This is a genomic window from Prochlorococcus marinus XMU1405, assembly GCF_017696275.1.
Classification (GTDB): domain Bacteria; phylum Cyanobacteriota; class Cyanobacteriia; order PCC-6307; family Cyanobiaceae; genus Prochlorococcus_A; species Prochlorococcus_A marinus_AB.
This window is the reverse complement of record NZ_JAAORF010000003.1, coordinates 1-108,988: the sequence shown is the minus strand read 5'-3', so window position 1 is coordinate 108,988 and position 108,988 is coordinate 1. Positions and strand designations below refer to the sequence as shown.

Sequence of the window (108,988 nt, the reverse complement as noted above, 5' to 3'; positions counted from 1 at the left end):
TGCATCATTAGGATTTGCGCTGTCTCCATTCATAATCATCTGGAGTAGAACTGCTGTTAGCGATGCTCTTTTAACTGGAACTTTAGGGATTAGCTTACTGTTGTTTTGGAGGAGAATGGCATCTCTTGGTAATGATCCATGCATTTCTGCATGGGTATTTTTAGGGTTTGCAATTTTAACTAAAGGACCTGTCGCATTTGTTTTAGCATTATTGACTATTACATCTTTCTTAATAAGTCAGAAGGATTGGAAAACTTTGCTCGACAAAATAAATCCTAAGAAAGGTTTTCTAATAACAATTCTAATTAGTGTTCCATGGTACATATTAGAACTAATAAAAGAGGGAAGGCCTTTTTGGGATAATTTTTTTGGTTATCATAATTTTCAAAGATTCACCGCAGTTGTAAATAATCATGCAGAACCATTCTGGTTTTTTCTGTACATCATGGTATTCGCTTCATTACCGTTCACTCCTTTTTTATATCACGGAATATTTGAAGCTTTTAAGGATTTCTTGAAAAGTTCAAAAGATATTTGTAATTTCAGTGAAACCCTAAATACATATTCTCTATGTTGGTTAGCATCAGTTTTAATTTTCTTTAGTATTTCTGCAACAAAACTTCCAAGCTATTGGTTGCCAGCAATTCCAGCAGCCTCAATCTTAATTAGTAATAGCTTTATAAGCTTAAAAAATGCAAATAAAAATTATTTATATTTGTGGACTTTTAATATATTAATTTTGTTTGGAGTCTCAACAGCATTCTTTTTCTCAAATATTTGGTTAAGTTCAATAAATGATCCTGAAATGCCTAATCTTGGATCTGAATTAATAAGTTCTGGGATAATTTTTAAAGCCAAATTGTTCTTCTCTTCATTTACACTTCTTGCAATAATTTTATTTTCTTTAAAATCTAAAAATATATTTTTTTATCTTCAAATTTTACTTTTAATAGGACAATCTTTTTTGATGTCGCCGATTAGAAAATTAGCAGATTCCTCTAGGCAATTGCCTCTAAGGAATATCTCAAAATTAATTTTAGATACTCGTGAGGGGAATGAAACTTTAGCAATGATCGGTATAAGAAAACCGTCTTTACATTATTATTCAAGACAAATAGTTTTTTATGAACCAAATACTAAAGAAGGATTAATTAATCTTTCAGATAGGCTAAATATTGATACTAGAGAAAATTATGAGGATCAACCTAATTATGAATATAAATCTTTATTAGTCGTGATAGATGAATACTCCTCTAGTGAACAGCACTGGTCAAATATTAAACATCAAAAATTAGGCGAATATGGGATTTATAATTTATGGCGAATACAGAAAAGTGATTTGAATAATTATTCCGAATATTTAATTAATAGCGGCTATAAATCTAACTGGAAAAATAGAAAAGTTGAAAAATTCTAACAAAGCTTCTTCCTAAGAAGGGCGTTTTTAAGATCCTCAAGACTGCACTTAGTGGGGATTTCAATTTCATTTAATTCTTCAATTAATTCAAGATCGACGACAGAATCCTCGGCTAAAAAACTAAAAACTTCATTAATGCTTATTCCCATATCTTGAGCCATCTCTGAGATTAGCCTAAGAGTATCCCTTCTCACAGAAATCCTGAGATCTAAAGGGATATATTCATTTTCAGGGTTCGCTGACTTCATAATCTAAATCTTAAGACATTATGTAGTTATCAGGATATTATCTTTACAATTTTCATTAATAGTGCATATTTTTTTAAATGATTTAGTTGAACGCACTTATGAGAATTTTTAAGAGAGGAATTGTAACTATTGAAATTAAAGTTGTAGTAAAAAGAATTTTTGAAGCTATTTTTTGTTTCACGTCATAAGCCTCTGCCATTAAAATTGTTGATATTGCCGTTGGGGTTCCTGCCTGAAGAATTACTGCTGATGATTGATATAAGTCAAAATTTAAAAATTTACTTATCAAAAAAACAATAAAAGGAAGGATAAATAACTTTAATAAAATTGAAAATCTAATTTCTTCACTGAGAGCAAAAATCTCACCCTTTTGATTTGTGATTATTCCAAGTCTTGTCCCCACAATTATTATTGCCAATGCGATGACTATTCTTGCAGGTATCCAAAGGAAACTGCCTAATATCCCATTGATATGTAAAAGATATGCCAAAAGTACACCAATGATACCTCTTGACGCAGGACTATTTATTAACGCGTTAAATAAGCCTTTGATATTTGGGATGTTCTTGTTTTGGAAATTTTCTTGAAGAAAAAAAGGTCCAAATATCCAAGCGAATAGTGTTGTTCCTAAGTCAAATCCGATAGTGAAGTTAATAGTTGTGGAAGGTAGAAGAGCTATAGCAATTGGTATTCCAAGAAATGAAGTATTACCTATGAGCCCAGCAAGCTGCAAAGTGTAATTTGAAAGCTTGTTTTTAAATATTGTGAATTTATTGATTATTATTATTAGAAATCCAAGAAGGAAGAAAGCTAAAAATGCGCTTTTAATTAGGTTTAAATCTATACCCTCCTTTAAAAGAAGACCCATTACACTTAATGGAATGCCAAATCTTATTAAAGGTCTTGCAATATATTTAGAAATCTTTGGATTCTTTTTCCCAAGAAGAAAACCAAAAATTAAGAAAGGGATAATATTTATAAAGAGAGAGTAAATGGTATTAATTAAGTATTTAATAAAGCAATATTAACTTGCCGAAGCACAGTCAAAAAGTTTTTATGTAATGATGAATTAAATTATTTTCCATACTGCTTTATCAGGAATTAAAGGAGATTTATATAAATCTTCTGGTTCTTTAGTTAAAACTCTCCAAGTGGGGACTCTACAAGTGACGTAAGCAGGACTTTCTATTAAAACGCCTGGTTGATCATCAAAAGTACAAGAAAAACCCTCTTTCCAAAAACCACCGTTGTTGAGGCTACCTTTAAACCAAACCCAGCATTTTGTAGTTTTCAATATAAGAAAAAAATTAGTCTTATGATAAATAAAATATAAATAATATCTCTATAATTTAATACTATTGATATGATTATTTCTTACTAAAACCCTTTGAAAAATATATTTTTGAAATCAATATCAAAAGATTTAAAATTAAGGTTATCAAATTAGCAATTAATATTGGTAAAGAAGATATTTTAAAACCGTAAATAATCCAAGATAAGACTCCAATAATAAACATTATTAAAGTTGTCAAAGAAACATCATCTGCCTTTTTTGTTTTAAGAGTCTTTAGCAATTGAGGAAGAAATGCAGCTGTTGTCAAAATCGCGGCAAAATATCCAAATATGTCTACACTCATAAAAGCTTTAATAACTACTCCTTAATAAAATCAGATAGAAATCCTAATGGATCCCTCATATTTGATGAATATCCAAGAACATCATTTGAAAAAAATTTATAAATAAGTTGATTTTTATCATTTAATAAAAAAGAAGCTCCTCTTTGAGGAAGATATTTTTCATGAAGAATATAATCACTCCAATTTTGAATTATTTCATTCATATTCTTTAATCTAAATGTTGCTAATTCAAATGGTCTCAAATAACCAGCCCCAAAAACCTGTTTAAAAGAATTACCTGAAAATTTTAGAAATTTAAAAACTTCAATTTCATCAAATTCTGAATAGATTTGCTTTGCTTTTCGGTCGCCAGTGTAACCTCTAAAAACTTCTTTGATTGTTTTAAAAGAATTTATCCCAGATAGCATCAAAAGCATATTGATCCAGCCACCTAAACCTAAATCTAAACCTCTTGAGACTTTTAGATTTTTGTGTATTTGGTTATCAGAAACAACTAATAAATTTTCTTCAAGGAATCCGGTAAATTTACAGAATTTTTGTTTCCCATTTTGGTTGCCAATCGCAATTGCAAAAATATCTAAATTTTTATCTTGATGGTTATTGATAAAATTTTTTAAATTTATTGCATATTCAACGCTGTCAAAATCTCCCAACAAACCAAATAAAACAATTAATTTGAATTTTTTTACTCCTTTGAGGTTGAGTTCTTCAACAAGATTTTTAATGTCATTTTGAAGTTTGTCAGTCACGAAGTTTAAATATTTTTATAAATTTTTTAAAAAAAATTTTTCATACTTTAATTAGTATAAAATTTTACATGAAAAAGTTTTTAAAGAAATTAATTTAATCTTTTTAGATTTTATTATTTTAAGGTAAACATTTTGAAGTTATGACTGTAGGAATTTATTACGCAACTACAACTGGAAAAACTGAAGACGTAGCTGATCGTCTTCACAACTTTATTTCTTCAGCAGAAGCACCTAAAGATGTATCTGATGTAGATGACCTCTCGGAATTCGAAGGCCTTGACGGGATTATCTGTGGGATACCAACTTGGAACACCGGAGCAGATGAAGAAAGATCAGGAACTGCTTGGGATTCAATTCTAGAGGATATTGGAGAACTAAGTTTAACAGGAAAAAAAGTTGCAATTTTTGGCTTAGGAGATTCTTCAACGTATACAGAAAATTATTGCGATGCCATGGAAGAACTTCATAGCTACTTTACTAAGGCAGGCGCCGAAATGGTCGGTTATGTAGATAAATCTACTTATACCTTTGATGAGTCCAAAAGCGTTATTGGAGAAAGCTTTTGTGGTTTACCTCTTGATGAGGATAGTGAATCTGATTTGACCGATTCTCGTCTTGAAACATGGGCTTCTCAGCTGAAGGGCGAAATCCCTTCATTGGCGTAAGCTTTCAAAGACATTACTTGCCTAATTTGTAACATTTGTTCTTTCACAATATGTTTTTTTTACATTAGTAATTAAATCTGTAAAGAACATGTAAGAAAACATACTGAATAGCAATAAGCTCAACTTGCTGTTTACTTAAATCAAGTGTTACAAACTTACGGAAAATCTGATGTCACCTATGACTGGTACGCAGGAAATTCTGGTGTTGTTGGCCGTTCAGGTAAATTCATAGCAGCTCATGCTGCCCATGCAGGATTAATGATGTTCTGGGCAGGAGCTTTTGGATTATTCGAATTGGCTCGTTACGACGCCAGTATTCCAATGGGTGCACAAAAAGCAATTGTTTTGCCTCACCTTGCGGGTATTGGAATTGGTGGCGTTGAAAATGGTGTTATTACAGAACCATATGGAATTGTTGTAATTTGCACATTACATCTAATTTTCTCAGCTGTTTTAGGTGCTGGAGGATTATTACATTCCAATAAATTTGCAGGCGATCTTGGAGATTATCCAGAAAATAGTAAGCCACAAAAATTTGATTTTGAGTGGGATGATCCAGATAAATTAACGTTTATTCTTGGTCATCATCTGATCTTCCTTGGCCTAGGAGCAATAATGTTCGTGGAATGGGCTCGTATTCATGGAATTTACGACCCGGCGATAGGATCTACAAGGCAAGTTGTTTACAATTTAGATATTGCTGCTATCTGGAATCATCAATTTGATTTTTTAAAAATAGATAGTCTTGAAGATGTTATGGGAGGACATGCTTTCTTAGCATTCCTCGAAATTATTGGAGGAGTTTTCCATATTTGTACGAAACAATTTGGAGAATATACAGAATTTAAAGGGAAAGGATTACTTGGTGCTGAGGCTATTTTGTCTTACTCAGTAGTTGGTGTTTCTTATATGGCTTTTGTTGCTGCTTTCTGGTGTGCTTCAAATACAACCATATATCCAGTTGATCTATACGGAGAGCCTTTAAAACTTCAATTTGAATTCGCACCTTATTTTACTGATACTGTTGATTTGGGATCAGGTGCATACAGTTCAAGAGCTTGGCTTGCTAATACTCATTTCTATTTGGGATTCTTTTTCTTACAAGGTCATCTTTGGCATGCCTTAAGAGCAATGGGATTTGACTTTAAGAAAATTGGTCAAGCATTTGATAATATTGAAAATACAAAAATTACTCAAAACTAGTTCAATCTAAAAACCTCTCCTCCAAAGGGGAGGTTTTTTTTTGTAGAATTGCAAAACGCATTTAAAAATTAATGGAGAATCAAAGAGAAGTTAATTGTAAGGAGATTTTTCGAAAAGCTTATGAAAATAGGTACACCTGGAATGATGAATTTAATGGTTACAGAGGTAAATGTATTTTTTTTGTTAATAATAATGCACATGAAGGTGAATTCTTATTGGGTAAAGACTTTAAACCAAATATTCAAAAAATAGAAGATCAAAAAATTGTTAAAAGTATTGCCTCTCAATTATTTGAAGTATGTATTCATAGGGTAAAAAGAGATTTTACATCTGTGCATTCAGAAAATAATTTCAATTTAATAAAAAATTCTGAAAGTGGGATTGAAATGAGTGTTTCAGGTAAGAATCAAGGTGATAAATATAGAGTTAAAAATGATTGTATAAATATGGTCTATAGAAAAATTCATGGAACTATAATTGAGATTTTTGTGGAAGAATTCTTAGATACAGGAATAGGCACCCTTAGTAAAAAATACAGTAGTCAACAAATTGATCCAAATACACTTAAGGCGAATTCTCAAAAAATGGAATACGAAGATGAATTTGTAAATATAGATAAAAAGGGTTATTGGATATTAAATTCCAGGACAATAAAATTTATAAACCGAAATCAAGACGAAGAAACACAAAAGTTTGTATTCGATGAATTATGTTTATTAAATTAGATTTTTATTCAACCAGCCTAAAGCCTTTATCAAGTAATTTTTGATAAAGGAGTCTTGCTCTAAAAGCTAAAATCTGTTCTTCATTTTCATTGCTAATTACATGAAAATAATTATTATCCAATTTATTTTTGCTAAAACATACATTTGCTTCTCCTAATCTTAAAGTCCAGTTCTCCTCTTTGGCTAAATGTTGATTAGGTCCGAGATCCCAAGGACATTTTTCAGGATATTTTTCTCTTTTAGAACCCATATGATTAATTTTAACTACCCAATATTAGTAAAAATTTAAAAGTATGGCTATGAATTATTGTTGATAAATTTTTACAAACTCTTCTAGTGTAATACTAGTAATCATTTACTGTTTAGTTGCGATTAAACAATAAAATGGGTCTTTATTTAAAAAATTAAAAATATTAAGCGCAGGTTCATTAAACTTTTTAATGATTTTTGGCATATTAAATCCATTTGTAATTAATACTTTTCTTACATACCTGACTCTTTCCTCTTCAGTAGATGAAGTCCATATGTTAGGAGCTTTATGCCAAAATGCTCTGTTTGAAAAAGCAATAATAATCTTGCCCTTATCACTCAAAATTCTAGCCATTTCTTTTGTTAAATTCTCTGGAAATTGTAAATATTGCCATGCAGCCACCATTAAGCAATAATCTACACTTTCGTTCTCTAGCGGAATTTCTTGGTTAAGATTGAAATTTTGTATCCAATAAGTATCAAATATTTTGTTTTTCTCAAGTTCTTGTTGGTTTAATCCATGCCCAATAACTTTTTTATATTGTTTCCCTTTAGGTAAATAACTATCCCAACTTGACATTAAATCAAGAACAGTTGAGTTATTATCAATTTCTTTTTCATATAAATCTGATAGATTTTGCCTGAAATTTGCATCTAGATGATAGACAAATTTTGGATTAGAATAAAATTCTTCATCATTACTCTCATCAAGTTTTTTTCTTTGGTATTGATTTAAAACTTCCAAAATAATTAATTTAGTATTTATTCATTAAATTTAATAAATAGAAATTTCAATTGTGTTTTAGAAATTTATTTTTATTTAATTAATTTCAAAATTCTATAAAAAACTAGACATCTATTCAAATAAAGTTAAATTATTAATTAATTGTTTAATTAATAATGATTGAGTTCAAAAGGAGTAAAAAAAATAGGTTTAAAAATGCTCTTTTCAATCCTTACAAAAACGGAATAAGTGCATACGATATGGCATATCTATCATCAAAAAAAAGTTTAAAAAATAAAATTGTTTATTTAAAAAGTGATTCTGAAAAAGATTCTTTTGTTGCATAGATATGCCTTACATTAATGTTTCGACTTCAGCAAAAGTAGATGATAAAAAAAAATTTCTCGAAGAAATTTCATTTTTAATTTCATCTTTAACTAATAAATCAAAACGATTTGTTATGGCCAAACTAGATGATAATTGCCAAATGTATTTTGATGATGAGAGCCCTTCTTGCTTTTTAGAAATCAAGTCAATAGGTTCTTTAAATCCTTCAGAAATGGCAAAGCCAATATCCGATTTTGTATTTAAGAAAATGGGAATTCCAATAGATAAGATTTACATCTCTTTTGAGGATGTACCTGCTTCACTATGGGCTTGGAATGGAAGAACATTTGGCTAAGAATTTTTTTTAAGAAATAAATTTAATGGAAATTAATGAATTAATTGATTTAAATAGTCTTAGGACTGCGCCTAATTTAAGCGATAGTCAAGTAAAAAAACTATTAAAAGAACTAGAAGTAAATATTTTTAAAACCGATTGGATAACAATTGGGATAATGGCACCTTGTGATTCTAAGGCTATTGAAGCATTACGATCAATTTCTAAGAAGTATCCCTCAATTAAGTTTGGCAATTTAGATTCCCTTCATGCTGATGGAAGTGTTTTTCTAAAAGGTAATCAAAAAACTGGTAATGTTTTTGTTAGATCTGAAAATGGTCTTGGAGAAGGAATTTTATTAACTTGTCAGTATGACGAAGATTCTAAAGAATCTAATACTTTTGGACCATTGCCATTGGATTTTTTTACATAATTATTTTCTATTTTATGTTTTGTCAGGGATCTAATTTAATGACAGCTTTTTATTAGTTGTAAATTTTCAGGACTTGGAGCAAAAAAATTATTTTTATTTTTAACCTTTGTTATTATGTTTAATGGTATTTAACTAATTTTTTATAATATTTTAAATTGATGTTTTTTCAAAATATAGTTCAAAATTTAAATAATTTCTGGTCAGAAGAAGGTTGTTTGATTATGCAGCCATATGATACCGAAAAGGGTGCTGGAACAATGAATCCACATACTTTTTTAAGAGCTATTGGACCAGAGCCCTGGAGTGTGGCATATGTAGAGCCATGTAGAAGACCTACAGATGGACGTTTTGGCGATAATCCTAATAGGGCTCAACATTACTTTCAATATCAAGTAATAATTAAACCTTCACCTGAGGGAATACAAGAAAAATATTTGAAATCTTTGGAGTCTTTGGGAATTAATCCCAAAAATCATGATATAAGATTTGTAGAGGATAATTGGGAGTCACCTACGCTCGGAGCTTGGGGAGTAGGTTGGGAAGTTTGGTTGGATGGAATGGAAGTTACTCAATTTACTTATTTCCAACAATGTGGAGGATTAGATTGTAATCCTATCCCTATTGAAATCACTTATGGATTAGAGCGGATCGCAATATTTTTGCAAGATAAGGAGAGTATTTGGGACTTAAATTGGAACAATAATTTAAAATATAGTGATATTTGGCTTCAATTTGAAAAAAGTCAATGCTCATATAATTTTAATGAATCTAATCCTGAAAATCTTCGAAAATTATTTGATATTTACCAATATGAGGCAATTTCTACAATTGAAAAGAAATTAACTTATCCAGCACTTGATTTCGTTCTTAAATGTAGTCATACTTTTAATTTACTTGATGCTAGAGGAGTAATATCAGTTACAGATCGTGCACAATATATTGAAAAGATTCGAAAATTGGCAAGGCAAGTTGCATCATCCTGGATAGAGGAAAGAGAATCTTTGGGCCATCCATTAGTGAAAATCTTAAATTAACACCTTAACTAAAAACCTTTAACCGTATCAAAAGATACATGGCTATGAAACTTATCTTTCTTTCTTTAATTGTTACCGTAGATACAGTATAGGTACCCGTTTTATCGGGTTATTTTAGTGTGAGGTAAAATGAAACTCTTCCAACAAATGTTGGTAGCTGGAGCATCATTGAGCTTATTAGCTCCTGTTGTTGCCCAAGCTTCCGATGTAGTCAATTTAGAAGAAATGAACAGCTACACACGTAGCAAATCAAAAACTTCAAAATTAGACAATAAAACATTCATTAACGAAGTTAGTGAAGATATTGCAAACCTTAAAGGTCGTGTTGATGGCCTTGAGGCTCAACAAAATAATTTTGAAGCAGGTGCTTTTTCAAGCACTACATCGATGGATGGTAAAGCTGTCATGTGGATTGGTGCTGTAGATGGTGGAGACAACATCGGCGGTAATGAAGCAACCCAAACAGGTTACGTATACTCAATGAACTTGAACACAAGTTTCAATGGTGATGATAATCTTTATGTTCGTCTTAAATCAGGAGACGTTGGTGGCGCCGGAGATAGCCAATGGGATCTTAAGGAGACTTACCACATTGAGACAAAAGATTGGAATGATTCTTTAAGCGTAGATAAACTTTGGTACACAACCACTATTGGTGATAACATTACAGCTTTTGTGGGACCAAGGATCGAAAACTACTACATGTATATAACTCCTTCCATTTATAAGCCAGGCGCATTGAAATCTATGAAACTTGGCGGTAATGCTAACTTTGGAGCAAGTACAGACGTTGGTGCTGGTCTTAAATGGGAGTCTGAAGGTGGATTTGGTTTTGCTACTAATGTGGTATCCAAGGGAGCTGATGGTGCTGCTGGAATGCTAGGTAAGACTGATGTGAACAAATGGGACACTCAGGTTGCTTACACAACTGATAATTGGCATCTTTCTGCTACATTATCTAATCAGCAAAACTGGTCATCTCATTCATATAATGCGACTGCTAAGGCAGCGGCCATGAAGGTTGGAGACTTCACTGGTTACGCTTTCAGAGGTTATTGGAGACCAGAAGATTCTGGTACTGCTACTCCCGAAATATCAGTTGGATACGACACTAGATCTGCAGATGACGAAATCGCAGTTGGTGCAGATAAAGATTCTGACAGTTACTTTGTTGGTTTAACTTGGAAAGATATCTTCCAAGCTGACGATAGAATTGGCTTTGCTGTAACTCAGCCCCTGAAAGTTACTGATTGTAATGGTACTTGTACAACTACTGATGTTGATCCTTTTATTTGGGAAGCATACTATGCTTTCAGGCCTAATGATTCAATTGAGGTAAGACCAGCAGTCTTTGGTGGTACTAATGTTGAAGATTCAGTAGAAGATGACATTTTTGGTACTGTACTTACAACAACATTTAAATTCTAAATTCACTTCGTTACATAAAAAAACACCCCAAGGGGTGTTTTTTTTTGGACTTTATTATTTTTTAAAGTAAGTTTTTTACCAACAATTCTCTCCTTCTCCAATAGGAATACAGGTGCTAGATTTTGCTGCTTCATCAGCTAATCTTTGAGCATTTTCATCGAGTATGAAATCTGCATCAATAGGCATATTGGTATTCCATTCCTTTAATCCTCCAATTTCATTTTCACCAGCTTTTGTTGAAATATTTTCAGTTGCTGCAATAGAAAGAATACTTGTTGCTGCTAAAAATAATGAAATTGGACTTTTTCTTGGCATTTTATTTAATTTGCTTTTTTTATGATAAACACTCTAAAAGTTATTTTCTATTGAGTGTATAAAATGATTCTCTAATTACCTAGTAATCTGAGAATGTTTGAATATGATTTAAATATCAAATCCAGTTCATCTGACCTCCCATGTTTCGCTAATAAACCTTTAGCTCCTGCATCAAGATCAAACAAATATTCTCTTTCTTCAATTGACTTAACATAACTTTCAATCCAACCTACACATACTATTCTCTCTCCACTTTGTATATCTTCAACTGAATGAAGATAGGTACTTGGATAAATAATTATTTCTCCAGCATCGAGCTTAAATTTGTTTTCTGAATTAATTGTTTCTATAAGTAATTCTCCTCCTTCATATGAATCTTTATGACTTAATGAAATAGTGAATGATAAGTCTGATCTGCCCGAAGACATGAACGGATTATCTACATGCCTTCCATATCCCATGTTTTTTTTGGACTTGGTAAACATTATTCCATGTATTAATTTTGGTAATGCAAAACTTTTAATCAATTGGTTAGCGAGGATCTTAATTTTTATTAATTCAGCGCATTTCTTTGACAATTCTGAGTTTCTATTTAATTGCAAATTATTTTTTACTTTTGAAGCATGACTTCCAGCAGTTCTTTTGCCATCCTCCCAAAGAGCGTTATGATTTTTGAAATTTGAATTTATTGTTTCTATCTCTTCGTTAATTAGTAGTGGGATGGTTAAATAATTCATTTAATTTATAAAAAATGATACAAGATAATGTATTAGAAATATCTTTTAGGATTCTCGTTCTTTAGATGTGTATAAAGTAACCATAGATACTATTTAAAAAAAGTGCAAAAGTTTAAAAAACTCTTCTTTTCAGCTTTAGCTTTTAGTTTTTTTATTAATTCAAATATACCTGTAAATTCCACAGAAAAAGAAGTCAGAGTTTATTCAGGGAGACATTATAATACTGATAGAATGGTATACAAAAAATTCGCAGAAGAAACTGGAATAAAAGTTAGGCTCATAGAAGCAGCGGGGATTTCTTTAATTGAAAGATTGAAAAGAGAAGGAAAGAACTCTCAAGCTGATTTAATATTGCTTGTTGATGCGGCAAGAATCACTAATGCTGCAAAGGCAGGATTACTTCAAAGTATAGAATCTACATCTTTGGAAAATAATGTACCAGTTGGTTTAAAAGATAGGGATAAGCAATGGTATGCACTAACTCGAAGAGTTAGAGTTATGGTCGCGAATCCTAAGGTTGTTGATATAACTAAGATTAAAGACTATACAGATTTAGCTGATCCATCATTAAAAGGTAAGGTTTGCTTAAGGAATAGAAAAAGTCCATATAATCAATCTTTAGTTGCCAACCAAATTGTTAATAAAGGGGAAATAAAAACCAGAGAATGGTTGAACGGAATGATTTCTAATGTTTCTCAACCTTTCTTCCCAGGCGATATTTCAATAATTAGAGCAGTTTCCAAGAAGAAGTGCGGCATAGGGATTGTTAATCATTATTATGTTGCGAGAATGTTAGCTGGGGTTAATGGTAGAAGGGATGCTTTATATGCAAAAAAAACGGTAGTCCTTACACCTAGTCCTGCGCATGTAAATATTAGCGCAGGCGGTGTTGCTAAATACGCAACTAATAAGGATGAGGCTACTAAGCTTCTTGAGTATTTAGCATCTCCATTAGGAAGTAAAGGTCTTGCTGCTCCTACCTTTGAACATCCATTAAAAGAGGTTAATCAAAATCCAATTGTCAAAAACTTTGGAGAATTTAATCCTGATAGCGTAACGGTAGAGGACCTTGGAGTAAATAATTCACTTGCGATAAAATTGATGAAAGATTCAGGGTGGAATTGAAAATAAAGATATATATAGATTGAAAACATAATATATGAAATTTAAATATATTCTTTAATTAGGGAGAGGTGGCTGAGCGGTCGAAAGCGAACGATTCGAAATCGTTTAATAGGAAACTATTCGTGGGTTCGAATCCCACCCTCTCCGTTTTTTGTAATCTTTCCCATTATCAATGTAATTATTTAATAAAAAGTACTTATAAAATTTAAAAAAAGAGGACATTTGTTTGCCCTTTTGAGTCTCATGTGCCTCGATGTCCAGAGAGTCGATGAAGTGCCCTTGACTTCTGAATTCTTTCTACTCCTAATGAATGGGAAGAGATAGTTTTGACAACCACAAAGCACTAATACTCGGGTATTAATACTCTATTAATTTCAATTGAATAGGAGGATAATTAAGAAGTAGTCATAAAGGAGGTTTATGAGACTAACCACTCCATTAACTGCCCTAAAAAATGCAACTTCAGATATTTGGAAAATGCATGATTTTAATTATCAACTGCCAAAAGACCCTAGGCAAGATTATTGGGAAAAAGAATGCATAGACCACCCAACAAGTTCTCATTGCAAAGTTTACTAAAGGTAATATAAAATTCAAGACATTCAAAATCCCCTTTTCACGTTCTTTTTTTATCAGTAAGTAGATATTCTTTGATTATAAAACTAGAGAAAATATGGATATTAATAATTCAATATCTAAAAATGATTGGCAATACATCTTAAGCGCATCTCTTTTAATTATAGTTTTTATACTTACAGATTTAATTAGGGTTTTTGATAAAGAAATTTTATATTTTGTACCAAGACTAATTAGTGATCAACCTCATAGGATTCTCACATCAATCCTAGTTCATGCAGATTTAAATCATTTATTGAGTAATCTTGGTGGGATAATCATTACAAGATATTTTTTGATTAGACTTGGAATAGAAAGCAGATTTTTTTATCTGAAATTTATTTTAATTTGTTCTTTTTTTAATTTTTTTATTATCTGGGTTTACGAAAAGATTTTATCTTACTTTCTTAATTTCTATCCCAACTATGCCGCTTTAGGATTTAGTGGAATAATTTATGCTTTATTTGGATTCTTACTGTTAGCATCTTTTTATGGAAAGAGTCGCTTTTTAGGCAAAAAAATTAGTTTAAAATCTAATTATGAAGTGCAAAAAATGTTAAAGACAATATGCACTTTAGGATTGATTTTCTCTTTCTTACCTGAAGTTAGTTTATTGGGCCATATAAGTGGACTTATTGCTGGATTTTTTTTATTCTTGATCTAAAAGATAATTATTTATTGATCAAATTAATATCTTTGTTTTACTGCGCACCAAAATTTTTCTTGTACTCTTTATTTTCAAATAATTCATTTTTGATATCAAAAGTAACCACTATTCCAATACTTATAAGCCATAGTCCAATTGCTATTTTAGGAGAAGGTAATACCATATAAAATTTATACCTTTTCTTAGTAAGTTAAACAAATTGGAAACTCTTCACACGTTAATCTCTGATAAGTAAACACTCCTTTTTCTGTATTTATGTCTTTTTTTTGCATTATGCCCAGAAATGAAAAACTGGCATATGTGACAGTTAAGTAACATTCCATTTGTCTCGTCCACGAAAAAAAACTTCATGGCATAAATTAAAAAAGTGTGAAGAGTGGTTTAACTTATAAAGTGGAAACAAGGAAACACTTTTTTAGTAAAACCATGAAAGGCCCCATTATAGGGGTCTTTTTTTTATGAAAAATTTGTTACCGCTTTATATTTTCCTGTGTCGTTCTAAATGTTCCCTATAAAAAAAATTTGATAATGGATAAAATTAGTTCTTTTCAAATTATTTCCTGTTTGGTTCTATAATTTCCCATGTAGGAAAAAGATGTTATTTGCCCTCTACGTTTTTGATAATCATTATTAATGTTCATCTCATATGAATAAAAAAAATCTATATTTTAACTCAGTAATTATTAAAATATTTTTTACCTATTTAGTTGTTTATTTTTTTGCTCTATTATTCAAGTATACCTATGATATTGAGTTCTTATTTAATAATATTCAATACAAATATTTGATTGCTTTAAATATAGTTTCTATATTTTTAGGCCTACCATTATCAATTATTTTTGATTTTTTATTAATAAAGAATTTTGGGTTGCATTATGTTTTATTTTTTTCTCCTGCTTTAACCATTTTAAGTGTAATTCAAGTTCTTATTCTGAGGAAAATTAAATTTAAATTTTCTAGAAATATATTATTTTTTAAAAAACCAGAGGAAAATAAGTTTTATAAATTTTTTGACAATATTACTTTTAGATCTTTTTATATTTTAATCATAAGATCTTTTCCAATCCTGCCTCATGTTTTGGGTAGCTATATTATTGCCTCTTCCAAAATCAAAAAGAAGGTTATTCTAATAAATACATTTTTAGGATCATTTTTTTACTATGTTTTCCTTTATCTAATAATAGGTAATGTTTAGTGAAATTTATTTTTCCCAAAAGGGGTCAGTAGTTAAAGAAACCTGTAACGTACATTTTTTTTTATTTTTAATTTTACTTATACAAGCCCTTACTGTTTCACCATTTACATCTATTTCACAGGCTCCACAACTTCCAGTGAGGCAGCCAGTAGGGATTTCTAAACCTGCTTTTTCAGCAGAAGAAAACCAGTCATCACCCTCTGAAACAAATGTTTCTTTATTGTTTGGCCATATTATTTTTATATTTGTTTCTTTCAATTTAAAAATGATTTGAGATTTAAATGTTTGTGGAATTCATTCGCAAGATTATCAATAATGGATTGTCTCTTTTCTTTATAAGAAATTGATTTTTTATTTAATATTGGTAGATTTTTACTCTTCCTAATTAAATTAATGTATTGCTCCCTCCAACTGTCATTTTCAAAGATCCCATGAATGTATGTTCCTGCAATAGTTCCTCCTTTATCATTTTCTTTGTACCAACCAAGATCTAAATCTTCAAAAATAGGATTAATCTTTAATGAACTTTGGATTTCATCTAATACAGTTTGACCATTATGAATTTCAAATCCATTAATTTCTGATTGGCATGGCCATATAGATTTAGATTTGATTTGACGTGTTAATTTTTTTTTAAAGAAAGTCGTTTTTAATGGTAGTAATCCAATCCCTTTAATTTTTTGTTCAGAATAATTTTTGGAACCCTCTTTAAAATAAGGATCTTCAAGTGTAGTCCCTAACATTTGTAAACCTCCACATATTCCAATAATATTTCCTTCGTTATTTGAATAGTCCCTTATATCATGAGTTAAGCCAGAATTTTCAAGAAATATTTGATCTTTAATGGTTTGTTTACTCCCCGGCAGAACAATGAAGTCATAATTACTTAGGTTTTGTGATTTTCTAATCCATTCAATTAATATTGTTTCTTCATTTTCTAGGGGATCAAAATCTGAGAAGTTACTAATAGATGGTAATTTTATAATCCCAACTTTGATTTCAGGATTTTTAAAAAGTGATTTTTTTTCTATTAAATCTAAAGAATCCTCTGGAGGGAATGAATCATTTAACCATGGAATAATTCCAATAATAGGGATTTGAGTTTTATTCTCTATCCATTTTTTCCCGTCTTCAAATAATGAAAGGTCTCCTCTGAATCTATTTATAATAATTCCCTTAATAAGCTTCTTTTCTTCAGGCTTCATTAATTCAAGCGTGCCAATTATTTGTGCAAATACGCCTCCCCTTTCAATATCAGTAACCAAAATGCAATTTGCATTTAAATACTTAGCAACTCTTAAATTAGTAAGATCTCTATGAATCAAATTCATCTCTACAGGACTCCCAGCCCCTTCGATGATTAAACGGCAATTCGGATTCCTATCGTAAATAGACTTTAAACTTTTTTTAATTACTTCCCAACCAGGAATAAACCAATCTTTATAGTAATTTTGTGCGGTTGTTGTCCCTATGCTTTTCCCAAGGTGAATCACCTCGCTTGTTGAGTCCCCTTGTGGTTTTAATAAAATGGGATTCATCTTTGCAGAGGGATTAATACCACAAGCAAAAGCTTGAAGTGCTTGTGAATATGCCATCTCTCCGCCATCCCAATCAACCCAGGCGTTATTACTCATATTTTGTCCTTTAAAAGGTATTGGTTCTTCTCCTAAATTCTTAAGAATTCTGCAAATAGCAGTAACCGTTAAAGATTTACCTGCTCCACTGCAAGTGCCTAGGACCATTATTGGTTGCTTTATTTCATGTAATTTTGCTTCTGACTCCATTAGTAATTTATATTAATTTTAAAATTTATTAATTATTAAATTGAATTATAATTTGGTAAAAAATTTGTGTTAATTCTAGCCTCTGCTTCTCAATCTAGAAAGAAATTACTAGAAAATTGTCAAATTGAATTTATCCAAATATCAAGCGACTTTGATGAAAGTACTATTCAAGAAGAGAATATATTTAATTTAGCTTTGGAATTATCTTTTCAAAAGGCTAATAGTTTATCTGAGAATATTCAAAATATATCATTGCCCGAAAAATTTAATTATGGTCCTTTGGAAATACTTGGGTGCGATTCAATTTTTGAATTTAAAGGAGAAGCTTATGGAAAACCATCTGATAAGGAGGAGGCATTTATTAGATGGAAAAAAATGTCTGGAGAATTTGGATTTTTACATACTGGTCATACTCTGATAATTGGAAATTTTGATTCAACTTCTAAAATTTTTAAAATCACTGAAATAATAAAAAAAATAGTAAGTTCAAGAGTTGATTTTTCTAAGTTGGAAGATTGGGAAATCAAGAGTTATGTAGATACAAATGAACCTTTATATTGCGCGGGAGGATTTGCCTTGGAAGGTATAGGCGGTAAATATATAGAAAAAATAGAGGGTTGTTTCAGTAATGTAATGGGTTTAAGCTTGCCATGGCTCAGAAAAAATTTATATAGGTAAGAAAATTTAGCAAAAAAAAACCCTATCTTTAGATAGGGCTTTTTTTTTGAAAAAGAATTTAATCTAAATCAGGCATTTCTAGAGCTGGTTCACTCTTTCTGTCGATTCCTTTTTCGAAACCAGCAGCGGCTGCTCTAGCACGTCCTGCATGCCAAAGGTGACCGATGAATGTAAACCATCCTAGGAAGAATTGAGCTGCAGCTAACCATTGTCTTAGGTTGACGAAGTTAACAGCATTAGGCTCTGTAATAATTCCACCAACAGAGTTGATAGAAGCGTTAGGAGCATGAGTCATATATTCAGCAGCTCTTCTTACCTGCCAAGGCTGAATATCGTTTTGGATTTTCTCAAGGCTTAATCCGTTAGGTCCTCTTAAGGGCTCTAGCCATGGGCCTCTGAAATCCCAAAATCTCATTGTTTCACCACCAAATATAATTTCACCTGTAGGAGATCTCATGAGATACTTACCTAGACCTGTTGGTCCCATTGTTGAACCTACGTTAGCACCAATTCTTTGATCTCTCACAAGGAAAGTAAAGCTTTGAGCCTGTGAAGCTTCAGCATTTGTTGGGCCATAAAATTCTGAAGGGTAAGCGGTGTTGTTGAACCAGATGAATGTTGAAGCAATAAAACTTGCTACACAGATTCCACCAAGTGCATAACTTAGTAATCCTTCACCATTCCAGATGAATGCTCTTCTTGCCCATCCAAAAGGTTTGGTAAAGATATGGAATATTCCTCCAATAATTGCAGTAATACCCACATAAACGTGTCCACCAACAATATCTTCAATAGAGTTGACACCGATTATTGAACCAGCTCCTCCCCATGGAGATCTAAATAGATAACCAAGAATAACTCTTGGGTCTAGTGTTGGATTAACAAGTCTGACTTCTCCACCACCAGGTGCCCATGTGTCATATGCACCACCAATAAAACACCAGTTTACTGACCATGCTAATGCACCTACACCTAGAACGATCAAATGATATCCAAGAATATTGGTCATTTGATTTTTATCTCTCCAATCAGTAGAGAAAAACGGAAAATCTTCTTCAAGTTTTTCTGGACCTGCTAATGAATGGTAAATACCACCAAAACCAAGAACAGCAGAAGCTATTAAATGAACCACGCCCGCTTGGAAGAAAGGCATGATGTCTGTAACTTCACCACCAGGACCTATTCCATAACCAAACATTGCTACGTGTGGCATACAGATTAGACCTTGCTCCCACATCGGTTTATCAAAAGTAAAATGATTAACCTCAAAGAGCATCATTGCTCCCGCCCAAAAGACTATTAGTCCAGAGTGAGCAATGTGAGCTCCTAATAAACGTCCAGATAAATTGATTAATCTAGCGTTACCTACATACCAGGCATAGCCAGTTTCCTCAATACTTTGGTTTGGAGCTCTTAATAAGTTATTAAAGGGCGTTTCCACGTGGAAGAACCTCCTCAGGGAATACAAAGTTTTCGTGTGGTTGATCCACAGAAGACATCCATGCTCGCATACCTTCGTTCAAAAGTATATTTTTTGTATAGAAAGTTTCAAATTCTGGATCCTCTGCTGCACGGATCTCTTGGCTTACGAAATCATAAGCTCTTAAGTTTAGTGCTAAGCCGACAATACCAATTGAAGATGTCCACATACCCATAACAGGTACAAACAGCATCAAAAAGTGCAAGAAACGCTTGTTTGAGAAAGCAATACCGAAGATTTGACTCCAGAATCTATTCGCTGTAATCATTGAATAAGTTTCTTCTTCTTGAGTTGGATCAAAAGCTCTAAATGTTGAACTTTGAACCTTACCATCTGTATAAATACTTGTATCTTCATACAAAGTATTTTGTACTGTAGCTCCATGAATAGCGCAAAGTAGAGCACCACCAAGAATTCCAGCTACTCCCATCATGTGGAATGGATTTAAGGTAATATTGTGAAAACCTTGAATAAATAGGATATAACGGAAGATTGCTGCAACACCAAATGAAGGTGCGAAGAACCAACTATGCTGTCCTAAAGGATAAATGAGGAAAATACTTGTAAATACTGCAATTACTGCTGAGAAAGCTAATGCATTGTACGGTCTAATTCCAACAAGGCCAGCAATTTCAAACTGACGAAGCATAAAACCAATTAGGCCAAATACTCCATGTAATGCAACGAAGTTCCAAAGACCACCAAGTTGTAGCCATCTTACAAAACTACCTTGGGCTTCAGGACCCCATAAAAATAGAAGACTGTGTCCCATGGCATCACCAGGGGTACTTACAGCTGCTGTTAAAAAGTTACAACCTTCAAGGTATGAGCTTGCAACTCCATGTGTGTACCAAGAGGTAACAAATGTTGTTCCGACAAACCAACCACCTATAGCAAGATATGCACAAGGAAGTAAAAGTAGTCCGGACCAACCAATAAATACAAAGCGGTCACGCTTCAACCAATCATCGAGGACATCAAACCATCCTCTTTGTGGGGCGCTACCAACTGCGATCGTCATGAGAAATCGTTTTTAGCTTCGGGATACGCAGTGACTGTAACAAAGATTGAGAGTAATGTGGGGAAATATTTGTATATCTGAAATGCCTTGTAAAGCTTTCCTGACTTTTTTATTAAAAATTAGGTAAGAATACTCCCTTAGTTTGTTAAATTATCTGAATTAGGCTCTAAAAAAAGATAAAAATGAATTCAAACCTCACGTCTTTCGATAAAATCGAACAAAAAATTGGTGGTTCAAGGAAAATTTCTAATTATATAATTGGCGGAATGCTAACTATTGGTGGGATTGGTTTTCTTCTAGCCTCTATATCTAGTTACACAGGAAGGGATTTATTGCCTCTGGGTAATCCTTCCACTTTATTGTTCATCCCTCAAGGAATAATAATGGGAGCGTATGGAATAATAGCCAATTTGTTAAATTTTTATTTATGGTATCTGGTTTATATTAATTTTGGTTCAGGAAGTAATTATTTTGATAAATCATCAAAATCTGTAGAAATAAAAAGAAAAGGATTATTTAAAGATATTGAAGTTAAATTAAATTTCGATGAAATTAAATCGGTTAAGTTAGATATAAGTGAGGGATTTAATCCTAGAAGAAGAATTGCTTTAATATTGAAAGGTAGAAAAAAACCTCTTCCATTAAGTGGAGCAGGTGAACTAAAACCACTGCTTCAAGTTGAAGAAGAAGGGGCTCGTCTGGCTAAATTTTTGGGCGTTAATTTGGAGGGCTTAAAATAAAAAAGAAATACTTTTTAAGAACACTATCTTTTATAAATGTTTTGTTTTTGGTTCAAGCTTGTAGTTTTAAGAATAAGATTGAACCAAATTATTATTGCCAAAAACTTAAATTTACTTGTATCCATAGTAATAAAGTAGTCAATTTTAAAACTTCAAAAGGTGATTTTGAGGTTAAATTATTTGGTAAAGATAACCCAGTAACAGTATCAAACTTTCTGGAAAACATAGACAATAATATTTACGTAAATCAAAAATTTTATAAAATAATAAATTATCCCCAAATAAGTTTTATACATGGTGGTGTTAATCCAGAAAATAAACTTTATATTGAACGAAAACAAAACCTTAATAAGACAAATCCATCAATACCTTTAGAAATAAAATTTAAAGAAGAAATTAAACCAAGGTATAATTATCAAATAAAAAATCCTAATAAAATAGAAAAGTTAGTTAATACTTTTGAAAGTGGTTCAATTGCTATGGTTAAGAGCGGTAAGAATAAGTCTTCATCTACTGAATTTTTTTTTGTAACTAGTAAGATCCCAGAACTAGATGGAAGATATTCAATTTTTGGAAAGATTATTAAAGGATTAGATGTACTAAAAAAAATCAATAAAGAAGACTACATTAAGGCAGTAGATATAACTAATTAAATTTCTAGAGAATATTTATTTATTTTCAACATTTCTGTATTAACTCCTGAAGAACGTTTAAGAGCTACCTTGCCAGTCCTCGCAATTTCAAGGATGCCGTATGGCTCGAGTAATTTTTCTAAAGCAACTAACTTCCCAGGATCTCCAACCACCTCGAGAGTTAAGGCCATATCTGAAACATCAACAACTTTTGCACGGAAAATCTGTACTATATCAAGGATATTACTTCTGGTATCTTCTTTCGATGAAACTTTTAGTAACATTAATTCCCTCTCAACAGCTGCGAGATTAGTAAAATCTACAACTCCAAGAACATTAAATAACTTATTAAGTTGCTTAGTCATTTGTTGAAGAGTTTCATCATCACCTTCTACTACCATTGTTAACCTTGAAATCCCTTTAGATTCTGCAGGTCCTACTGCAAGGCTATCTATATTGAATCCTCTTCTTGCAAATAGACCTGAGATTCTACTTAAAGCTCCAGATTCATCTTCTACAAGAACTGATAATGTATGTTTCATATTTTAAAAGGTTTTTAAATCTCTAATCCATTCATAAGAGATTCTATTGAATACTGAAGGATCTTCATCATGGATACAATGCCCTGAATTGGATACTATTTTTAATTTTACCCATCTATGGAAATTTGCAATCTTTTTGCCAACAAACAAAGGTATGAAATTATCTTTTTCTCCCCAAATTAATAAAAAAGGAACTTTTTTGGAGGAACTAAGTTTTCTCAAAAGGTAAGAAGCTTGAAATTTTTCATCTCTTGAAGACATTCCAATACACATCGCTCTTAATGATCTGGCCGAAGTTCTTCTTAAAACTGGTTTTGTCACCAAATCTAATAGTTCGCGATCAATATTATCTTTTTTGAAATAGGCAGAATTTAGTCCCAGTTTTATAACCCCTAATTTAGTTATTAAAAATAAAATAATCTCCAAGGGGAAAAACAAAAAAAATATTGTTATGCATCTATATTGAAATTCCTTAAATGACGATTTTTTTGTTATGGACTTTTTATTTTCTTGAATTTGATCTGGCAAAGGCGATGCAATAACTGTTGCAATCTGATCCTCTAATGAAACAGCACATGTTAGAGCAACTAGTGATCCAAGGGAATTGCCAATAAGAATTACTTTCCCAGAATTCTTTGGTCTTATTACCTGTGCAATAAAGTCTTTCACTTGATCACACCAAATCTCATTATTTAGTTTTCCAATTTGTCTAATCCCAGGTTGATCTGAATCCCCAAATCCTATTAAATCCAAAGAATAAGAGGCAAAATTCTTTTTCGCAAAATACTCTAAATTGTTTCTCCAATGTTTTCGACTTGCTCCAAATCCATGGAGAAAGATAATTGGAATCTCATTTTCTTCGCCTGTAACACTCCAACAAATTTTAAAACCATTCCAATTCCAGTAATTAGGAATGTTTATATTTTTTTTAAAATTATTATTCATATGTTAGAAAATTTTCAAGATATTTGAATTATCTACATTTTTAACAAATAAATGTATTTTGAATGTAAATTATAGTAATGATTCAATTTTACTATGGCTAAAGAAATTTTTAGTATTGCAGCAGTTTTTTGGATACTGATACCAATAGGATTAGTTGGTGGTGCTTTGTTATTAAAGTTTCAGGGAGACTGATTCTCACAGATACATCACAATTTGAGTTATGGTCTTAAAGTTAAGTAAATCTTAAGTATGAAGATTCTTTTAGTAGGAGCAACAGGGACACTTGGTAGACAAATAGCAAAGCAAGCTATAGAAGAGGGACACGAAGTAAGATGCTTTGTAAGAAATCCAAGAAAAGCTTCCTTTCTACAAGAATGGGGTTGTGAGCTAACAAAAGGTAATTTATTAAATTCTTCTGATATCGAATATGCATTGCAAGATATTGAAGTAGTTATTGATGCAGCGACTAGTAGGGCAGATGATCCTAAAAGTATTTATGAAATTGATTGGGATGGAAAACTTAACTTATTCAATGCTTGCGAATCTTTAAACGTAAAAAGGGTAATATTCCTTTCTATCCTCCTAACAGAAAAGTTTAGAAATGTTCCTTTAATGGACATTAAATTTTGCACTGAAAAACTTCTTGAGAAATCTAATTTAGACTATACAATCTTCAAATGTGCAGCTTTTATGCAAGGAGTTATTGGTCAATTTGCAATACCAATCTTGGATAGTCAAGCAGTGTGGATGAGTGGGACTCCAACTAAAATTGCTTACATGAATACTCAAGATATGGCGAAAGTTGTTGTAGCAGCAGTAAATAATCCAAAAACTCACAGAACATCATTGCCATTAGTAGGTCCCAAAGCATGGGATTCAAATGAAGTTATATCTTTATGTGAAAAATTTAGTGAAAAAAAGGCGAAAATTTTTAGAGTTTCCCCTTTCCTTATTAGTGTCACTCAAAAAGTAGTTTCCTTTTTCCAAGATTCTCTTAATGTTGCTGAGCGATTGGCTTTTGCTGAAGTAACTAGTAGTGGTGAATCATTAGATGCTGACATGAGCAAAACTTACGAAATATTGGAACTTAAAAAAGAGGATATGACCTCACTAGAGAGTTATATAAAAGAGTACTATCAACAAATACTTAAAAGATTAAGGGAAATGGAAGCAGATCTTAATATTGAAGAAAAAAAGAGATTACCTTTTTAATATTGCAATTTTAGAATCATATAGTATATTTGTACTATATTGAATATTATTGACCTATGTCTGTTTCTAAGTCTAAAAACCTTGAGCGAAAACTAGATAATTTTGCAAAAGAAGCAAAAAATCAATTGAATAATGTTTGCGGATCTTCATTATGGGAAAGCCTTGGGTTTGTTTTTTTTGATCAATTAGAAGATTCTGAAAAAATTGCGAAAGCAAATTTTTACTATGGACAACTTCAAATAATTAATGAAATTAGATTTTCAATTTGAATTGAATTGCATATTTTTACGTATGTAATTTTTTTTAAATCAATTTTGGCCAATCTTTTTCTGATAATATGTACTTAGTAAAAGATTAATTAATGATTGAAACTTCAGGTGTAATAGAAAAAGAGCAGGGGAATGGATTTTATTTGGTTACCTTAGAACAACCTGAAGGGCATCAATGTTTATGTAGAGCTGCAGGTAAATTGACTAAATTTAGAATTAAATTATTAGCTGGAGACAAAGTGTTAGTTGAGATAAGTCCTTATGATCTTTCTAGAGGGAGAATAACTTATAGAGAGAGGAATGCAGGCGGTGCTAGACCTACTACTAATAAAAATAATCCCAAGAGAAATAATAAATAAAAAAATACTTTAGATAATATTTTTTATCGCTTCTTTAAACTCACTTCTTTGTTTAACACCTTGCCATTGTTTTTTTAATAATTTTTCTTTAAAAAGTTGAACTGTTGGCGTGCCATTAATACCAGCTTGTATTGCAATATCTTGATCTTTATCAATATCTATTTCAACACCAAGAACTGCACCATCAAGTTCTTTAATTACCCTTTTTAACTGAGGTTTCAAAACATGACATGGACCGCAGCTAGGGGAACTAAAAATTACTAAGATAGGTTTTTTACTCTCGTGATAAAGTTTCCTTAATGCATAACTGCCTTTTTGCCATTCGGAATTTGAATCGAAAGTGTCTTCATTAACTTCTTCTTCATTAAAATCTGATGAATTAAGCTTTTTTTCTGGTTCTGGTGTTTCTCTGACTATAGTTTTTGCTAAGTTTTTTTCGGCGAGCCATCTTTCAGTAGCTAATGCTGCCATGCATCCAGTTCCTGCAGCGGTAACTCCTTGTCTCCACTCAGAATCAACAACATCACCTGCAGCGAAGATGCCTTCAATAGATGTTTCTGGCCTTCCTGATTTGCAAGCAATATAGCCTTTATTATCTAAATCAATTTTGTTTCCCAAGAATTTCGTATTAGGTGTGTGCCCTATCGCGTAAAAAAGACCTTTTATATTTATTTCCCCTTTACCTTCTTGAGAGTGAATAGTTTCTATTCTCTCTAGCCATTCAGTACCATCCGCTTTATCAACTTTTGTGTTCCAATGAATTTCTATCTTTGGATTAGCTTTTACTCTATCAACCATTGCTGCGCTAGCCCTCAATTTTTCTGATCGAACAATCAAATGCACTTTGCTTCCATACTTTGTGAGATAAGCTGCTTCTTCACATGCAGAGTCCCCCCCTCCAATAACAGCTAATTCTTCATCTCTAAATTGTGGGGTGGCTCCATCACATATTGCACAAGCACTTATTCCTTTACTCCAAAATTTATCTTCATTAATTACGCCTAATCTATTTGCACTTGCTCCAGTTGCAATAATAATTGAGTTAGATTTTATAGTTCCTTCTAAAGTTTTTAATTCAAAGGGATGTGAATCGGTATTAATTGAGACTACATCACTTTCATATAAATTAGTGCCCCATCTTTCTGCTTGAGCCTTCATTAGATCCATCAATTCAGGACCCAGTACTCCATCTGGGAAACCTGGATAATTTTCAACAAATGTTGTAGTCATTAATTGCCCACCAGGAATTCCACCAGAATTAAATCCTGTTACAAGTAATGGTTGGAGATTTGCTCGTGCGGCATATATTGCAGCGGTGTAACCTGCAGGTCCCGAACCTATAATTACTACATTTTCTATGTTTGAAATCTTCTCTTTATTTTCCATTTATTTGCTAATTTCACTACTAATGATAATAAACTAACCCAAATAATGTAGGGCGGATTTCACTCGATAGATTTATTACTCAATCGTTGACTTTTTGGTCTAATAACTTTTTTAATTCCTTTGGGAAGTTTAAAACAGAATCTTTTAAATTTTCGTTCTTTTCTCCAATATGTAATATCCACTCTCTAAATTCTTCAGCTATTGCATAACTGTCTTCATACCTTTCTAAAGTGTCCATTGCAGAAATTCTATTGGTTGCCCAACAGGTCGCTATGTCGATCCTTTTTCTAATGAAATTGTCCATTGAAAGATTTAAATTGTATATAGATAAACACATCAGATAACCTATGTATTGTCTAATAAGTTACAACTTTGTACTTCCAAACAATAATTTAATCTTTAATTTATATTTGAGCTAATTTTTGGGTGAATTATAAAGAAAATATAAAGAAATAGAGTTAGACTGCCTCGCTGTGATTTGCAAGTAGTCTTTCAACTTCCTCAAAACCCTCTTTAGCTGAATTTATTGCAAGTTCCTCGCTAACTTTTTCTTCTGATATTAATTTTGCGGATATTTTCTTTAAAAGAGTTTCTTTCTTTTCTCTTAGTGAACTAACAATTTCTTCTTCAATGATAGATTTTATTGCTTTAGAAATTATTTTTTTATCATTTGCTTCCTCGAATGTCCCCTGAACTAATTCTTGAATAAATAATCGATGAACCTCGCTGCTCCTTAGAAAGCTTTCTGTGGCATTAATAATTCCTTCAACAAGAGCTTCATCAGGTTCAGAATCATTTTCTGCCAGCTTAAATTCCCAATCTAAATGTCTTCTTTGCCAACCTGCGGAGTGGAGGCTGGGCATGACTGTCTGTGAATAAGTATCAACTGACATTTCATAAATTCTCTCTGCTAATTTCTCGCACCAGTCTTTTCCATGCTTTTCTAGATTTTTTTGCATAGCTTGCCTTGGAACAGCATGACCACCATGATGACTGTGGCACACTCCATCAGGACATTCGATTGCTTTTATACTCATTGGATTATTTAGTACTTATATATTCTAGATAGCTATTTTTTATAGAAAAGAAAATATATTTTTAACAAAAATCCAAGACTTTTGACTTTCTTCAATTTATATTTAGTATGTTAAAAAAATAAATAAATTGACAAAGATACTTATTCCTTCTGAAACAAGCTCTGGTGAAAGGAGAGTTTCAGCTACACCAGAAGCGGTAAAGAAATTAAAAAGCCTTGGATGTGATGTTTATATTGAAAGTTCAGCAGGGAAATTATCAGGATTTAGTGACTTATCATACGAAGAATCTGGCGGAACAATAATAAACAACTTAGATCAAAAAATTTGGGGTGAAGCGGACTTAATATTTTGTGTTCAAACTCCATCAGAGGATAATTTAACTAAGTTAAAGAAAGGCGCTGTTCTTCTCGGTCTTCTTAACCCATATGGTAATAAGGAGCTTCTAAGGATTATAAATAGTAATAAGATTTCAGCTTTATCACTAGAGTTGCTTCCGAGGATTAGTAGAGCTCAATCTTCTGATGTTCTCTCTTCACAGGCCAATATTGCTGGATATAAAGCAGTCCTTTTGGCTGCAAGTGAGTTAGATAGATATTTCCCAATGCTTATGACTGCAGCTGGGACAGTCCAACCTGCCAAAGTAGTGGTTCTTGGTGGAGGCGTTGCAGGATTACAGGCAGTTGCGACAGCAAAAAGACTTGGAGCAATAGTATTTGTATCTGATATTAGACCTGCTGTTAAAGAACAAGTAGAGTCCCTCGGAGCAAGATTTATAGAACTTCCTGAAGTTGAGGAAAAGCCAGGAGAGGCAGGAGGTTATGCAAAAGCTGTAACACCCGAATTCCTCTCAAAACAGAAGGCAACTTTAACTAAATATTTATCTGAAGCTGATGTTGCTATATGTACTGCGCAAGTTCTAGGTAAAAAGGCCCCTGTTTTAATAGACTCACCCATGATTAAAAAAATGAGGCCTGGAGCAGTAGTTATTGATTTAGCAGTTGTTCAGGGAGGGAACTGCGAAGGAACAAAATCAAATGAAACTATTATCAAAGATGGGGTAAAACTTATAGGAGCGGGGGAATTACCCTCTTCAGTTCCTTATGATGCAAGTTCACTTTATGCTAAGAACTTAACATCTTTGATTACACCATTTATAAAAGATGGTCTAATTAAATTAGATAAAGAGGATGAACTCATTTCTGGATGTTTATTAAGCGATGAAGGAGTTGTTCTTCAAAATAAAGTTTTTGAAAATTGAGGTTTTAAAATTATGTCTTTTATAAGTCTTCTTTGGGTTCTATTACTTGGTAGTTTATTAGGCCTGGAGTTAATTGGAAAAGTTCCTCCTACTCTTCACACACCTCTAATGAGTGGAGCAAATGCAATTTCGGGAATAACAATGCTTGCAGCCTTGACTTTAATTGTAAAAGCAGAAGGTAACGTACCACTTTTAATCATTGGTTCAGTTTCTCTTGGATTTGCTCTTTTTAACGTTGTAGGCGGTTTCTTTGTAACTGATCGAATGCTCGCGATGTTTAGTCGTAAACCATCAAATAAGAAGTAATTTTTAAAATGAATCTACCTGTAATTATTAAGTTCGTTATTGACCTTCTAGCAGTACTTTTACTGGCTTTGGGAATAAAAGGATTATCAAAAGTAAAATCAGCAAGGGACGCCAATAGATTAGCTGCATTTGCAATGTCGCTATCAGTAGTAGGATTACTTTCTTATTATCTAGGCACTTCTGGAATTGCTATTCAGTCTTGGATTTGGATAATAATTGGATCAATCATAGGTAGTTTTTTCGGAGCAATTCTTGCAAAAAAAGTACCTATGACCTCCATGCCTGAAACAGTGGCATTGTTCAATGGTTGTGGAGGAATGTCATCACTTTTGGTGGCCTTAGGAGTAGCTATTTTCCCTATTTCTAATAGTGTAAAAAATCTTGATTTTTTTAAGTCACTGATTAACGAAGTTTCAATATCTGTTTCTATATTTGTTGGTGCCATAACTTTCACAGGTTCAATTGTGGCGATGGCAAAGTTACAGGGTTGGTTGTCAACTCCAGGATGGACTCAGAGCAAAGTTAGACATTTTGTAAATATTGTTTTTGCAGTTGCTTCCTTGATAGCCTTTTTTGATTTGATAAACGGTAATACAAGTTCTATTTGGCTTTTAGTTATAGTTTCTTCTTTATTAGGTATTGGAGTTACTTTGCCAATTGGTGGAGCGGATATGCCAGTCGTTATATCTTTATTAAATAGCTATTCAGGGATTGCAGCAGCAGCAGCAGGCTTCGTTGTAGATAGTCAGCTTTTGATAGTAGCAGGGGCAATGGTTGGAGCGGCAGGTCTAATACTTACTCAAGTAATGTGCAAGGGTATGAATAGATCATTGGTCTCAGTTCTTTTTGGAGGTTCTTTATCTGCACAAAGTACAGCCTCTTCTGGTTCAGGAGAATATACAAATATAACTTCTTGCAGTGTTGAAGAATGTGCATTGACTTTAGAAGCAGCCAACAAGGTAATTATTGTTCCTGGTTATGGTCTGGCAGTAGCTCAAGCCCAACATACATTAAGGGAAGTGACAAAAAAACTAGAGCAAAATGGTATTGAAGTTGTTTACGCAATTCATCCTGTCGCAGGGAGGATGCCTGGACATATGAATGTACTTTTAGCAGAAGCAGATGTTCCTTACGAACAACTTAAAGAGATGGACGTTGTAAATCCTGATTTTCCAGCAACAGATGTTGTTTTAGTTTTAGGAGCAAATGATGTGGTTAATCCTCAAGCAAAAAATGATAGCTCTTCTCCTTTATATGGCATGCCAGTTCTTGATGTGCAGGAAGCAAGAACGGTATTTGTAATTAAGCGTGGTATGAGTGCAGGTTACTCCGGAATAAAAAATGATTTATTTGATCTGCCTAATACCTCAATGGTCTTTGGTGATGCAAAAAAGGTACTTAATGATTTGATAGGAGAATTAAAGGATCTTGGAGTTGGGGAGAAATAATAGTATATCTTTTAGTTTTTCAGATTACGTAAAAAATAGGCCATTTCGAGAAGTCTTACCTTGGATAGGTGGCGACTTACAAACTTTGAGAGATACTTTTGTTATTGATTTTGGTAAATCAAAAAAAAATAAAAAAATATTCTTTCCGATTAATAAAATTCTTTCTAAAAAATTTGAATGTGATTATCTTTTAGGTTTTTTAGAATTACCTGAAAATTTAAAATCACTTAGGGGTTTTGTAATCGTTACACATGGTTTAGGGGGCTCAACTAAACGGTTTGGTTTAAGAAGAATATCTAGGAAATTAGCAAATAATGGTTTTGGAGTTCTTAAATTAAATCTAAGAGGATCTGGATCAGCGAGATATTTAGCTAAAGGAAATTATTGTGCTAAATGTTCCAGTGATGTTATTTCAGCAATTAATTATTTTAAAAAATTGATTAATTTAGAGTTCAAAGATCTTATGAAAAAGAATAATAATCTTCCAATTTACGGAGTTGGATTATCTTTAGGTGGAACAATTCTTTTAAATGCCTGCCTAGATTACGATAAAAACAAAGGAGAAAAACTTTTAGATGGCCTTGCCTGCGTGAGTACCCCTTTAGATTTATCTTCATGCAGTCTCTGTATTGAAAAACCTAGAAATTCTATCTACCAGAAATGGTTACTTCACCGCTTAAAAAATCAGTTATGGGATGGATTTAATGATGAAGGCAAACTCCTCGATAACGAGAAATTAAGAATAAAAATTAGAAATTTAAAAAGTATAAGAGAATTTGATCAGAAATTTACAGCTCCTAGTTGGGGATTTAATTCTTTAGAAGATTATTATATTAAAGCTTCTCCAATATTTAGAATCCAAAACTCAATTAAAAAATTACCTCCAATGCTTTTTATTCATGCCAAGGATGATCCCTGGGTTCCATATAAGGAAACTTTGAATTTAAGAAAAGAATCTATTGATAAATTTACTATTTTTATAACTGAAAAAGGAGGTCATAATGGTTTTCATTCGATTAATGGCTGCTGGTCAGACGAAGTCGTAAAGAACTGGTTTATGAGTATCTAGGACTATTTAAAAATGGTGTTTTTTTGAAAATCCATTTTTCTATTGGCTTACCATTAATAATATGTGAGGTAAAAATTTCAGAAATTTTTTCTGGAGAAACTTTCTCATACCAAATACCATCAGGCCAAATAAGAAGAATTGGGCCGTTCTTACATACCCTTAAACAGTCAGCTTTTGATCTTAAGATATGAACGTTTTTTGTAGAGGGATCATTCTCAAATTTTTTTAAAGTCTTTTTCAGACATTCCCATGTTTTTTGACCTTCAGTGCCTTTAAAGCATTTCTGTTTTGTGGGTGTTGCGCATAGTAGAAGGTGTTTATTTACCCATTTTGTCATTTTTAAATCACATTGCCATACTGCCATTAAGGCAATTCTAGGGCATAACACAAGCACCCGTTAAAACTTCTTTTTCAGAGGGTAAAGCATTCACTATTGCTGTTAAATTCTGAGTTGAATTAATTATTTCCTGTATTAGTGCTATACAGAAACTGAAAATGATTAGACTTTTTTTGAAATTTTTCTTTGAAATTACTTGTTTTTATTGATTTTTGTTTATAAAAATGTAGTTACCGGCACAAATTTTGGAACTTTAATATTTTGGGATCATATAAAGTAAGAACCTTACATAGGGAAAAATCATTTTCTTTTTCAAGAATCGGACCTGATATTTACGGCTCCACTCATCCTCAGAATTTATTATCTGAAATAAAGGAAAGAGCGGAATTTCTATATGAGTTATTGGACAGGCATGTAATTTCCATAGACCCCTTCAGTAAAGATTGTCTTCTACAACTTTTCAGGCTGGCTGCAAAATTCGAAAGTAACCCAAACAGATATATTTCCCATAATAGTCCCCTCAAGGGAAAGATACTCATAAATGCCTTCTATGAACCAAGCACCAGAACAAGATTATCGTTTGACAGCGCATGGCACAGACTAGGTGGTGACTCAATAAATATCACCGATAAAAGTTCTACTGGAATTGCCAAGGGAGAAACCCATTTGGATATTGCTCATATGTTTAATAATTACGGTGACTGCGTTGTCCTAAGAGAAAGTGACAATGAGGCGATCTTTGAAATGATAAAATCTTTGAGAATTCCAATAATAAATGCTGGTAATGGAATCGATGAACATCCCACTCAGGCGATGTCTGATCTTTATACGATTTTTAAATGGAGACCTTATCTCGTTAACAAATCTATTGATGATAGTGAAAAAATAACCATTGGTATCATCGGAGTTCCATCACGTATGAGAACAGTCAGATCTCTTCTAAAATTATTCTGTAAGTTCCCATATTTCATAAAAAAAATTATTGTAATTTACGATGACAAATTTATTGATCAGAAAGATCTATTTGATGAAGGGCAGTTAGAACAACTTATTGAATCTGATCTAAAGATTGAGCTGGAGACGGATATGCAAAAAGTATTGCCTTCCCTAGACGTTACCTATATAAATGCAATTGCATGGGTGGGAGATAATTATGAGGTTCATGGAAGTGCATTTAAATTGCACAGTGAGTTGCCATTTAAAAAAGATTCCATAATATTGCATCCTCTCGCTCGTGGTCCTGAATTATCAACATCACTGGATCAGACCTCAAAAAATTGGTATTTTGCTCAGTCAAGAGGAGCGGTATTTGTAAGAATGGCATTACTTACCTGTCTGATGGATAGAACAACAAGAGTGATGGATGTCGTTTAACTAGATGTGTGGAATAGGCGGGGTTTTTAATAAATCAAAAGATAAATCTGTTGAACCTCAGATTCTTGTAAATATGGCGGCTATTCAAAGCCATCGTGGACCTGACGGTTTTGGATATAAATTATCAGATGATGCTTCTATAGGATTCTGTCATGCGAGATTATCAATAATAGATTTAAATGAAAATCGAGCCAGACAGCCTTTTGTTGGTGGTGCCGAAAATCATATTCTGATGGCGCATAATGGTGAATTTTATGACTTTCAGAGAATCAGGGCTGATCTTGTTGCACAGGGAGTAAGCTTTTCTTCAAAAAGCGATTCGGAAATATTGCTTAGGCTTTATGAGAAATATGGCATTGATGAATCATTATCTTATCTGCGAGGAGAATTTGCCTTTTCATTGTTTGATGCAGAACAGGATTGTCTTTATCTTGTAAGAGATCGTTTTGGGATTAAACCTCAATACTGGATTGAGACCGATGATTCCTTAATATTTGGCTCTGAATTAAAAGTATTATTCGCCCATCCATCAGTTGAAAGAAAATTTACGGGTGAAGGACTGGTTCATCAATTGATGCAGGTAATGGTACCTGGCTCTACAGCATTCGCCGGTGTTAAACAAGTTAAACCCGGATATATCCTTAAGGTCAAAAGAGTAAATAACAAATTTCAGATAACAGAGGAAAAATTCTGGGATATAAATTTCCCTAAGAAAAACACTTATGAAAGAGATAAAAGTGAAAAATATTTTATTGAAAATATTAGAAAAGAATTATTGAGAGCGGTTGAATTAAGAATGGTCGCTGATGTTCCTGTCGGCTGTTATTTGTCTGGTGGAATTGATAGTTGCTCAATTTTGGGATTGGCTTCTGCTATTAGTCAAAAATCAGTAAAGGCATTCACTATTGGTTTCAGTGATGAAAGATATGATGAAACTTCGATAGCAAAAGAGATGGCTGTCGCCACAAATGCAGATCATGAGATTTTAAAAATAAATGGAGATGATCTGTATGGGAATTTTGAAAAGGTTCTATGGTTTACTGAAAGATCTATTTATAACACCCTTGCAATTGCAAAGTACCTTATGAGTAAAAGAGTGAATGAGCTCGATTATAAGGTCGTTATGACAGGAGAGGGCTCAGATGAATTGTTTGGAGGCTATCCCGCTTTTAGAAAAGATATGTATACCTATGGGGTCGGAATTTCTAATTCAGAATCTGAGAATCTTAAAGAAAATCTGGAAAATTCAAATAATATTTTCAAGGGCGCGATGCTAGCTAATGAAGAGATAAGTAATAAATCTTTCAAGGAATTTTTAGGATTTACGCCAAGTTGCCTTCAACCTTGGCTTGCATGTGAAACTTATGCGAAAAGTTTAGTCTCAAGTAAATATAAAGAGATAACGGAAACTTATGATCCAGGGGCGGCAATTTTTGGAGAACTTGACCTTGAGCAGTTAGAAAATAGATACGCAATTGATCAGGCTCAGTACATTTGGATAAAGACTATGCTTGAGGGCCAAATTCTCACATGGGGTGGAGATAGAGTAGACATGTCAAATTCAATGGAAGCCAGACCTGCATTTTTAGATCATCACCTAGCTGAAGCTGCCGTTGCTGTCCCCCCTGAATTAAGGATTAAAGACAATGTCGAGAAGTATGTTTTAAGAGAAGCCATGTCAGGATTGCTGCCTGAATCACTATATAAACGTGAAAAATTTCCTTTCATGGCCCCCCCTTCCCATGCAGATAAAGATAATTTAAGTTCTATGCAGGAAATAGTGAATGAATTTTTAAGTCCTAAGAGGATAAGAGAATTTGGAATCTTGGATGAAACAGAAGTAAATGATTTGCTGAATAAATTTTTTAGTTCAGAGCTTGATGCCTCAGAAAAAGTACAATTGGATGCAATAATCAATCATCTTTTAAGCGTTCAGATCTTATATAAGATTTTTATAATTGAGGATATCCCTGATAAGGCTCAAAAGATGGCTGATAATTTAGGCTGGAAAGTTTGAATTCGTTTCTTAAATTAATTTCTGAAAAGGTGTAAACCAATACAGGTTTTATTTGAAAAATAAGAGACCTTAAATAGGTTTAAGTAATAGAAGTATGAGTTATAGCGCTGGGTTAAAAATCCTAGAGCCACAGGTAATAAATAGGGAGAGAATCCAAGACTTGATAAATTCTTTTTCTTCAATCGGAGCTTCTGAGAATGGTTCTGTTTCAAGAAGAGGTTTTTCTGATGAAGATATATATGCAAGAAATTTTTTTATGAAAACCCTTAAGGACTCAGGTTTAAAAATAAGAATAGATACTGCCGGAAATATTATTGCAAGATTAGATGGGCATGATAATAATTTGCCTCCCATTGTTACTGGATCTCATCTCGACACTGTTCCAAAGGGAGGTAAGTACGACGGCACTTTAGGAGTGATTGCAGGAATTGAAATTGCTTTTTTCCTTCAGGAAAATGATATTAAATTAAATAGACCCTTTGAAATAATTGTCTTTGCTGATGAAGAATCGACAATGATTGGCTGTAAGGGCTTTACAGGAAATTTATCTTTAAACGAGGAAGATTTTATTACAAGTAATTCCCGTTCAATAGTTGATAATCTTTCTCGGATTGGTGGAAATTGGCTTGACATTAAAAGTGCGGTAAGAATTAAAAAAGATATATTCGCTTTTCTTGAATTACATGTTGAACAGGGAAAGGTCCTTGAAGATGGTGGTTTGGATATCGGAATTGTTAATGGAATAGTAGGTCAAAAAAGAATAACCGTTAAGGTTACAGGTCAGGCTAATCATGCTGGAACCACACCGATGTCAAATAGAAAGGACGCACTTTTGGCCGCCTCTAAAATTATTGTTGGCATTGAACAGATAGCTAAAAATACTTCTGAAAGTGCGGTCGCAACAGTTGGTAAATTGAAATTACATCCCAATGCGGCAAATGTTATTCCAGGAGAGGCAGTATTCACGATAGACATGAGAGATTTGGATGAAGATGTAATTGGGGAAATGAGTTTAAGAATTGAGAATCTATGTTCAGAAATTCAAGAAGTTACTGGATGCGTGATACAGATAGAACCTCAATTTGAAGTGAGTCCCACTAAGTCATGCTCTAAATTAGTGAGATCTTCATTTCATGAATCTGAAAAGTTGGGATTTAAAACTGGAATCTTACCAAGCAAAGCAAGTCATGACTCACAAGAAATAGGAAGGATCTGTCCTATGGTGATGATCTTCGTCCCAAGCAGGAATGGTCTGAGTCATTCCTACAAGGAACATACTTCTCTTGATCAATGTGCTAATGGTATTGAGGTTTTATTAAATACAATATTTTCCATTGATAAGAATTTTTTAGACAAGCCTCTAATGATATAAATGACATTTTCAATTATTGGTTTTGATCCTTTAAAAAATAGATTTGGTGTTGCAGTTTCTTCTTGTCATATAGCTGTTGGCTCAACAGTTTCATTCGTTAGATCACAGGTTGGTGCTGTTGCAACTCAAGGTCAAACTAATCCGTATTTAGGATTAAGAAGTCTTGAGTCACTCCAATCCTGCTCTGATTCCAAAATTGTTTTGGAAGATTTAATTAAGGAAGATTTTGGCAGGGAAAAAAGACAGGTTCACTTAATTGATAAGTATGGGAGAAGCGCATGCTGGACAGGTCAAGAATGTTTTCAGACAAGCGGACATATAAGTGGAGAAAACTTTTCTGTAGCTGGCAATTTTCTAGAAAATATTGAAGTTCTTGAGGAGATGGCTGATGTTTTTAACCAAAGTGATCCAAATATTAAATTAGGGAAAAGACTACTTGATGCTCTTAATGCAGGAGAAAATATAGGTGGAGATAGACGAAGCCCCCGTTCAACCTCAAGCGCCCTAAAGGTAAGTGGAGAACTAGGCTTTCCCCTTTTAGACCTTAGAGTTGATTATCATGATTCCTCTGTAGATGAACTATTTAGAATTTATAGACATAGTCAAAGTGAATGGGCCCAGAAATGGAGAGATTCAATGAATGACTTGCCTGAAATGAATATGAAACGAGAATTTAGAGTGGCATAAAGTTTAAAAATGAAAGACTTTGCTTGTAAGTTCAGCATCCAATAGTCCTAAGAAATGGTTAGTTAGGTGACTTTTAAAATTCACTTTTATCCAATACTTACGTATTTTTTCCCTTTTTTAATTTCTTGCTCAACAAAAAGTCTTGCCCAATTGTCTACTTCAAGAATATCCTCCAATTCGGGACTCAAATTCAAATTCTCCATATGTGATTCACAAGCTTTACTTATAAATGTTGGGATTTCTTGAAAAGAAATTTTTTCTTTAAGGAATTGTTCAACAGCCATTTCATTAGCAGCATTTAAGACTGCAGGCATAGTCCCAGAAGATTTCCCTGCAGCATAGGCAAGTCCCATGCATGGATATTTAAACTCGTCTGGTTCTTTAAAAGTTAATTTTCCAATTTCACTTAGGTTTAATCTTTTCCAATTTGTTTTAAATCTTTCAGGCCAACTCATCGCGTATAAAATGGGTAGTTTCATATCTGGCCAACCTAATTGAGCTAATACTGAAGAATCTTCCATCTCAATCATTGAATGAATAATACTTTGAGGGTGGATAACTATTTCGATATTTTCGTAAGAGGTCCCAAATAAATAATGAGCTTCTATAACTTCTAATCCTTTATTCATAAGAGTTGCAGAATCTACAGTTATTTTTTTCCCCATATCCCAATTAGGATGTGAAGTCGCATCTTCCACTGTGACATGCTTTAAATCCTCAACTGCCCAATCTCTGAAAGCACCACCAGAAGCGGTTAAATGTATAGCTTTTAAACCCTTAGGCATTTCTCCTGTTGAAAAATCTGCATTTTCATAATTAGGTAATCCTTGTAAACATTGAAAGATAGCAGAGTGTTCTGAATCAGCAGGTAAAAGCCTACTATTATTTTTTTTTAATGCAGGAATAACAATTGGTCCTGCCGCAATTAAAGTTTCTTTGTTAGCAAGTGCAATATTTTTCCCAGCATTAATTGCTGACATTGTTGGAATTAAGCCTGCACAGCCTACTATCCCTGTTACTACAGTATCTGCTTTATCCCATGCTGCAACTGCGTTAATCCCCTGCTTTCCACCTAAAACCAAGGGAGCATCATCCAAATTTAAGTTATTAATATTATCTTTTAAATCTTCTATAAGACTTTCATCCTCAATTGCAACTACCTCTGGTTTATGTGTTTTAACTTGTTCAGTTAATAAATTAATATTTCTTCCTGCAGAAAGAGCTACGGCTTTAAACTTATCAGGCTGCTCACTAGCTATTTCGAGAGTTTGAGTCCCTATTGAACCAGTAGAACCGAGCACAGTAATGTATTTCAATTTTCTCTGATATTTCTAATATCTTCCCATTTAAAGGTGTATTTAAAAAACAAAAATTTCAAATTGGTTTTTTTCTTAAAATTTAGACCCTTATCCATGTTGTTATTTCCTTTGATTGATCAATAAGTTCAATACCTTTTTCTTTTAACAAATTTCTTATTTCATCGGCCTTCGCATAATTCTTTTCCATTTTTGCTTTCAATCTTTCATTAATAAGTGATGATATTTCTTCTTCTGTTATTTTACTTTCTTTTACTAAAACTTCTTTTTTAAGACCAAGTACCTCAGTCAACTTTGCAAGAGTTTTAAAATTTTCAAGTAGAAAGAATTTTTGATTTAGGTCTATTTTAAAACCTTCAACCCTTTGAAATTGGTTTAAAAAGTTTTTTAATGGTTTCGCTAAATCGTAAATAATTGCAATAGCGCCTGCTGTATTGAGGTCATTTCCAAGAGCCTCAGAAAATTTAAGCTTTTTTTGAGATAATTCAAAACTTATTTTTTCTTTATATTCTTCTTCGATAGATTCATCTTTATCAATAGATCTAAAAACACCTTTTGTAAGATCCATAAAAGAAAGGGCTACATTAATATTTTTCCAAGCTTCTGAAGCACTCCTTAAAGCTTCTTCAGTAAAATCAAGTGGTTTTCTATAATTCACAGTCATAACAAAATATCGCAAAGTCATAGGGCTTATACCTGACTGAATTAGCTCTCTGATAGTTTTAAAATTTTTAAGGGATTTACTCATCTTTTGTCCATTTACATTGACCATCCCATTGTGTAACCAATAGTTGGCTAGCTTTTTGCCATTGGCTGCTTCTGATTGGGCGATTTCATTCTCATGATGAGGAAAAATCAAATCGGAACCACCTAAATGGATATCGATAGTATCTCCTAATTCATCTTTAACCATCGCCGAACATTCAATATGCCATCCTGGCCTACCTTTACCCCATGGCGAATCAAAAAATGGTTCATCATCTTTGGCTTTTTTCCATAGCGCAAAATCTTGCGGATTAAGTTTTTTACTATTTTCCTCATTTACCATTCTTCCTTGTTGATTGATATTTTGTTCTTGTAAATTTTGATTACTAAGCTTTCCATAATTTTTATTTTTGAAAACAGAATAATAAACGTCTCCATCCCTAGAGTATGCATAACCTTTGTCCTCAAGGATTGTTATGAAGGAGCAGATATTGCATATATGATTCGTTGCTCTTGGCATGCTATCCGGACGCATTATTCCTAAAGAATCCATATCTTTATGAAATTCAATGATATTCTTTTCAGATACTTCCTTCATTGAACTGCTTTCTTCTTTCGCTCTTTTTAAGATCTTGTCATCAATATCTGTAAAATTTTGAACATACTTCACTTTGAAATCACTGTAAATTAAAAATCTTCTCAATACATCCCAAGCTATATAACTTCTGGCATGACCAAGATGACATAAATCATAAACAGTTACTCCACAACAATAAATTTTTACTACATCATCAATAGGCTTAAAAACCTCAACTTTTTTGCTTAAAGTATTAAAAAGTTTGATCATCTTAAAATAAGTATTTCATAAGGTTTATTTTGTCTCCATCCAATTGTCTCCAATTCCAATATCAACTAAAAGAGGCACATTTAATTTTACACAATCTTCCATAGTCTTCTTTACTAATTTCGTCGTAATTTCCAAAGAATCCTGTTCAACTTCAAACAATAATTCATCATGTACTTGTAAAAGCATTTTTGCTGGAACATTCATTTCTATGAATTTCTTATTTAGTTGAACCATTGCAATTTTAATAATGTCTGCACTTGAACCCTGAATTGGTGCATTAGCTGCGGCTCTTAATGACTGTGCTTCCATGCCAGCCCTTCTCGCAGATTGTAGGTCAATTTCGTAAGGATCTTTCCCTATTAATCTTCCAAGTCCATTTTTATCAAACTTAAATTCTCTCTTTCGACCAAAAATTGTTTTTACATAACCTTTTGATAAGGCAAGCCTTTCTTGGAGTTCAAGAAATTTGAAAATTTTTGAATATCTTTCTTTGTATTTTATTAGGAATTCTTTTGCCTCTTGACTACTTACTCCTGTTGAACGTGCAAACTTTTTTATACCCATACCATAGATAACTCCAAAATTTATTGTTTTCCCAACTCTCCTCTCATCAGAAGATATTTCTTCTTTCTCAAAAATCAATCTTGCAGTCAAAGAATGAATGTCATCATTTTTATGAAACGCATTTATTAGTATTTCTTCATCCGCTAAGTGAGCAAGTATTCTTAATTCGATCTGAGAATAATCAGCTGATAAAAGTTTCCAATTTTTTTCAGGCAAAAATGCTTTTCTGATTCTCCTACTAAATTCAGTCCTAACAGGGATATTTTGAAGATTAGGATTGCTACTGCTTAGTCTGCCAGTTGCTGTTGCAGCTTGATTAAAGTTTGTATGAACTCTTCCTGTTTTTTCGTTAATAAGATTTGGAAGAGCATCAATATAGGTGCTAAGTAATTTGCTAAGAGTTCTGTGTTTTATTAAATGTTGGATTATTTCATGTTCGTCGACTAATCTTTCTAGAACTACTGCATCTGTACTCCATCCTGTTTTTGTTTTCCGTGATTTTTTCTTATCCAAATTTAGTTTTTCGAATAAGATCTCACCAAGTTGTTTTGGTGAAGATAGATTAAAAGTCTCCTCTGCTAACTTATAAACCTTACTTTCAATATCTTCTAAGGTACTTTTTAGTTCTTTTGAGAGTTTATCCAAATAAGGGATGTCGATGGTTATGCCATTCATTTCCATTTGGGACAATACCGGCTCTAAAGGCAGCTCGATTTGTTCGAACAATTTTATTAAGTCATCTTTTTCCTTTGAAAATCTTTCTTTAAAAATTTTGACAATCTTAAAAGTTAGAAAAACATCATAACCGCAGTAAATACTTGCTTCATCAATATCAACAAATGAAAAGTCTTTATTCTTCCCAACTGTTTCCTTAAATGAAGGGGGCTTAAATCCAAATAATCTAAAACTAATTTCACTTAACCCATGCTTCTCCTGATTATTAAGAAGGTAGTCTGCTATCAAGGTGTCAAAGGTTACGCCTTTAAGATCAAGTCCATGATTAAAAAATATTTGCCTATCAAACTTAGAATTTTGGAGTACCTTTTCTTTGTTTGGATCTTCTATCCAATTTCTTAGCTTAGAGAAAACATCTTCAATTGATAATTGATTGGTGGTCTCTTTTTTTGTTTGATGACCAAGAGGTATATAAAATAAATCATCATTTTCTTCTCCAAGACATAACCCTATCCCAACAAGTTCTGCATCGATTGGATTTAAACTATTGGTCTCTGTATCTAAAGAAACTATTTGATTGGTCTTGTCTAATCTTTGAATTAATTTATCAAGTAATTCAAAGTCATTTACAACAGTTACCTTAATTTTAGGGATTTTATTTTCACTATTTTCTAATTCATTATTGCCTGCGACTTTTGGTGCCTTCTCCTCCTCTTTAGCTACATTATTTTTGTCAAAACCACCTTTGCTGAAAGTTGAATTGAAAATATCAATTTGCCGGAGTAGTGTTGATAGTTCTAATTTTTTCAGTGACTCTGAAAGTAGTTCTTGATTTATATTTTTTAATTCATAACCGTTACTTAAAATTAAAGGCACCTTAGTATTTATTTTTGCCAAATCTCTGGAGAGAAAAGCATTATGTTTATCGTTTCTTAGCTTTTCAATAACTGAACCTTTGATGAATCCTTTATATTTCTTATCGTTGTTCTGCTGAATCTTGTCCAAAGCCTTATAGATTCCATCAAGCGTGTCGTTCTCTTTTAGAAGGTTAATTGCAGTTTTTGGACCTACCCCTTTAATACCTGGAATATTATCAGAACTATCACCAGTTAGGGCTTTAAGATCAACTACTCTTTCTGGCGCAACACCTAATTTTTCTTTTACTCCATTTTCATTCATAAGAGTTGGATTTCCACTTTTCGCATATGGACCACCACCCATATAAAGTACATAAATATCTTTTTGATCATCTACTAATTGAAATAAGTCCCTATCTCCAGAAAGAATATTCACGCACCATCCTTTAGAAGAAGCATCATTTGCAATTGTGCCTAAGAGATCATCTGCTTCGTATCCTGGAGATTTAAAAATTGGCAAATTAAGGCTTTCTTCTAAAATGATTTCTAGTTGTTCAATATCCTGAAAAAAAACATCTGGTGCCACATCTCTATTAGCCTTATAATTCGGATCTAATTCATGTCTGAAAGTTGGTTTTTCGGTATCAAACGTAATACAAACACCCTCAGGACTAATATTTTTGCAATTATCCAGAAGACTTTTTAGGAATCCATAAGTGACACTTGTTGGAAATCCCTCTTTGGTAGTTAAACCTCCATCAATCCCTTTGCTAAATGCATAGAAGCTTCTAAAAGCAAGTGAGTGGCCATCGACTAAAAGTAAAATTGGTTTTTTAGAGTTTTCAGATTTTAAACTCATTTTCTCTTCTTAGCCCAAGGTGGAATATCAATAAAGATTTGCTCTCCAGGTTCTAATCCATCAATGACTGAAGTTTTATTTCCACTACTAATACCAATTTCGATTTTTTCAAATTTGGGAGAATTGTTTTTATCAACTTTCAAAATTCCTTTTTCACCTTTTTCAGTGACAATAGAAACTGTAGGGACTAAGATTTTTTCTTCATTACCTTCGACTCTAAACTCAAGATCTGCAGTCATTCCAATTTTAATTTCTTCAGAAATATCTTTAAAATTTAAAGTTACTTCGAATGAGGTTACATTATTATCTTTTACAGCTCTTGTAGCTATTTTTTTAACTATGGCACTATATTTTTTTGAGGGATAAGCCTCAATTCTTACTGAGGCTTCTTGACCTATTTTTATTCTGCCAATGTCACTCTCAGGAACTTTAGCAACAATTTCTAGGCCCTCTGATAGTTCAAAAATAAAGTTTTTGGTTTTAGGGTCTGAACTTAAGTTTGTACTTGGTGTGACATAAGATCCTATCTCAGCATATTTTGCAGTTATCTTTCCTCCATAAGGAGCTTTAATTAGATAGAAACTTTTTTCAGCTTTTGCATCATTAAGTTTTGCACTACTAATGTTGTAGTTATTTTTATAACTTTCAAAGTCTTCTTTACTTACCGCGCCTTCTTGATATAAATATTCCCTTCTTAAAAATTCAGATTTTTGTTTTTCTAAATTTAATTCAAGTTCTTCAATTTTATAGATAAAGTCTTCATCATCAAGAGAAGCTAAAACTTGATCTTTGTTTACAAGATCGCCCTCATCTACTTTGATTTCTTTTATTACGCCTTGCTTCCGAGGCCCGATATTGCTTGTCCTTATTGCTTTTACTTCACCACTAGTATTAATTGAATCTGAGAGGATTCCTTTTTCAACTTGAACTACAAAATCAGAAATATCTTTTGACTTATTTTTCTTGAAGGAATTGGTTATAAAAACGAAAAATATAGCTAGAGAAAGCAATATAATTCCACTTCTTAGATTTATATTTTTTTTTATTAAATCAAACATTTCTTTTTAAAAGCAGAAGTAGAGAATATTTAGGAACTAAATAAATAATCAAGACGATTATAATTAACTTATCCAAGATTGGTTAAGTAAATACTATATTACTAGAAGATGTTTTCTTGATAATTTTTCCATAAGTTTTTTCAAATGTTAAAAGCAGGTATTATTGGATTACCAAATGTTGGAAAATCAACTCTATTTAATGCACTTGTAGAAAATGCTAAGGCTCAAGCGGCTAATTTCCCCTTTTGTACTATAGAACCTAATAAAGGCATAGTTTCAGTACCAGATCAAAGGTTGCAAGAGTTAGGTAATTTAAGTTCTAGCCAAAATATTATCCCAACAAAAATTGAATTTGTAGATATCGCAGGACTAGTAAAAGGAGCTAGTAAAGGCGAAGGTTTGGGAAATAAATTTTTATCAAATATTAGGGAGGTTGATGCAATAGTTCATGTTGTAAGGTGCTTTGAAGATAGTGATGTAATTCATGTTTCTGGAAAGGTAGATCCCCTGGATGACATTGAGATAATTAATCTGGAATTGAATTTAGCTGATTTATCTCAACTCCAAAAAAGAAGAGAAAGAATTAAAAAACAGGTTAGAACTAGTAAAGAGGCAGCTAAAGAAGATAACTTACTAGAAAAAATTGAAGAAGAGCTAGAGAAAGGCCTTTCAGTTAGATCAATATCTTTGAATGAAGAAGAAAATTTAATAATTAAGCAATTAGGCTTCCTCACTGCTAAACCAATTATTTACGCAACTAATTTGAATGAGAATGATTTATCTGAAGGTAATGATTTTTCATCAACAGTTCAGAATTTTGCAAGCAATGAAAATACAGAATGTATAAAAATATCAGCGCAAGTCGAATCTGAATTAATAGAGTTAGAACCAGAAGATAAAAAAGACTACCTTATTGGCTTAGGAGTAGAAGAAGGGGGATTAAGTTCTTTAATTAGATCAACATATAAATTATTGGGATTAAAAACTTATTTCACTACCGGAGAAAAGGAGACAAAAGCTTGGACAATAAAAGATGGGATGACTGCGCCACAGGCAGCAGGAGTAATTCATACTGATTTTGAAAAAGGATTTATAAGAGCTCAGACTATTTCGTATCAAAATTTAATTGATTCAGGTTCAATTGCCAATGCAAAAACTAAAGGTCTTTTAAGAAGTGAAGGTAAGGAATATATTGTTAACGAAGGTGATGTAATGGAGTTCTTATTTAACGTTTAGTAAGTCTCTTAAGGCTTACTATTTTGCTTTTTGAATTTAAATTCAAAAAAAGAAATGAATAAAATTAAGATACATCCTAAGCAACTTCCTATTAACCCAAAAACAATGGTTGTAAAGCCATCATCGTAGCCATACTGTAGTTGTGGTAAGTGAGGGGGTATTGGCATTATTTTTCAACAGAATTTTCAATATCTTCCAGTAAATGTTTAGTTGATCTACTAAAACCATTAGTTTTTAAATAGTTTTGAGCCTCTCTAAATTTTTCAGCTACTCTTTTTGCATAAGGAGTATTCATGGAATTTTGAGTCATGTTGAAAATGCGACTCATTTTATAATCTGATTTAGGTAACCCCTTGATAAGTATTCAAAAATACAAGAATATAAAAATAGGATTTTTTACTTACTAAGAAATTTATTGTGAAAAGTTCTTGATTCTCCATATAAAGTTTTTTCAAATTTGAAAAATTGACAATGAGAAATATATTATTAATTCTTTTTTTTGTACTTTTATTTTTTTTACTTTTTTATTCAAAACGAAATAGAGGTTTAGCCCAAAAAACAACAATTAGTCAAACTTATGAACCTTTCTTAAAAGATCAAGAATTTAATCCTGATATAAGTACTGATAATTGGGATTTACACAAACTTAGATTAGATAAATTTAAAAGATCACAATATAAGGGATTAACTTTCTTCGTAAGTTCAGAAAATAAAATTTACTATCTTTCTGAAGAAGGGGATAAGGTTTATTGCTAACAGGTGAAATTGATTTTATAAATAAGAAAAGCCGATAGAAATTAATAATATTAATGAAGTATTTTTTTTTATTATCAGAAAAGTTCTACAAGTTTATCGAATGGGAGTGGAATACTTTAAAAAATTTAAGAAGAACAAAAAGAAAGAATTTTTTTCTAAGAGGATCATTTGCATTATTTAGTTTATTCTCTATTCTTTTTTTAATATTTTCACCTCCTATCGCTTTTGGATTGTTATTTGGAGAGGGATTGAAATTTAGTACTTTTTTTATTTGGATATGGATTTTAAATTTGAAGTTTTTTTGAAAATGTATAATTTATTTCCCGAGATTATTTAAAATTAAGAATATAAAAAATTTATTTTATGCCAAAAATATTCAAACAAAATAAGTTCGCTTTGTTGGGAGCAAATATATTAATAATTTTACTTTGGGTAACTATATCTTCCTTTTTGATGAATTTATTTCAAAGTGAAAATGCCCCATTTTATATGTATAAAATTTCTTTTTTAATCAGATTCCTTCCTCCTATTTGGGTTACATGGTTCCTTTGGATAAAAAGAGGTGGTTTAAAAAGATAAATTACAAAAGCATTTTTACGGATTTACTATAAAAACAAATCAGTTAAGATCTGAAAGCTTACTTGAAATTTTCATGTAAGAATTAGGTAATTGAGAGATTGTTTTTAGCTAAGAAACAATCTCTTTTTTTTTTACAAATATTTTTTCTCATAAAAAAAGTGTTTGTCAGTATCCCTATTGACAAACACTCATGACGATCATTTTTTAAAAATTAAACAGGCAATCTATTATCAATTTCCACTACTCCAGAATCCATAAGACGGCCGATTTTAATAACTAAAGCCATATCTAGCCTTGAAAACTCAGATTGATGGTTAGTTATCCAATCAAGTTCAGAAAGAGTTATAACTCCCAAAGTATTTACTTTAAGAAAAAGTAAGCCTAAATTCATTTTAAAAAATTCCTGGGATTATCCATCCGAATAAGCCATAATTTACAACTAATGCAAATAAGCCCATCATTGCCATTCTTCCATTAGTTCTCTCGGCGTTTTGCCAATAAGTTGTTTTTGAATTTTCCATTTTTCTGATTTGTAGAGATGTTAGATAGTAGGTTTTTAAACAAAACCAGGAATTATTTGACCTGTTGTTAGGTATGCTCCAACAGCAGCAATTAATCCAAGCATTGCGAATCTGCCGTTAAGAGTTTCAGCAACAACTTTTTCTTTTTCGATTGTTTTGACTTTTTTGTTTGTGTTTTTCATTTGATTAGAAGATGAATAGTTTAAATTTTCGTTTTGAAATTGCTTGGTTAAATAAGCAACGAGGATGGCTGTAAAGAATACAATTACGGCTAAGAAACCTGAAAGTGGACTCATTAAAAAATGCCAGGAATAATTTGTCCGGTTGAAACGTAAGCACCTACTAAAGCAACAAGCCCAATCATTGCCCAACGACCGTTAACTTTTTCTGCATTTTGAGGGTAGCTGTCGTAAGAAACAGACTCATCTATGTAAGGACGTGTCTCAGTAGGAAACATATTCTGTCTGCCACCTGATTCAGTAGTAACGTTTGAATTAGCCATTGAAGTTGTGTAATTGTTAATTAATGTAACACTACTATTAACAAATGTAAAGTATTAAGCCCAAATTAAGTTATTTTCAATATATTTACTACATAAATGTAACATATCAGTAACAAAGATTTCGAAATTGTTGTTTTTTGGCTTGCTACGCTTTACATATTAGATCGAAAACTATTAAGAGTTCAATTTGTTGTCTAAGTATTTATTTTTTAAATCTTTAGAAAGATATCAATTTGGTAGAAAAAACTACATCATTCTAAAATTTGAATAATTAGTTTTTAGATATAACATTTTTCACTTATTATGGAATTCGCAAAAAAAATCATGACCGAAAAAGCAGAAAAGCTTAATGGTAAAGCCGCAATGCTTGGAATGTTTGCTCTTGTAGGAGCTTATTATTTTACTGGTCAAATTCTTCCAGGAATTTTCTAGTAAAAATCCTTTTTAAATTTTTTTCAGGGCTTTCTCAAGCCCTTTTTTACTGGATGATTATATTATTCCCTTTTTAATTATCTAATAATTCAAATAATTTACTTATTAGAAGCTTTCTTTTTAAAAAAGTTTTATCAATATATTTTTGATTCTCTTCTTTTAAAATTTCCTGGCCATTTAAGCCTAATCCTTTAAGGACAAACTCTTTATCTTCTTTAATCCAGTTATTTATCATTCCCCCCGTCGTCTCTATATGGAATTGCAATCCGTAAGCAAAATTACCAATCCTAAAAAACTGTTCCTTACAACGTGCACTACTAGCAATGAGTACTGCTTTATTAGGTAATAAAATCCTATCTCCATGCCAATGTAGTACATGAAAAGGGTCTTCAAACAGTGCTTTAAAGTCTTTATTCGATTTGTCTATAAAAATTTGAGACCATCCAATTTCTGGCAATACTTTTGGAGGTGATCCAAATTTAAGAATTTCTACATCTCCCCCAGCAGCACTCGCAAGCAACTGAGCACCTAAGCAAACACCGATTATAGGTCTCTCATGTTCTAATTCTTTTTTTATAAAATCTCTTTCTAACCTAAGCCATGGATATCTTTCGCTTCCAATATCTTTAACTCCCATTGGTCCACCCATACTTAAAATTAAGTCACCTTTTTTTGTTTGCGGCAGAGTATTTTTGTTATCTAAGCGAATAATTTCTATTTTTAAATCTCTTTCTTTAGCAAATTGTTCAAAAAGACCAGGCCCCTCTATTTCTAAATGCTGCAAAACTAATAAGCGTCTTATTTTCTTCATTCACTTTCCATTATTTCAGCTGATTCAGAACAGACATTAACGCTAAACCACTTCATTGCCAACCAAGTATCTTCTTGGTATGTACCTGCTGCAATACTTACAAAACAATCATTTTCATACCAACTTCGATAACTGGGAGTTACTCCCGTTCCTTTTAATCTATTTTCTAAGCCTTTCCCATATTTTTTAATAACAAGATTTATAGCTTCATTCTCAATTTCTCTTTGCTTTTCATCAGCAAAACCTCCAAGTGGAATAAAAAAAAGAATTGATGCAATAAGTAAACGTATCATTGAGTCTTTTTTTAAATGTAGCTAATTTCATATCGATTAATTAATTTTTTAAAATCATCTACTCTATTCTGTCCATTCTTTAATGGTCTTGAGGAGTCAAGAACGGCTGCACAACATAATTGCCAACAAGAATTTTCATCTAGTCCTAATTTCTTGCATGTATTTTTTGGGGCTTTGATAACTGTATTTATTTCTGCTATATGTTGAGTAGTTTCCCATAATTCTCCTTCAAGAAAGTCAAGTTCAATACTTGATAATAATTCTGTAGCAACGTAATCCTTAATTAGCTCAGTTAATTCCAAAATATTTTATCGAAGTAGAAGAAGTTAAATCATCTTTTAGTATTGGTATAGCAAGATAAAAAAAAAGGAGCTAGTTTGCTCTTTACATATATAAAGGCTTTTTCTTGGCAGGGGTCCTTATCCATAATTGTGAGCCACTTCTGTCCACCCTTTTTGGTGCAGTTCGTGCCATTTTACCCAAGCTAAATCTATGTTGAGTGTTTCAGATGATTTGTACCCTCCAGGTTCTCCAAGGTGATTTGTATAGAAAAGATGAGTATGGATTTTTAAATTAGTTTTAGGAGAATTTTTGCATTCTTCGAAAAAGATCATTCTGCTGCCTTCCGGATTGATTAGACATCCGTTTGGCATGCTAGTGCTACAACCAAAATAGTAAATAGGCTTCATGCTTTCACCTTATTAGGCTATTTGAGTATTAATACATTTGTACTACAAATTATATTCTTTCTGTTTTGCTGTCAATACTTTTAGGGTAATGTACTTATTTACTAATAATTATTTTGTTTTTTAATAAAAAAGATAATTTAGTTGAACTTATGAATTACAGGGAAGATTTAGAAATCAAACTACAAAAAGTAACACTTGCGATACAGGAGGTTGTAGAGGATGCCTATAAAACCGAACATGAGAAGCAAAAAATTATTGGTAAACTAATTGACTTTAAAGAAGCAATAATATCAAAAGGTATTGAACTTCATATTGAATTAGAGGCAGCTTAGAAATATTGTAAAACTCATGAATATTTAATAGCTTTTAGAATATTAGTATTTACAGAGAAGGTTAATTTATCAAATGCAGCCTGGAACTTTTGAATTATTGATCCTAGTATTTATCTTTTTAGGTCTTCAAGCTTGGTGGATTATCCCATTAGTTATTAAGAATAATAAATTAAATAATAGAGGTAAGGATTTAAGAGAGGAAATTAAGCAATTAGAAAAGTTATACAAAAAATAAATTAGTTTATTATTTTTGCAAACTAACTATTATTAGTGAAACTCAAATATCTAATGAGATTAAAAAAATTTATTCCAGTTTGCTTCCTTTTTATTGGGACTTTAGCTTTACCACAACCTTCTCTTTCTGAAGAAAAGATTGAAGTTATACCTATTATTCAAAGTTCAAATGGACTTAGTGGTAAAAATTTTAATTATCTCGAGGGTAAGCCTGAATTAAGACTCTTAAAAGTAAAAATTCCAGTAGGCTTGAAAACTCCAATTCATACTCATCCCTCCCCAATGTTGATTCATGTTACCAGAGGAAGATTAAAGCATGTGAGGGGTGAAGAAATTAATTTCTTTAAAGCGGGTGATGCATTTATAGAGAGTAATAATGGGGGCCCTCACTATGTGAAAAATGTTGGAAAGAAGCCTGCCATACTTCATGTGGGAGTTGTATCAGTAGTTGGAATGCCTACGGCAATAAATAAATAAAATTTTTCTCAAGGTTGTATTATCAGTATGAGGATTGAACTTTTATGAAGAACAGCTGTAGTGAGATACTCCTCCATAGTTAAAATACTGGCTTGGCTTTAGTCGATTATATTTTTGATCTATTTCTGATGATTGTTCTATATATGGATTGCTAAAGACATCCTGTAACTCTTTTATTTTTTTGTAATTTCCTTTTTCAGCTTCTTCATATGCGGGAACGACCATCCATTCGCGCCAAGTATAGACTGGATTAATGGATTTCATTGATGCTGATTTCGCTTTAATATTTCCCTCTTTCTTCAAGATTGATTGCCAGTTTTTAAGCCATACTTCCCACCTATTAGTGAGCTCATTATCAATTGGAAAATAGAAACTGTCTTTTAATGAATCTAAGTTGTCAGATATTTCAGAGAGTTTACGGAACAAAATTGTATAGTCTGCTTTTGAAATGACCATGAGATTAAAAAATTCATTTATTAGAGTTTCGTTGTAATGTTCTAAACCAAGCTTGTTTGCCCACATTTTCTTCAACTCTTTGTTCATCAATTCTGAAAAATCCTTTTCGATTTGATCTAACTTTTCTTGATATTGTTTGTTTCCTGAAAGTAACGGACTAAGAGAGGAACAGAATGTTTTAAAGTTGATTGCCGCAGCAGAAGGTTGGTTGAAAAATGAGAAATGTTCACCTCCACCTGTCCATGGTTGAAATCTTGGATCAAATAATTCACAGAATCCAAAGGGGCCATAATCCAAGGTATAACCTCCAGCAGCACAATTATCACTATTGAAGTTACCCTGGCAATAACCAACTCGCATCCAGTTGGCTATAAGTGATATGAGTCTTGATCTGTATAAAGATGCCAGTTTTAATACCTTACTTTCAATTGAAATCTCAAATTCAATTTCATCTTTATAATTTCTATCAATAAGATGTTTAACTATCATCTTTAGTTCATTGAGGGCCTCATCATGCGCATTATCCCGAACTCGTCTTGCAAAAAGTTCAATCTGGCCTACACGTAAAAAAGATGGAGCGACTCTCGTAGTAATTGCCGCTAGATTATCAATCATGATGTCAGGTTCAAAATACCTTGACCCTTTGGAATACCACGGTCTTTTAACTATTTCTGAACGTGAGACATAAAGTGTTAAAGATCTTGAGGTAGGGATTCCCAAGGCATCCATTAACTCCTGTGCGAGAAATTCTCGTACGCTAGACCTTAAGACAGCTCTACCATCTGCTCCACGACAGTAGGGAGTTGGACCTCCTCCTTTAAGTTGCATTTCCATTCTTTTCCCATTGAATAAACCTTCAAAAACAGAAATTGCTCTGCCATCGCCATAACCATTGCCAGTGCCAAAGGGACATTGCTGGGTATATTCAGTCCCGTAAATTGATAATGCATAACCTGTTGCCCAACCAACAGGACTCATTGGATAATTAGCAACAGAAATATCACCTGAGAAAAAACGACAAAAATTCTTGTCTTTAGTAAGATCTGAACTTAGCCTTAGTTCTTTAAAAAGTTTGTTGCTATGGGAAATATATTCTGGATTTGGAATAGCAGTTGGAACAACTGGTACGTAATGACCTGAATATACTGAACGCGGCTTATGATCATTTCCATCTTTTGTTGATTTAGGATCTGCTTTAAGAGAATCCATAAAAGAATAGTCAGATAGTTGAGAAAATTCATAAAAATTTTCTGTAAGCTTTCCTTTTAATGAATCAGATTTGGTTGACATCAAATTTGCTATCTATTCTTGTAGGCGTTCTAATTTCTTTAAATAAAACATCTAAATGTATTTTATATAGTTTCTATTAGGGATGGTTTATGCCGATACATTCGAGATTAAATATAAGTTAAATTTTAATACTTCATTAAAAAAAGGTTACGCAGTAAAACATTTTCTTGAGAAAAATATTTAGACATTAGTAATAAAACAAAGCACTTAGCATTCATATCAATTTTTTAATTATTAACCATTACAAATACTTAATTATTGACTAGTATTTTTTTTGAGTTTGATCAAAAATAATGCGAAAAAGTTAAACTATTTTATCTTTTTTTGATCTGCACCCCTCTCCATATTTCCTAACTATATCGCAGTAAATTTATTCAATTTTATACATTAAAATTTTATTTATTTTTAACTTACCCAGCCTTTAAGCAAATCAAACACACTAATAAATAGTCCAAAACCAATAATTGGGGGCGCAACCCATCTTGTCATGAATTTCAAATAACGTGTCGTTTTGATTCCAACTTTTGAATCACTAAGTTCTTCATTAAACTTTCCAGGTACTACCCATCCCATAAAGAAAGTAACCAAGAATCCACCAAAGATAAGTAATACACCTCCAAAAATCGAATCAATAGTTCCAAGAATGTTTAAGTTTAATGCTGAAGGAATGCCTGCTAAGAATAAGAAAAGAGTTATCAGCCAAACAGATTTTTCTCTTTTAAAACCAAATTTATCCATTAAAGAGGAAACTGGAACTTCCAATAATGAAACAGAGGAAGTTATTGCTGCAATATAAGCTAGTGCGAAAAATGCAACAGCTACTATTCTTCCAACCGCTCCATATGAACCAAGGCCCGTAGGAATTGATATAAATAATGCACCAACTGTTGATTCAGAAATTGCATCATTTAAACCAAATGTTAAAACTATCGGAAAAGTAATAAGTCCTGCCATAAGACCCACCAAAGTATCCAATGATGCAACTCCAACACTTAATTTTGGAAGATTACTCTTTTTATTTAGATAAGAAGCGTAAGTTACCATTACTCCAATTCCTAAACTTAAAGAAAAGAAAGCTTGAGTAAAAGCATTTCTTATGGTTTGAGGGTTCCTTAATTCATCAAAGTCAAATTTAAACAAAAATGTTTTATATCCTTCCCATGCGCCTGACAGTGAAGTGGCCCATATTGCAAGAGATAGAAGAATTATAAAAAGTATAGGCATAAAGAATCTTGTTACCTTTTCGATTCCTTTTTTTATCCCAGATGAAACTATTATTGCAGTAAGAACGAGACTTAATAGGTGCCCCAATAAAACACTGCTACCACTACTAATTGAGCCAAAGAAAGTTTCTGCTTCACTTAAATTTTTTGGTAATCCAAAAAATAATGAATGGAACAAGGTATCTGCGGTCCACCCCATTATGACTGAATAATATGATGCTATTCCCAAGGGAGCTATAAAGAAAAGAATTCCTAATGGATACCAATTTTTTCCAGCTAACTTTACTGGTGCAAGCAATGTGCTGGCGGTAGCGTTTCTTCCTAAAGCCATTTCAGCAACAAATACAGGAAGGCATACAATTAAAACGATTAGTACGTATAAAAGTACAAAAGCAGCACCTCCACCTTGAGAGGCTCTGTAGGCGAAACCCCAAAGGTTACCAAGACCTACTGCGCTACCAGCAGCTGCAAGAATGAATCCCAACTTACTAGTCCATTGTTCTCTTGGAGAAATTTTTGAGTTCAAAATTAAAATCTGTTTTTTATAGTTGATTTATAACTTAAAAGTAAAAATTAGTTAATACCTTGCTTAATAAAAACTAATCTTTATTCAATTATTTTTTTGCAAAAAGATTTAAAATCTAAAAAACATCTTATAACTACCATGACCATTGAAACGACTATTCTAGATTTTCAACTAAGTAATACGTTTGAACAATATGAATCTCATATGAATGCTGAGGAACAGCAGTCGATGTTTAAAGAAATGGGTGTAAAAACATTTTATATTGGTAAATCTATAGATGATCCAAAAAGGGCAACTGTAATTTTTCAAGGACCAGAAAATGTTCTATACGATATTTTTATGAATCCTGAGACAAAACCTATTGTTGAAGCTTCAGGGCATATTTATGAGGGTACAAAAATAACTCGATGGATTTCTTGAAAAAATAAATCTTTTATGAATTATCAACTTTTAATTGAATCATATTCTTTTGGGACATCCCTTTCTGAGCAAGAAATAGAACTTTTAAGTCTGGAACTTGAAACTCAAATCATGAACATTAATATATCAACAGATTTTGGGTGTTTTAAATCGGCCCCCACCCATATTTGTGAAGGTCTAAATTTAAAAAAAGATACTTATTGGATTATGTGCCTTGCTGAAATATTAGATTTACATAAATCCCCCCAATTTGGGAAAACGAAAAGTGCGGAGGTTTTTGATTTACTTCTTGAAAAAGGACTTGTTATTGGTTAATTATTTAACTATTTTAGTATTAAAAAAATAAGTTGTTTTTTCTTTATCCTGATAGCATTAACTTAGGCTTAGATAAATAAATGAAAGATTCTAATGAATTGATATTGGGAAATATTATGAAGCTAACTAGATCAAGTGAGAAGAAATTTAAACAAGGAAATTTTAAAGGGGCAATAGATGACAAAATGAAGGCTAATGCAATTTTGAAATCCAAATCTTGTGATGAAAAAATTATTGAAAAATATAGAGAAGAATTATCTAGATTGTATTCCTCAAAATTTGATCTTATTTTCGATCATAAGCTGAAAATTGATGAAATAAAGAGAAATCAAATAGTAAAAATGCTGGAACAAAAAAGTAAGGAAAAATTAAAAAGTCTTGATTATAAAGGAGCAGTAAAAGCCTTTAGGAGGGCTGAAAAATATTTTTCAAATTAAAATCAATCTAAATTTCAGAGATTTTATAAGATAAATTAAATTTATAAGTTTGAGAATAAAAAATGATGAAAGGGTTGATTTTTTTTCAGAATTCGTTTCTTTAAATATATATCATTTTTTTTACTACTCATGGTTATGCCCCAATCTACCTTGGAAAGCTTATTATTTTTTTTGATACTCTCTCTTCTTGCAACGTACATAGTTAATTTAAAATATTCTTCGAAATTAAAAATCCAGAAGTAGTTTTTTTATTTATCTTTTTTCTTTATTAGATTTATTTCCTTGGATCACTCCAAGTCTCTTTGTATAACCAGCTCAAAAAGGTCAGAGTCAGTATATTCCCAAATGCATATGTTATTCCTAATAATGGGTCATAAATATTGGCAATAATCGTCGACATTATAAAGATTATTAACCCTGAAACAACCAAATCCTGAATAGGCAAATGGTTAAAATTCACCGAATTTATCATTTGATAATTGTTTTTAATAAATTAAATTAATTATAAAACCAACAAGTACCTTATTTTTTTATGAGGCAATATCATTTAAGGTATGAATAATTTTAGGATTGCTAAAATAATTATAGTTTTTTCATCATTATCGTATTTGAGTGTTTCTTTTTTAAGAAATTATAATTCTCCAGAAAATATAGAAAAAAGGTGTATTCTTAAATTTGAAAAAGATTTTAAAAATAATTTGGAAACATCTGATGAAGAATGGAATCAAATTTTAGATTTAGCTGATAACAATTATTTAAAATGTATGGGAATACCTCAGTATTAATTATGGGAGAGGCAAAGAGAAGAAAAAATTTAGGTATTCCGCCTAGAGAAAAAACTGAAGATATAAAGTTGCCTCAACTTGATAAAAAAGCCATACAACAAAAAGTAAGGTCTACATTGTATAAATATCCAATTATCCCTTTTCTTTTTTATGGAGCTGCAATATTGATCCTAATCGGAGGTTTATTTTATGTTTTCAAATCCTTCAATATAGCTTAATTAAAAGGATTATTAATTTTGATATTTATGATTTTTTGGCATCATCAATAAAAAACTTGAAGGATATAAATGAGCAATTTTCATTGTGCAAAAATAATCAAAGAAATAATATATGAGAATTATTTACAGTTGACACCATCATATGGTGTTGTAATTTTAGATTAAATTAAAACTATTTATGAAGAAAATAAATAAAAAATATTATGAAATAATGCGTCAAGCTGATAATGCAGTTGGAAGAAAAGAAGTAGTTAGTTTATTAAAAAAAGCTGCAATAATTATGTCTAAATCTCAGGAAAACTTAGCTGCTTAAATTAAAAAACTATTTTATTAGGATAAATAAAACACCATAAAGAATGATTGATGAGGATGCAGCCATAATGATAAATGGTAGTATCATGCCTGAGTTTAACCATCTTAAAAGTCTAATTTTTTTGTTAATTACTCTTGGCATCTTTTCTGATTCCCTTAATTGCAACCTAACAAGTAAATAAATGGTGTAAATGATTAATTAATCTTTTTAAATATCATTCTTTAGCTATTTTGGAATTAAGTTTTCTAAAGAAAATTTTTATTGCATCTGGATTTTTTATCTTATGAGAAATTTTTAGGTAATTAATACCTTGTATTCTTCAAATTTCTTATGCAAGATTTAGAAACATTAGATTTCTAAATAATGATTAAAAATTTAAAAGAGGGCCCTGAAGAATTTAAAGATTATGATTCAGAACTGTTACTTAAGATTCTAAATAAGACATCACTGGAGAATGAAAAAGGCGATGATAAAGAACTATTTGTAGATGAAAATTGGAAAATTAATACAAAAAATTTGAGTAATATAATTCATTCAGACAATTCAAATTTGAAAAGAATATTATCAGATATTTTCCCTAATAAAAAAATAGTGATTCAGGATAATAATGATGGGTCGCAAACAATTTTCTTATCCTAATTTAGGAAATATTAAAACCTTGTTTATACTATCTATTCAATATTTATTTTTTTGAGAAAAATTTAGTAAAAATTACTCTCGCAGAATTTTTTTAAAGATGTTATTGTTCATTTACGTTCATCCAAGTTTATATCTCTGGACGCATGAAATGGGAGTAGGGAACGGGATTCTCATTAACTGCAAAAGACCATGAATAACCTCTTACAAATAAGAGAAAAAATCAAAAGAGCCAATAGGCTATATGAAGCCCAACTTTTGGCTACTAAAAGTGGAGAAGTTACTCCATACAGGAGATCCGTCTTTGAAGAAAGAATCAGGAAAACACAAAAAGAAATGAAATTGAAAGACTCAAAAAATTAAATTCTTTTTTGAGACTGATCAATTAAGAGGGGGTTTTATCCCTCTCTTTTTTTGTTTTTATAAAAACAATGTAATTATTAATGTATTTTTTCGATTATCGATTATTAAAAAGAACATAATTTTGATGCTTTTACTATTGATTTAAATTATATAAATGGCAAATTTAATTCAGTAATTTAGAGTTAAATAAATATGTTTAAAAAGAAAAATAAAAAAATTAAAACCGCACCCAATAAATCAAATTTAGAACAAGTCTTATGGTTTATAGAAAATTATTTGCCCCAAAAGAAAGACCGAGGTGTTCAAAAAAAATTGTATATGGATAATCTAGAAGTAGAGACTATTAAGATATTTTCTAAATTAGCTTCTACACGTTCTAAAACATTATTTCCAACTACAAAAAATACGACAATCTCTTTTACCTTTGGTAATTGGGCCTTGCCTTACCTGAAATTGCTTAAGAAAATAGGAATAGCTAAGTAAGAAAATTGTGATAGGCTAGAACTAGATTTATCCCGTAAATAAAAATAAATAAAGATTAAAAAGTCTTTGAAAGTTCTTTTCGAAATTTAAGGAGGAATACTTACTTTACATAAAAAATACAATTGCTAAGTTTAAGATAGGAGATCTATTCATTAATGTTTCTAAATTATCTGCCTAGTGAAATGGTTGAAGTTGTTGGTTTGACAATGATTTTTTCATTTCTAGTTGGAACTATCTTAATTTTGTTATTTACATCAGATCAGGCAAATACAAAGAATCTATATTTAAAGAAGGCAAAATAAATTTTAAATAATTTGTTTATCTACAAAGGACCTCTGTTTTTAATAAAGTTAACTCGCAGGTGTAGAGCATAATTTTTAATATTGATACATAAACAAATTTAAGATTATGGGCGAAGCTAAAAGAAGAGAAGAATTAGGATTACCATCTAGACAAAAAAATGAATTAAATAAATCTGATAGATACCTTTCATGGCTTCCAATTACTAAATCAAGAATTAAGAAATATCCTTATATGGGTGTAGCAACAATGGCACTAGGAGCGATAATTTTCTTAGTAAGTGGTGGCGCAAATAGTATTAATTAGTTAGATTTTGGCTTGGCTTAGAATATATCTAAGATTTTTTTTGTAATAGTTTAACGCCAGATATTATTGAGATTATTGAAGCTATACCAAGAAATATCGAGTAAAAAGGTTGCAAATTAATAATGCCAAAATTACCCGTATGCCATTTTATTAACCAAAAAGCATCTACTCCTAATGGTTGAAGAATACTATAAATAGTCCCAGATACAATAGTAATTAGTAAGGGGATTGCTGAAATTGCGGTTATTTTTCTGTGAATTTTTCTTTGATTTGTTTTTAATTTTTCCATCTATTTCCTCAAATAGATATGTAATTCTTTTTCGTTTTTGCATGGCATCCATTTATCTTGATTCTTATGTATTCCTTCGCAACCAAGTTCTAAAGCCCTTTTTTCAGCTTCCTCCTCAGAAAGAAATGTCCCCCTCATATGTGCAAGAGAATAATTATTGAAATTTAGAGATAAGAAAAATAAAAAAATAAAAAATTTAAAATTTCTAAGAATAATACGCATTTTTAACTTTTGAGGATAGTGTCACAAATACTAGATGGATTTGCTTGTTTAACTATTTTTAGTCTTTTGATAAGTTTGTCTCGATCTATTTGATGTTTTAAATATTTAATACATAAATTTTTTTTCTGATATACCTCTGCTATTGGAGTAATCTTTAAAGCAATTGCAAAAGTACCAATAACTAAAAGAATGTTTGTGGCTAGTCGAATGTTTGGTCGAAAATTTGATCTCATTCGTATTCTTTATTTATGTCAATAATTTCCCTTAAATATATATCTTTTAGCTCGTCATTATATCCATTTTCTTTTGCAAATTTCTCTAATTCCTTCAATTCTTTTTCTGTCATTAAGCAGATTTGGATATATTGTTTTTCATATCTTCAATTTGGTTGATTAATTCATCCAACCATTCCGTATTATTTTCGGATCTTTTCTGAAAATATGTAATTTTAGGTTGATTTATTTCTAGTGTCTCATAATCTCCACTCATAAATTACCCCTAAATTTATACTCTGCATAATTTATCTAGAGAGATTATGCACATCAATAGGTTCTATTACTTATTAGACATTTACCATGAGTAACAAGTTGCTTTTTTTAATAGTATAAATATCAAGGAATTTATCTCTAAAAAATATGGCAACTAATGAAGAACTAAAAAAAAGAATTGAGACTCTAGAAAAAGAAGTACAACATCTAAAAGCTGTTCTGCAATATCAAATGAGAAATAAGAAAAAGTGATTCTTATTGCATAGCAATTACTTTTGGTCAGATGAGCATTTTCTTTTGGTTGTTTTAGGTAACTAATGAAAAAGCTAAATATTAAAAATTTGTCCATAATTAATCACTTTTTGAAAAAATAACTTTAGTCATTGATATTTAGAACATATTTGTTTTTATATAGATAAAACTACCCCATATGATTAACTCAATAGCTATTACATTGTTATTATTAGGCTCTTTAGTCGCTTACAAAAGACTCAAAAGAAAGAAACGGCAATTTCATGCACCACCTACAAATCAGCTTCCTAGTTGAAGATTAAATTCCGTCTTCGTCTTCTCCAAAAGGATTGTACCTAATATCCCATATGAGAACTACTGCTATAGATAAAAGCAATAGACCAAAGATAACTTGAGGAGGTGGGAATAACATCAATGAAATATAACAATAATCAATAAGCTTTGCTTATAAAAATTTTAAAGGGTAATCGACATTGTTTGGTTCTAAATGTTTTACATAACATGCTGTTGTGCAATCTACTCCCTCACTATTCATGCTACAAGAAGTTATACATTCAAAAAAACTTTCCAAAGCATCTGAATCTTTAATATTTGAATAAATTTCATTTTTCATGTTCTATCTTCCATTCTGAGGCTTATGTATCAATTAATATTTATTAATGTCAAATTGTAAGTAAAGTACCTATCCACAATTTTAAAAAAAAAAACTATTGAATCTATAAGTTTTTTTCCCACCCTTCCTCTAAAATTTTTTTATATTCGTTTCTCGCTTCTTCGATAGATTCAACCCTTGAGACTTTCATAAATAGCTTACTTGATCAATTAAAGAAGCAACCATAAAAGATTTAAATTGCATTAACCATATAAGAGTTCTTAGAACTATCATCAAAAGGTTCAAATACTTTAATCCTCGATCTCACTTGATTGATTAAAGTAAATTTTTCCATAAAAAAAGGGAGTTAGCTTCGCTCCAATCAAAAAGCGGGATAATCCTTATCACCCAGCCCTTTTTAAAGTCTTAGCACTACATATGGTGCTTATAAGTATTTAAAATTACCTATTGATGGGGTTGATTGTTTCTGTTTAATTTGTCATTATAGGAGTCCCCATCACCTAGGCTCGTAAGAGTCTTTTTTTTTTGCTATTTTCCCATTTAGGCTTAAGCCCTTTTTAATTAGTGTTTAAAGACTTTTTATTTAATTTTTAAATTCGATAATTAATAATTAAAAAAATAATTTTATTCATGCAAACTTACATCGTTCACTGGCAATTTCCAGATCAAGAAAGTCATATGCAAGGGGCCGAAGCTTTTGCGGGTTTTATTGAAGGAGGATGCGAAGGTGATGAATTTGATGGGTTTAAAGTTCTTAATCGAGTAGTAAATCCTGAGGGAGCTAATGGTTGGGCAATAGTTGAATCTTCAAACCATCAGAACATATGGAAATGGAGTAGTATCTGGGTCGATAATTTTGGTGTAGAAATTGAAGTTACACCAGTTCTAACAGATAAAGAATTTCTTTCCGTCCATAAAGAAATTGCAGCAGCCTCTAACTAATAGTTAATCTTTTGAGTGTTTGACTGTTGATTTAATATAAAAAGGTAGTAAAAATTTTTATGGGAAAATTTTCTTCCCAAGAAATTGAAAGTCAATACAATTTAATAAAAATGCTTTTAGCTGAACCTGAAAAGTATAGAGATGCCAATAAAGCAATAACAAAAGATATTGCATATATGCCTGTAGAGCTTAAAAAAAACTTGAGGAAGAAAATACTATCTTATGAATGAATCAGAAATCGGATTAATCTTAATTGTTATTTTTAAAAATTAGTAAATAGCCATTCTCGTAAACTAACCGAGAGAGTCTAAATCTCTACGATGGTGAACTGTATTTGTGTAATCTTGGGGAACTTTCTGTTCTCTCATTAAATCTGCAATTGTTGGATAATCTTTTACATTATCAAGATCTCTTGAATTTTTTTCTTGAATTGCGAATGGTGATCTTTTTAAATTCATAATTAATTTCCTCAAAATTTTTGTTGGATTCTGATTACAGATCCTGGATTGTCATGTACGTAAGTGTTGAATTCTCTCGCAAGTATTAGGCAATCGTATGCATCTCGCGCGTAGAAGCCAACTTCGTGCGTCTTATTTGTTGAATCTTTGTAACTCAAAACATATTTATTACAAGATTTAATTGGTGTTGAAGGCATTTAATTTATCTCCGTTACCATTAAGTTCTAACTAGGGATGCTTATCAATCGACTAATAAAAATGTACGGTTTAAGGCACAAATATATACGGATAGAGGACCAACAACCTGATTTAAAAATTAATATAATAATGAGGACATTTTACGAAGAAAGAAAATATTTTCGTTATTCTTATAAAACTAATTTCACTGGTAAGCTAGTTTTGCAAGAAACTTTTGAAGATGATGTGTCTTTATAAACAAATCAACTATCTTGCTAAATAAGTTTGTTGAAGATTATAAATATATTTTTCTCCGTCATCATCATCGTCATCATCGTGGAAGGAAGAGATTAATACATAAACTCCTCCAAGTCCCAATAACATAGATAAATAAAGAATAGGATCTGTCATAATTCAAGTTTGAACCATTCACATTAAATTTGAGGAAGCTTTTCAATATCTATATTTTCTCTTAATTATTTGGATAAAAAATTTCTTCGATCAAAAAATTGTTTTTTATTTGAGAAAACTGAAAGTAGATCTAAAATAAAGTAAATTTAATGTATTTTTAAGTGAGTTTTAAAAATATTTTAAAAATAAATGTGCGGAAGATTTGAGCTGAAAACTAAATTTGAGAAGTTGCCAAAGGTTTTGAAACTAGACTATCCAATTGGACTTGATTCTAAATACGAGACTCAAAATGTAATTAGACCTAATGATCCTGTGCTTGTAGTTAAAAACGACGGAAGAATTAAAACTACTTTTATGACATGGGGCTTTATTTCCCCTTGGGCGAAAGACCCATTTGATAAAGAGAGACCAAGACCATTTAATGCAAGATCAGAAACCCTAGAAGAAAAAAAATTATTTAGTGGAAGTTGGAAACATAAAAGGTGCCTAATACCTGCGAGTGGTTTTTTTGAAAAAAAATATCGTTTTCGAAAGGAGAATTATGAGACTTTTTGGTTAGGAGCAATTTGGACTACGTGGACCTCACCAGATGGTGCTGAACTAGAGAGTTGCTGTGTTCTAACTACTGAGCCAAATGAATTAGTTAAACCTTTTCATCACCGAATGCCCGTTATTATACCTAATGGATATGAGAAACAATGGACAGAGCAAGTTAAAGATGTGAAGGAATTAAAAGGTTTGCTCCCCATCATAAAGGGGTGGGCACATGAGGGATGGCTAGTAGAAGATGTAAAGAAAAAAGAAACTGATCAAATGAGTTTGTTTTAAATTAATCGTTCATTTACAGCAGTACCGTTTAATTAATTTCTTTTTTGTTTGAAGTTAATTGAATTTAAGATAAATAAAAGTTAACTTAGACAAAATGGCTACCAGAATAAATAAATATTTAAGTGAAGTAGGTTTCTGTTCCAGAAGAAGAGCAGATAGGTTAATTGAAGAAGGAAAAGTAACCATTAATGGAAAGGTTCCTGAGATAGGTACCAAGGTAGAGGATAGTGATCTTGTAGAAGTTGAAGGTCAAAGAATAGAAAAATCAATGAAACAAAAAAACATATACTTAGCCTTTAATAAACCTGTTGGAATTGTTTGCACAACTAATAAGGTAGTTGAACCCAATAATATTATAGATTTTATTAAATATCCTAAAAGAATCTTTCCTATTGGAAGATTGGATAAGCCAAGTGAAGGACTTATATTTTTAACAAATGATGGCGATATCGTAAATAAAATATTGAGAGCAAGAAATAATCATGAAAAAGAATACATAGTAAGCGTTAATCGACCAATTAATAGAAAATTTATTCAGACAATGAGTCATGGAGTAGAAATATTAGGAACCATAACTAAGAATTGTTTTGTAGAACAATTGGGGCCGAATAAATTTAAAATAATACTCACTCAAGGGCTTAACCGTCAGATTAGGAGAATGTGTGAAACCTTAGGCTATAGAGTTCAGACATTAAAACGTGTAAGAATTATGAATATTAAGTTAGACGTGCCACCAGGAAAATATCGCAAATTTACCAAGGAAGAACTATTAGAATTGAATAAATTATTAGAAAAATCATTAAAAACATTTGACTAGCCTAAAATTTCTTCCCTTTAGCTCTTTTACACCAAATTTATTCTCAGATAAACTGTGAGGTTGGATTCTTTATTTTGATGCCCCATAACGCCAAACTAAACTGACATCCAAAATGTTGGCATCAAGATTTCCATTTTTAGAAATTACTTTTCCTATGCCAGTTTGAAGACTGAAGTCCCGATTTAAATTGTATTCTAACCCGACAGTCGGTTTGTATAATAATGCGCTTCCGCTATCAACCCCTCCGCCCCCTCCTGCACCTATGAGCATTTCGCCATAGAGTTGCAAGTTCTTCCAGCTTGGGCTAAAAACGCCTACCCCCCAGTGTCCCTCTGAATAACCACCGGCTCCTCCTGCATAAGCGCTTAATCCTTGTCCTGTAAGGTACCACCAATCTCCTCCTATCCAGTCAATTTTTCCCCCCATAAGTTGCATATCGCGAGGAGAGCCCCCCCTTCGTTGAGCTTCAAAATACCATTGATGCGCTGGCCGAAAGCGCCATTTGGTAGTTTCTATAAGCTCTGTTTCCTTTAAGAGAAAACCTTTTTGATCCTTAGCAAAGGTTTCCATTACATATGCCAAATTGAAGCCGACATATGGGGTATCAAAATTGCCATCTGGGGCGGTGAGATAGCCTCCGTCTATAATCAGGCTGAGATTAGAAGATGCTTGGTATTCCAATCCAAGATTTGCTCGGGCAACAAATCCTCCTCCGGTTTCGACCGCTCCGCCTCCGGCGCCTCCTATAGTTAGGGCGGGGAGTAAGGCTAGACGATCATCTTTGGTCAGGGGGAGGCGATAACCTATTCCAGCTAAAAGTTCGGCATACCCTCCTACTCCACCTGATACGGCACCAGCAGTTTCAAAGGTGGTAAACCAATTTTTATCAAGAAAGTAAGAGTATTCTACTCCGACCAGAACCAATGAATCATCAATTGAACCGCCGGAAGTGGTTTTGCTGCCTATGGTCGGATAATAGTTGCGAATGCGAGTAGCTAGGTGCGATCGGTGGAGGCTCACATTGCTTAATTCAGTTCCAAAGTAATCCGAAACAGTCAGCCCAGTATCTTCCCAATTGAGTGCAGGTGAACTGAATGGTATATCCAGTGAAAGCGCGACTGCATCGCTGGATATATCACCGTTGGGGAAGTCTACGTAGCTATAATTAAGTCCTAATATGCTCCAGTTAAAGTCGTACTTGAGACCTATATGCGGACGTATCATTAAACCTCCTCCTTGCGCCGCGGCACCACCACCTCCTGCACCAACATAGCCTCCTGCATCGAAAATCAAGTTTTCGGTTAATGGACGTTCAACGCCTAAGGTATAACCACCAGTAAAAAATCCGCCACGGCGTCCGCTTGCGGCACCGTAAAGAGTGACACCGCTATATAGTCCATGATTATGTCGATCGTAGGTTCCAATACTATATAAACCCATTCTTTCGCCGGCATCTGGCATATCAATTTCCTCAAATGAAAATCGCAAGCTTCTATTGTTCCAAGTTGCTGGATTAATTTGCGTTTTGTCCAGCTTCTTTGATTTAGATTTTAAATTTTTATTTTCAAAATAACTTTTCTCGTCATTATAAGATTTCCAAATAATCTTTTTTAAAGGTTTTTCTTTATGATCAAGTACTTTTTCCCACTTGATTGAATTAAATTTAGAAGAATCTTTTATACTTTTTTCTGCAAAAACATTTACAAAATTTAAAATTTGAGCAATTATGAAAAAATAAAATGCAATCTTCATTTCATAAGTCTCTCAATATCTTTTTTTAATAATACTTATATAAATATATATAAATCGCAATATATACAAGCTATAAATTAATAGTTGTCGGGATATCTAAATTTCACATGACAAAATAAGTCACTATTGACGGCGTAATGAGGGGTTTTGAAATTTTTTATTAAATTTATCGCCACTTATTATTATGAAACTTGTATTTATTTCACTTTCTGGAGAAGATACAAATCAATCATGAGTTAAGAAAAAGTTTTTAATAATATCTATCTCTCTTAAAGTACAACTAAATCTTTTAACTGTAATTTGGCTTTATGAATTATGAGGGTAGATACTATGGAAAATGCACGAAAAGAATATAAACAACTATAAAAAAAAGGTTGGAGGAGACCAGTATTTTTAGAAATTGTTTTTAAGGATAAAAGTCCACTTTTAAATGCATTAAACACTACCTTGGAGGGTTTTTAATCAATTGCAACTTAAAGACTTGAATATTTTACGGTGAAGTGGAGGTAACTAACATCATTGAAAAATGATCAGCCAAAATAAATAGCAGATGTAGTTGAAACAAACGCAGTATATTGGAGAAAATGTCTTCCAGACTAATCTAAAACATTTTTATCAAGATCAGAATTACTGATTTAAAGGATTGGATATGCTATCCATCCAAATAAGGTGTAGTTAATAATGACAGCCATGAAGCCTATCATTGCCAGCCTTCCATTTGTTCTTTCTGCAATAAACCAATAGCTATTTGGCCATTCAAAAAATTCACCCATCTTGGATGTTTGATCTTCTGAAAATGAAAACTCTTTAGGAGTATTGTCCTGATCAAGATAAAAATTACTATCTGGGTAATAGCTTTCGCTTCGAATATTGTCTTCTTTTTTTTCGATCATTATATTAAATATTTGATTTATACATCTTAATTACAAAAAACGCTAAATAGGTTAAAAAGTTATTTCATTAATAAAATATTTTTTATCTATTTCTTTCAACTATTCTGAAATTCATATCTATAGCTCCTTTTCTTAAAGGAATAATTTCTTGATAATCACCTTCATAGCAATCCTGCGCCGCTTTTTTGCTTGGGAATTGTGCGAGCACAGTAAACGGTCCTTCATATCCTTCTCTTACATCTGTTTCATAATCAACTGTTAATGTCTTTGCTCCGCAACCTTTAACAACTACGTCATTTACTTTTTCAAAGTATTTACCTGCTTGATCAGGATTTGTAATTCTGCCAGAAATCATTACATAACCAACATTCTTGTCTTTTGGAACTTTATAACCAATCGCAAGCCCAGCAATGCCAGCAATTAAACTAATCAAAATAGTTTTTTTCATTTAAAATTGAATTTTTAAAAATGTTATACGATTCTCTTTAAGTTGGCTGTAAATTATTAACTATTAGCAATGCAAATAGTAAGCGCTTCAATTATCTTCTTAAAAATTTTATATTGGGATAGATCAAGTATCCCAAAAATACAATCATTGTGATTACATATATAGTTTCATAAGTCATCTTATAAAGTAAATAATTCCACCAACAAAAGTGCTTGCTACAAGAAGCAATGCCATAAGAAGTGCGATTAATTTTGGTAAACTTCCAATCATTTTTTCCTGTTTTTTATATTTAAAAATAAGTTTGTATAATTCGCAATCACTAATAACAGCAGAAGAAATGTATTTATGGACATTAAAAAAGAAGGTAGTTATTTCCTCTAATGTAAATCGACTGTCAATCAATAAAATTATAGGTCGAGGGTAGAAACAATAAACCTCTCCAGAAATTCCAACTACTAGAGAGGTTATTAAATTGACTCGTACTATATAAAGTCAATGTATGTCTGGGAGTAAACGAAGAGTGTACTCATTGAGATTTTGCCTCAAATAATTTCTAACATAAGAATTTAAAATAACTTATTTAAACTCTCCAATATATTTCATAGACTACATCTATACATTTAACCTTTCAAATTTATTTTTCAATTAAGAAGATTTATTTGATTTGGAATATTGCTTGATTTTGCCAAAGCTTAGAAAAAATTCCATATAAAATATTACTTAAAATAACTTTTATTAATAAATAATTTTAATTGATGTACAAAAATTATAAAACGCAAATAATAAAAATAAATTTTGCCAAAAGTAATATGGCAAAGTTTTAGATATAATACTATAAATTTTCTAGAAATTTATTTTTAAAATTAATGAATTTAAATAAGATAGAAAATATAAAAGATAAAAAAAATATAATTGGGATTTCATGTTTTTATCATGATAGTGCAGCTACTTTAATTAGTAATGGGGAAATTGTTAATGCAGTACAAGAAGAGAGATTTTCCAGAAAAAAACACGATTCAAGATTTCCAATTAATGCCATCACATTTTGTTTGAAAAATAATAATTTAGATTTACGTGATATAGATCACATTGTTTATTATGAAAAACCTCTTTTAACGTTTGAAAGATTATTAGAAACATACTTGGCTGTAGCGCCAAGGGGGATCAGATCATTCGTTTCTGCAATGCAGGTTTGGTTAAAAGAAAAACTTTTTTTAAAATCAGAAATGAAGAATAAATTCAAACTTATCCAAAAGCAACTTCTACCAAATGAGACTCCTTTTGTTCCTAAGATCCTTTTCACAGAGCATCATCAAGCCCATGCATCAGCTGCCTTTTATCCAAGTCCTTTTGAAGAATCTGTGATTCTTTGTATGGATGGAGTTGGAGAGTGGGCAACAACATCTGCGTGGATTGGTAAAGGGAACGAAATCAACCCTATTTGGGAAATAAGTTTTCCCCATTCTTTGGGCCTTTTGTACTCAGCTTTTACATATTATTGTGGTTTTAAAGTTAATTCTGGAGAATATAAGTTAATGGGTCTTGCTCCTTATGGAACCCCAAAATATGTCAAGTTAATAAAAGATAATTTAGTAGATATTAAAGAAGATGGAACCTTTAATTTAAACATGAAATTTTTTAAGTATCATCGTGGTTTCGTAATGACAAGTAATAATTTTAAAAAACTTTTTGGAATGCCTCCTAGGGAAAAGGAAACAGAATTAACACAATTTCATATGGACTTGGCAGCATCTATTCAAGTTGTTACAGAAGAGATAGTTATTAAGATATCTAAATCTCTCAGAAAAGAGACAGGGATTAAAAATATTTGTCTAGCAGGAGGAGTAGCATTAAATTGTGTTGCTAATGGAAAACTACTTAAGGATAAAATTTTTGAAAATTTATGGATACAACCAGCGAGTGGAGATGCAGGATCATCTTTAGGAGCTGCACTTGTATGTTGGCACGAATATTTAGGAAAAAAAAGAATAATTAACCCTCAAGATTCAATGAAAGGGACTTACCTCGGTTGCAATTATTCAAATGAGGAAATTATTTATTACTTAAATAATATAAATGCCCCATTTAAGAGTTATAAAGATGAGACTCTTTTTGAAATTATCTCTGAAAAAATTGCAGAAGGTATGGTTGTAGGTTGGTTTAATGGCCCAATGGAATTTGGACCTAGAGCTTTGGGAGGAAGATCAATAATTGGAGACCCTCGTAATCAGAAAATGCAAAGTTTAATGAATCTCAAGATAAAATATAGGGAGAGTTTTAGACCTTTCGCTCCATCAATTCTCGAAGAAGATGTGGCAGATCAATTTGAACTTAGTACTGTTAGTCCTTATATGTTATTAGTAGCACCTGTAAAAAAAGAATTATGTTTTGACATGACAAAAGAGCAAAAAGAGTTGTTTGGCATTAAAAAATTAAATATACCTAGATCTAGTATTCCAGCAATTACTCATGTTGATTATTCGGCAAGAATTCAGACTGTTAACAAAAAAACTAACCCTAGATACTATGCACTAATTAAAGCTTTTAAAAAAAAGACAAATTGTCCTAGTATTGTAAATACTTCTTTTAATGTGAGGGGCGAACCAATAGTGTGCAAACCAGAGGATGCTTATAAATGTTTTATGAGAACAGAAATGGATATTCTTGTTTTGCAGAATCAAATATTATTTAAAAATGACCAACCTAAAATAAAAGATAATAAAGATTGGGAACAAGAATTTGAATTAGATTAATGCTTCTGAGAAAAGAAACCAAAAAAGAACTACGAGAGTTTGGCATTTTAATTGGATTTATTTTTCCAATATTGATTGGATGGATTTTACCTTTTTTAACAGGCCATGATTTCAGAAAATGGACCTTATTAATAAGCATACCCTTTTTAATGTTGGGAATTATTAAACCAAAGTTACTTCTTTTTCCTTATAGAGCATGGATGAAGTTAGGTCTAAGCTTAGGTTGGATAAATAGTCACATTATTCTTGGCATAGTTCATATATTTGTTTTAATGCCTATCGCATTCTTTATGAAAATATTCGGTTATGATCCACTCAGGTCAAAACAATTAGAAATTAATAAAAATTCATACAGAGAGGTGAAAAGAAATACTAAAATTGATTTGAGTCGTATTTTTTAAAAATGGAAAGTTTTTTAGATCTAGCTAAAGATATTTGGGATTTTCTAAGAATAAGAAAAAAATATTGGTTAGCCCCTCTAATCATAACTATTGTCCTTATGGGAGCACTAATTGTTTTTACTCAGGGTTCTGTAGTTGCTCCTTTCATTTATTCTATTTTTTAAAAAATTACTAGAAATTATTTGCGAAATATCTTTAATATCATGAATAATTTTAAATGTAAGTTTTTAATACTAATAAAAAAAAATTTCATTTTTAATGAGGGTATAGATAGCTATATTAAAATTTAAATCTCTTAATAAAATATTTAAGTGAAAAATTTACAAAAAAATTTTTTAATTGCTGGAATAACTACTCTATCTATACTTACTCCTCTTTACATCTTTACATTAATTGAATTGTTATCAAGACCAAGGAATTTCGAAATTCAAAGAATTGAAAGAAATAATAGATTAAAAATAGAATTTCCTGAAAAAATAAGACTTGCAAAAAAAGGATTTATGCCAAACTTTATTCCTAAAAAAACACGTAAATTCTTTATTGACAATAAGTTTTATCCTGTGGGGACTTTACCTTATACCAAAACTTCATATTGTAATGAAGGTTATGGAGTTGTTTCATATAAGTCTGATCGATTTGGTTTACGTAATTCAGATGAAAATTGGGACTTACTAAACTCTTCAGATACTACTTATTTTGTCGGAGACTCATATGTGGCAGGAGCATGTGTAAATGATGAATTTACTTTTCCAAAAGTTTATGAAGAAATTTCTTCCGATAATGTTATCAATTTGGGGAGTAGTGGAAACACTCCATATGAATATATTGCTGTTCTAAGACAAATAGTTTCTCCAATTATTAAGACAAATAACCAAAATAAAAAAATTGTTTTAGTTTTTTACGACAATGACAATAAACCTTTCAATGAGAAAATTGAAAAACAAGCTTTCCAAAGTGAAGAAATAGCCATAATTAGTAAAGATCAATCTATCCAACCAAAAGAAACGTATGTAAAATTACTTAAAAAAGTTATCAAAGAAAATTATCCTAATAATAAGATTGCAATAATTAACAAATATAAAGAAGAACAAGAAGAACTTAAAGATAAACTCAATACCTATAATTTTAAAAATAATTTTCCATATCAATTCTTTACTTTAGTTCCATTAAGAATAAGAATTAACTCTCTCCTAAATATTAATCAAAACAATGCTAATAAATGCATTGGGGGAAGAGATTTGTGCGATCTTGCCAATAGTCCCAGTGTTAAAGCTATTAAAACTTTAAAAACAATCTGTAACCAAAAAGACTCATGTTCTCCATTCGTGGTGTATATCCCAAATAGTGCTTATTGGAGAAATAATCCATTAAGTAGTAGATATTTTAAACACATAAAAGATGCTGCTAGGATTCATAAAATCACTTTTATAGATAGCTCAAAAGTTATAGATAAGAATTCCAAGAATGATTACGCACCTTCTGGTCCTCACTTATCAAAAGAGGGATATCAAAAACTTGCAAGGTTTCTAAATAAAGAATTAAATTACTAATTTGTATTAGTACTTAAAAATACTATAAAAAAGTAGTCACACTTAAAAATAAACCTTAAATCAATGAGGGATTCTTTAATTCATCTATGTGTAATTAAAACTTTTGGGGAATCTTCGTAGAGGCTAGAACCTCTACTAGAGCCCCTTTCTCATCTGAGAAAAAAATCAATAAAAAAGATAGTTTAGGAAACTCCATAATATAAATTGTTTTTTAAGAGTCGGGACCACGGGATTCGAACCTGCGACCTAGTGCTCCAAAAATACTTAACAGGACTAGTGCAGCACTACCCTTTCTAGCTATACTATTTTTTGCTTAGTTTAACGTGGTACTTCCTGACAAATTAAGCATTATTTGTCTGCAATCAATTTATTTGGAACGATTTTATTTAGTATTTATTTGATTCTCAGTCTATATATAATAAGGGCAACTAGCTCTTTTTTTATGTCTTGTTCAGTCACTTCCGTGTTTACTTTTAAAATTGAAAGCACTTTCGATGAATGGGCTGCGATATTTGATAGTGCAGAAGCAGATAAAAGGCATTCAGAATTTGATATTAAGCCTCTTTTCAGAGGAGTAAGCAAGGAAGATCCTAAAAAAATTATTGTTATTCATCAAGCGCCTGAAGGTAATGTTCAAAAGTTTGTGGAAGCAAATGGTGACTGGATGGCAACTCATAGAGTTGACTTATCAACAATGGAAGCATCCTCTTGGACTGCTTCATTAATAAAAGAAAGTTGCTGTGATTAACAAATGAAACTCCTACTATTTGCCTTGCTAATAGTTAGTTATTGAATGCCGATCTATATTAGAGGGAATTAAATCCCTCTTTTTTATGACTGCTCAAAATTTTATGAATGTTGTTCGATTTAAATTAAAGTCAGATTGTGTAGATAAGTATTTTGAGGTAATAGATAAAACAAGTTTTGAGGGGATGACTCAAAGATATATCGCTCAAACTGGCACTTATGATTACTGTTTTGTTGGCATATGGAAAAGTGCAGAAGCTATTGCAGCGCAAAGACCAGCTATGATCGCTCACCTTGATGAGGTTAGAGGATTTATGGAAGAGTTGTCACCTGAACTTGGAGTTACTGATCCTGTTTCAGGAAATATTGTTTCTAAAGTTGGTTATCATAATTGATAGTAGATTTTAAAAAAAGTTCTAAATTAGAAGTATTCATTTCGAGATTTTTAACCCCAATTTTAAATACATTATCTTAGAAGTGTGTGAAGACTTATTAATCAAATGAATACTTATTTAGTAACTGCAACTTTTAAAAATGTTGCTCTAATGGGCGCAGCTTATGATCTTTTTTTAAAGGTTATTGAAGATGGAACTTTGAATGATGAGTTTGAAGGATTCAAAGTTTTGGGAAGGTATCATGCCTCTTACTCAAATAATGTTTATATTATTGTCCAAGCTTCAGCAGGTATAAAAATGACAGAACACTTTGCTCCTTGGAAAGTTAAGTTTGATATAGATTTTGATATTAAGCCAGTTATGACTGACGATGAAAAGGTTGCTGAGCATAAGCTTGTTGGTTCCTTAATGTCAGCAGAACAAAAAATGGGATTCACAGGTTAATTATTTTTTTTAAAGATGTAGACAATGAATATTTTGTTTCTGTATTGAAAGAGGCCTAAAGATTAAAAATACTACCGATATATATCAAGTAATTTTATATATATTCCCAATATTACTAATATCGCTAAACCTACCTCAATAATTGCATTTGGTTGATTATTCCAAAGCTTATTTAAAAATTCCATTAAGTACTAAACAGCAAATTGGTAATTTCTATACAATTTCCTATAGTCTTCATGCAATTTTTCAGTTGCTAATCTTCTTTTGTTAATTGCTTCTCTAATCAAATCCATTTCGTGGAAGTTTTGATTGAGGATTGTGAAAGGAGTAATGAGTTTCATAAGACCTCCTATATCTTCACTTTTATTATCCTTCTATTGTTATTAAATTAATAGTGCGGTTTTAGGAACAAAAAAGGGTTAAAACTGTACCAAAACTTCAAAATGTATTTTTTAGTTCATAATTGTCTTATTGAATAATTGAGAACATCTTTGAACAACTAAGAAAAATCTTGCAATTGTCGGCAATTTGTCGGCTTGACTAACCGACATAATTTTCATTAATAAAAGCGAGTCTGGGTAACTCACTAATATGATTTTTTTTAAAGAATCGGGGCAAAAGGATTCGAACCTGCGACTTAGCGTCCCCAAAAGACTCGATCTATCAAATTAAATTTCCTTTAAATCCTAGTAATAGTCAAAATTATTTGAACAGAGTGGATTGAGTTTGAGATCCCAATATATAGGGATATCCTCGAAGATTATACAAGGTGTTTATAGACTCTAACTCCCCCTCTATGACATAGTGCTCTCCTTTGACTAGGGTGGAGATTTGATAGTTTTTTGGAAAGTCGATCTACAATAAGGGGCAATTAACAATATTTATTTTCAGGAATTATTTTTTTTGCTAGTAATAGAAAGCCAATAAAAATTAAAAAACAAAATGCTTTATGTTCAGCATTGGTCATTTAAGGCCGGATATCATCAAAAAGGTGCAGAAAAATTTCTTGGTGGAGGGGGAGATTATCCTGGAGTTGAGATGATTGGAAGATATCACGCACCAGGATCTTTAGAGGGTTGGATAGTTTTAAAGACTGATGATCCAAAAGCAATATATCAACATGCTGCTGAATGGGGTGAATTTCTAAATTGGGAAACCACGCCCGTATTTACTGATGAAGAAGCAGGTCCAATAGTTGCCAAAGTTTACTCATAGAGTGCGGTTGACATTAGATCTAAAATAAGGAGCGATTGGCTCCTTTTTTTATGAACACTCTCATCATTTCTACTTTTAGCTGTACATTTGAAGAATTTAAAAATGATGTAACGACATTATTTCTTGAAGAAATGTGCAAGGCGTTTGTAACTGATTATGAGTTTGTAAAAGTCAACGAACACAAATCTCATTTATTAATGAACTGTACTGACTTAGAAAAATTAGGTGCAGAGATGGAATCTCCTTTCGCAAAGGAATGGGATAAAAAAAATAACTGTAAGGATACCGTATATTCGATAGAACTTGTTGCGTAAATGAAACGCCCAATATTCCCACTACTAGCTTCATTTACCTTACCTACTTGCTGTTAATGCTGATTGAAATTAAGTAAAAAAAAATAGCAGAAAATTACAGTTAATTTGAGAAAAATCTTATTGGTGTTATCCTCATTGGGCAATGGCTATAAAGTATTGAAGGAATTTTTACAGGAGCTTTGGCAGAATCATCATGACCCAGCTCATGCAACTTATGGAATTATTGGAGTAATAGTATTGTTGGTAATTTATAATCGCTTACTCAATAAATATCAGTAAAAAGAAACCCCTCCAGAAATTCCAACTACTTAGAGGGTTATTATATCGACTCGCAACTATATCGAATCAATCTATGTCTTGAGGCAAACGTAGAGTCTGCTTGAGAAGTTTGGCCTCAATTAATTTATATCAAAAATTTTTAAACTCTCGCTACTTTTCGTTCCGCTTGTCGTTTTTTTAGAATTGAATAGGCTTGTGAAGCCCATTTTCGAGAAATATTAAGTTCAGAATCTAACTTTTCTCTAAGTAATTTGCCAATTTTAAATACTTCTACAAAGCCTAGATAAATTATTACCAGCACCTTAGCTATGTTTACTGCAAAAGATGCTATCTTTTCAATTCTTTGATCTTGCATTTGAACTTATCCAAGTTAACTAAAATTACCAGTTGTAAGAAATTATGCAAATGTTTTTTCAAATTAAAAATAACCTTTAAAGATAGAAGTTTTCTTCCAACCTTCATCTAAAAGTTGCTTATATTCTTTTCTTGCAGCTTCTATAGTTTCTACTCTGCTTCCCTTCAAAACTGGCTTACTAGATCGCTTATATACGCAACCATAAGAAATCATCATTGCATCAATAGAGGGAGAAGGCTCGGAAACATCTTCGAAAGGTTCGAATATTTTTATTCTTGATCTATCTTTATTTATTAAAGTAAATTTCTCCATAATTTATCTATTTGGTTCTTTATATATATTAAGGAAATCATCTGAAAGCTCGATTTATGTATCCTCTAAGATTCTAGCTCCTTCTACCACTCCTCTTTAAGAGGCATGAGACAACATACAATAAAAAAGTGAGCCTGGCTAACTCACTAGTATGAATTGGTTTTTAAGAGTCGGGGCGACAGGATTTGAACCTGCGACCTAGTGCTCCCAAAGCACTTTTTAAGAAAATAGAGCACTTAGTCTATAGATCACTCCTATGCTTTGAAGAATTAGCTAGAGCTATCAATTGGTTGGGAAATACAATTTGTTGGCCATATGTTGGCGAATATTGGACAATTTATTTTGTTAAAGTTAATGATTTTTAAAAGATCAAATTCTGGAAAATGGTAAATTTAAAAAATAAATACTTCACTGAAATTAAATGAATTTAAAATCATTTTTGATTTTTGGGACTATTTTGGCTACCCCAGTATCATGTTTAGCAGAGGAATTTTCTATTTCTTTTGAATGGGGAGATATAAAAAAATGTAATACTGGTAATCCAAATAGAGTATCAAATCCAATTTTTACTCTAAATAATGTCCCTGAAGGTACGAAATTTCTTAAATTTAAGATGAAAGACAAGAATGTACCTGGTTTTAATCATGGTGGAGGAAAAATTGAATACTTTGGAGAAAACGTTATAGAGCCAGGTGCATTTATATATAAATCTCCGTGCCCACCAGGCGGAACACATACCTATGAGTGGACAGTTACAGCTCAATCTAAAAAAAGTGGTGGGAAATTAGCGGTCGCGAAAGCAAAGAAAAAATATCCTTAAAACTCTTTCAAATCTTTAATTTGTTGGCTATTTGTTGGCCACTATGAGCCAACAAGTAAAAGCAATAAAAAAGCGAGTCTGGGTAACTCGCTAGTATGACTTGGTTTTTAAGAGTCGGGGCGACAGGATTCGAACCTGCGACCTAGTGCTCCCAAAGCACCCGCGCTACCAAGCTGCGCCACGCCCCGCTAAACATCATTCTAATCTATGAGAGGGATGTTAGTAAACAAAGTCACAAAAAGAATTTTTGTAGTAATAACAAGCGTTTTACTTACTTAGATTATAATAGTGTCAATGGATTTAGTGCAATATCTAGTCAACCTTTGTTATAACCCGAAGACACTCTGCGGTTGCATTTTGCGTACAAATTGCGTACATTGTGCCTATGTGTACGCAAATTAATGCCCAAACTCAAAAATAATGAAGCATGGGTAAATGGCTTAAGAACAGCCATAAGATCTTCTACTGCAAAGGGTTGGACTGTTAGAGAACATAGAGGACTTGCAAGATTAGAGGTTAGAACTGGTAATGGGATGCGTTCTGCCCAATTAATGAAGAATAATATTCCTTTTTCTTATTCATCCCAGAATATGGGAGATATTATTACTCGTGTTAGGAATATCTATGTTGAGATGGCTAACAATGGCGGAGATTTTGATACTGCGGTTGCTGTATGCGCGGGTTTAGCTCCTAAATTAACTTATTCCCACGATTGGGTTGGTGCAAAGGATGACTTTGAAAAATATAAAAAAGAGATGGGAACTGGTATTGCTAATGGAACTTGGACTAAAGAGTATGAACCTGTAATCACTTACGCAGTTAACTTATTAAAAACCAAAGATGCTCCAATAAATGCAGATAAATTATTAGAAATTTGTGCAAAAAATGGAATTGAAAAGGTTACTGACTATATGAGAAGAAATAATATTGCACCAAAACCATTAACTTATGAACTTGGTGGTAGAGCTAGAGAACAAAGAGTGAGAAATCTTGCTTCTTTTTTAAAGTATTGCGTTACTAAGAAAAATTATCCTAGTGATTGGCTTCCACCTGATGACTTAAGAGAATACATTGGAAGACCTTCTAAAGAAGCTAAAAAAGCCAGAAACAAAAAAGCATCAATAGAAGATCAAGAGTTTATTAATTTAATAAATTCTCTACCAACAGAAACAGGGCAACCGCATCATATACTCGCTGCCAAAAAATGGGTCAATGCAATGAAGCTTTGTGCTGTTTTTGGTTTACGACCTATTGAATTAAGACACTTAGTTTATAAAAAGAGAAAAGATGAACTTTGGTGTATGTATGAAAAAAGATCGGGTCAGGGTGTAACAAAACCAAGAATATTAGAACCTCTTTATCTAGTAGATAATGATGGCAATGTTCATTATGAAGAAGTAGTCAGATTGTACAAAGCAGGTCTATTAGAACTTCCCTATCAATGTATGCCAGATTGCAAAACTGTTGAGGGTGTTGGAGATCAAATGGGTAAATGGTTAAAACAAAAAGCGGGTTGGATTTCTCTTAAAGCATTAATGGCCAAGCGGGGCGAAAGTCTTGGTTGTTATAGCTTTAGACATTCTTATTCCTTAAGAGGTCATCAATTAGGAATTGATGCGGGTAGTGTTGCTGATGCAATGGGGCATACATTAAGAACACATCTTGAGTCGTATGATTACGCAAAAACTACAACTACTAAAAAAGCATTTATAAAAGCTAGAGAACTTCAAGCGGTTTAATTATTGACAGTCGATCTAAAAAAATTCCTTTAGCAGAAATATTCATTTCAAGATCCTTAACTCAATACTAAATGCTATACCCTATAAAAGATTTATAGATTTATTAATCAAATGAATACTTATTTAGTAACTGCAACTTTTAAAAATGTTTCTCTTATGGGTGCAGCGTATGATCTTTTTTTAAAGGTTATTGAAGATGGAACTTTGAATGATGAGTTTGAAGGATTCAAAGTTTTGGGAAGGTATCATGCCTCTTACTCAAATAATGTTTATATTATTGTCCAAGCTTCAGCAGGCATAAAAATGACAGAACATTTTGCTCCTTGGAAAGTTAAGTTTGATATAGATTTTGATATCAAGCCAGTTATGACTGACGATGAAAAAGTTGCTGAGCACAAGCTTGTTGGCTCATTAATGGCAGCAGAACAGAAAATGGGATTCACAGGTTAATTATTTTTCAAAGATTTATTTTGCGTAAATTTTGCGTGAAGCAAAAATTTGAGTGAACTAGGTATTAGCTGAGACTTATTGCTGAAACTCATAGGGCTAAAAGATTCGAACCTGCGACCTAGTGCTCCCAAAGCACTTGTATGTAACTTTGAGAAAAATATAAGAATATAGATTATAACTAGAGTTATCTATTGTGTTGGAACGTTTCTGAGTCTCAAATTCATGCCTTGCTATCGCATGAATTCGCATGAGATCGTCACTTAGCTACCCCTCTAGCTACCCCTTTTACACCCGAGTGCCTTCTTGTAGTTATCACCCCAAAAAATAATTGATAGTCGCTATTGAATTCCAAGAAGAAAGAATTAATGCTTTGGAAGGTAAAAGAATTATTGATATAGAAGCTGAGTGAAGTTATCTTTTTAAATAATAATCATGAATGTGATTTTCATTATCAAAATATTATTTAAAAGGTTTGTTATTGTTTTGTTAAATAATATTCATGAACATGATTATCATTTTTAAATTTTGTTAAATAATATATTTCTTAATTAAATAAAAATGATAATCGTTTTTTAATTTAATTTTATAAAATGTATAAAAAATTATTACTAGCATTAATTTTTAGTCATATATTGTTTATATTTAGAAATAAATTTTCCAAATTATGGTTATTACTTTTACAAAACATTTAGTAACAGATACTTTGATTTTAAACGAGAAAGAAGTTTGTCCAGGTTGTGGTTGTGTTTGTCCTTGCGAATGTACAGATTGTGAAGAATGTTCACCATGCAAAGATCATTAATTTAAATAGAAAAATGAATTCTAAAAATTTTTTTCATAAGAACTTAAAAGTCTCTTTAATAATCTTCCCTGTATATTTGTTTTTTATTAGTATCTATAATCCAGTATTTGCTCATCATCCATTTGGTATGGGTGAGAGTTCCACATTAACTTCCTGGCAGGGATTTATCAGTGGTATTGGTCATCCCTTATTAGGTCCAGACCATCTCCTTTTTATTTTGGCAATAAGTCTTATTGGATTGAGATTCCCAAAAAAATGGATATTACCTTTATTAGGTTTTGGTTTAATTGGAAGTGCTATTGCGCAAATTTTGTCATTGCCAGAATTTATGATTCCCTACGCAGAAGCATTAGTATCTTTAAGCTTAGTTTTAGAAAGTTTGATAATTTTGGGCTATTTACCTAGCTCATTACTTTTACCCATGATCTCTTTGCATGGTTACTTGATAGGAGGTGCAATTATTGGTGCTGAGCAAAGTCCTCTATTAAGTTACTTTTTAGGAATATTTATAGGGCAAGGATCTTTGCTCTTAATAGTCCTATACTTATCAGAGCATATTGGAAAAATTTTAAAGAATAAAAATTTGGTTTCGGGAATTTTAATCGGTATTGGAGCAGCCTTTTCATGGGTCGCACTTATTGATTAAGCACTTATTGATTAATAAGTGTTCTAAAATTTTTGGGGAACAACCTAATTGATGGAATTGTCAATAAAAGGCACTAGATAAGTAAGTGACGACCGCAACAACTGTATCCTAGCTACCCCTCTAGCTACCTTTTCTTAATGTGAGACAACAAATAATAAAAAAGCGAGTTGAGAGACTCGCTAGTATGACTTGATTTTTTAGAGTCGGGGCGACAGGATTCGAACCTGCGACCTAGTGCTCCCAAAGCACTATGACTCTTCTAGTGAGACAAAGGGATCTAAGCTATAACTGAAGTCATACTCTGCATAAGACTGCACGAGACTGCACACTTTTGCCTTACTCAGTTGAAAATCCACGGAAATCCGTGGACAATAGGTAGAGCACTCGGTCATTAAATGCCACAATCAAACAATTGGGTAAAAACATTAAGAAGGGCAATAAAGGAATCTATTGGATCTGGTTGGACAGTAGAAAATGATAGAGGGAATATGCGTTTAATATATGGAACTAAGACAACTGGAAGAAAATCTATAAACCTTCCTTACTTATGGGAAGAGAATCAAATGATTGAAGCATTGAAGTTTATAGAAGAAGGAGCAAACACTTATTTAGAAAATAATGGAAAGATCCTTTTAAAGACCGCTTTTAAATATGCAAGAAACTCTTCTTCGGAAGTCAAACTTGATTGGGAAGGGGCTTTTGTTAGATATAGAAAAGAAAGATCAGATATTAAAGAAAACACTTGGAATAAAAAGCATCTTCCTGTTTTAGAGGGAGTTATGTTCTATATGAATAGAGCAAATCATAGACCGCAAAATGCTAGAGCTTTATATAAAAAGGTAATTAATGAATATAAGCATGGACAATACAATCAATTAGTTGGTTGGCCACCTGACAAGGCAACAATAAGAAGGCATATGAGATTAGCTTTTAATAGTTTTTTAGATTATTGCTGCAACTATGAAGATTTCCCTTCTTATTGGAGACCAAATTATGGAAATTTCAAAGATAATAATGAAGAAAAAAATATAGCTAAAAAGAAAGATATTGGTTATCCATTAACAGATGCCCAGATTGGAAGATTAGTAGATAACTTTATTGACCAACCACAAGCCCAAAGATGGAAGTTTGCTGCTCAACTTTGTTCAGTTTATGGATTAAGACCAGAAGAACTTAATCATCTGGTTCTCAGAAATAACAAGACAGAACTTTGGTGTATATACCAAAAAGTAAATTCTAATTTTAAAGAAAGACAACTATTGCCTTTATTGGTTAGAGATGTAGATGGAGAACCTTTTGATTGGAACTACAACTTAGTGCAAAGGTTGGCAGCGGGAGAAGAACTGCCAAAAATTCCTCTAGGTAATGGCGGTCAAAACTTTGGAGAATATCTTAGGAGGAAGAGCATTAGAAAGACTTGGTTGTCTATTTGTGCAGAAGCAGAAGCAGAAGGACAAAAGTGCAAACCATATTCCTTCCGTCATAGATACGCATATGTTGCTCACACTAGACCTATGGAAGATGGAACAATGCGAGCACCTAAACAAATTGCTGATGCAATGGGGCATGATCTACAAACACACCTAGAAAGTTACGCTAGATTTATGACCAAAGATCTTAAAAAGGCTTTTGATTTGGCAGAAGTATGAGCACTTATTTAGAAGAAAGAATTCAATGGTATGAAGAAAATATTACTTTATAAATAATATTTTGGAAGACTTAGAAATATTTACTAAATAAAGCATCAAAGGAACTTCTACTAGTACCCCAACTATAGTGGCTAAAGCAGCTCCTGAATTAATCCCAAAAAGAGTTATCGATACAGCTACTGCAAGTTCAAAAAAGTTTGAAGCTGCTATCATCGATCCTGGACAGGAAATAGAATACTTTTGCCTAAAAAACTTCATTGAAAAAGCAGTTAAATAAAAAATAAAAAGAGTCTGTATTATTAATGGAATTGAAATTAAGATTATATGAATAGGATTTTGTAATATAGATTTTGATTGAACAAAGAATAATAAAAAGACTGTAAGAATTAAAAAAAACAACGAATAACTTTTACTTTTATTCAAAATACTTTTTATTCTTTTTTCGCTATAGATTTTATTTTTTAAAAATATTGCTAGAAAAAGTGGTACCAAAATAAAGATTATTACAGAACCGAAAACAGTATCTAACGGGATATCTATACTGTTAAATCCTAAAAGAATTTTTGACAATAATGGAAAGGCTAAAATTAATATTAGATCATTAATAGCTACTTGGATTAAAGTAAATAAAGGATCGCCTTTAACAAGATTACTCCAGACAAAAACCATTGCTGTACATGGCGCTATTCCTAATAGAATCATTCCAGAAACATATTCTTTAGCAAGTACAGGATCTATAAAATTACCATATAAAAAATATAAAAAAGAGGCTGCAATGATGGCCATTGAAACTGGTTTTATTAACCAATTAATAAAAAGGACAATAGAAAATCCTTTAATCTTATATTTCAAATTTATTATTGACTTGAAATCTATTGATAACATCATTGGGAAAATCATTCCCCAGATAAGAATTGCTATTGGAAGATTTATTCTTGAGAGCTCTAATCCGCCTATAAATTGAGATAAATTAGGAAATAAATAACCGGATAAAGATCCAATACACATTGCTAAGAAAACCCAAATACTTAGATATCTATCAGAAAATTGCATTTAAAATTTTTTAATCAATTATTAAATTTAGCAAAATTTTTTGGCCTTAATCTTAACTTAATTTACCCATAATAAGCTCTTAAAAATAGCTATTTTTATATGTCAATTAAGGCGAAATATGTAGGTGAATTTCGGAGTGAAATTATCTTCGAAAATCAATTAAAAATAAAAACAAATTCGAATAGAAATTTACATGATTCTTGCGAACAGACTAAACCCTCAAATCTATTGTCTGCATCTTTAGCTTCTTGTATTTCAACAACTCTTGGAATAATTCTAGAAAAGAATAATATTGAATCAAAAAGTTTTTATGTTGATATTATCTCTAAAAGTGATGTTCAAAATAATAAAATTTCAACCTTGCATTGTAAAATATGCCTTCCACTTATTAAGAAATTAAAAATAAAGAACTTTATAAAAGAAAAAATTGAATCATCATTCATAAGCAATTCTCTTAAAGAATCTATAAATATAAGCTATGAATATATTTTTAATAGATAGCTAATCTTTCGGCAACAATCATTTCTTTATAAGTATCTAATTCTTCAACTTCTTTAAGAGAAACCTTTCCTCTATCATCCCATTTTCTTAATCGAACTGCATCTTTGAAGTATTTATTATTTTCTAGTTCATTAATCTCTTCTTTATTTAAAGCACCACCTTGTACCTTAAAACTATTTTTAGATGCTTTAGATAAACTTTCATAATAAGAATTATCGATTGAGCATAAATATCTTTTTGCTACAACGTGTAAGCGAATACTTTCTGTAATTTCTTCAGAGAAAAAATCTTTTAAAAAATTTGAAGCAATATTTTCATGGTTAAGATCTTTTTTTAAGAAATCATTTTTTGAGTCATTTTCATCTATTAGAAGATGACCTATATCGTGTAACAAAGAAGCAATTACTATATGCCTTCTGCCATCTTCAGTGCGAGCGAGTGAAGCTGTTTGGAGACTATGTTGTAATTGAGTGACTGATTCATCATAATTAGTTTTTCCTTCCTCCTTAATAAAGTCAAATAATAAATCTACAAATTCATTGTTATCAGAATTTTGTAATTTGTTTTTGAAGTTTTTAATAGTTTTGTATTTCATTTAATTGCTTCTCCTTCAAAGTGACCTATTAAACTTACATATCCATCTTTAAGAGAGTTCTTTTTAAAGTCATAATAATCTTTTCTTAAATCGCCTTCAGTTTTAGCATTATAAGTTACATAGAGCGCTCTTCTTGGACGACTAGATTTATTTGTTGAACTTCTGTGAGGAACAAAAGAATCAAAAAATACTGCGCCTCCTTTTTTAAGAGGTATCTTCTCCCAAACAAATTTTTCTGCGGTTAGTGAATCTATACACCCCTTTTCATCAATATTTATTATGCCCTCATTATTTCTACCTCTTGCAAATTCCAAACATCCATTATTTATATCAGAGTCATCTATAGCTAATAGCATTGTTATGTGTTTTTTCCCAAAAGGATAAGCAGGAGCATCTTGATGAGGTGCATATCCAGCTCCCCCTGGGTATTTATAATTTATTTTTTCCTTGAATAATATTGGTTCATCATCAAATAGCATAGTTAAATAATCTTTTATTGATGAACTTAAAAGAAATTCCCTAAAAGATGTATGCGAGCTTACAAAGTTTTCTGTTCTTGAAAGCACTTTACCATTAACTGTTTTTTCATAATGATGGTTAACCTCTTTAGAGTCGTTAAGTTCACTAATCCATTTTTCAATTGCCTCTAAATCAACTTGATTTATTAGGTTCTCATTAACTATAAATCCGTCATTATCGAATTTTAATTTTATATTGTTCAAAACTGATTCCACCTCAATACAAGTCTTAACAAGATATTAAACATTTATGATTAAGATAAATTTAAGAAGAAAAGATAATTAAGAATGCCAATTTCAATTAGAAAAATATATTCTAATCAAACTATTGATATAAGGCATGAAGCTATTTGGCCAGATAAAAAAAGAGAATTTTGTATTCTTGAAGATGATAAAAATGGTACACATTTTGGTTTATATAAACAAGAGGAATTAATATCAATAATTTCACTTTACATTAGAGAAAGTAAAGCAAGAATTAGAAAAATGGCCACAAAACCTGCTTATCAAAACAAAGGATTTGGGTCTAAATTAATTTGTCATTCAATTTCTTATTTAGAAAAAAAAAAAATAAATTATATTTATTTATTTTCTAGAAAAAAAGCCCAAATGTTTTATGAAAAATTCGGTTTTTTATCTGAAGGTGATTATTTCAAAAAAGAAAATATCTCTTATATAAAAATGTATAAAACTATTAATGATATAAAAAGTTGATAATATTTTGAGCAGCTTCTAATTCAATAAAAAGTCTAACTTCATCAACTGCTGAGCCAAGATGAGGAGTAAAAAAAGTCTTATCTTTTAAATTTAATAATTCCTGATTAATTTTTTTTGGTCGATCTTTTATCGATAAATCTTCAAATTCAAAGACATCTGAAGCATATCCTCCTATGTGCCCAGAATTAATTGCTTGTGCAATTGCACTCTCATCTACTACAGAACCTCTTGAAGTATTAATAAGTAAACAATTTTTTTTTATTTTTAAAATATTTTCAAAGTTAATAAAATGGTAAGTATCGTTTTTTAAAGGTAAAAGAATAACCAAATAATCAGCCTTCTCAAAAAGATCATTTAATTCCAGATATTTGGTGTTTAGTTGTTGTTCATCTATTGAATCTAATTTTTGTAAATCATGATAAAAAAGTTTTACATTAAAACCTTTAATCTTCCTAGCTACTTCAACCCCTAATTTACCCATACCTAGAAGACAAACATTTTTCCCTTCAATTCCATTTGAGAAGAATTTTGGTTCCCAACCTTTAAACTTTTCAGATCTAACATATTCATCACCTATTAGTAGATTTCTTGATAAACCAATAAGAAGTCCCAATGTTAACTCTGCTGTAGGGGAAGCAAGTAAATCTGGGATCATTGTAAATTTTATATTTCTTTTTATGCACTCTTCCAAATCAATATTGTCAAATCCTCTTAGTGCTCCAGAGATGATCTCTAAATTTTTTGAATTATCTAAAAAGTTCTTATCAATTCTATCTGGCATAAATACCATCACACCATTTGCATCTTTACATAAGAACTTTAATTTTTCATAAGTTAGAGGTTTATCATTTTGGTTACTAATTACTTCAAAATTTTTTTCTAATAACTCAATAACTTCAGTATGAACTTTATTGGAAATAACAACTTTCTTCATTTAATGAGAATTATTCAGATACTGATTTCCTGAGATAGTTACTCATGCTATCTAATACAGTTACTACGACTAAAACTACTATTAATAAAGCTGATACTTGAGCATAATCCATTATCCTCAAAGCACTTATGATCTCTAAACCTATACCACCAGCCCCTACAGCACCCACAACCATTGAAGCTCTAAAGTTGTATTCCCATCTATAAAAAGTAACATCAGCCATAGCAGGAAAAACTTGAGGAAGAATGCTATGCACAATAACTTGTAGATCACTTGCGCCAGAAGCTCTAGCTGCTTCTATAGGTTCCTTGTCACAAAGCTCAATAGCTTCAGCATAAAATTTACCTAACATTCCAACAGAATGAAGACCTAATGCCAATGTCCCCGGTAGAGCACCAAAGCCAATCATTGCAACTAGAATAATTCCTAAAATTAATTCAGGAACAGCTCTTGTGACGTTTAAAATTAGTGTTGCTAAGTTGTAAACAATTGGATTTATAGTTGTATTTCTTGCAGCAAAAAAACATAGAAGTAAAGATAAAAAAACAGAAATCGAAGTTCCTGCGATACTCATTGCCAAAGAGTCTATTAAAGGTTTAAACCAAGTTCCAGCTCTTGAGAAATCAGGAGGAAACATTTCCGGCAGTAATTTTAAAACTGCCGGAATACCTGTACTTATCCTTTCAAAATCGAAAAGACCTATAACTGCTAAAGAAGAAAATACAAATATCAAAATTATGAGAACCCTGAAAAATTGTTTTTTCCAAGTCCTCCTTTCGACCTCTAAAATTCTTTTGAATTTATCCATTTAATAATTTTTTTATTTGTATTTGTAAAGTGATTTTTTTACTTAACAAACTTAGAAAGATCAAGACCTAGAAGTTTGCCTGCTTTTCTAATACCGTCATAATCACTATCAGTTATAGATGCGAAACCATCAGCGTTAAAAGGTTTAAGGACTTTGTCACTATCTAGATCTAAGAAAGTAACTCTTATTTTTTCTTTTAATTCAGGAGATAAAGTTGAACGCATTGTCCATGGATATTGAGGAATAGGAGAAGATTGAGCAATAGTTGTTACTTTAGAAGGGTCAATAACTCCTTTCTTCTTTAGGGATTTAAGAATCGGACATGCCATTCCTCCTGCTTGAGCATTTCCATTTTGAACTGCTAAGGCAACAGCATCATGTGATCCTAGAAAAACTCCTTGAAAATCCTTGCCTTTAGTAAGTCCATTTTCAGCAAGAGTTAACTCAGGGAATAATCTACTAGAGGTTGAAGCTGGATCTCCAAGAGCAAAAGTAGTACCTTTGATATCATCAAAACTAGTAACACCTTTTTTAGTGTTTCCAATTATGCAGGAATTATAAGTCTTAGTTCCTCCTTTAATCCTTGCTGCAAAAGGTTCAATATCACTTACTGCTTTAGCTAAAACATAAGATAAAGGTCCAAAGTAAGCTAAATCCAACCTATCGTTTCTAGCTGCTTCAATCATTGAAGAATAATCAGTAGTAACAACTAACTCTATTTCCTTATCAAAGGCTTCAGTTAAGTAATCTTTTAGACCTTGATTATCTTGGATAACGGTTGCAGCATTTTCATCAGGAATTAATGCAACAATTAACTTATCAGGATCAGCACTTGGTCCAGCATTTTTCGTAGAGCATGCCGAAGTAAGCGCCACAAGAGAAATAGTAAAAACGCTTAAAAGAGATTTAAGTTTCATTTTTTTGTTTAAGTTTTTTTAATGAAGTGGTTTTAAACCATTACCACTTCATTTGAGGTAAAATTTGCTTCTTCTGCTATTGGTGAAGATGAATAAATATTTTTTAAAATCTCGTCTGAAAGTTGATCTGATTTACCATTAAAAACTATTTTCCCATGACTTAAGCCAATAATTCTATCTCCATATTCTTTAGCAAAATCAACTTGGTGAAGACTAGTTAATGCGGATATATTATCTTTCTTACAAATATCTTTCAGCATCGATAAAACTTGATGGGAAGTTTTTGGGTCAAGACTAGCTATTGGTTCATCTGCCAAAATCAACGAAGGATTTTGAGCTAAAGCTCTAGCAATTCCTACTCTTTGTTGTTGTCCTCCGCTTAATTCTTTTACTTTTACAAGCGCTTTATCTAAGAGGCTAACTCTATCTATGCAATCGAGAGCAAGTTCTTGATCAAATTTTGGAAGAGGTAAAATACTTCTAAATAGTGAATGAAATCCAAGTCGACCAGTTAAAACATTTTGGAAAACAGTATTTCTCTCAATCAACTGATGTTGTTGAAATATCATCCCAGTTTTTTTTCTTAAATTCTGAAGATCTTTTTTATTTCTTATTTTTCCTAAATCAAAAAAATCTAACTCTCCTGAAGTTAATGGATTCAATTGATTTATTGTTCTTAGTAAAGTTGATTTACCTGCCCCAGAAGATCCAAGAAGGACTACAAATTCACCTTTGTAAATATCTAAGTTTATAGATTTTAAAGCTAGGCTCTCTCCATATTTGACATTAATATTTTTTAAGGAGAGCTTATTATTCACTAAGATTTAATCAATTAAACCTATTTAAAACTGATTTGATTATCTTTTTTTTAACTTAAAATTAATAAAAGGTTAAGCGAATTAAAATGTTTGTTTAAATTGTAAAAGCTATTACTTTTTCTTTTTTTTGAAATGAGTCAGATATAAATTTGTAAAATTTGCAATGACTAATAAGATAAGTAAGAAAGTATTTAGCTCCATATTTTTGTAAGTTTTATTAAATTGATAGCATTGACACTTACCCTTTTCAATAGGAATGTTTATTTAAGAATGTTAAAAATATTAGAAAAAAGGTTGGCTTAAATTTGAAAAAACATCTGTTTTAATTCCATTTAAAGATAATTAACTAAACCTTAATTAAACAGATTTATTTTAATTAAACAAACAATATCTTTATTATGTCTTGTTCCATAACCTCAGTTTTTACTTTTAAAATTGAAAGCACTTTCGATGAATGGGCCGCGATATTTGACAGTGCGGAAGCTGAAAAAAGACATTCTGAATTTCTCATTAAGCCACTTTTTAGAGGAGTAAGTAAGGAAGATCCTCAAAAAGTTATTGTTATTCATCAAGCTCCAGAAGGTAATGTTCAAAAGTTTGTGGAAGCTAATGGTGACTGGATGGCAACGCATAGAGTTGACCTTTCAACAATGGAAGAATCATCTTGGACTTCTTCAGCAACATCGGAAAGTTGTTGTGATTAACAAATGAAAAGACTACTATTCCCACTACTAGCTCTCTCAACTATTTTCCTTGCGAGTTGTACTAGTAACTCAAACGAAATAGGTACTCAAAAGGTTTCTGAAACCCAAAGGCAGAGAGAAGTTTGTCTAGATTGGTATGGCTACAGAATTGATACCAAGAAAGCAATTAATGATTTAAATCTAAAAATTGAAACCGAATCAGAATTAATGGCTTACTGCGATTTCTTCAAGAATGTAGCTGATACAAAATAGATTTTTACAAAAGAATTTATTTTTTGGTGTCTTGCGATCTCATTTCTTTTTGTGCTTCCCTAATTCTTTCTTCAAAGACTGATCTTCTATATGGAGTAACTTCTCCATTTTTAGTTGCCAAGATTTGGGCTTCATAAAGCCTCTTGGCTCTTGTAATTTTTTCTCTTATTTGAGAGAGCTCATTCATGATCTTATGCAGTTAATGAGAATCCCGTTCCCTATTCTCATTTCATGCGTCCAAATAAATTGGATGAACGTAGAAGTAAGCTAACATTAAAAAAAGAAGGTCGGATTTAAGATCTATTTAAAAAATCTTTAAAAGTAGTTTTTAATAAAATTTTAAATAGAAATTTTATCTAGAGGTAAAATATTCTGGGCCTTAATTGAGTCATAATGAATTTCATTCTCTGTATCTTTATACAATCTTCTTGATTGTGGTGATTTAAGGGCGTTATTGTAATTTTCAATAAATTCCGAATCATCCAAAATAGATTTATTTTCTCTTTTAAAACTTTCTTTATAAGAATATTTGATATGCCCTATTTCTTGGGCTTGATTTGAGTTTTTGGGAGAAGGTGAATTTTTTATAATCATTTATTATTTTTTTTATATGATTGTCTTCAATATTCAAGGCGTAAAAATATAGAAGACTTATATAACTTAAGATTATTGGATTAAGAAGTTATTAAGTAAAAAATAAATTTGTTTAAAAAATTTCTAAATTTTGAAATTAAATATTTTTTCTAATAGTCAAAAGTTTATTTAATAAGAATTTAATTAAAAGTTAACAATAGAGACCTAAAAGATAAACATGAACAAAAATCAACTTGTTAATTTCATTACTTTTTCAATTCTTGAAAGTAAAAGAGTTGAAGACAGATTATGTAGAAAAGAAATTTATAGCTATCTTACCCAACTAAATAAAAAACAATTAAAAGCAATTACAAGTGAATTTATCCTCTAAAAAAAATATGAAAAAGCTACTGGCTGTATTTATTTTTATTCTTACTTCTTGCAGTACAAAAGATGAATTATCCATTACCCAAGAAGAATTATCCATTACAAAAGATGAAATTTCGATTACGAAAGGTAAATCATCCATTAATGATGAAAAAAAATTATTTTATGTAACTAAAGAAACGGCTGTTCGTCTTTGTGGAGGTAAATCCAGAATAATTGAAAGTAAAAATGAAGAAATAATCAAAATAGAAGTAAAGGATTTTTCAAATGTTGAAAAAGAAAAATTTGTTCAATTTACTCTTGTTGAGACAGATAGAAAAGGTGGTAAATATAAAATTGTTAATTGTTATCCAAATAAAGATCCGAAAAAATCGGTCATTAAAACAATCATGACTAATTACAAGTTAAATTAGTCTTGGGTCAAGTAGATCAAATGAAAATATTTAAATGAGATTTAAAGCTGCTTTAAACTAAATAATCTATAAAGAAAGAGCAGAAATATTTTTTATTATGCATCCAAGCAAAGTAATCAAAGATCCAAAAATTAATGATACCTATTACGATCCGGATGTTGATATGCTTTATCAATACGTAAAAATTGGTGACTTTCCGCCAGAATGGGTAGTGACAAATATAGATGAAGATGACGATTATTATTATGCTTCGATGGGATATTAGTTTTAATATCTATTATTAAATTCAATAAATTTGTCTCTTTAAAATTATGTGTGAGGAAGATTAAAGAGACAATCTAAATTTAGATAAAAGGGTTTAAGGGAAAATTAAAAAGGAAATAAGATTTAATGAAAAAAATAATAATTCAATGTAAATTAATTATGAAATAATTACATCAAATAAATTTGATTATATAAAATTAATTTGTTGGGTTTTCAAATGACTATTAAAGATCATAAAAGTTTGCAGGGCTCAAAGATTCTTCTTGTAGAGGATGATAAGAGTATTAGGCTGACAGTTAGTGAATCATTGAAAGGCGAAGGTTTTGAAGTTTTAACTTTTAAAGACGGTTTAAGTGCTTCAGATTTTATTGGCGAAAATACTAAAAATGATGTTGACCTTATAATTCTCGATTTAATGTTACCAGGGTTAAATGGATTAGAGTTATGCAGAAAAATAAGAAATGAAGAAAATTATACGCCCATATTAATTTTGAGTGCCAAAGATAATGAATCAGACCGGGTTCTTGGATTAGAGGTTGGTGCTGATGATTATTTAACAAAACCTTTTGGTTTAAATGAATTAATTGCCAGATCAAGAGCATTAATAAGAAGATCTAAACGTAATAAAAAATATATAGAAAAAACGCAATCTATCATCGAGTTTAATCATATAAAAATGTTTTTAGAGGAATGCAGAGTAACTTCTTTTGATAGGGAAATAACTTTATCTCCAAAAGAATTTAAATTATTAGAGTTATTTATGAAAAGTCCAAAAAGAGTATGGTCAAGGGATTTAATTCTGGAAAAAATATGGGAAATTGACTTTATTGGTGATACTAAAACAGTAGATGTTCATGTTAGATGGCTTAGAGAGAAATTAGAAGAAGATCCCTCAGCGCCAAAACTTCTGAAAACTGTAAGAGGTTTTGGATATAAGTTTGGATGAGAATGAAAACACTACAACAGGTATTAACTTTCTTTTATGAGAAATGGAAAACCAAGGTTAAAGGATTTTCAAAAAATAATAAAAATATTGAATTAACTAAAAATAAGAACCAACAAATTTTTGATTTTCCATTTGATAAAGTTAAACCACAGCAACTTTTATCTTGGTTAGATTATTCATCTCAAGGATGGATTATTTTGTCATCTGATCTAACAATAAAATTTATCAATCAGAAAGGTTTATCTCTCATTAAGTTTATTAAATATAAGGATGTTATTGGAAAAGCAATTAATGATATTAATGAGCTTGAAGTACTAAGAAATAAGATTTTATATTCAAGAAAAAAAGATTTCCCAATCAGCCTAAATTGCACTATTTCGGGGGAACCCATTTCTGTAAATATTGTTAGAGCAAGGAAAAAAAATTATTTAATATTGTTGGAGAGTAAATTATCAATTGAATCCATAAAAAAAAGACAGAATCAATTAATCAACGATGTGTCTCATGAACTGAAAACACCTCTTACATCTCTTATTTTGATAGGCGAAAGACTGGAATCAGTAGTATCAAAGAAAGATAGATATCTCGTTAAAAGACTTAAGAAAGAATCTAAAAGATTAAGAAAAATGGTTGAAGAAACTTTAGAACTTTCTAAGCTAGAAAGTAGCGAGGCTTTTAATAAAAATAAAAAAATATCTATTTCAGATTTAGTGATGGAATCTTGGCAAACCTTAAAACCACTTGCAGAAAAAAAAGATATAAAAATAAATCTACTAATGCCAACAAAATATTTTATATCTGCAGATATTGAAAATTTAAAAAGAGCTTTTATAAATATTTTGGATAATGCTATTCGTTATTCCCCAGCTAATGAAGAAATTCAAATTGAAATTTTTAAAAGAGATAGCTCGGTTGTTATGAGAGTTAGAGATAAAGGTATTGGATTAGAAGAAAATGAATTTAATGATATTTTTTCTCGTTTTTATAGAGGTGATCCATCAAGGACTAAATTCAAGAAAAGTGGAAGTGGTTTAGGTCTTTCAATAACAAAAAAAATAATCAATAACAATAAAGGTTTTATAAAGGCTTTTAATCATAAGGATGGTGGAGCAATTTTTGAAACTATCTTTCCATGTCTCGATAAAGATTTATAGGATGGGAAGAAAAAAGGCTCCATTATGGAGCCCAATGTTTTTACTCTTCTAGGAATTTTGTAAAAAATTAAAAAGAGAATGATACAAATGCACCGGCTCCAGTAGTGTCAACATTTGTACCTGTCGTTTCAGAAATGTAAACGAAAGGTGTAATACTCATACTGTCGTTAAGTGGATATTCGTAGGAAAGATCATATGCATAAATTTCTTCTGCATTGTCTTTGATTGGTCCATTGGTTCCAATGTTTGCACTTAATGTACCTTCACCTACATCAGTACTAATACCGAAAGCCCATTGAGTTGTGTCTTCCCCTGAATCTGGATTCCCTACTTCAACACCACCGCTAAAGGTAGTTGGTAATTCTTCGGGGCTGTAATATGCAACTAAACCGTAGTAGTTGGCAGTATCTTTATCAGAGTAAGCTACTGTGAAACCGAATGTATCTGCTTCATAACCAAGAGCTAAACCAAAAAGGTCAGTACCTTCTTTAGTAAACAAACCAGTGGAGGTAGTATCGGTTTTGCCTGCAATTCCAGATATACCTAGTCCAAGTTCCCAACCATCTCCAAATCCAGTTGCAGCACTAAGTGAAACATTACCACTTAAGTCAACAGAGTTTGCGGCACCACAATCTCCTAAGTTATCAACCATATTATTCATGGAACATGCATTAGGCCAAGTCTTGGATGCATCCATAGAATCACCAACTGCAACCTTCCATGCGCCTACAGGGAAAGTGTAGTTGAGGTCATTAACCACAAGGGCGTCACTTTCACTTTCTCCCCAGTCTAAACCAGTCTTATCAGCACCAACATTTGTTAGACCATTTCCAGTTACTATTCCGATGTTTAAGTTATCTTCACCTGTGAAACTTGTATCTAGGTCAATTCCTAAGGCATATTCAAACTGAACTACATCATTGGCTTTAGTTGCTGAATCAGTTCCACCTAATAGGAACCCTACTTCACCACTCATAGTGGTCGTTTCACTGAAAGAACCAGCTTCAAGTCCGTTAACACGAGCTTCAAGGCCATCAACTCTTCCTTTCATAATTGCCAACTCAGAACCAAGTTCATCACTTAGCCTACCTATTGCAGCTCCGTTCATTAAGCCTTCACCACCAGCGATTAGATTGCTTAATTCAGCAGCAGCTTCTAAACGAGTAACTGAGTTACCATTAAATTTAGGGCTATTTGTAAGATCCTTTAATGAATCGTAAGCCCAATCTCCTGGGAATAAAGTATCAGATTTAAAATCACCTAAAGATACTAAATTGTTGGAGTTTGAATAATCACTAAGATCAGTTGAATTGATCTCAGCTGCGTTTACTGCTAAACCTGATGCCAAAGAAATGATTGCAGGAGCAGCAATTAGTTTTTGAAAAAGTTTCATGAACCTCAACACGTAAAAATGGATAAATATCCAAATCTATGAGAACTAATAAAGGTTAAGAAACGGCTATGAAATTAGGTCAGAAGGAAATTTTAAAGAGACTTTAAACTTTTCTTAAATTAAACAAAATGATTTCTAAAATTTTTGAATATTTTTTAAATAATATTTTTAAATTGAAATTCATTTATTTTCAAATATTTTCAAAACCAAACGTAAATAAGTTATTTTGATATTTAGTTTAAGAAGGGGTTAAGAACTAATTAACCATAGGATAAAGTTTTAATTAATGAGTATTTGTGTGTAAATTTGATGCTATATATATGAAGTCTTTATTTAATCATGACATCCATGAACATAGCTAAGAAAGCTTTGGTTTTCACTTCTGCAGTAGCCATTGCTGCTGGTACAAGTGTTCCTGGCACAAGTGTTTCTGCTAAAACAAGATTAAGTGGTGCTGGAGCATCATTTCCTGCCAAAATTTACACTCGATGGTTTTTTGATCTAGCAAAATCTGGCGGCCCAAGAGTTAATTATCAAGCTGTCGGCTCTGGTTCTGGAAGAAAAGCATTTATTGATCAGACTGTAAACTTTGGTGCTTCTGATGATCCCATGAAAGATAAAGATATAGCAAAAGTTACTAGAGGACTAGTACAGATACCTATGGTTGGAGGTACTATTGCATTTGGTTATAACTATGATTGCGATTTAAAACTTTCCCAAGAGAAAGCAGTACAAGTTGCTATGGGAATGATTAAAGATTGGAAAGAATTAGGCTGTAAACCAGGGAAATTGACTTGGACTCATCGCTCTGATGGATCAGGTACAACTAAAGCCTTTACAAACTCTATGGAAGCGTTTTCAAAAACCTGGACATTAGGGACAGGTAAGTCTGTAAAATGGCCGGCAGGTGTTGGAGCAAAGGGTAATTCTGGTGTTGCAGGTGTTATTCAAAATACTCCTGGCGCAATTGGTTATGTTAACCAGTCTTATATAAAAGGTAATGTTAAAGCCGCTGCACTTCAGAATCTTTCTGGAGAATATGTAAAGCCAACAGTTGAGGCAGGAGCTAAAGCTCTCAATGGTATTACTTTAGATGAAAATCTTGCTGGTAAAAATCCCAATCCAAAAGCAAAAGGAGCGTACCCTATCGCTTCATTGACATGGATACTCGCCTATGAAAAAGGTAATGGTAGAAACACTAAAGCTATCAAACAAGCCTTTAATACATTGTTAAGTGATGAGTATCAAGATAAAGCTCCATCACTTGGATTTGTTCCTTTGAAAGGAGATATTCTTGAGAAGTCAAGAGCTGCAGTAAAAAGAATCGGTAAATAAAACGTAAGACAAACATTTAAAAGGGGGAATTTATTTCCTCCTTTTTTATGCAAACAAATATTTTGATAAACCTAATATTAAAGAAAAAAGAATAAGTATGTAGGTTGGAACTATTTTAAAAAAAGATAATAGTGTGGAGATTAAAACTATAAAAATAGAGCTAATTAAAAAGTATTTTGATGAAAAACTATCTTCAATTAAATTAAAGCCAGAAAAAAAAACTGCTCCTGGAATTGTATTGATTACTCCTTCGATAAAGTAATTAATCGATTTAATTCTGTTTTTTATAAAGCCTTTTCCAAAAACAAAAATCAATAAAAAACTTGGTAAAAAAATTGCAAAAGTTGATATAAATGAATACTTTAAAGCTTCATTTATTCCTCCAACCGAAAACCCTGCTTTGTATCCAATAAAACTTGTAATTAATAAGACAGGCCCAGGCGTTATTTGGCTAATCATTATTCCATCTATAAATTCATTATTTGTTAACCACCCTTGCGAGATAACATAATCACTCATAAGAGGAATGATTACTAATCCACCTCCAAAAATAAAAAGTCCAGATTTAAAGAAGAAAAAAAACAGATTAAGGTAATCTACTAAAAACTTTGAGTTTATAGATTCTCTTATAAAATTAAAAAACTTTGATATATCTAAAAAGACCGAGCTAATCAAAAATGAGGTTGTTGAAAATATAGATAAAGGGACCAAGCTATAAAAAATAGGTTTCCATTTCTGTAAAAATATATTTATCAATCCTGCAATAGTAAGTATTGTAATAAGTGGAAATTGAATATTATTATGTTTGGAAAATATAAGTAGAAATAATATTGAGCTAGAGAATAATATACGATCAAACTTTAATCTTTTTTTTAATAGAACTAATGAGAATGAAAAAATTATTCCTGCGATAATAGGAGGATTAAAATAAATTAAATCTGTTAAGAATTTTGATCCGGATCCAATTTGCCAAAAAAAACTAAGAGCTAATACCGAAACGAATCCAGGGATAATGAAACTAATACCGGATACCAATCCACCAAGATATCCATTAATTTTAAGACCTATGAATATAGATAATTGAGTAGATATTGGTCCTGGAAGTATTTGACATAATCCAATACCTTTTTCAAAAGATTGAATTGAGATCAATTTTTTATTATTTATAAGTTCATCTTCGAATAAGGAAATATGAGCATAGGGTCCTCCAAAACTTAAAATACCAATTTTTAGGAAAATTTTTGCAAGTTCAATTAAGGATATTTTTGCCATTTAAATATTCTAATTTCAAAAAATTAGTTTTTATGGTGATGATAAGCTTTGTTTGATTGATGGTAATTTAAGACTTGAAATACAAGATAATAATATTAGAAGGGATGAAAAATAAAGACAATATTGAAGACCAATACTCGGATTTCTTCCAATCATAAATAGTAAGCCAGAAAGTAATGTTCCAACTAGTCTTCCAGCAGCATTTGCCATGTAATAGAAGCCAACATTTAAACTGACTTTTTCATTATCAGAGTAGGCCAAAATCATATAAGAATGTGTAGAGGAATTCATTGCAAAAACAAATCCAAAAATAGTAAGTCCTAAAATTATTGCTATCGATGGAGAACTTTCTCTCCATAATGCGACTCCTATCAAAGATGGTATTACCATTAATACGGCACTCCAAAATTGGACAGCTTTACGATCTGGACTTTCTTTCTGGCCCCATATCTTTCTAATTGCTGGAGCCGAAGCCTGAACAATTCCATAACCTATTACCCAGGCCCCAAGAAATAATCCTATTTCCATGTAGTCCCAACCAAAGGCCATATCTAGGAATACTGGAAGAGCCACAACAAACCAAACATCTCTTGCTCCAAAAAGAAAAAATCTTGCTGCTGAAAGAATATTTATTGCATTTGATTTTGAAAAAAGATCATTAAAAGCTGGTTTGGTTTTCATCTTGCCAATTTCTCCAGGCAAAATTAATGTCAAGAAAAAGGCTAAGCAGAGTCCAAAACCCATAATTTCTACAGCATTATTGAATCCAAATAACTTATATAAAAGTCCACCTAAGAAAAAGCCAACTCCCTTAAGAGCATTTTTAGATCCAGTTAAAATAGCAACCCATTTAAAAAGTTGTTTTTGGCCAGTATCATTGCCATCATTTGTCTCTGGAACTACTGTCTTAACAGCACTTTTAGCACTCATTTTGTTTAAATCTTTTGCTATCCCACTAACTGCTTGAGCAACCATGACGTAAGCGACACTAAAAATTACCGGCCAATCTTCCTTAACTGGAATAAGCATAAAAAGAGCGATGATTTGCAGGATAGTCCCAATCCACAAAGTAAGCCTTAATCCATATCTTGCTCCTATCCAACCACCATAAAGATTAGTAATTATTCCAAAAAACTCATAAAAAAGGAAAAGTAAAGCAATTTGTAGAGTTGTGTAACCTAGCTCATGAAAGTGCCCAACAACTAATAATCTTAATGCGCCGTCAGTAAGCGTGAACGCCCAATAGTTTGCTGTTACAACACTATATTGTTGAATATTAGATAACTTCATAAAGACATAAATTAAATCTCTTTTTTGATTACATATTCAGTAAGATCTGCAAGTCTGCAGCTGTAACCCCACTCGTTGTCATACCAAGCGTATATCTTTAATAAATTTGAATTAACAACCATAGTTGATAAACTATCAACTATTGAACTTCTAGAGTCATTTACATAATCTGCAGAAACTAAAGGTCTTTCTTCGTAGCCAAGAATTCCTTTTAAATAAGTTTCTGAAGCTCCCTTTAGTGCCATATTCACTTGTTCAGTTGTCACTTCTTTATTTAATTCAAAAACTGCATCAGTTAAAGAACCATTAAGTAGAGGAACTCTTACTGCATGTCCATTTAATTTTCCTTTTAATTCTGGAAAGATCTCAGCGATAGCTTTAGCAGAACCAGTGGTAGTAGGTATTAAACTTTGCATACATCCTCTTGCTCTCCTCAGATCACTTTTATAAAAATCTACAGGAACTTGAGTGTTCGTTACATCGTGAATAGTTGTAATAGCGCCGTGTTTAATAGAAAAATTTTCATTAATTACCTTTACTATCGGAGCTAAACAATTTGTAGTGCATGATGCTGCAGTTACTAATTTATGTTTGGAATGGTCATAAAGACTTTGATTTATACCGTAAACAATATTAAGTGATTCAGCTTCTGCAACAATTCCTTTGACTGGACAAGCTACTATTACTCTTTTCATTCCAAGATTATCAAAATAGGGATTTAGTTTGTCTGGCTTTTTATTCTTTCCTGTACATTCCAAAATAATATCTACAGAAGATTTTTCCCAAGGAACATCAAGGTAATTTTTAAAAGATGTGTAGGTTAATTTCTTTCCATCAATTATTATTTCTTCTTTTTTAACCTTTATATCTTTCACCCATCTACCATGGACTGAATCGAATTCGAGTAAATGCGCAGCAGCATTCGAATCTCCTGCTATCTCATTTATGTGAGTTATTTCTATACCAGCTCTGTCCCATAATGCTCTGAAAACTAATCTGCCAATTCTTCCAAAACCATTAATTCCAATTTTCATCACTGTTGAAATTTTCTATATAAATTATACATCAAAATATTTTGATGTATCAAGATATTTTTATTAATGAAATCTTTTTTATTTAAGCTATATTTAGGAAAAATTAATTACTTTAAAATTGTTAAAAGATATTAGCAAAGTAAAAAAAGAAGATATATCTAAGTTGATGGTTTCATTTTCTGATCCTTTTAGGCTAGAAATAATAGACTTAATGATGGATGGAGAAGTTTGTGTTTGCGATATTATGAAATTAACTAAGTTATCTCAATCCAGAATTTCATATCACATAAAAATTTTGAAGGAAGCTGGTCTTATCGTAGACAGGCAAGAAGGTAGATGGGTGTATTACAGCCTAAATAAAGAGTCTCTCTTTTTAATCAAGGAATGGATAACTTCTTTGACAGATTATTCCTCAAATAGAAAACGTTGCTGCGAATAAATTATATTTTAGATTTTATTAATTAACTTCTGATTCCCTGTCATAAGTCATTCCTGATTGTTCCATCCACTCAGCTTTAGTTTTGCAGTTTTGTTTGTGGTTAAAGATGTGAAAACCTTCAATAATAATCATTATGGATAGAAGCAAAACAGGAATAAAATATACAGGGGAAGATATTACTTCTTTATATTTGATTTGAGCAATGAATTCCTTGTATTTAAACATTCCCTCAGTTGTTATTCAGTAAATAATATTCACCTATGGTTAAGTAAAGTTAAAGAAAAAATCTTTTTAAAAAATTTAGTTTAAGGATGTTTATTAAAAAAAATAAAACCTTTCTAAATGAACCTTTTGATAATATTATTTTTTCTATATTGGATATTTGCTCTAATTTTTTCGGCTAAAGTTGGAAGATTTGGTGGCTCCAGCATTAGATAAACTCTTCCTGATTGTTCTAAATAAATATAATCCTCTAAGACATCTCTATTAAGCAATCTGTAGAGTGTTTTGGTGCTTTTATAACCTAGTATTCTTGAAGTTTCTGAGATAGTGTAAGCTTCGATCTGAAATGATTTTGGTTTCATCTTACAAAATTTACATTTGGTGAGATTCACTGCTATGCAATTATTCTAGTCCATTTACCTGATCAAGTATTTGTAAAAGTGTGTCTAACTATGCAGCCTTTTACCTAGGAGGAATTTGGGGCACGAAATCACCCACTCATTTACTCTGGAAAGGACCCATTTTGGTAATTGATCAATACGTTCTTCCACTCGATTTCTATTTGGTGATAGTAATCCATAAAAAAATGCAACTAATATATTTTAGTTAAAAAAGGTGTTAGGATTTTACCTTAGATCCATTGAGACAAATAGGTTTTTTCATAATCTCTTCTAAATCGCTATAAATCTCTTAAATTTTCTTAATTTGGCTTGTTTTTGCTTAAATTAGCTTATTTTTTTATGTCTATTTCGTAATAAAAAAGCTGTCTCATGTCACAGCGGGGTTGTGAAAACTTGCTGCATCTAATTATTAGATATTTATATAAAAATAGATTTTTTGTAGATTTCCAATGAGACATGAGACAAAACCTTTTAACCTATTGCACCAACATAGATTTGCGCTGACTCATGACTTTTTGGTGCATTGAGTCACTTGAGTCAAATTAATGCTCTAGGTTCAAAATTAGATTTTCTTGGTGATTGGGTCTTCTGCTGTTCTGTCCATTCTGGGTGACTCCAATACCTAGCTCTAACACTTTTATTTGTAATAGGGTCTTTATATCTAGATTGATTTCCTTTATCAAAACCAAGTTTTCTTAAGCAGTCTGCACATAACTTCAAGTCATTTGGTGTAACATTCTCTGCACTTCTACAACCACTATTCACCAAAGCTTGCTCGGTGGTAAATCTAAATTTATTGTGTGGCTTTGTTACCCATTCTTCTATTCTCGCGAGGAATGGATCTTCTGCTTCGTATTCATTATTAATAGAGAAACTTTGAGTCGCATATTCTTGTGGAAGGTCTAGAACCATGCCACTTTTATATGCCAAAGCAGCAGCTTTCCAAATACTGTCTCTATCTCTAAGAACCTTATTATTGTTAATTTGTTTTTCTCCTAAATCAATCACCCAATATCTTCTATTGCCTGTCGGATCGTTTAAAAAATCTTTTCTATTACATGATGAAACTAATATTGAAGGTCTTGGAAATATACCAACTGCCTTCCCATAGGGTCGCCGAAATTTATCTACAGAAGAAGAAAGCAAAGCTTTAAGCTTGGCAGCTTTATCACCATGAGGATTAAGCCTATCTAATTCTGCAATTTCAAATATCCAAGTTGATTGAATTGCCATAAATAGATCTTGTTCTCTAGGTTGCCATGTATCACAAAACCAAGGATCAGAAGCTAAATATCTCCAAAAAGTAGATTTTCCTGTTCCTTGTCGACCAACCAAAACACAACAATTATCAAACTTTATTCCTCTATCTTTAACTCTTCCTACAGCTGCTAGAAGAGTAGTTTTTAGGATCTGATTGTACAATTCAGAATTTGTTCCAAGATAGTCACTTGCAACAGTATCCAAGTTAATAGGTTTGATAGATGGATTAGAAACTATATTTTCTAAATATCTACAAATCGGGTGATATTGACCATCTCTTGCAGCTGTAAGTAGTGCATCAAATGCAGCTTCTTTCCCTATTTCATAACCCATTATTGATAGGTAGTTATAGAACAACTGACAGTATTCAAGATCAATAAAATGATTATCAATTTCTGGTTCTAAAGAAAGAAGATTAAAAGCTAATCTTTTTCCATAATGGGAAACTAATAATCTTGATAATTCACCAGATTTAATTTTTTGATGTTGATTACCTTGGAAGCCTTCTGGAAAATCTTTTAAAAAACCAACCGATATTGATAAGGGTTGATCTTTGGTTAATTTAGTCACGATAGATAGTCTTCCTTCTAGGTGGATTATTTGTAATTGATCTATAAGGCTTTCTCTTCGCGGGTGTATGTCCTTGAGTTACTTTGCTATATCTACGTCTAGTTTCTTCTCTTGCTTTAGCGTAAATTTTCTCTCGCTCTTCTTGGAAAATATAATGATACTTGCCACCATTACCATGGTATCTATGGTCTTCTGGTTCACCACTCCAAGGAGTTTTGACTTCTTTCATTTCTATAACTAGAGCAAGTTGTATTTGGTATTCTTTTAAATACTTTGGTGTTATTGGTTTAACAAAACCCAACTTAAGCCAATTACAGAATTGATCATCATAACGAAAGGTTGCACGATACCTTCTCTGCCAATCTCTGTATTTTTCCTCCATAGTCATTTTTTCCATTATTGCCACCATCTCCAACCTTGGATCTTTTTGAATTTGTCTTCAGTTACGCCCTCTAACTCTTTGCACCAACTTAATATTAAGTGCTTTGAAAATTGACTTTGATTAAATGTTAAATTGAAAGCAGCAAAATCTTTTTGGCTCTCATTGGCGTGAGAGTCATTTTTTTTGTTTGTCATTATTAGCCCCTCGCTAGTTCTAGTTCTCTTGCATCCCTAGCATCTCTCTCCTTTAGGGCAGCTTCACATAGTTCTATGTCATAAAGAATTGGACTATTATGATTTCCCGCAAATTTCCTTCTGTAATGTACTCCCGCTTTAAAGACTTTTCCTTGTCTAAGTCTTCTTAGTGTTGCTTCTGAGAAAGCAAGAATGTTGGCGGTCTCAGCTGCTGTGAGCCATTTTTTAGTAAACATAGAGTGTCTCCTTTAGAAAGTGTGTGGAATTTCATAACGTATAAAGATAAGGTATAAACTCTCGGTGTTAGTGATTAGGATGAAGCCTGTTCTCAACTGAGTGTTGTAGGCATGTTAGGAAGAGTTAGATCTAGTGACAACCCCTTAAATAGAGATATATCGGCATGTGTGAGGTTTTGTTATGACAACACCTATCAACATTTGATTGCATATTGATATTGATAAAGCTGTTTCTGCAATTTTCTACTATTTACAGTTAATACAAATCCATCCATTGGATATGAAGAAAATAGCTTTCCTTCTAACCAAAGCTTTCTATATATATCTACTTCACTTAAATAATTAGTAAATATATGTTCTGGAACTTCAAAACCTAGTTTCTTAAGTTGTATTAGTTGCGTATGTTTGTTTAGTTCTGAATTTAGGATTTCAAAACTACAAAAAGATAATCCTTCTCCTGTAGGAATTTTCTTTCTAAGATGACCACCCGCTAAAGCTTGAGACTTGGTTGGTATTAAACCATGACCATATAGTTCACCTCTAATTTGGATGTATATATTAATAGGCAATTTATGAGGAATATTTTCTATTGTTTTTAATGCTTCTGTTTTGTCCTTACCTTTTCGAGTAATTCCTTTAATAAGCTTTCCTTTGGAGTACATAAGACCAACAGCACATCCATCAATCTTTGGTGTAAGGATCAATCTTGTGACTGGAAGAAGAGTTTCTAAGAACTCCTCATAGTTACCATTGCCCATTGAAGGCAGTACTTTGTTTTGGTGAAAGTAGGAATTGTTAGGATCAATCCTTTTTAAATTCCTTACTAATGAGTCAAACTCTTGATCTGATATTTTGGCTCTACCTTTGCGGTAGGAAACATCAAATTCTTTGATTGTTTTGGATAAATTTGCGTACATATGCGTACAAGGGTGAATTATGAAAACGCTTATCCTAGTTACTGCAATACTTTATGTTCTGAGGGTGGATGCTCCCAAAGCACCCGCGCTACCAAGCTGCGCCACGCCCCGCTGATAAGATCTTAGTCCATAACATGCATCTGTTAAAGACCAAATTTTAAAAATATTGATAAAAATCGATTTTTAAGGAAAAAATTACTAACACTCCCATAATTCCCACTAATTCTCACTTTTTCAAGTGCATTAATTTTTATCAATAAGATGATTTTGAGATTGCTAATTATATTAATCCGATCGTGCCAGCAGTGAATCCAACAGCTAGAAAAAAAACAAATTCCAGTAGATCTCTTGGTAATGAATTCACAATGAGATTTATTTGAGTCATTTGACCTTGTGCTCCTCAGGTTTATAATTTTTTAAAAAATATAACTAATTATTTTTTTTGTTGAGGGAAATAGAAGTATTTTTTTCTTTTTTCTACAGATTTAAAAAAAGAGATCTTTTACACTTAAAGAATTAACTTGTGAAAACATCACAAAAATTTTTCGTAAATATTTTTCTGCCCAAAATATATTTAAATGCTATATTTCAATTGTTAAAAAAAATGTATGGACTATAAAAAGAAATCTTTAAAAAAATTAAACCATAATGAAAGCTACGAGGAGATAGACACAAGACTTGCTTCTGGATGGTATGTTGATACGTTTGAAAATTCCAAAAAGAAAAAATACAAAACAAATCAAGTCTCCTACAAGATTTCGAAAAAAATAAGCTAAATTTCCTATCTTTTCACATAAATATTAAAACTCTAGATATTCTTTCATGAAATAAAAATATTTAAATTCTGTTAGAACAAACTAAATTCCTAATAATTAAAGTATTTGATCCATTTTTCAAGAAAAATATGGCAATCATAAAAATATGTCTTATAGTTCTCCCACTTAGCTATTGATGATTTATAAATAGGTTGAACAACCTGAGAGGAAGAAGGTGTATTAATTTTTTCTCTACTTAATGCTGTTGCTCTATAATTTTTTATGCTTGCATCCCACTCAATTTCTAAGAAATTCATTACTTTTTTTGTATGAACCTCAAAATTATTGATAAGTGATTCGTATCTAGACATTTTATAATCAAGGCTTAGTTTTTCTTTATATTTGACCCACATTTTCATAGAAAGATCATAAATTTCTGAGGATTCTCTTAGTGACCTTAAATTTGCCATTGCATTATTAGGCTCAAAAGACTGTTGAAAACAGGATAGAACAGTGTCATAAGGATGGCGGTGGACAAAAATTATTTTTGCTTTTGGAAAAATAAAGTTTATTAGAGGCAAACTTACTGTTTGGAGTGGAAATTTATCTATGATTATTCGGGCATTTTTTTTATCTGATAATTTTGAAATATTTTCTAAATAATACGTCCTCAATTTTTCAACTTCTTTTTCACTTAATTTGTAGATTTCATCAAGTTGATATTTAAACTGATTTTTTATAATTTTCTCCAGAGAATAAATTACAGGCTTTTCTTCAATTACATCTATATCAGGATGACTACGTAAAACTGTATCTAGGAGAGTAGTACCTGATCTTGGGAATCCTATTAAGAAATAAACTTCATGTTTTTTATTAAAAAAGGAGTCTCTTTTTAAAAAGAAATTTTTGTTATGAAGGTTTTTTTCATAATTGATTATGTAATTTCTAAATTCCGTTTTATTGCATTTTTCATATTTTGTATTCAACTGACTTTTGATAAAGGAATCATAAGCTTCGTTAAAGTTTTCTGATTTTTCTTCTATGAATGCTTTAAAGGACCAAAAATTTAATCTTGTATTTACATCAGTTTTCCCTACCCAATTCAAGGAAACATTGTCTATTAATTCTTTTGCTTTAGAGAAGTTTTTCTCTCTAAAAAAAACTCTAGATCTATACATTAACAACTCATTCTTAATTACTGGATTGCCGTCTTGAATATTTAATTGTTTCTTGAGCTTTATTAAATTATTTGTTTTCTCATAAAATCTGAAAAGTGAACAATAACCGTTAACAAAATCTTTTTTAATTTCTAATGATTTTAAGAATAATGCTTCTGCCTCTTTAATCTTAAAAAGGTCATTTTTTATTTCTCCTAAACTAACATAAGCTTCTAAGTAGTTTGGATTGATTTCAATCACTTTATGGAAATTTTTTTCTGCTTCCATCAGATTTCCAATGGTAGCCTCTAAAGTAGCTAAATTATTGTAAGGAATCCAAAAGTCAGGTTTTAAACTGATAGCCTTTTTTATGTATTTCTTAGCCTCATCTAAATTATTTTCTTCCAATAAAAATCTTCCTAAATTCGAAATTATTAATGGATCATTTGGAGCTATTTTTAAACATTTTTGCAATACATCGCCTGCTTTTTTTCTTTGATTAGTTTTGACATAAACATTAAAAAGGTTTTGGTAAGCCTTTAAGAAATCAGGTTTTAATGTTATAACTTTTATTAAATATTTTTCGGCTAATTCGTATTTTCCTATTTCCAACAAAACTCGGCTTAGATTTGAGTATGCTTCGTGACTTTCAGGGAAGGAAATAATTGATTTTTTGTAAAATTTTATTGCTTTTTCATAATCATTTTCCATTTGGAATAGCACTCCTAAGTTTGTAAAAACTCTTGGATCGGCAATGCCTTTTTTTAAAATTTTCTGGTAACAACTTTTTGCTTCTTCAGTATTACCTTTTTGATGCAGTTCTAAAGCATGAATAATTAACCGATCTTTATCAAAAAGATTATTTTTATCTTTAAAAAATTTTTTATTTGAACCAAAACCTTTCATAACTATAAAATAATGAATTGTGTTTGATTTGAGATTTTAAATCTGCTCTATAATTGTTTTTAACATTTTAATAAATTTTTTTTGATTTACGGACACAAATTTTTGTGGCACATTTCTAATTAAAAAAATTCTCTTATTGAGATGAATATTTTTAAAAGCATTGCTGTTACAAGGATTCTAGATTTATATCATTATAAAAATTTCCCTTTTTATCAGAATAAGAGAGAGGTATATCAAAAATGTATCGAGTTATACTTGTGCATAAATGTATTTATACAGTAATGTGAAGTGTACTTTAAATTTCGTGTGAGGAAATTTATGAAGCTTTTTAAAAAGCTGCTAGTAGCACCAGCGACTTTAGGCCTTCTTGCGCCATTGTCTGCTACTGCAAACGAAGTTACTTTTAACGACTTCAACCCAGCTGAAGAACTTGCTGTAACTAACAGCCGTGTAGATGGTTTGGAAGCAAGACTTAACAATTTCGAAGCTGGTGGTTTCTCTGAAACAACAACTGCTTCTTTTAGTGTTGACTCTTCTATCGGAGCTATCGATGGTGATACAACTTCAGAAGCAGTTACTTTCGAGTATGGTTTCAACATTGGTTTGTCTACCAGTT

Annotated in this window: 146 protein-coding genes, 2 tRNA genes and 1 pseudogene (1 of these 149 cut by a window edge); 78 read left to right on the top strand and 71 right to left on the bottom strand. The window is 31.6% G+C overall.

Features of this window, described 5'->3' with window-relative positions; translation table 11 throughout:
• A protein-coding gene (locus HA148_RS06625) for an ArnT family glycosyltransferase (protein WP_209131269.1) crosses the window boundary here: on the top strand, positions 1-1,417 show its 3' portion. 389 nt of this gene lie to the left of the window's left edge; 1,417 of the gene's 1,806 nt are visible here — the last part of the coding sequence; the start codon falls outside the window, past its left edge; its stop codon occupies positions 1,415-1,417.
• Here HA148_RS06625 and HA148_RS06620 read toward each other — a convergent pair.
• The 5 genes from HA148_RS06620 to HA148_RS06600 all read right to left on the bottom strand — a co-directional run bounded on the left by HA148_RS06620 (position 1,414) and on the right by HA148_RS06600 (position 4,051).
• Complete coding sequence (locus HA148_RS06620; protein ID WP_209131267.1) at positions 1,414-1,665, bottom strand: CopG family transcriptional regulator; 252 nt, start codon at positions 1,663-1,665, stop codon at positions 1,414-1,416. The two genes, HA148_RS06625 and HA148_RS06620, sit on opposite strands and share 4 nt — an antisense overlap.
• A gap of 82 nt (positions 1,666-1,747) precedes the next feature.
• Positions 1,748-2,533: an AEC family transporter gene (locus HA148_RS06615; protein WP_209131265.1), complete on the bottom strand. Its 786-nt coding sequence runs from the start codon at positions 2,531-2,533 to the stop codon at positions 1,748-1,750.
• Positions 2,534-2,734: 201 nt separating this feature from the next.
• Positions 2,735-2,959 (bottom strand): hypothetical protein, encoded by a 225-nt coding sequence (locus HA148_RS06610; protein ID WP_209131263.1) that lies wholly within the window; start codon positions 2,957-2,959, stop codon positions 2,735-2,737.
• A gap of 73 nt (positions 2,960-3,032) precedes the next feature.
• Positions 3,033-3,302 (bottom strand): SemiSWEET family sugar transporter, encoded by a 270-nt coding sequence (locus HA148_RS06605; RefSeq protein WP_209131261.1) that lies wholly within the window; start codon positions 3,300-3,302, stop codon positions 3,033-3,035.
• Positions 3,303-3,316: 14 nt separating this feature from the next.
• Positions 3,317-4,051 (bottom strand): AhpC/TSA family protein, encoded by a 735-nt coding sequence (locus tag HA148_RS06600; protein WP_209131259.1) that lies wholly within the window; start codon positions 4,049-4,051, stop codon positions 3,317-3,319.
• A 140-nt stretch (positions 4,052-4,191) separates the two neighbouring features.
• Here HA148_RS06600 and fldA point away from each other — a divergent pair, with 140 nt between their 5' ends.
• The 3 genes from fldA to HA148_RS06585 all read left to right on the top strand — a co-directional run bounded on the left by fldA (position 4,192) and on the right by HA148_RS06585 (position 6,644).
• Entirely contained in the window at positions 4,192-4,716 is a 525-nt protein-coding gene (gene fldA, locus HA148_RS06595; RefSeq protein ID WP_209131257.1) for a flavodoxin FldA, read from the top strand.
• A 144-nt stretch (positions 4,717-4,860) separates the two neighbouring features.
• The gene (locus HA148_RS06590; RefSeq protein WP_002808252.1) at positions 4,861-5,919 is read left to right on the top strand and encodes a chlorophyll a/b binding light-harvesting protein; all 1,059 of its coding nucleotides are present in this window, start codon (positions 4,861-4,863) and stop codon (positions 5,917-5,919) included.
• A 71-nt stretch (positions 5,920-5,990) separates the two neighbouring features.
• On the top strand, positions 5,991-6,644 hold the full coding sequence (locus HA148_RS06585) for a DUF3386 family protein (protein WP_209131255.1): 654 nt from the start codon (positions 5,991-5,993) through the stop codon (positions 6,642-6,644).
• 4 nt (positions 6,645-6,648) lie between these two features.
• On the opposite strand, the gene HA148_RS06580 is transcribed toward HA148_RS06585, so the two are convergent.
• Both HA148_RS06580 and HA148_RS06575 read right to left on the bottom strand, forming a co-directional pair.
• On the bottom strand, positions 6,649-6,894 hold the full coding sequence (locus tag HA148_RS06580; protein WP_002807817.1) for a hypothetical protein: 246 nt from the start codon (positions 6,892-6,894) through the stop codon (positions 6,649-6,651).
• Between the two features lie 105 nt (positions 6,895-6,999).
• Entirely contained in the window at positions 7,000-7,638 is a 639-nt protein-coding gene (locus tag HA148_RS06575) for a methyltransferase domain-containing protein (protein WP_209131253.1), read from the bottom strand.
• Between the two features lie 155 nt (positions 7,639-7,793).
• Here HA148_RS06575 and HA148_RS06570 point away from each other — a divergent pair, with 155 nt between their 5' ends.
• From HA148_RS06570 to HA148_RS06550, 5 genes are all read left to right on the top strand, one after another.
• Complete coding sequence (locus HA148_RS06570; protein WP_209131251.1) at positions 7,794-7,964, top strand: hypothetical protein; 171 nt, start codon at positions 7,794-7,796, stop codon at positions 7,962-7,964.
• Between the two features lie 2 nt (positions 7,965-7,966).
• Positions 7,967-8,299: a phenylpyruvate tautomerase MIF-related protein gene (locus HA148_RS06565; protein WP_209131249.1), complete on the top strand. Its 333-nt coding sequence runs from the start codon at positions 7,967-7,969 to the stop codon at positions 8,297-8,299.
• Between the two features lie 25 nt (positions 8,300-8,324).
• Complete coding sequence (locus HA148_RS06560; protein WP_209131247.1) at positions 8,325-8,711, top strand: DUF1824 family protein; 387 nt, start codon at positions 8,325-8,327, stop codon at positions 8,709-8,711.
• A gap of 158 nt (positions 8,712-8,869) precedes the next feature.
• Positions 8,870-9,745 (top strand): glycine--tRNA ligase subunit alpha, encoded by an 876-nt coding sequence (gene glyQ, locus HA148_RS06555; protein WP_209131245.1) that lies wholly within the window; start codon positions 8,870-8,872, stop codon positions 9,743-9,745.
• 129 nt (positions 9,746-9,874) lie between these two features.
• Positions 9,875-11,173, top strand: coding sequence for an iron uptake porin (locus HA148_RS06550; protein WP_209131243.1), 1,299 nt, complete (start codon positions 9,875-9,877; stop codon positions 11,171-11,173).
• A gap of 75 nt (positions 11,174-11,248) precedes the next feature.
• Here HA148_RS06550 and HA148_RS06545 read toward each other — a convergent pair whose 3' ends face one another.
• Positions 11,249-11,488 (bottom strand): hypothetical protein, encoded by a 240-nt coding sequence (locus HA148_RS06545; RefSeq protein ID WP_209131241.1) that lies wholly within the window; start codon positions 11,486-11,488, stop codon positions 11,249-11,251.
• Between the two features lie 71 nt (positions 11,489-11,559).
• On the bottom strand, positions 11,560-12,225 hold the full coding sequence (locus HA148_RS06540) for a Fe2+-dependent dioxygenase (RefSeq protein ID WP_209131239.1): 666 nt from the start codon (positions 12,223-12,225) through the stop codon (positions 11,560-11,562).
• A 102-nt stretch (positions 12,226-12,327) separates the two neighbouring features.
• Here HA148_RS06540 and HA148_RS06535 point away from each other — a divergent pair, with 102 nt between their 5' ends.
• The 4 genes from HA148_RS06535 to HA148_RS06520 all read left to right on the top strand — a co-directional run bounded on the left by HA148_RS06535 (position 12,328) and on the right by HA148_RS06520 (position 14,629).
• On the top strand, positions 12,328-13,350 hold the full coding sequence (locus HA148_RS06535) for an extracellular solute-binding protein (RefSeq protein WP_209131236.1): 1,023 nt from the start codon (positions 12,328-12,330) through the stop codon (positions 13,348-13,350).
• Positions 13,351-13,412: 62 nt separating this feature from the next.
• A tRNA-Ser gene (locus HA148_RS06530) sits at positions 13,413-13,497 on the top strand.
• Between the two features lie 273 nt (positions 13,498-13,770).
• Positions 13,771-13,929: a hypothetical protein gene (locus tag HA148_RS06525; protein WP_209131234.1), complete on the top strand. Its 159-nt coding sequence runs from the start codon at positions 13,771-13,773 to the stop codon at positions 13,927-13,929.
• Positions 13,930-14,023: 94 nt separating this feature from the next.
• Positions 14,024-14,629 (top strand): rhomboid family intramembrane serine protease, encoded by a 606-nt coding sequence (locus HA148_RS06520; protein ID WP_209131232.1) that lies wholly within the window; start codon positions 14,024-14,026, stop codon positions 14,627-14,629.
• 37 nt (positions 14,630-14,666) lie between these two features.
• Here HA148_RS06520 and HA148_RS09635 read toward each other — a convergent pair whose 3' ends face one another.
• The 3 genes from HA148_RS09635 to HA148_RS06510 form a co-directional block, all read right to left on the bottom strand.
• Positions 14,667-14,795 carry a hypothetical protein gene (locus HA148_RS09635; RefSeq protein ID WP_257471610.1) on the bottom strand — a complete coding sequence of 43 codons (129 nt, stop codon included), beginning with the start codon at positions 14,793-14,795 and terminating at the stop codon, positions 14,667-14,669.
• 1,038 nt (positions 14,796-15,833) lie between these two features.
• Entirely contained in the window at positions 15,834-16,085 is a 252-nt protein-coding gene (locus HA148_RS06515; protein ID WP_209131230.1) for a 2Fe-2S iron-sulfur cluster-binding protein, read from the bottom strand.
• The gene (locus HA148_RS06510) at positions 16,082-17,611 is read right to left on the bottom strand and encodes a cobyric acid synthase (protein WP_209131228.1); all 1,530 of its coding nucleotides are present in this window, start codon (positions 17,609-17,611) and stop codon (positions 16,082-16,084) included. Before HA148_RS06510 ends, HA148_RS06515 begins: the two co-directional genes overlap by 4 nt.
• A 66-nt stretch (positions 17,612-17,677) precedes the next feature.
• On the opposite strand from HA148_RS06510, the gene HA148_RS06505 reads away from it, so the two are divergent.
• A complete protein-coding gene (locus HA148_RS06505) occupies positions 17,678-18,289 on the top strand; it encodes a nucleoside triphosphate pyrophosphatase (protein WP_209131226.1) in 612 nt (203 codons plus the stop codon).
• Between the two features lie 58 nt (positions 18,290-18,347).
• Here the strand turns inward: HA148_RS06505 and psbC are convergent, their stop codons facing one another.
• Positions 18,348-19,730, bottom strand: coding sequence for a photosystem II reaction center protein CP43 (gene psbC / locus HA148_RS06500; protein WP_011818757.1), 1,383 nt, complete (start codon positions 19,728-19,730; stop codon positions 18,348-18,350).
• Entirely contained in the window at positions 19,714-20,790 is a 1,077-nt protein-coding gene (psbD, locus tag HA148_RS06495; RefSeq protein WP_002807316.1) for a photosystem II D2 protein (photosystem q(a) protein), read from the bottom strand. The genes psbC and psbD overlap by 17 nt, the downstream gene beginning before the upstream one ends.
• Before the next feature lie 182 nt (positions 20,791-20,972).
• Here psbD and HA148_RS06490 point away from each other — a divergent pair, with 182 nt between their 5' ends.
• Both HA148_RS06490 and HA148_RS06485 read left to right on the top strand, forming a co-directional pair.
• Entirely contained in the window at positions 20,973-21,530 is a 558-nt protein-coding gene (locus HA148_RS06490; protein WP_209131224.1) for a photosystem I assembly protein Ycf4, read from the top strand.
• Positions 21,531-21,577: 47 nt separating this feature from the next.
• Positions 21,578-22,183, top strand: a complete 606-nt coding sequence (locus HA148_RS06485; RefSeq protein WP_209132198.1) for a peptidylprolyl isomerase — start codon at positions 21,578-21,580, stop codon at positions 22,181-22,183.
• On the opposite strand, the gene ilvN is transcribed toward HA148_RS06485, so the two are convergent.
• Together ilvN and HA148_RS06475 are read right to left on the bottom strand one after the other, a co-directional pair.
• Positions 22,180-22,704 carry an acetolactate synthase small subunit gene (gene ilvN / locus HA148_RS06480; RefSeq protein ID WP_011818754.1) on the bottom strand — a complete coding sequence of 175 codons (525 nt, stop codon included), beginning with the start codon at positions 22,702-22,704 and terminating at the stop codon, positions 22,180-22,182. The genes HA148_RS06485 and ilvN overlap by 4 nt on opposite strands.
• 3 nt (positions 22,705-22,707) lie before the next feature.
• On the bottom strand, positions 22,708-23,649 hold the full coding sequence (locus HA148_RS06475) for an alpha/beta fold hydrolase (RefSeq protein WP_209131222.1): 942 nt from the start codon (positions 23,647-23,649) through the stop codon (positions 22,708-22,710).
• A 93-nt stretch (positions 23,650-23,742) separates the two neighbouring features.
• Here HA148_RS06475 and petM point away from each other — a divergent pair, with 93 nt between their 5' ends.
• From petM to infA, 4 genes are all read left to right on the top strand, one after another.
• On the top strand, positions 23,743-23,841 hold the full coding sequence (petM, locus tag HA148_RS06470; protein ID WP_011132786.1) for a cytochrome b6-f complex subunit PetM: 99 nt from the start codon (positions 23,743-23,745) through the stop codon (positions 23,839-23,841).
• Between the two features lie 57 nt (positions 23,842-23,898).
• A complete protein-coding gene (locus HA148_RS06465; RefSeq protein WP_209131220.1) occupies positions 23,899-24,861 on the top strand; it encodes an NAD(P)H-binding protein in 963 nt (320 codons plus the stop codon).
• Between the two features lie 56 nt (positions 24,862-24,917).
• Positions 24,918-25,130, top strand: coding sequence for a hypothetical protein (locus tag HA148_RS06460; RefSeq protein ID WP_209131218.1), 213 nt, complete (start codon positions 24,918-24,920; stop codon positions 25,128-25,130).
• A gap of 92 nt (positions 25,131-25,222) precedes the next feature.
• On the top strand, positions 25,223-25,489 hold the full coding sequence (infA, locus tag HA148_RS06455) for a translation initiation factor IF-1 (protein WP_025906690.1): 267 nt from the start codon (positions 25,223-25,225) through the stop codon (positions 25,487-25,489).
• 9 nt (positions 25,490-25,498) lie between these two features.
• On the opposite strand, the gene trxB is transcribed toward infA, so the two are convergent.
• The 3 genes from trxB to HA148_RS06440 form a co-directional block, all read right to left on the bottom strand.
• On the bottom strand, positions 25,499-26,875 hold the full coding sequence (gene trxB / locus HA148_RS06450) for a thioredoxin-disulfide reductase (protein ID WP_209131216.1): 1,377 nt from the start codon (positions 26,873-26,875) through the stop codon (positions 25,499-25,501).
• Between the two features lie 79 nt (positions 26,876-26,954).
• Positions 26,955-27,179, bottom strand: coding sequence for a hypothetical protein (locus HA148_RS06445; protein ID WP_025888753.1), 225 nt, complete (start codon positions 27,177-27,179; stop codon positions 26,955-26,957).
• 154 nt (positions 27,180-27,333) lie between these two features.
• Positions 27,334-27,912, bottom strand: a complete 579-nt coding sequence (locus tag HA148_RS06440) for a hypothetical protein (protein ID WP_025894761.1) — start codon at positions 27,910-27,912, stop codon at positions 27,334-27,336.
• A gap of 127 nt (positions 27,913-28,039) precedes the next feature.
• Between HA148_RS06440 and HA148_RS06435 the strand changes: the two genes are divergently transcribed.
• Genes HA148_RS06435 through HA148_RS06420 form a run of 4 tightly spaced genes read left to right on the top strand, consistent with a single transcriptional unit; the run spans position 28,040 to position 31,993 of the window.
• On the top strand, positions 28,040-29,170 hold the full coding sequence (locus HA148_RS06435; protein WP_209131214.1) for a Re/Si-specific NAD(P)(+) transhydrogenase subunit alpha: 1,131 nt from the start codon (positions 28,040-28,042) through the stop codon (positions 29,168-29,170).
• Positions 29,171-29,182: 12 nt separating this feature from the next.
• Complete coding sequence (locus tag HA148_RS06430; protein WP_011863273.1) at positions 29,183-29,476, top strand: NAD(P) transhydrogenase subunit alpha; 294 nt, start codon at positions 29,183-29,185, stop codon at positions 29,474-29,476.
• 8 nt (positions 29,477-29,484) lie between these two features.
• Positions 29,485-30,924: an NAD(P)(+) transhydrogenase (Re/Si-specific) subunit beta gene (locus tag HA148_RS06425; protein WP_209131212.1), complete on the top strand. Its 1,440-nt coding sequence runs from the start codon at positions 29,485-29,487 to the stop codon at positions 30,922-30,924.
• Positions 30,905-31,993: a YheT family hydrolase gene (locus HA148_RS06420; protein WP_209131210.1), complete on the top strand. Its 1,089-nt coding sequence runs from the start codon at positions 30,905-30,907 to the stop codon at positions 31,991-31,993. The genes HA148_RS06425 and HA148_RS06420 overlap by 20 nt, the downstream gene beginning before the upstream one ends.
• On the opposite strand, the gene HA148_RS06415 is transcribed toward HA148_RS06420, so the two are convergent.
• Complete coding sequence (locus HA148_RS06415) at positions 31,980-32,330, bottom strand: (2Fe-2S) ferredoxin domain-containing protein (protein ID WP_209132196.1); 351 nt, start codon at positions 32,328-32,330, stop codon at positions 31,980-31,982. The two genes, HA148_RS06420 and HA148_RS06415, sit on opposite strands and share 14 nt — an antisense overlap.
• Before the next feature lie 261 nt (positions 32,331-32,591).
• Between HA148_RS06415 and HA148_RS06410 the strand changes: the two genes are divergently transcribed.
• The 4 genes from HA148_RS06410 (at position 32,592) to HA148_RS06395 (ending at position 37,780) form a co-directional block, all read left to right on the top strand.
• The gene (locus tag HA148_RS06410) at positions 32,592-33,704 is read left to right on the top strand and encodes an aspartate/ornithine carbamoyltransferase family protein (protein ID WP_245152036.1); all 1,113 of its coding nucleotides are present in this window, start codon (positions 32,592-32,594) and stop codon (positions 33,702-33,704) included.
• Between the two features lie 4 nt (positions 33,705-33,708).
• On the top strand, positions 33,709-35,721 hold the full coding sequence (gene asnB / locus HA148_RS06405; RefSeq protein ID WP_209131208.1) for an asparagine synthase (glutamine-hydrolyzing): 2,013 nt from the start codon (positions 33,709-33,711) through the stop codon (positions 35,719-35,721).
• Between the two features lie 94 nt (positions 35,722-35,815).
• Positions 35,816-37,093 carry a Zn-dependent hydrolase gene (locus tag HA148_RS06400; protein WP_209131206.1) on the top strand — a complete coding sequence of 426 codons (1,278 nt, stop codon included), beginning with the start codon at positions 35,816-35,818 and terminating at the stop codon, positions 37,091-37,093.
• Positions 37,094-37,780, top strand: coding sequence for a DUF1028 domain-containing protein (locus tag HA148_RS06395; RefSeq protein ID WP_209131204.1), 687 nt, complete (start codon positions 37,094-37,096; stop codon positions 37,778-37,780). It abuts the gene before it with no gap.
• An 86-nt stretch (positions 37,781-37,866) separates the two neighbouring features.
• On the opposite strand, the gene HA148_RS06390 is transcribed toward HA148_RS06395, so the two are convergent.
• From HA148_RS06390 to HA148_RS06375, 4 genes are all read right to left on the bottom strand, one after another.
• On the bottom strand, positions 37,867-39,096 hold the full coding sequence (locus tag HA148_RS06390; RefSeq protein WP_209131202.1) for a 1-deoxy-D-xylulose-5-phosphate reductoisomerase: 1,230 nt from the start codon (positions 39,094-39,096) through the stop codon (positions 37,867-37,869).
• Positions 39,097-39,178: 82 nt separating this feature from the next.
• Positions 39,179-40,648: a cysteine--tRNA ligase gene (gene cysS / locus HA148_RS06385; protein WP_209131200.1), complete on the bottom strand. Its 1,470-nt coding sequence runs from the start codon at positions 40,646-40,648 to the stop codon at positions 39,179-39,181.
• A gap of 24 nt (positions 40,649-40,672) precedes the next feature.
• A complete protein-coding gene (polA, locus tag HA148_RS06380) occupies positions 40,673-43,603 on the bottom strand; it encodes a DNA polymerase I (protein ID WP_209131198.1) in 2,931 nt (976 codons plus the stop codon).
• Entirely contained in the window at positions 43,600-44,661 is a 1,062-nt protein-coding gene (locus HA148_RS06375; protein ID WP_209131197.1) for an efflux RND transporter periplasmic adaptor subunit, read from the bottom strand. Before HA148_RS06375 ends, polA begins: the two co-directional genes overlap by 4 nt.
• Before the next feature lie 144 nt (positions 44,662-44,805).
• On the opposite strand from HA148_RS06375, the gene ychF reads away from it, so the two are divergent.
• A complete protein-coding gene (gene ychF, locus HA148_RS06370) occupies positions 44,806-45,897 on the top strand; it encodes a redox-regulated ATPase YchF (RefSeq protein ID WP_209131196.1) in 1,092 nt (363 codons plus the stop codon).
• Positions 45,898-46,063: 166 nt separating this feature from the next.
• On the opposite strand, the gene HA148_RS06365 is transcribed toward ychF, so the two are convergent.
• Entirely contained in the window at positions 46,064-46,207 is a 144-nt protein-coding gene (locus HA148_RS06365) for a hypothetical protein (RefSeq protein ID WP_011863263.1), read from the bottom strand.
• Between the two features lie 161 nt (positions 46,208-46,368).
• Here HA148_RS06365 and HA148_RS06360 point away from each other — a divergent pair, with 161 nt between their 5' ends.
• Positions 46,369-46,653 (top strand): cytochrome B, encoded by a 285-nt coding sequence (locus tag HA148_RS06360; protein ID WP_209131195.1) that lies wholly within the window; start codon positions 46,369-46,371, stop codon positions 46,651-46,653.
• Between the two features lie 790 nt (positions 46,654-47,443).
• Here the strand turns inward: HA148_RS06360 and HA148_RS06355 are convergent.
• Genes HA148_RS06355 through HA148_RS06340 form a run of 4 tightly spaced genes read right to left on the bottom strand, consistent with a single transcriptional unit; the run spans position 47,444 to position 48,255 of the window.
• Positions 47,444-47,623 (bottom strand): hypothetical protein, encoded by a 180-nt coding sequence (locus tag HA148_RS06355; protein ID WP_011818732.1) that lies wholly within the window; start codon positions 47,621-47,623, stop codon positions 47,444-47,446.
• A gap of 1 nt (position 47,624) precedes the next feature.
• Complete coding sequence (locus HA148_RS09695; protein WP_374938803.1) at positions 47,625-47,828, bottom strand: chlorophyll a/b-binding protein; 204 nt, start codon at positions 47,826-47,828, stop codon at positions 47,625-47,627.
• Positions 47,789-48,049 carry a chlorophyll a/b-binding protein gene (locus HA148_RS06345; protein ID WP_209131193.1) on the bottom strand — a complete coding sequence of 87 codons (261 nt, stop codon included), beginning with the start codon at positions 48,047-48,049 and terminating at the stop codon, positions 47,789-47,791. Before HA148_RS06345 ends, HA148_RS09695 begins: the two co-directional genes overlap by 40 nt.
• A complete protein-coding gene (locus HA148_RS06340) occupies positions 48,049-48,255 on the bottom strand; it encodes a high light inducible protein (RefSeq protein WP_011376777.1) in 207 nt (68 codons plus the stop codon). The genes HA148_RS06345 and HA148_RS06340 overlap by 1 nt, the downstream gene beginning before the upstream one ends.
• 303 nt (positions 48,256-48,558) lie before the next feature.
• Between HA148_RS06340 and HA148_RS06335 the strand changes: the two genes are divergently transcribed.
• Positions 48,559-48,687 (top strand): high light inducible protein, encoded by a 129-nt coding sequence (locus HA148_RS06335; RefSeq protein WP_011863249.1) that lies wholly within the window; start codon positions 48,559-48,561, stop codon positions 48,685-48,687.
• A gap of 73 nt (positions 48,688-48,760) precedes the next feature.
• On the opposite strand, the gene HA148_RS06330 is transcribed toward HA148_RS06335, so the two are convergent.
• The 4 genes from HA148_RS06330 to HA148_RS06315 form a co-directional block, all read right to left on the bottom strand.
• Positions 48,761-49,498 (bottom strand): type 1 glutamine amidotransferase, encoded by a 738-nt coding sequence (locus HA148_RS06330; protein ID WP_209131191.1) that lies wholly within the window; start codon positions 49,496-49,498, stop codon positions 48,761-48,763.
• Entirely contained in the window at positions 49,495-49,791 is a 297-nt protein-coding gene (locus tag HA148_RS06325) for a heat-labile enterotoxin alpha chain (protein WP_209131189.1), read from the bottom strand. The genes HA148_RS06330 and HA148_RS06325 overlap by 4 nt, the downstream gene beginning before the upstream one ends.
• A gap of 11 nt (positions 49,792-49,802) precedes the next feature.
• Positions 49,803-50,093: an inward rectifier potassium channel gene (locus HA148_RS06320; protein ID WP_209131187.1), complete on the bottom strand. Its 291-nt coding sequence runs from the start codon at positions 50,091-50,093 to the stop codon at positions 49,803-49,805.
• Between the two features lie 117 nt (positions 50,094-50,210).
• Positions 50,211-50,480, bottom strand: a complete 270-nt coding sequence (locus HA148_RS06315; protein WP_209131185.1) for a DUF1651 domain-containing protein — start codon at positions 50,478-50,480, stop codon at positions 50,211-50,213.
• Positions 50,481-50,593: 113 nt separating this feature from the next.
• On the opposite strand from HA148_RS06315, the gene HA148_RS06310 reads away from it, so the two are divergent.
• The 3 genes from HA148_RS06310 (at position 50,594) to HA148_RS06300 (ending at position 51,523) form a co-directional block, all read left to right on the top strand.
• A complete protein-coding gene (locus HA148_RS06310) occupies positions 50,594-50,812 on the top strand; it encodes a hypothetical protein (RefSeq protein ID WP_245152035.1) in 219 nt (72 codons plus the stop codon).
• Between the two features lie 73 nt (positions 50,813-50,885).
• Positions 50,886-51,047 (top strand): hypothetical protein, encoded by a 162-nt coding sequence (locus HA148_RS06305; protein ID WP_209131183.1) that lies wholly within the window; start codon positions 50,886-50,888, stop codon positions 51,045-51,047.
• A 53-nt stretch (positions 51,048-51,100) separates the two neighbouring features.
• The gene (locus tag HA148_RS06300; protein WP_209131181.1) at positions 51,101-51,523 is read left to right on the top strand and encodes a cupin domain-containing protein; all 423 of its coding nucleotides are present in this window, start codon (positions 51,101-51,103) and stop codon (positions 51,521-51,523) included.
• A 42-nt stretch (positions 51,524-51,565) separates the two neighbouring features.
• On the opposite strand, the gene HA148_RS06295 is transcribed toward HA148_RS06300, so the two are convergent.
• Together HA148_RS06295 and HA148_RS06290 are read right to left on the bottom strand one after the other, a co-directional pair.
• Positions 51,566-53,269, bottom strand: coding sequence for a protein adenylyltransferase SelO family protein (locus HA148_RS06295; RefSeq protein WP_209131179.1), 1,704 nt, complete (start codon positions 53,267-53,269; stop codon positions 51,566-51,568).
• A 405-nt stretch (positions 53,270-53,674) separates the two neighbouring features.
• Positions 53,675-55,018 carry a sodium-dependent transporter gene (locus HA148_RS06290; protein ID WP_209131177.1) on the bottom strand — a complete coding sequence of 448 codons (1,344 nt, stop codon included), beginning with the start codon at positions 55,016-55,018 and terminating at the stop codon, positions 53,675-53,677.
• A gap of 138 nt (positions 55,019-55,156) precedes the next feature.
• Between HA148_RS06290 and HA148_RS06285 the strand changes: the two genes are divergently transcribed.
• The 11 genes from HA148_RS06285 (at position 55,157) to HA148_RS06240 (ending at position 59,594) form a co-directional block, all read left to right on the top strand.
• A complete protein-coding gene (locus tag HA148_RS06285; RefSeq protein WP_079294569.1) occupies positions 55,157-55,438 on the top strand; it encodes a DUF3764 family protein in 282 nt (93 codons plus the stop codon).
• Positions 55,439-55,453: 15 nt separating this feature from the next.
• The gene (locus tag HA148_RS06280) at positions 55,454-55,753 is read left to right on the top strand and encodes a hypothetical protein (protein WP_209131174.1); all 300 of its coding nucleotides are present in this window, start codon (positions 55,454-55,456) and stop codon (positions 55,751-55,753) included.
• An 80-nt stretch (positions 55,754-55,833) separates the two neighbouring features.
• The gene (locus HA148_RS06275; RefSeq protein ID WP_209131172.1) at positions 55,834-56,190 is read left to right on the top strand and encodes a hypothetical protein; all 357 of its coding nucleotides are present in this window, start codon (positions 55,834-55,836) and stop codon (positions 56,188-56,190) included.
• 554 nt (positions 56,191-56,744) lie between these two features.
• Positions 56,745-56,975: a hypothetical protein gene (locus HA148_RS06270; protein WP_209131169.1), complete on the top strand. Its 231-nt coding sequence runs from the start codon at positions 56,745-56,747 to the stop codon at positions 56,973-56,975.
• Positions 56,951-57,193, top strand: a complete 243-nt coding sequence (locus tag HA148_RS06265) for a DUF2839 family protein (RefSeq protein ID WP_079339875.1) — start codon at positions 56,951-56,953, stop codon at positions 57,191-57,193. The genes HA148_RS06270 and HA148_RS06265 overlap by 25 nt, the downstream gene beginning before the upstream one ends.
• A gap of 178 nt (positions 57,194-57,371) precedes the next feature.
• Entirely contained in the window at positions 57,372-57,506 is a 135-nt protein-coding gene (locus HA148_RS09630) for a hypothetical protein (protein ID WP_257471598.1), read from the top strand.
• 363 nt (positions 57,507-57,869) lie between these two features.
• Positions 57,870-58,145 carry a hypothetical protein gene (locus HA148_RS06260; protein ID WP_209131167.1) on the top strand — a complete coding sequence of 92 codons (276 nt, stop codon included), beginning with the start codon at positions 57,870-57,872 and terminating at the stop codon, positions 58,143-58,145.
• A gap of 189 nt (positions 58,146-58,334) precedes the next feature.
• Positions 58,335-58,505 (top strand): hypothetical protein, encoded by a 171-nt coding sequence (locus tag HA148_RS06255; RefSeq protein ID WP_198513551.1) that lies wholly within the window; start codon positions 58,335-58,337, stop codon positions 58,503-58,505.
• 192 nt (positions 58,506-58,697) lie between these two features.
• The gene (locus HA148_RS06250; RefSeq protein ID WP_209131165.1) at positions 58,698-58,988 is read left to right on the top strand and encodes a hypothetical protein; all 291 of its coding nucleotides are present in this window, start codon (positions 58,698-58,700) and stop codon (positions 58,986-58,988) included.
• 155 nt (positions 58,989-59,143) lie between these two features.
• Positions 59,144-59,290, top strand: coding sequence for a hypothetical protein (locus HA148_RS06245; protein ID WP_187146050.1), 147 nt, complete (start codon positions 59,144-59,146; stop codon positions 59,288-59,290).
• Between the two features lie 106 nt (positions 59,291-59,396).
• On the top strand, positions 59,397-59,594 hold the full coding sequence (locus HA148_RS06240; RefSeq protein WP_209131163.1) for a DUF2839 family protein: 198 nt from the start codon (positions 59,397-59,399) through the stop codon (positions 59,592-59,594).
• A gap of 28 nt (positions 59,595-59,622) precedes the next feature.
• Here HA148_RS06240 and HA148_RS06235 read toward each other — a convergent pair whose 3' ends face one another.
• From HA148_RS06235 to HA148_RS06220, 4 genes are all read right to left on the bottom strand, one after another.
• A complete protein-coding gene (locus HA148_RS06235; protein ID WP_025979844.1) occupies positions 59,623-59,883 on the bottom strand; it encodes a hypothetical protein in 261 nt (86 codons plus the stop codon).
• Entirely contained in the window at positions 59,884-60,021 is a 138-nt protein-coding gene (locus HA148_RS06230) for a DUF3721 domain-containing protein (RefSeq protein WP_025900698.1), read from the bottom strand.
• A gap of 86 nt (positions 60,022-60,107) precedes the next feature.
• Positions 60,108-60,338, bottom strand: a complete 231-nt coding sequence (locus HA148_RS06225; RefSeq protein ID WP_209131161.1) for a hypothetical protein — start codon at positions 60,336-60,338, stop codon at positions 60,108-60,110.
• Positions 60,339-60,450: 112 nt separating this feature from the next.
• Complete coding sequence (locus tag HA148_RS06220; RefSeq protein WP_011818700.1) at positions 60,451-60,594, bottom strand: hypothetical protein; 144 nt, start codon at positions 60,592-60,594, stop codon at positions 60,451-60,453.
• 1,494 nt (positions 60,595-62,088) lie between these two features.
• Here HA148_RS06220 and HA148_RS06210 point away from each other — a divergent pair.
• Positions 62,089-62,400: a DUF3303 domain-containing protein gene (locus HA148_RS06210; RefSeq protein ID WP_075506887.1), complete on the top strand. Its 312-nt coding sequence runs from the start codon at positions 62,089-62,091 to the stop codon at positions 62,398-62,400.
• A gap of 59 nt (positions 62,401-62,459) precedes the next feature.
• On the top strand, positions 62,460-62,630 hold the full coding sequence (locus HA148_RS06205) for a chorismate-binding protein (RefSeq protein WP_209131159.1): 171 nt from the start codon (positions 62,460-62,462) through the stop codon (positions 62,628-62,630).
• Between the two features lie 63 nt (positions 62,631-62,693).
• On the opposite strand, the gene HA148_RS06200 is transcribed toward HA148_RS06205, so the two are convergent.
• The 3 genes from HA148_RS06200 to HA148_RS06190 form a co-directional block, all read right to left on the bottom strand.
• The gene (locus HA148_RS06200; RefSeq protein ID WP_209131157.1) at positions 62,694-62,858 is read right to left on the bottom strand and encodes a hypothetical protein; all 165 of its coding nucleotides are present in this window, start codon (positions 62,856-62,858) and stop codon (positions 62,694-62,696) included.
• Positions 62,859-62,869: 11 nt separating this feature from the next.
• Positions 62,870-63,055 carry a hypothetical protein gene (locus HA148_RS06195; protein WP_209131155.1) on the bottom strand — a complete coding sequence of 62 codons (186 nt, stop codon included), beginning with the start codon at positions 63,053-63,055 and terminating at the stop codon, positions 62,870-62,872.
• Positions 63,056-63,302: 247 nt separating this feature from the next.
• A complete protein-coding gene (locus HA148_RS06190; protein WP_209131153.1) occupies positions 63,303-63,446 on the bottom strand; it encodes a hypothetical protein in 144 nt (47 codons plus the stop codon).
• Positions 63,447-63,635: 189 nt separating this feature from the next.
• Between HA148_RS06190 and HA148_RS06185 the strand changes: the two genes are divergently transcribed.
• The gene (locus tag HA148_RS06185) at positions 63,636-64,274 is read left to right on the top strand and encodes an SOS response-associated peptidase (RefSeq protein ID WP_209131151.1); all 639 of its coding nucleotides are present in this window, start codon (positions 63,636-63,638) and stop codon (positions 64,272-64,274) included.
• 94 nt (positions 64,275-64,368) lie between these two features.
• A complete protein-coding gene (gene rluF / locus HA148_RS06180; protein ID WP_209131149.1) occupies positions 64,369-65,091 on the top strand; it encodes a 23S rRNA pseudouridine(2604) synthase RluF in 723 nt (240 codons plus the stop codon).
• Positions 65,092-65,160: 69 nt separating this feature from the next.
• Here the strand turns inward: rluF and HA148_RS06175 are convergent, their stop codons facing one another.
• The 4 genes from HA148_RS06175 to HA148_RS06160 all read right to left on the bottom strand — a co-directional run bounded on the left by HA148_RS06175 (position 65,161) and on the right by HA148_RS06160 (position 68,586).
• On the bottom strand, positions 65,161-66,843 hold the full coding sequence (locus tag HA148_RS06175; RefSeq protein ID WP_209131146.1) for a hypothetical protein: 1,683 nt from the start codon (positions 66,841-66,843) through the stop codon (positions 65,161-65,163).
• A gap of 635 nt (positions 66,844-67,478) precedes the next feature.
• A complete protein-coding gene (locus HA148_RS06170; RefSeq protein ID WP_209131144.1) occupies positions 67,479-67,736 on the bottom strand; it encodes a high light inducible protein in 258 nt (85 codons plus the stop codon).
• 82 nt (positions 67,737-67,818) lie between these two features.
• The gene (locus tag HA148_RS06165) at positions 67,819-68,184 is read right to left on the bottom strand and encodes a DUF1330 domain-containing protein (RefSeq protein WP_209131142.1); all 366 of its coding nucleotides are present in this window, start codon (positions 68,182-68,184) and stop codon (positions 67,819-67,821) included.
• A gap of 174 nt (positions 68,185-68,358) precedes the next feature.
• On the bottom strand, positions 68,359-68,586 hold the full coding sequence (locus tag HA148_RS06160; RefSeq protein ID WP_209131140.1) for a hypothetical protein: 228 nt from the start codon (positions 68,584-68,586) through the stop codon (positions 68,359-68,361).
• A 464-nt stretch (positions 68,587-69,050) separates the two neighbouring features.
• Between HA148_RS06160 and HA148_RS06155 the strand changes: the two genes are divergently transcribed.
• The 7 genes from HA148_RS06155 to HA148_RS06125 all read left to right on the top strand — a co-directional run bounded on the left by HA148_RS06155 (position 69,051) and on the right by HA148_RS06125 (position 74,474).
• On the top strand, positions 69,051-70,937 hold the full coding sequence (locus HA148_RS06155) for a carbamoyltransferase family protein (RefSeq protein ID WP_209131138.1): 1,887 nt from the start codon (positions 69,051-69,053) through the stop codon (positions 70,935-70,937).
• Positions 70,937-71,338: an SxtJ family membrane protein gene (locus HA148_RS06150; protein ID WP_209131136.1), complete on the top strand. Its 402-nt coding sequence runs from the start codon at positions 70,937-70,939 to the stop codon at positions 71,336-71,338. The genes HA148_RS06155 and HA148_RS06150 overlap by 1 nt, the downstream gene beginning before the upstream one ends.
• A 2-nt stretch (positions 71,339-71,340) precedes the next feature.
• Complete coding sequence (locus tag HA148_RS06145; protein ID WP_209131134.1) at positions 71,341-71,502, top strand: DUF5989 family protein; 162 nt, start codon at positions 71,341-71,343, stop codon at positions 71,500-71,502.
• A gap of 147 nt (positions 71,503-71,649) precedes the next feature.
• Positions 71,650-72,888, top strand: coding sequence for an SGNH/GDSL hydrolase family protein (locus HA148_RS06140; RefSeq protein WP_209131132.1), 1,239 nt, complete (start codon positions 71,650-71,652; stop codon positions 72,886-72,888).
• 442 nt (positions 72,889-73,330) lie between these two features.
• Positions 73,331-73,636 (top strand): DUF3764 family protein, encoded by a 306-nt coding sequence (locus tag HA148_RS06135; protein WP_209131130.1) that lies wholly within the window; start codon positions 73,331-73,333, stop codon positions 73,634-73,636.
• Between the two features lie 85 nt (positions 73,637-73,721).
• Positions 73,722-74,030, top strand: coding sequence for a hypothetical protein (locus HA148_RS06130; RefSeq protein WP_209131128.1), 309 nt, complete (start codon positions 73,722-73,724; stop codon positions 74,028-74,030).
• Positions 74,031-74,135: 105 nt separating this feature from the next.
• On the top strand, positions 74,136-74,474 hold the full coding sequence (locus HA148_RS06125; protein WP_209131126.1) for a DUF3303 domain-containing protein: 339 nt from the start codon (positions 74,136-74,138) through the stop codon (positions 74,472-74,474).
• Between the two features lie 191 nt (positions 74,475-74,665).
• Here the strand turns inward: HA148_RS06125 and HA148_RS06120 are convergent, their stop codons facing one another.
• Positions 74,666-74,815, bottom strand: a complete 150-nt coding sequence (locus HA148_RS06120; protein WP_209131124.1) for a hypothetical protein — start codon at positions 74,813-74,815, stop codon at positions 74,666-74,668.
• Positions 74,816-75,416: 601 nt separating this feature from the next.
• Between HA148_RS06120 and HA148_RS06115 the strand changes: the two genes are divergently transcribed.
• Both HA148_RS06115 and HA148_RS06110 read left to right on the top strand, forming a co-directional pair.
• Positions 75,417-75,689, top strand: a complete 273-nt coding sequence (locus HA148_RS06115) for a DUF3303 domain-containing protein (protein WP_019480434.1) — start codon at positions 75,417-75,419, stop codon at positions 75,687-75,689.
• A 50-nt stretch (positions 75,690-75,739) separates the two neighbouring features.
• The gene (locus HA148_RS06110; RefSeq protein ID WP_209131122.1) at positions 75,740-76,003 is read left to right on the top strand and encodes a hypothetical protein; all 264 of its coding nucleotides are present in this window, start codon (positions 75,740-75,742) and stop codon (positions 76,001-76,003) included.
• A gap of 418 nt (positions 76,004-76,421) precedes the next feature.
• Here HA148_RS06110 and HA148_RS06105 read toward each other — a convergent pair whose 3' ends face one another.
• Entirely contained in the window at positions 76,422-76,637 is a 216-nt protein-coding gene (locus HA148_RS06105) for a hypothetical protein (RefSeq protein ID WP_209131120.1), read from the bottom strand.
• A 63-nt stretch (positions 76,638-76,700) separates the two neighbouring features.
• Positions 76,701-76,949, bottom strand: a complete 249-nt coding sequence (locus tag HA148_RS06100) for a DUF1651 domain-containing protein (protein ID WP_209131118.1) — start codon at positions 76,947-76,949, stop codon at positions 76,701-76,703.
• A gap of 185 nt (positions 76,950-77,134) precedes the next feature.
• On the opposite strand from HA148_RS06100, the gene HA148_RS06095 reads away from it, so the two are divergent.
• A complete protein-coding gene (locus HA148_RS06095) occupies positions 77,135-77,314 on the top strand; it encodes a hypothetical protein (RefSeq protein ID WP_209131116.1) in 180 nt (59 codons plus the stop codon).
• Positions 77,315-77,370: 56 nt separating this feature from the next.
• Entirely contained in the window at positions 77,371-77,769 is a 399-nt protein-coding gene (locus HA148_RS06090; protein WP_209131114.1) for a YbhB/YbcL family Raf kinase inhibitor-like protein, read from the top strand.
• A 114-nt stretch (positions 77,770-77,883) separates the two neighbouring features.
• Here the strand turns inward: HA148_RS06090 and HA148_RS06085 are convergent.
• Positions 77,884-77,957 (bottom strand) — tRNA-Pro (locus tag HA148_RS06085).
• 213 nt (positions 77,958-78,170) lie between these two features.
• On the opposite strand from HA148_RS06085, the gene HA148_RS06080 reads away from it, so the two are divergent.
• From HA148_RS06080 to HA148_RS06060, 5 genes are all read left to right on the top strand, one after another.
• Positions 78,171-79,508: a hypothetical protein gene (locus tag HA148_RS06080; protein WP_209110591.1), complete on the top strand. Its 1,338-nt coding sequence runs from the start codon at positions 78,171-78,173 to the stop codon at positions 79,506-79,508.
• Between the two features lie 111 nt (positions 79,509-79,619).
• Positions 79,620-79,958 carry a DUF3303 domain-containing protein gene (locus HA148_RS06075; RefSeq protein ID WP_032515361.1) on the top strand — a complete coding sequence of 113 codons (339 nt, stop codon included), beginning with the start codon at positions 79,620-79,622 and terminating at the stop codon, positions 79,956-79,958.
• 664 nt (positions 79,959-80,622) lie between these two features.
• On the top strand, positions 80,623-80,760 hold the full coding sequence (locus HA148_RS06070; RefSeq protein WP_011863181.1) for a hypothetical protein: 138 nt from the start codon (positions 80,623-80,625) through the stop codon (positions 80,758-80,760).
• A complete protein-coding gene (locus HA148_RS06065; RefSeq protein ID WP_209110590.1) occupies positions 80,702-81,406 on the top strand; it encodes a HupE/UreJ family protein in 705 nt (234 codons plus the stop codon). Before HA148_RS06070 ends, HA148_RS06065 begins: the two co-directional genes overlap by 59 nt.
• A 395-nt stretch (positions 81,407-81,801) precedes the next feature.
• Positions 81,802-83,055 carry an integrase gene (locus HA148_RS06060; protein WP_209110589.1) on the top strand — a complete coding sequence of 418 codons (1,254 nt, stop codon included), beginning with the start codon at positions 81,802-81,804 and terminating at the stop codon, positions 83,053-83,055.
• A 42-nt stretch (positions 83,056-83,097) separates the two neighbouring features.
• Here HA148_RS06060 and arsB read toward each other — a convergent pair whose 3' ends face one another.
• Positions 83,098-84,108, bottom strand: a complete 1,011-nt coding sequence (arsB, locus tag HA148_RS06055; protein WP_209110587.1) for an ACR3 family arsenite efflux transporter — start codon at positions 84,106-84,108, stop codon at positions 83,098-83,100.
• Between the two features lie 99 nt (positions 84,109-84,207).
• Here arsB and HA148_RS06050 point away from each other — a divergent pair, with 99 nt between their 5' ends.
• Positions 84,208-84,609: an OsmC family protein gene (locus HA148_RS06050; protein ID WP_209110585.1), complete on the top strand. Its 402-nt coding sequence runs from the start codon at positions 84,208-84,210 to the stop codon at positions 84,607-84,609.
• Here HA148_RS06050 and HA148_RS06045 read toward each other — a convergent pair.
• Together HA148_RS06045 and HA148_RS06040 are read right to left on the bottom strand one after the other, a co-directional pair.
• A complete protein-coding gene (locus HA148_RS06045) occupies positions 84,599-85,204 on the bottom strand; it encodes an HD domain-containing protein (RefSeq protein ID WP_209110583.1) in 606 nt (201 codons plus the stop codon). The genes HA148_RS06050 and HA148_RS06045 overlap by 11 nt on opposite strands.
• Positions 85,201-85,926 carry a phytanoyl-CoA dioxygenase family protein gene (locus tag HA148_RS06040; protein WP_209110581.1) on the bottom strand — a complete coding sequence of 242 codons (726 nt, stop codon included), beginning with the start codon at positions 85,924-85,926 and terminating at the stop codon, positions 85,201-85,203. Before HA148_RS06040 ends, HA148_RS06045 begins: the two co-directional genes overlap by 4 nt.
• An 84-nt stretch (positions 85,927-86,010) precedes the next feature.
• Here HA148_RS06040 and HA148_RS06035 point away from each other — a divergent pair, with 84 nt between their 5' ends.
• Positions 86,011-86,436, top strand: coding sequence for a GNAT family N-acetyltransferase (locus HA148_RS06035; protein ID WP_209110579.1), 426 nt, complete (start codon positions 86,011-86,013; stop codon positions 86,434-86,436).
• On the opposite strand, the gene HA148_RS06030 is transcribed toward HA148_RS06035, so the two are convergent.
• Genes HA148_RS06030 through phnC form a run of 4 tightly spaced genes read right to left on the bottom strand, consistent with a single transcriptional unit; the run spans position 86,417 to position 89,916 of the window.
• A complete protein-coding gene (locus HA148_RS06030) occupies positions 86,417-87,373 on the bottom strand; it encodes a phosphonate dehydrogenase (RefSeq protein WP_209110577.1) in 957 nt (318 codons plus the stop codon). The genes HA148_RS06035 and HA148_RS06030 overlap by 20 nt on opposite strands.
• Before the next feature lie 10 nt (positions 87,374-87,383).
• Positions 87,384-88,181, bottom strand: coding sequence for a phosphonate ABC transporter, permease protein PhnE (gene phnE, locus HA148_RS06025; RefSeq protein ID WP_209110575.1), 798 nt, complete (start codon positions 88,179-88,181; stop codon positions 87,384-87,386).
• A 38-nt stretch (positions 88,182-88,219) separates the two neighbouring features.
• On the bottom strand, positions 88,220-89,098 hold the full coding sequence (gene phnD / locus HA148_RS06020; RefSeq protein ID WP_209110573.1) for a phosphate/phosphite/phosphonate ABC transporter substrate-binding protein: 879 nt from the start codon (positions 89,096-89,098) through the stop codon (positions 88,220-88,222).
• Between the two features lie 32 nt (positions 89,099-89,130).
• Positions 89,131-89,916 carry a phosphonate ABC transporter ATP-binding protein gene (gene phnC, locus HA148_RS06015; RefSeq protein WP_209110571.1) on the bottom strand — a complete coding sequence of 262 codons (786 nt, stop codon included), beginning with the start codon at positions 89,914-89,916 and terminating at the stop codon, positions 89,131-89,133.
• A 398-nt stretch (positions 89,917-90,314) separates the two neighbouring features.
• Here phnC and HA148_RS06010 point away from each other — a divergent pair, with 398 nt between their 5' ends.
• Together HA148_RS06010 and HA148_RS06005 are read left to right on the top strand one after the other, a co-directional pair.
• Positions 90,315-90,620, top strand: coding sequence for a DUF3764 family protein (locus HA148_RS06010; protein WP_209110569.1), 306 nt, complete (start codon positions 90,315-90,317; stop codon positions 90,618-90,620).
• Positions 90,621-90,623: 3 nt separating this feature from the next.
• On the top strand, positions 90,624-90,872 hold the full coding sequence (locus tag HA148_RS06005) for a hypothetical protein (protein WP_209110568.1): 249 nt from the start codon (positions 90,624-90,626) through the stop codon (positions 90,870-90,872).
• Positions 90,873-90,888: 16 nt separating this feature from the next.
• Here HA148_RS06005 and HA148_RS06000 read toward each other — a convergent pair whose 3' ends face one another.
• Both HA148_RS06000 and HA148_RS05995 read right to left on the bottom strand, forming a co-directional pair.
• Positions 90,889-91,059: a hypothetical protein gene (locus HA148_RS06000; protein WP_011863196.1), complete on the bottom strand. Its 171-nt coding sequence runs from the start codon at positions 91,057-91,059 to the stop codon at positions 90,889-90,891.
• A gap of 152 nt (positions 91,060-91,211) precedes the next feature.
• Entirely contained in the window at positions 91,212-91,466 is a 255-nt protein-coding gene (locus HA148_RS05995) for a poly-A polymerase (protein WP_209110567.1), read from the bottom strand.
• Positions 91,467-91,683: 217 nt separating this feature from the next.
• Here HA148_RS05995 and HA148_RS05990 point away from each other — a divergent pair, with 217 nt between their 5' ends.
• The 5 genes from HA148_RS05990 to HA148_RS05970 all read left to right on the top strand — a co-directional run bounded on the left by HA148_RS05990 (position 91,684) and on the right by HA148_RS05970 (position 94,609).
• The gene (locus HA148_RS05990; protein ID WP_209110566.1) at positions 91,684-91,836 is read left to right on the top strand and encodes a hypothetical protein; all 153 of its coding nucleotides are present in this window, start codon (positions 91,684-91,686) and stop codon (positions 91,834-91,836) included.
• Between the two features lie 7 nt (positions 91,837-91,843).
• Positions 91,844-92,245: a hypothetical protein gene (locus tag HA148_RS05985; protein WP_209040820.1), complete on the top strand. Its 402-nt coding sequence runs from the start codon at positions 91,844-91,846 to the stop codon at positions 92,243-92,245.
• Between the two features lie 97 nt (positions 92,246-92,342).
• A complete protein-coding gene (locus tag HA148_RS05980) occupies positions 92,343-92,510 on the top strand; it encodes a hypothetical protein (RefSeq protein WP_209131111.1) in 168 nt (55 codons plus the stop codon).
• A gap of 216 nt (positions 92,511-92,726) precedes the next feature.
• Positions 92,727-93,455, top strand: coding sequence for a response regulator transcription factor (locus tag HA148_RS05975; RefSeq protein ID WP_079331283.1), 729 nt, complete (start codon positions 92,727-92,729; stop codon positions 93,453-93,455).
• Positions 93,456-93,457: 2 nt separating this feature from the next.
• A complete protein-coding gene (locus HA148_RS05970) occupies positions 93,458-94,609 on the top strand; it encodes a PAS domain-containing sensor histidine kinase (protein WP_245152034.1) in 1,152 nt (383 codons plus the stop codon).
• 67 nt (positions 94,610-94,676) lie between these two features.
• Here HA148_RS05970 and HA148_RS05965 read toward each other — a convergent pair whose 3' ends face one another.
• Positions 94,677-96,002, bottom strand: coding sequence for a carbohydrate porin (locus tag HA148_RS05965; RefSeq protein ID WP_209131107.1), 1,326 nt, complete (start codon positions 96,000-96,002; stop codon positions 94,677-94,679).
• A gap of 348 nt (positions 96,003-96,350) precedes the next feature.
• Here HA148_RS05965 and pstS point away from each other — a divergent pair, with 348 nt between their 5' ends.
• Positions 96,351-97,337: a phosphate ABC transporter substrate-binding protein PstS gene (gene pstS / locus HA148_RS05960; protein ID WP_209132193.1), complete on the top strand. Its 987-nt coding sequence runs from the start codon at positions 96,351-96,353 to the stop codon at positions 97,335-97,337.
• A gap of 45 nt (positions 97,338-97,382) precedes the next feature.
• Here the strand turns inward: pstS and chrA are convergent, their stop codons facing one another.
• From chrA to HA148_RS05945, 3 genes are read right to left on the bottom strand one after another with little or no spacing between them, the layout of a single operon-like run.
• Positions 97,383-98,609 (bottom strand): chromate efflux transporter, encoded by a 1,227-nt coding sequence (chrA, locus tag HA148_RS05955; protein WP_209131104.1) that lies wholly within the window; start codon positions 98,607-98,609, stop codon positions 97,383-97,385.
• Between the two features lie 30 nt (positions 98,610-98,639).
• The gene (arsJ, locus tag HA148_RS05950; RefSeq protein WP_209131102.1) at positions 98,640-99,899 is read right to left on the bottom strand and encodes an organoarsenical effux MFS transporter ArsJ; all 1,260 of its coding nucleotides are present in this window, start codon (positions 99,897-99,899) and stop codon (positions 98,640-98,642) included.
• Between the two features lie 11 nt (positions 99,900-99,910).
• Complete coding sequence (locus HA148_RS05945) at positions 99,911-100,933, bottom strand: ArsJ-associated glyceraldehyde-3-phosphate dehydrogenase (RefSeq protein ID WP_209131100.1); 1,023 nt, start codon at positions 100,931-100,933, stop codon at positions 99,911-99,913.
• A gap of 118 nt (positions 100,934-101,051) precedes the next feature.
• On the opposite strand from HA148_RS05945, the gene HA148_RS05940 reads away from it, so the two are divergent.
• A complete protein-coding gene (locus tag HA148_RS05940; RefSeq protein ID WP_374938802.1) occupies positions 101,052-101,372 on the top strand; it encodes an ArsR/SmtB family transcription factor in 321 nt (106 codons plus the stop codon).
• A gap of 18 nt (positions 101,373-101,390) precedes the next feature.
• On the opposite strand, the gene HA148_RS05935 is transcribed toward HA148_RS05940, so the two are convergent.
• From HA148_RS05935 to HA148_RS05905, 7 genes are all read right to left on the bottom strand, one after another.
• Positions 101,391-101,597, bottom strand: a complete 207-nt coding sequence (locus tag HA148_RS05935; RefSeq protein WP_144038817.1) for a hypothetical protein — start codon at positions 101,595-101,597, stop codon at positions 101,391-101,393.
• Positions 101,598-101,710: 113 nt separating this feature from the next.
• Entirely contained in the window at positions 101,711-101,956 is a 246-nt protein-coding gene (locus HA148_RS05930; protein ID WP_209110552.1) for a hypothetical protein, read from the bottom strand.
• Between the two features lie 576 nt (positions 101,957-102,532).
• Positions 102,533-103,825: a VapE domain-containing protein gene (locus HA148_RS05925; RefSeq protein WP_209110550.1), complete on the bottom strand. Its 1,293-nt coding sequence runs from the start codon at positions 103,823-103,825 to the stop codon at positions 102,533-102,535.
• Positions 103,818-104,234, bottom strand: coding sequence for a hypothetical protein (locus tag HA148_RS05920; protein WP_209131098.1), 417 nt, complete (start codon positions 104,232-104,234; stop codon positions 103,818-103,820). The genes HA148_RS05925 and HA148_RS05920 overlap by 8 nt, the downstream gene beginning before the upstream one ends.
• Complete coding sequence (locus tag HA148_RS05915) at positions 104,222-104,401, bottom strand: hypothetical protein (protein ID WP_209110546.1); 180 nt, start codon at positions 104,399-104,401, stop codon at positions 104,222-104,224. The genes HA148_RS05920 and HA148_RS05915 overlap by 13 nt, the downstream gene beginning before the upstream one ends.
• Before the next feature lie 2 nt (positions 104,402-104,403).
• Positions 104,404-104,637 carry a hypothetical protein gene (locus tag HA148_RS05910; RefSeq protein WP_209110544.1) on the bottom strand — a complete coding sequence of 78 codons (234 nt, stop codon included), beginning with the start codon at positions 104,635-104,637 and terminating at the stop codon, positions 104,404-104,406.
• 194 nt (positions 104,638-104,831) lie between these two features.
• The gene (locus HA148_RS05905) at positions 104,832-105,554 is read right to left on the bottom strand and encodes an NAD-dependent DNA ligase (RefSeq protein ID WP_209110542.1); all 723 of its coding nucleotides are present in this window, start codon (positions 105,552-105,554) and stop codon (positions 104,832-104,834) included.
• Between the two features lie 608 nt (positions 105,555-106,162).
• Between HA148_RS05905 and HA148_RS05900 the strand changes: the two genes are divergently transcribed.
• Positions 106,163-106,330, top strand: coding sequence for a hypothetical protein (locus HA148_RS05900; protein WP_209131096.1), 168 nt, complete (start codon positions 106,163-106,165; stop codon positions 106,328-106,330).
• 89 nt (positions 106,331-106,419) lie between these two features.
• Here the strand turns inward: HA148_RS05900 and HA148_RS05895 are convergent, their stop codons facing one another.
• A complete protein-coding gene (locus HA148_RS05895; protein ID WP_209131094.1) occupies positions 106,420-108,372 on the bottom strand; it encodes a tetratricopeptide repeat-containing sulfotransferase family protein in 1,953 nt (650 codons plus the stop codon).
• 318 nt (positions 108,373-108,690) lie between these two features.
• Here HA148_RS05895 and HA148_RS05890 point away from each other — a divergent pair.
• Positions 108,691-108,988, top strand: a pseudogene (locus HA148_RS05890) (porin); the annotation flags it as partial.

What these genes read in the sequence shown, in the direction of transcription:
- HA148_RS06620 (WP_209131267.1), bottom strand. Translation starts at nt 1,665, where the DNA reads ATGAAGTCAGCGAACCCTGAAAATGAATATATCCCTTTAGATCTCAGG.
- HA148_RS06615 (WP_209131265.1), bottom strand. Translation starts at nt 2,533, where the DNA reads ATGGGTCTTCTTTTAAAGGAGGGTATAGATTTAAACCTAATTAAAAGC.
- HA148_RS06605 (WP_209131261.1), bottom strand. Translation starts at nt 3,302, where the DNA reads ATGAGTGTAGACATATTTGGATATTTTGCCGCGATTTTGACAACAGCT.
- fldA (WP_209131257.1), top strand. Translation starts at nt 4,192, where the DNA reads ATGACTGTAGGAATTTATTACGCAACTACAACTGGAAAAACTGAAGAC.
- HA148_RS06585 (WP_209131255.1), top strand. Translation starts at nt 5,991, where the DNA reads ATGGAGAATCAAAGAGAAGTTAATTGTAAGGAGATTTTTCGAAAAGCT.
- HA148_RS06580 (WP_002807817.1), bottom strand. Translation starts at nt 6,894, where the DNA reads ATGGGTTCTAAAAGAGAAAAATATCCTGAAAAATGTCCTTGGGATCTC.
- HA148_RS06570 (WP_209131251.1), top strand. Translation starts at nt 7,794, where the DNA reads ATGATTGAGTTCAAAAGGAGTAAAAAAAATAGGTTTAAAAATGCTCTT.
- HA148_RS06565 (WP_209131249.1), top strand. Translation starts at nt 7,967, where the DNA reads ATGCCTTACATTAATGTTTCGACTTCAGCAAAAGTAGATGATAAAAAA.
- HA148_RS06560 (WP_209131247.1), top strand. Translation starts at nt 8,325, where the DNA reads ATGGAAATTAATGAATTAATTGATTTAAATAGTCTTAGGACTGCGCCT.
- glyQ (WP_209131245.1), top strand. Translation starts at nt 8,870, where the DNA reads ATGTTTTTTCAAAATATAGTTCAAAATTTAAATAATTTCTGGTCAGAA.
- HA148_RS06550 (WP_209131243.1), top strand. Translation starts at nt 9,875, where the DNA reads ATGAAACTCTTCCAACAAATGTTGGTAGCTGGAGCATCATTGAGCTTA.
- HA148_RS06545 (WP_209131241.1), bottom strand. Translation starts at nt 11,488, where the DNA reads ATGCCAAGAAAAAGTCCAATTTCATTATTTTTAGCAGCAACAAGTATT.
- HA148_RS06540 (WP_209131239.1), bottom strand. Translation starts at nt 12,225, where the DNA reads ATGAATTATTTAACCATCCCACTACTAATTAACGAAGAGATAGAAACA.
- HA148_RS06525 (WP_209131234.1), top strand. Translation starts at nt 13,771, where the DNA reads ATGAGACTAACCACTCCATTAACTGCCCTAAAAAATGCAACTTCAGAT.
- HA148_RS06520 (WP_209131232.1), top strand. Translation starts at nt 14,024, where the DNA reads ATGGATATTAATAATTCAATATCTAAAAATGATTGGCAATACATCTTA.
- HA148_RS09635 (WP_257471610.1), bottom strand. Translation starts at nt 14,795, where the DNA reads ATGGTATTACCTTCTCCTAAAATAGCAATTGGACTATGGCTTATAAGT.
- HA148_RS06510 (WP_209131228.1), bottom strand. Translation starts at nt 17,611, where the DNA reads ATGGAGTCAGAAGCAAAATTACATGAAATAAAGCAACCAATAATGGTC.
- psbD (WP_002807316.1), bottom strand. Translation starts at nt 20,790, where the DNA reads ATGACGATCGCAGTTGGTAGCGCCCCACAAAGAGGATGGTTTGATGTC.
- HA148_RS06490 (WP_209131224.1), top strand. Translation starts at nt 20,973, where the DNA reads ATGAATTCAAACCTCACGTCTTTCGATAAAATCGAACAAAAAATTGGT.
- ilvN (WP_011818754.1), bottom strand. Translation starts at nt 22,704, where the DNA reads ATGAAACATACATTATCAGTTCTTGTAGAAGATGAATCTGGAGCTTTA.
- HA148_RS06475 (WP_209131222.1), bottom strand. Translation starts at nt 23,649, where the DNA reads ATGAATAATAATTTTAAAAAAAATATAAACATTCCTAATTACTGGAAT.
- petM (WP_011132786.1), top strand. Translation starts at nt 23,743, where the DNA reads ATGGCTAAAGAAATTTTTAGTATTGCAGCAGTTTTTTGGATACTGATA.
- HA148_RS06465 (WP_209131220.1), top strand. Translation starts at nt 23,899, where the DNA reads ATGAAGATTCTTTTAGTAGGAGCAACAGGGACACTTGGTAGACAAATA.
- HA148_RS06460 (WP_209131218.1), top strand. Translation starts at nt 24,918, where the DNA reads ATGTCTGTTTCTAAGTCTAAAAACCTTGAGCGAAAACTAGATAATTTT.
- infA (WP_025906690.1), top strand. Translation starts at nt 25,223, where the DNA reads ATGATTGAAACTTCAGGTGTAATAGAAAAAGAGCAGGGGAATGGATTT.
- trxB (WP_209131216.1), bottom strand. Translation starts at nt 26,875, where the DNA reads ATGGAAAATAAAGAGAAGATTTCAAACATAGAAAATGTAGTAATTATA.
- HA148_RS06445 (WP_025888753.1), bottom strand. Translation starts at nt 27,179, where the DNA reads ATGGACAATTTCATTAGAAAAAGGATCGACATAGCGACCTGTTGGGCA.
- HA148_RS06440 (WP_025894761.1), bottom strand. Translation starts at nt 27,912, where the DNA reads ATGAGTATAAAAGCAATCGAATGTCCTGATGGAGTGTGCCACAGTCAT.
- HA148_RS06430 (WP_011863273.1), top strand. Translation starts at nt 29,183, where the DNA reads ATGTCTTTTATAAGTCTTCTTTGGGTTCTATTACTTGGTAGTTTATTA.
- HA148_RS06425 (WP_209131212.1), top strand. Translation starts at nt 29,485, where the DNA reads ATGAATCTACCTGTAATTATTAAGTTCGTTATTGACCTTCTAGCAGTA.
- HA148_RS06415 (WP_209132196.1), bottom strand. Translation starts at nt 32,330, where the DNA reads ATGACAAAATGGGTAAATAAACACCTTCTACTATGCGCAACACCCACA.
- asnB (WP_209131208.1), top strand. Translation starts at nt 33,709, where the DNA reads ATGTGTGGAATAGGCGGGGTTTTTAATAAATCAAAAGATAAATCTGTT.
- HA148_RS06400 (WP_209131206.1), top strand. Translation starts at nt 35,816, where the DNA reads ATGAGTTATAGCGCTGGGTTAAAAATCCTAGAGCCACAGGTAATAAAT.
- HA148_RS06395 (WP_209131204.1), top strand. Translation starts at nt 37,094, where the DNA reads ATGACATTTTCAATTATTGGTTTTGATCCTTTAAAAAATAGATTTGGT.
- cysS (WP_209131200.1), bottom strand. Translation starts at nt 40,648, where the DNA reads ATGATCAAACTTTTTAATACTTTAAGCAAAAAAGTTGAGGTTTTTAAG.
- polA (WP_209131198.1), bottom strand. Translation starts at nt 43,603, where the DNA reads ATGAGTTTAAAATCTGAAAACTCTAAAAAACCAATTTTACTTTTAGTC.
- HA148_RS06375 (WP_209131197.1), bottom strand. Translation starts at nt 44,661, where the DNA reads ATGTTTGATTTAATAAAAAAAAATATAAATCTAAGAAGTGGAATTATA.
- ychF (WP_209131196.1), top strand. Translation starts at nt 44,806, where the DNA reads ATGTTAAAAGCAGGTATTATTGGATTACCAAATGTTGGAAAATCAACT.
- HA148_RS06365 (WP_011863263.1), bottom strand. Translation starts at nt 46,207, where the DNA reads ATGACTCAAAATTCCATGAATACTCCTTATGCAAAAAGAGTAGCTGAA.
- HA148_RS06360 (WP_209131195.1), top strand. Translation starts at nt 46,369, where the DNA reads ATGAGAAATATATTATTAATTCTTTTTTTTGTACTTTTATTTTTTTTA.
- HA148_RS06355 (WP_011818732.1), bottom strand. Translation starts at nt 47,623, where the DNA reads ATGAATTTAGGCTTACTTTTTCTTAAAGTAAATACTTTGGGAGTTATA.
- HA148_RS06345 (WP_209131193.1), bottom strand. Translation starts at nt 48,049, where the DNA reads ATGAGTCCACTTTCAGGTTTCTTAGCCGTAATTGTATTCTTTACAGCC.
- HA148_RS06340 (WP_011376777.1), bottom strand. Translation starts at nt 48,255, where the DNA reads ATGGCTAATTCAAACGTTACTACTGAATCAGGTGGCAGACAGAATATG.
- HA148_RS06335 (WP_011863249.1), top strand. Translation starts at nt 48,559, where the DNA reads ATGGAATTCGCAAAAAAAATCATGACCGAAAAAGCAGAAAAGCTTAAT.
- HA148_RS06330 (WP_209131191.1), bottom strand. Translation starts at nt 49,498, where the DNA reads ATGAAGAAAATAAGACGCTTATTAGTTTTGCAGCATTTAGAAATAGAG.
- HA148_RS06325 (WP_209131189.1), bottom strand. Translation starts at nt 49,791, where the DNA reads ATGATACGTTTACTTATTGCATCAATTCTTTTTTTTATTCCACTTGGA.
- HA148_RS06315 (WP_209131185.1), bottom strand. Translation starts at nt 50,480, where the DNA reads ATGAAGCCTATTTACTATTTTGGTTGTAGCACTAGCATGCCAAACGGA.
- HA148_RS06305 (WP_209131183.1), top strand. Translation starts at nt 50,886, where the DNA reads ATGCAGCCTGGAACTTTTGAATTATTGATCCTAGTATTTATCTTTTTA.
- HA148_RS06300 (WP_209131181.1), top strand. Translation starts at nt 51,101, where the DNA reads ATGAGATTAAAAAAATTTATTCCAGTTTGCTTCCTTTTTATTGGGACT.
- HA148_RS06295 (WP_209131179.1), bottom strand. Translation starts at nt 53,269, where the DNA reads ATGTCAACCAAATCTGATTCATTAAAAGGAAAGCTTACAGAAAATTTT.
- HA148_RS06285 (WP_079294569.1), top strand. Translation starts at nt 55,157, where the DNA reads ATGACCATTGAAACGACTATTCTAGATTTTCAACTAAGTAATACGTTT.
- HA148_RS06280 (WP_209131174.1), top strand. Translation starts at nt 55,454, where the DNA reads ATGAATTATCAACTTTTAATTGAATCATATTCTTTTGGGACATCCCTT.
- HA148_RS06275 (WP_209131172.1), top strand. Translation starts at nt 55,834, where the DNA reads ATGAAAGATTCTAATGAATTGATATTGGGAAATATTATGAAGCTAACT.
- HA148_RS06270 (WP_209131169.1), top strand. Translation starts at nt 56,745, where the DNA reads ATGAATAATTTTAGGATTGCTAAAATAATTATAGTTTTTTCATCATTA.
- HA148_RS06265 (WP_079339875.1), top strand. Translation starts at nt 56,951, where the DNA reads ATGTATGGGAATACCTCAGTATTAATTATGGGAGAGGCAAAGAGAAGA.
- HA148_RS09630 (WP_257471598.1), top strand. Translation starts at nt 57,372, where the DNA reads ATGAAGAAAATAAATAAAAAATATTATGAAATAATGCGTCAAGCTGAT.
- HA148_RS06260 (WP_209131167.1), top strand. Translation starts at nt 57,870, where the DNA reads ATGATTAAAAATTTAAAAGAGGGCCCTGAAGAATTTAAAGATTATGAT.
- HA148_RS06255 (WP_198513551.1), top strand. Translation starts at nt 58,335, where the DNA reads ATGAATAACCTCTTACAAATAAGAGAAAAAATCAAAAGAGCCAATAGG.
- HA148_RS06250 (WP_209131165.1), top strand. Translation starts at nt 58,698, where the DNA reads ATGTTTAAAAAGAAAAATAAAAAAATTAAAACCGCACCCAATAAATCA.
- HA148_RS06245 (WP_187146050.1), top strand. Translation starts at nt 59,144, where the DNA reads ATGTTTCTAAATTATCTGCCTAGTGAAATGGTTGAAGTTGTTGGTTTG.
- HA148_RS06240 (WP_209131163.1), top strand. Translation starts at nt 59,397, where the DNA reads ATGGGCGAAGCTAAAAGAAGAGAAGAATTAGGATTACCATCTAGACAA.
- HA148_RS06235 (WP_025979844.1), bottom strand. Translation starts at nt 59,883, where the DNA reads ATGGAAAAATTAAAAACAAATCAAAGAAAAATTCACAGAAAAATAACC.
- HA148_RS06230 (WP_025900698.1), bottom strand. Translation starts at nt 60,021, where the DNA reads ATGAGGGGGACATTTCTTTCTGAGGAGGAAGCTGAAAAAAGGGCTTTA.
- HA148_RS06225 (WP_209131161.1), bottom strand. Translation starts at nt 60,338, where the DNA reads ATGAGATCAAATTTTCGACCAAACATTCGACTAGCCACAAACATTCTT.
- HA148_RS06220 (WP_011818700.1), bottom strand. Translation starts at nt 60,594, where the DNA reads ATGAGTGGAGATTATGAGACACTAGAAATAAATCAACCTAAAATTACA.
- HA148_RS06210 (WP_075506887.1), top strand. Translation starts at nt 62,089, where the DNA reads ATGCAAACTTACATCGTTCACTGGCAATTTCCAGATCAAGAAAGTCAT.
- HA148_RS06205 (WP_209131159.1), top strand. Translation starts at nt 62,460, where the DNA reads ATGGGAAAATTTTCTTCCCAAGAAATTGAAAGTCAATACAATTTAATA.
- HA148_RS06200 (WP_209131157.1), bottom strand. Translation starts at nt 62,858, where the DNA reads ATGAATTTAAAAAGATCACCATTCGCAATTCAAGAAAAAAATTCAAGA.
- HA148_RS06195 (WP_209131155.1), bottom strand. Translation starts at nt 63,055, where the DNA reads ATGCCTTCAACACCAATTAAATCTTGTAATAAATATGTTTTGAGTTAC.
- HA148_RS06190 (WP_209131153.1), bottom strand. Translation starts at nt 63,446, where the DNA reads ATGACAGATCCTATTCTTTATTTATCTATGTTATTGGGACTTGGAGGA.
- HA148_RS06185 (WP_209131151.1), top strand. Translation starts at nt 63,636, where the DNA reads ATGTGCGGAAGATTTGAGCTGAAAACTAAATTTGAGAAGTTGCCAAAG.
- rluF (WP_209131149.1), top strand. Translation starts at nt 64,369, where the DNA reads ATGGCTACCAGAATAAATAAATATTTAAGTGAAGTAGGTTTCTGTTCC.
- HA148_RS06175 (WP_209131146.1), bottom strand. Translation starts at nt 66,843, where the DNA reads ATGAAGATTGCATTTTATTTTTTCATAATTGCTCAAATTTTAAATTTT.
- HA148_RS06170 (WP_209131144.1), bottom strand. Translation starts at nt 67,736, where the DNA reads ATGATCGAAAAAAAAGAAGACAATATTCGAAGCGAAAGCTATTACCCA.
- HA148_RS06165 (WP_209131142.1), bottom strand. Translation starts at nt 68,184, where the DNA reads ATGAAAAAAACTATTTTGATTAGTTTAATTGCTGGCATTGCTGGGCTT.
- HA148_RS06155 (WP_209131138.1), top strand. Translation starts at nt 69,051, where the DNA reads ATGAATTTAAATAAGATAGAAAATATAAAAGATAAAAAAAATATAATT.
- HA148_RS06150 (WP_209131136.1), top strand. Translation starts at nt 70,937, where the DNA reads ATGCTTCTGAGAAAAGAAACCAAAAAAGAACTACGAGAGTTTGGCATT.
- HA148_RS06145 (WP_209131134.1), top strand. Translation starts at nt 71,341, where the DNA reads ATGGAAAGTTTTTTAGATCTAGCTAAAGATATTTGGGATTTTCTAAGA.
- HA148_RS06135 (WP_209131130.1), top strand. Translation starts at nt 73,331, where the DNA reads ATGTCTTGTTCAGTCACTTCCGTGTTTACTTTTAAAATTGAAAGCACT.
- HA148_RS06130 (WP_209131128.1), top strand. Translation starts at nt 73,722, where the DNA reads ATGACTGCTCAAAATTTTATGAATGTTGTTCGATTTAAATTAAAGTCA.
- HA148_RS06125 (WP_209131126.1), top strand. Translation starts at nt 74,136, where the DNA reads ATGAATACTTATTTAGTAACTGCAACTTTTAAAAATGTTGCTCTAATG.
- HA148_RS06120 (WP_209131124.1), bottom strand. Translation starts at nt 74,815, where the DNA reads ATGAAACTCATTACTCCTTTCACAATCCTCAATCAAAACTTCCACGAA.
- HA148_RS06115 (WP_019480434.1), top strand. Translation starts at nt 75,417, where the DNA reads ATGCTTTATGTTCAGCATTGGTCATTTAAGGCCGGATATCATCAAAAA.
- HA148_RS06110 (WP_209131122.1), top strand. Translation starts at nt 75,740, where the DNA reads ATGAACACTCTCATCATTTCTACTTTTAGCTGTACATTTGAAGAATTT.
- HA148_RS06105 (WP_209131120.1), bottom strand. Translation starts at nt 76,637, where the DNA reads ATGCAAGATCAAAGAATTGAAAAGATAGCATCTTTTGCAGTAAACATA.
- HA148_RS06100 (WP_209131118.1), bottom strand. Translation starts at nt 76,949, where the DNA reads ATGGAGAAATTTACTTTAATAAATAAAGATAGATCAAGAATAAAAATA.
- HA148_RS06090 (WP_209131114.1), top strand. Translation starts at nt 77,371, where the DNA reads ATGAATTTAAAATCATTTTTGATTTTTGGGACTATTTTGGCTACCCCA.
- HA148_RS06080 (WP_209110591.1), top strand. Translation starts at nt 78,171, where the DNA reads ATGCCCAAACTCAAAAATAATGAAGCATGGGTAAATGGCTTAAGAACA.
- HA148_RS06075 (WP_032515361.1), top strand. Translation starts at nt 79,620, where the DNA reads ATGAATACTTATTTAGTAACTGCAACTTTTAAAAATGTTTCTCTTATG.
- HA148_RS06070 (WP_011863181.1), top strand. Translation starts at nt 80,623, where the DNA reads ATGGTTATTACTTTTACAAAACATTTAGTAACAGATACTTTGATTTTA.
- HA148_RS06060 (WP_209110589.1), top strand. Translation starts at nt 81,802, where the DNA reads ATGCCACAATCAAACAATTGGGTAAAAACATTAAGAAGGGCAATAAAG.
- arsB (WP_209110587.1), bottom strand. Translation starts at nt 84,108, where the DNA reads ATGCAATTTTCTGATAGATATCTAAGTATTTGGGTTTTCTTAGCAATG.
- HA148_RS06050 (WP_209110585.1), top strand. Translation starts at nt 84,208, where the DNA reads ATGTCAATTAAGGCGAAATATGTAGGTGAATTTCGGAGTGAAATTATC.
- HA148_RS06045 (WP_209110583.1), bottom strand. Translation starts at nt 85,204, where the DNA reads ATGAAATACAAAACTATTAAAAACTTCAAAAACAAATTACAAAATTCT.
- HA148_RS06035 (WP_209110579.1), top strand. Translation starts at nt 86,011, where the DNA reads ATGCCAATTTCAATTAGAAAAATATATTCTAATCAAACTATTGATATA.
- HA148_RS06030 (WP_209110577.1), bottom strand. Translation starts at nt 87,373, where the DNA reads ATGAAGAAAGTTGTTATTTCCAATAAAGTTCATACTGAAGTTATTGAG.
- phnE (WP_209110575.1), bottom strand. Translation starts at nt 88,181, where the DNA reads ATGGATAAATTCAAAAGAATTTTAGAGGTCGAAAGGAGGACTTGGAAA.
- phnD (WP_209110573.1), bottom strand. Translation starts at nt 89,098, where the DNA reads ATGAAACTTAAATCTCTTTTAAGCGTTTTTACTATTTCTCTTGTGGCG.
- HA148_RS06010 (WP_209110569.1), top strand. Translation starts at nt 90,315, where the DNA reads ATGTCTTGTTCCATAACCTCAGTTTTTACTTTTAAAATTGAAAGCACT.
- HA148_RS06005 (WP_209110568.1), top strand. Translation starts at nt 90,624, where the DNA reads ATGAAAAGACTACTATTCCCACTACTAGCTCTCTCAACTATTTTCCTT.
- HA148_RS06000 (WP_011863196.1), bottom strand. Translation starts at nt 91,059, where the DNA reads ATGAATGAGCTCTCTCAAATAAGAGAAAAAATTACAAGAGCCAAGAGG.
- HA148_RS05995 (WP_209110567.1), bottom strand. Translation starts at nt 91,466, where the DNA reads ATGATTATAAAAAATTCACCTTCTCCCAAAAACTCAAATCAAGCCCAA.
- HA148_RS05990 (WP_209110566.1), top strand. Translation starts at nt 91,684, where the DNA reads ATGAACAAAAATCAACTTGTTAATTTCATTACTTTTTCAATTCTTGAA.
- HA148_RS05985 (WP_209040820.1), top strand. Translation starts at nt 91,844, where the DNA reads ATGAAAAAGCTACTGGCTGTATTTATTTTTATTCTTACTTCTTGCAGT.
- HA148_RS05980 (WP_209131111.1), top strand. Translation starts at nt 92,343, where the DNA reads ATGCATCCAAGCAAAGTAATCAAAGATCCAAAAATTAATGATACCTAT.
- HA148_RS05975 (WP_079331283.1), top strand. Translation starts at nt 92,727, where the DNA reads ATGACTATTAAAGATCATAAAAGTTTGCAGGGCTCAAAGATTCTTCTT.
- HA148_RS05970 (WP_245152034.1), top strand. Translation starts at nt 93,458, where the DNA reads ATGAAAACACTACAACAGGTATTAACTTTCTTTTATGAGAAATGGAAA.
- HA148_RS05965 (WP_209131107.1), bottom strand. Translation starts at nt 96,002, where the DNA reads ATGAAACTTTTTCAAAAACTAATTGCTGCTCCTGCAATCATTTCTTTG.
- pstS (WP_209132193.1), top strand. Translation starts at nt 96,351, where the DNA reads ATGAACATAGCTAAGAAAGCTTTGGTTTTCACTTCTGCAGTAGCCATT.
- chrA (WP_209131104.1), bottom strand. Translation starts at nt 98,609, where the DNA reads ATGGCAAAAATATCCTTAATTGAACTTGCAAAAATTTTCCTAAAAATT.
- arsJ (WP_209131102.1), bottom strand. Translation starts at nt 99,899, where the DNA reads ATGAAGTTATCTAATATTCAACAATATAGTGTTGTAACAGCAAACTAT.
- HA148_RS05945 (WP_209131100.1), bottom strand. Translation starts at nt 100,933, where the DNA reads ATGAAAATTGGAATTAATGGTTTTGGAAGAATTGGCAGATTAGTTTTC.
- HA148_RS05935 (WP_144038817.1), bottom strand. Translation starts at nt 101,597, where the DNA reads ATGTTTAAATACAAGGAATTCATTGCTCAAATCAAATATAAAGAAGTA.
- HA148_RS05930 (WP_209110552.1), bottom strand. Translation starts at nt 101,956, where the DNA reads ATGAAACCAAAATCATTTCAGATCGAAGCTTACACTATCTCAGAAACT.
- HA148_RS05920 (WP_209131098.1), bottom strand. Translation starts at nt 104,234, where the DNA reads ATGGTGGCAATAATGGAAAAAATGACTATGGAGGAAAAATACAGAGAT.
- HA148_RS05915 (WP_209110546.1), bottom strand. Translation starts at nt 104,401, where the DNA reads ATGACAAACAAAAAAAATGACTCTCACGCCAATGAGAGCCAAAAAGAT.
- HA148_RS05910 (WP_209110544.1), bottom strand. Translation starts at nt 104,637, where the DNA reads ATGTTTACTAAAAAATGGCTCACAGCAGCTGAGACCGCCAACATTCTT.
- HA148_RS05905 (WP_209110542.1), bottom strand. Translation starts at nt 105,554, where the DNA reads ATGTACGCAAATTTATCCAAAACAATCAAAGAATTTGATGTTTCCTAC.
- HA148_RS05900 (WP_209131096.1), top strand. Translation starts at nt 106,163, where the DNA reads ATGGACTATAAAAAGAAATCTTTAAAAAAATTAAACCATAATGAAAGC.
- HA148_RS05895 (WP_209131094.1), bottom strand. Translation starts at nt 108,372, where the DNA reads ATGAAAGGTTTTGGTTCAAATAAAAAATTTTTTAAAGATAAAAATAAT.